111 protein-coding genes (1 of these 111 cut by a window edge) are annotated in these 115,343 nt (G+C 58.3%); 35 read left to right on the top strand and 76 right to left on the bottom strand.

The window, feature by feature from the left end; translation table 11 throughout:
- From BM155_RS02525 to adk, 7 genes are all read right to left on the bottom strand, one after another.
- Positions 1-786 carry the 5' portion of a tRNA-queuosine alpha-mannosyltransferase domain-containing protein gene (locus BM155_RS02525; protein WP_074900894.1) on the bottom strand. It extends 339 nt beyond the left edge of the window, so 786 of the gene's 1,125 nt are visible here — the first part of the coding sequence; the start codon lies at positions 784-786; the stop codon falls past the left edge of the window.
- Positions 787-842: 56 nt separating this feature from the next.
- A complete protein-coding gene (locus BM155_RS02520) occupies positions 843-1,724 on the bottom strand; it encodes an NAD(P)-dependent oxidoreductase (protein ID WP_074900891.1) in 882 nt (293 codons plus the stop codon).
- Between the two features lie 86 nt (positions 1,725-1,810).
- Entirely contained in the window at positions 1,811-2,608 is a 798-nt protein-coding gene (locus BM155_RS02515) for an undecaprenyl-diphosphate phosphatase (protein ID WP_067152728.1), read from the bottom strand.
- 13 nt (positions 2,609-2,621) lie between these two features.
- Positions 2,622-3,323 (bottom strand): tRNA (adenosine(37)-N6)-threonylcarbamoyltransferase complex dimerization subunit type 1 TsaB, encoded by a 702-nt coding sequence (tsaB, locus tag BM155_RS02510; protein WP_067157595.1) that lies wholly within the window; start codon positions 3,321-3,323, stop codon positions 2,622-2,624.
- A gap of 120 nt (positions 3,324-3,443) precedes the next feature.
- A complete protein-coding gene (locus tag BM155_RS02505) occupies positions 3,444-4,154 on the bottom strand; it encodes a hypothetical protein (protein ID WP_074900888.1) in 711 nt (236 codons plus the stop codon).
- Positions 4,155-4,448: 294 nt separating this feature from the next.
- Complete coding sequence (hemH, locus tag BM155_RS02500) at positions 4,449-5,456, bottom strand: ferrochelatase (protein ID WP_074900885.1); 1,008 nt, start codon at positions 5,454-5,456, stop codon at positions 4,449-4,451.
- 142 nt (positions 5,457-5,598) lie between these two features.
- Positions 5,599-6,252, bottom strand: a complete 654-nt coding sequence (gene adk, locus BM155_RS02495) for an adenylate kinase (RefSeq protein ID WP_067152722.1) — start codon at positions 6,250-6,252, stop codon at positions 5,599-5,601.
- A 204-nt stretch (positions 6,253-6,456) separates the two neighbouring features.
- Between adk and BM155_RS02490 the strand changes: the two genes are divergently transcribed.
- A complete protein-coding gene (locus tag BM155_RS02490; RefSeq protein WP_067152719.1) occupies positions 6,457-7,455 on the top strand; it encodes a 2-hydroxyacid dehydrogenase in 999 nt (332 codons plus the stop codon).
- 12 nt (positions 7,456-7,467) lie between these two features.
- Here BM155_RS02490 and mazG read toward each other — a convergent pair whose 3' ends face one another.
- From mazG to cysM, 3 genes are read right to left on the bottom strand one after another with little or no spacing between them, the layout of a single operon-like run.
- The gene (gene mazG, locus BM155_RS02485) at positions 7,468-8,292 is read right to left on the bottom strand and encodes a nucleoside triphosphate pyrophosphohydrolase (RefSeq protein ID WP_074900883.1); all 825 of its coding nucleotides are present in this window, start codon (positions 8,290-8,292) and stop codon (positions 7,468-7,470) included.
- 27 nt (positions 8,293-8,319) lie between these two features.
- A complete protein-coding gene (gene relA, locus BM155_RS02480; RefSeq protein WP_067152713.1) occupies positions 8,320-10,563 on the bottom strand; it encodes a GTP diphosphokinase in 2,244 nt (747 codons plus the stop codon).
- Positions 10,564-10,566: 3 nt separating this feature from the next.
- The gene (gene cysM, locus BM155_RS02475) at positions 10,567-11,466 is read right to left on the bottom strand and encodes a cysteine synthase CysM (protein WP_067152711.1); all 900 of its coding nucleotides are present in this window, start codon (positions 11,464-11,466) and stop codon (positions 10,567-10,569) included.
- 245 nt (positions 11,467-11,711) lie between these two features.
- On the opposite strand from cysM, the gene BM155_RS02470 reads away from it, so the two are divergent.
- Positions 11,712-14,729 carry a response regulator gene (locus BM155_RS02470; RefSeq protein ID WP_254773084.1) on the top strand — a complete coding sequence of 1,006 codons (3,018 nt, stop codon included), beginning with the start codon at positions 11,712-11,714 and terminating at the stop codon, positions 14,727-14,729.
- Here the strand turns inward: BM155_RS02470 and acpS are convergent, their stop codons facing one another.
- From acpS to BM155_RS02430, 8 genes are all read right to left on the bottom strand, one after another.
- Positions 14,730-15,116 (bottom strand): holo-ACP synthase, encoded by a 387-nt coding sequence (gene acpS, locus BM155_RS02465; RefSeq protein ID WP_083421054.1) that lies wholly within the window; start codon positions 15,114-15,116, stop codon positions 14,730-14,732.
- Positions 15,113-15,871 carry a DNA repair protein RecO gene (recO, locus tag BM155_RS02460; protein WP_074900880.1) on the bottom strand — a complete coding sequence of 253 codons (759 nt, stop codon included), beginning with the start codon at positions 15,869-15,871 and terminating at the stop codon, positions 15,113-15,115. Before recO ends, acpS begins: the two co-directional genes overlap by 4 nt.
- Before the next feature lie 20 nt (positions 15,872-15,891).
- The gene (gene era, locus BM155_RS02455; RefSeq protein ID WP_231902478.1) at positions 15,892-16,791 is read right to left on the bottom strand and encodes a GTPase Era; all 900 of its coding nucleotides are present in this window, start codon (positions 16,789-16,791) and stop codon (positions 15,892-15,894) included.
- 94 nt (positions 16,792-16,885) lie between these two features.
- Positions 16,886-17,599 carry a ribonuclease III gene (gene rnc / locus BM155_RS02450; RefSeq protein ID WP_175487738.1) on the bottom strand — a complete coding sequence of 238 codons (714 nt, stop codon included), beginning with the start codon at positions 17,597-17,599 and terminating at the stop codon, positions 16,886-16,888.
- Positions 17,589-18,032: a DUF4845 domain-containing protein gene (locus tag BM155_RS02445; protein WP_067152703.1), complete on the bottom strand. Its 444-nt coding sequence runs from the start codon at positions 18,030-18,032 to the stop codon at positions 17,589-17,591. Before BM155_RS02445 ends, rnc begins: the two co-directional genes overlap by 11 nt.
- 44 nt (positions 18,033-18,076) lie before the next feature.
- On the bottom strand, positions 18,077-18,844 hold the full coding sequence (gene lepB, locus BM155_RS02440; protein ID WP_067152701.1) for a signal peptidase I: 768 nt from the start codon (positions 18,842-18,844) through the stop codon (positions 18,077-18,079).
- Between the two features lie 40 nt (positions 18,845-18,884).
- On the bottom strand, positions 18,885-20,690 hold the full coding sequence (lepA, locus tag BM155_RS02435) for a translation elongation factor 4 (protein ID WP_067152699.1): 1,806 nt from the start codon (positions 20,688-20,690) through the stop codon (positions 18,885-18,887).
- Between the two features lie 221 nt (positions 20,691-20,911).
- Positions 20,912-22,297, bottom strand: coding sequence for a DegQ family serine endoprotease (locus BM155_RS02430; RefSeq protein WP_074900878.1), 1,386 nt, complete (start codon positions 22,295-22,297; stop codon positions 20,912-20,914).
- Positions 22,298-22,470: 173 nt separating this feature from the next.
- On the opposite strand from BM155_RS02430, the gene mpaA reads away from it, so the two are divergent.
- A complete protein-coding gene (gene mpaA / locus BM155_RS02425) occupies positions 22,471-23,175 on the top strand; it encodes a murein tripeptide amidase MpaA (protein WP_074900876.1) in 705 nt (234 codons plus the stop codon).
- 244 nt (positions 23,176-23,419) lie between these two features.
- Here mpaA and BM155_RS02420 read toward each other — a convergent pair whose 3' ends face one another.
- The 4 genes from BM155_RS02420 to rpoE form a co-directional block, all read right to left on the bottom strand.
- Positions 23,420-23,863: a SoxR reducing system RseC family protein gene (locus tag BM155_RS02420; RefSeq protein WP_074900874.1), complete on the bottom strand. Its 444-nt coding sequence runs from the start codon at positions 23,861-23,863 to the stop codon at positions 23,420-23,422.
- A 15-nt stretch (positions 23,864-23,878) separates the two neighbouring features.
- Entirely contained in the window at positions 23,879-24,823 is a 945-nt protein-coding gene (locus BM155_RS02415; RefSeq protein WP_074900872.1) for a MucB/RseB C-terminal domain-containing protein, read from the bottom strand.
- 13 nt (positions 24,824-24,836) lie between these two features.
- Complete coding sequence (locus BM155_RS02410) at positions 24,837-25,532, bottom strand: sigma-E factor negative regulatory protein (RefSeq protein WP_074900870.1); 696 nt, start codon at positions 25,530-25,532, stop codon at positions 24,837-24,839.
- Between the two features lie 114 nt (positions 25,533-25,646).
- On the bottom strand, positions 25,647-26,261 hold the full coding sequence (gene rpoE, locus BM155_RS02405) for an RNA polymerase sigma factor RpoE (RefSeq protein ID WP_067152688.1): 615 nt from the start codon (positions 26,259-26,261) through the stop codon (positions 25,647-25,649).
- A gap of 181 nt (positions 26,262-26,442) precedes the next feature.
- Between rpoE and nadB the strand changes: the two genes are divergently transcribed.
- Positions 26,443-28,074: an L-aspartate oxidase gene (gene nadB, locus BM155_RS02400; RefSeq protein ID WP_074900868.1), complete on the top strand. Its 1,632-nt coding sequence runs from the start codon at positions 26,443-26,445 to the stop codon at positions 28,072-28,074.
- Positions 28,075-28,391: 317 nt separating this feature from the next.
- Here the strand turns inward: nadB and BM155_RS02395 are convergent, their stop codons facing one another.
- Together BM155_RS02395 and BM155_RS02390 are read right to left on the bottom strand one after the other, a co-directional pair.
- On the bottom strand, positions 28,392-28,844 hold the full coding sequence (locus BM155_RS02395) for a protein YgfX (protein WP_082817408.1): 453 nt from the start codon (positions 28,842-28,844) through the stop codon (positions 28,392-28,394).
- A complete protein-coding gene (locus BM155_RS02390) occupies positions 28,819-29,064 on the bottom strand; it encodes an FAD assembly factor SdhE (RefSeq protein ID WP_067152682.1) in 246 nt (81 codons plus the stop codon). The genes BM155_RS02395 and BM155_RS02390 overlap by 26 nt, the downstream gene beginning before the upstream one ends.
- 135 nt (positions 29,065-29,199) lie before the next feature.
- Between BM155_RS02390 and ygfZ the strand changes: the two genes are divergently transcribed.
- The gene (gene ygfZ, locus BM155_RS02385) at positions 29,200-30,228 is read left to right on the top strand and encodes a CAF17-like 4Fe-4S cluster assembly/insertion protein YgfZ (protein WP_083421051.1); all 1,029 of its coding nucleotides are present in this window, start codon (positions 29,200-29,202) and stop codon (positions 30,226-30,228) included.
- A 142-nt stretch (positions 30,229-30,370) separates the two neighbouring features.
- Here the strand turns inward: ygfZ and BM155_RS02380 are convergent, their stop codons facing one another.
- The 6 genes from BM155_RS02380 to BM155_RS02355 all read right to left on the bottom strand — a co-directional run bounded on the left by BM155_RS02380 (position 30,371) and on the right by BM155_RS02355 (position 35,468).
- Entirely contained in the window at positions 30,371-31,033 is a 663-nt protein-coding gene (locus BM155_RS02380; protein ID WP_074900865.1) for an NADPH-dependent FMN reductase, read from the bottom strand.
- A gap of 1,058 nt (positions 31,034-32,091) precedes the next feature.
- Positions 32,092-32,814 carry a uracil-DNA glycosylase gene (gene ung, locus BM155_RS02375; protein WP_074900862.1) on the bottom strand — a complete coding sequence of 241 codons (723 nt, stop codon included), beginning with the start codon at positions 32,812-32,814 and terminating at the stop codon, positions 32,092-32,094.
- 29 nt (positions 32,815-32,843) lie between these two features.
- Complete coding sequence (locus BM155_RS02370) at positions 32,844-33,431, bottom strand: uracil-DNA glycosylase family protein (RefSeq protein ID WP_067152672.1); 588 nt, start codon at positions 33,429-33,431, stop codon at positions 32,844-32,846.
- A 47-nt stretch (positions 33,432-33,478) separates the two neighbouring features.
- On the bottom strand, positions 33,479-34,402 hold the full coding sequence (locus BM155_RS02365) for an esterase-like activity of phytase family protein (protein ID WP_139223116.1): 924 nt from the start codon (positions 34,400-34,402) through the stop codon (positions 33,479-33,481).
- A gap of 14 nt (positions 34,403-34,416) precedes the next feature.
- Entirely contained in the window at positions 34,417-34,899 is a 483-nt protein-coding gene (locus tag BM155_RS02360; protein WP_074900857.1) for a YajQ family cyclic di-GMP-binding protein, read from the bottom strand.
- A gap of 32 nt (positions 34,900-34,931) precedes the next feature.
- Positions 34,932-35,468: a YaeQ family protein gene (locus tag BM155_RS02355; RefSeq protein ID WP_067152666.1), complete on the bottom strand. Its 537-nt coding sequence runs from the start codon at positions 35,466-35,468 to the stop codon at positions 34,932-34,934.
- Positions 35,469-35,655: 187 nt separating this feature from the next.
- Here BM155_RS02355 and BM155_RS02350 point away from each other — a divergent pair, with 187 nt between their 5' ends.
- The 4 genes from BM155_RS02350 to BM155_RS02335 are packed head-to-tail and all read left to right on the top strand — an operon-like array spanning position 35,656 to position 38,509.
- Positions 35,656-36,270 carry a LemA family protein gene (locus BM155_RS02350; protein WP_082817407.1) on the top strand — a complete coding sequence of 205 codons (615 nt, stop codon included), beginning with the start codon at positions 35,656-35,658 and terminating at the stop codon, positions 36,268-36,270.
- Positions 36,271-36,288: 18 nt separating this feature from the next.
- On the top strand, positions 36,289-37,026 hold the full coding sequence (locus BM155_RS02345; protein ID WP_074900854.1) for a TPM domain-containing protein: 738 nt from the start codon (positions 36,289-36,291) through the stop codon (positions 37,024-37,026).
- Positions 37,026-37,649, top strand: a complete 624-nt coding sequence (locus BM155_RS02340) for a TPM domain-containing protein (protein ID WP_254773082.1) — start codon at positions 37,026-37,028, stop codon at positions 37,647-37,649. Before BM155_RS02345 ends, BM155_RS02340 begins: the two co-directional genes overlap by 1 nt.
- Positions 37,650-37,654: 5 nt before the next feature.
- Positions 37,655-38,509 carry a PDZ domain-containing protein gene (locus tag BM155_RS02335; protein WP_082817406.1) on the top strand — a complete coding sequence of 285 codons (855 nt, stop codon included), beginning with the start codon at positions 37,655-37,657 and terminating at the stop codon, positions 38,507-38,509.
- 43 nt (positions 38,510-38,552) lie between these two features.
- Here BM155_RS02335 and lysS read toward each other — a convergent pair whose 3' ends face one another.
- From lysS to BM155_RS02275, 12 genes are all read right to left on the bottom strand, one after another.
- The gene (gene lysS / locus BM155_RS02330; protein ID WP_067157581.1) at positions 38,553-40,040 is read right to left on the bottom strand and encodes a lysine--tRNA ligase; all 1,488 of its coding nucleotides are present in this window, start codon (positions 40,038-40,040) and stop codon (positions 38,553-38,555) included.
- Positions 40,041-40,110: 70 nt separating this feature from the next.
- Positions 40,111-41,206 (bottom strand): peptide chain release factor 2 gene (gene prfB, locus BM155_RS02325; RefSeq protein WP_139223115.1). Its coding sequence is split into 2 segments (ribosomal slippage): positions 40,111-41,133 and positions 41,135-41,206, totalling 1,095 coding nucleotides; the frame shifts between segments, so codons are not numbered across the junction.
- A 135-nt stretch (positions 41,207-41,341) separates the two neighbouring features.
- Positions 41,342-42,442 carry a permease gene (locus BM155_RS02320; RefSeq protein WP_067152655.1) on the bottom strand — a complete coding sequence of 367 codons (1,101 nt, stop codon included), beginning with the start codon at positions 42,440-42,442 and terminating at the stop codon, positions 41,342-41,344.
- Positions 42,432-42,830: a MerR family transcriptional regulator gene (locus tag BM155_RS02315; RefSeq protein WP_067152653.1), complete on the bottom strand. Its 399-nt coding sequence runs from the start codon at positions 42,828-42,830 to the stop codon at positions 42,432-42,434. The genes BM155_RS02320 and BM155_RS02315 overlap by 11 nt, the downstream gene beginning before the upstream one ends.
- A 127-nt stretch (positions 42,831-42,957) precedes the next feature.
- Entirely contained in the window at positions 42,958-44,442 is a 1,485-nt protein-coding gene (locus tag BM155_RS02310) for a cellulase family glycosylhydrolase (protein WP_067152651.1), read from the bottom strand.
- Positions 44,443-44,534: 92 nt separating this feature from the next.
- A complete protein-coding gene (locus BM155_RS02305; protein ID WP_083421050.1) occupies positions 44,535-46,154 on the bottom strand; it encodes a glycosyl hydrolase family 18 protein in 1,620 nt (539 codons plus the stop codon).
- A 412-nt stretch (positions 46,155-46,566) separates the two neighbouring features.
- On the bottom strand, positions 46,567-47,013 hold the full coding sequence (locus BM155_RS02300; protein ID WP_139223114.1) for a hypothetical protein: 447 nt from the start codon (positions 47,011-47,013) through the stop codon (positions 46,567-46,569).
- Between the two features lie 35 nt (positions 47,014-47,048).
- A complete protein-coding gene (locus BM155_RS02295) occupies positions 47,049-47,681 on the bottom strand; it encodes a LysE family translocator (RefSeq protein WP_139223113.1) in 633 nt (210 codons plus the stop codon).
- A complete protein-coding gene (locus tag BM155_RS02290; RefSeq protein ID WP_067152643.1) occupies positions 47,681-48,589 on the bottom strand; it encodes a DMT family transporter in 909 nt (302 codons plus the stop codon). The genes BM155_RS02295 and BM155_RS02290 overlap by 1 nt, the downstream gene beginning before the upstream one ends.
- Positions 48,590-48,651: 62 nt before the next feature.
- Positions 48,652-50,379, bottom strand: coding sequence for a single-stranded-DNA-specific exonuclease RecJ (gene recJ, locus BM155_RS02285; protein WP_067152641.1), 1,728 nt, complete (start codon positions 50,377-50,379; stop codon positions 48,652-48,654).
- A 65-nt stretch (positions 50,380-50,444) separates the two neighbouring features.
- Complete coding sequence (gene thrC / locus BM155_RS02280) at positions 50,445-51,839, bottom strand: threonine synthase (RefSeq protein WP_074900842.1); 1,395 nt, start codon at positions 51,837-51,839, stop codon at positions 50,445-50,447.
- Between the two features lie 104 nt (positions 51,840-51,943).
- On the bottom strand, positions 51,944-53,278 hold the full coding sequence (locus tag BM155_RS02275; protein WP_074900950.1) for a homoserine dehydrogenase: 1,335 nt from the start codon (positions 53,276-53,278) through the stop codon (positions 51,944-51,946).
- Positions 53,279-53,641: 363 nt separating this feature from the next.
- Between BM155_RS02275 and BM155_RS02270 the strand changes: the two genes are divergently transcribed.
- Genes BM155_RS02270 through aspA form a run of 3 tightly spaced genes read left to right on the top strand, consistent with a single transcriptional unit; the run spans position 53,642 to position 56,977 of the window.
- Positions 53,642-54,649, top strand: a complete 1,008-nt coding sequence (locus BM155_RS02270; protein WP_067157576.1) for a type I asparaginase — start codon at positions 53,642-53,644, stop codon at positions 54,647-54,649.
- A gap of 24 nt (positions 54,650-54,673) precedes the next feature.
- Positions 54,674-55,489 (top strand): helix-turn-helix transcriptional regulator, encoded by an 816-nt coding sequence (locus BM155_RS02265; RefSeq protein ID WP_067152637.1) that lies wholly within the window; start codon positions 54,674-54,676, stop codon positions 55,487-55,489.
- A 21-nt stretch (positions 55,490-55,510) separates the two neighbouring features.
- Positions 55,511-56,977: an aspartate ammonia-lyase gene (gene aspA, locus BM155_RS02260; RefSeq protein ID WP_067152635.1), complete on the top strand. Its 1,467-nt coding sequence runs from the start codon at positions 55,511-55,513 to the stop codon at positions 56,975-56,977.
- Positions 56,978-57,042: 65 nt separating this feature from the next.
- On the opposite strand, the gene BM155_RS02255 is transcribed toward aspA, so the two are convergent.
- From BM155_RS02255 to ffh, 7 genes are all read right to left on the bottom strand, one after another.
- Positions 57,043-57,795 (bottom strand): DsbC family protein, encoded by a 753-nt coding sequence (locus BM155_RS02255; RefSeq protein WP_067152633.1) that lies wholly within the window; start codon positions 57,793-57,795, stop codon positions 57,043-57,045.
- A 138-nt stretch (positions 57,796-57,933) separates the two neighbouring features.
- On the bottom strand, positions 57,934-58,836 hold the full coding sequence (gene xerD / locus BM155_RS02250; protein WP_067152631.1) for a site-specific tyrosine recombinase XerD: 903 nt from the start codon (positions 58,834-58,836) through the stop codon (positions 57,934-57,936).
- Between the two features lie 135 nt (positions 58,837-58,971).
- Positions 58,972-59,328, bottom strand: a complete 357-nt coding sequence (rplS, locus tag BM155_RS02245) for a 50S ribosomal protein L19 (protein WP_437180639.1) — start codon at positions 59,326-59,328, stop codon at positions 58,972-58,974.
- Positions 59,329-59,431: 103 nt separating this feature from the next.
- Positions 59,432-60,199, bottom strand: a complete 768-nt coding sequence (trmD, locus tag BM155_RS02240) for a tRNA (guanosine(37)-N1)-methyltransferase TrmD (RefSeq protein WP_074900839.1) — start codon at positions 60,197-60,199, stop codon at positions 59,432-59,434.
- Positions 60,200-60,201: 2 nt separating this feature from the next.
- A complete protein-coding gene (gene rimM, locus BM155_RS02235; protein ID WP_067157571.1) occupies positions 60,202-60,738 on the bottom strand; it encodes a ribosome maturation factor RimM in 537 nt (178 codons plus the stop codon).
- A 25-nt stretch (positions 60,739-60,763) separates the two neighbouring features.
- The gene (rpsP, locus tag BM155_RS02230; protein WP_067152627.1) at positions 60,764-61,003 is read right to left on the bottom strand and encodes a 30S ribosomal protein S16; all 240 of its coding nucleotides are present in this window, start codon (positions 61,001-61,003) and stop codon (positions 60,764-60,766) included.
- A gap of 169 nt (positions 61,004-61,172) precedes the next feature.
- Positions 61,173-62,582: a signal recognition particle protein gene (ffh, locus tag BM155_RS02225; protein WP_067152625.1), complete on the bottom strand. Its 1,410-nt coding sequence runs from the start codon at positions 62,580-62,582 to the stop codon at positions 61,173-61,175.
- 217 nt (positions 62,583-62,799) lie between these two features.
- On the opposite strand from ffh, the gene BM155_RS02220 reads away from it, so the two are divergent.
- Both BM155_RS02220 and BM155_RS02215 read left to right on the top strand, forming a co-directional pair.
- Positions 62,800-63,600 carry a cytochrome C assembly family protein gene (locus BM155_RS02220; RefSeq protein ID WP_067152622.1) on the top strand — a complete coding sequence of 267 codons (801 nt, stop codon included), beginning with the start codon at positions 62,800-62,802 and terminating at the stop codon, positions 63,598-63,600.
- Between the two features lie 69 nt (positions 63,601-63,669).
- Positions 63,670-64,938: an HlyC/CorC family transporter gene (locus BM155_RS02215; RefSeq protein WP_067152620.1), complete on the top strand. Its 1,269-nt coding sequence runs from the start codon at positions 63,670-63,672 to the stop codon at positions 64,936-64,938.
- An 18-nt stretch (positions 64,939-64,956) separates the two neighbouring features.
- On the opposite strand, the gene rnhB is transcribed toward BM155_RS02215, so the two are convergent.
- The 15 genes from rnhB to rpsB form a co-directional block, all read right to left on the bottom strand.
- Positions 64,957-65,574: a ribonuclease HII gene (gene rnhB, locus BM155_RS02210; RefSeq protein ID WP_067152618.1), complete on the bottom strand. Its 618-nt coding sequence runs from the start codon at positions 65,572-65,574 to the stop codon at positions 64,957-64,959.
- 80 nt (positions 65,575-65,654) lie between these two features.
- Positions 65,655-66,809: a lipid-A-disaccharide synthase gene (gene lpxB, locus BM155_RS02205; protein ID WP_067152615.1), complete on the bottom strand. Its 1,155-nt coding sequence runs from the start codon at positions 66,807-66,809 to the stop codon at positions 65,655-65,657.
- A gap of 80 nt (positions 66,810-66,889) precedes the next feature.
- On the bottom strand, positions 66,890-67,669 hold the full coding sequence (gene lpxA, locus BM155_RS02200; RefSeq protein WP_067152612.1) for an acyl-ACP--UDP-N-acetylglucosamine O-acyltransferase: 780 nt from the start codon (positions 67,667-67,669) through the stop codon (positions 66,890-66,892).
- A 95-nt stretch (positions 67,670-67,764) separates the two neighbouring features.
- The gene (fabZ, locus tag BM155_RS02195; protein WP_067152611.1) at positions 67,765-68,202 is read right to left on the bottom strand and encodes a 3-hydroxyacyl-ACP dehydratase FabZ; all 438 of its coding nucleotides are present in this window, start codon (positions 68,200-68,202) and stop codon (positions 67,765-67,767) included.
- Between the two features lie 99 nt (positions 68,203-68,301).
- A complete protein-coding gene (lpxD, locus tag BM155_RS02190; RefSeq protein ID WP_074900836.1) occupies positions 68,302-69,354 on the bottom strand; it encodes a UDP-3-O-(3-hydroxymyristoyl)glucosamine N-acyltransferase in 1,053 nt (350 codons plus the stop codon).
- Positions 69,355-69,373: 19 nt separating this feature from the next.
- Positions 69,374-69,889, bottom strand: a complete 516-nt coding sequence (locus BM155_RS02185) for an OmpH/Skp family outer membrane protein (protein WP_067157568.1) — start codon at positions 69,887-69,889, stop codon at positions 69,374-69,376.
- A gap of 68 nt (positions 69,890-69,957) precedes the next feature.
- Positions 69,958-72,525, bottom strand: a complete 2,568-nt coding sequence (gene bamA / locus BM155_RS02180; protein ID WP_067152607.1) for an outer membrane protein assembly factor BamA — start codon at positions 72,523-72,525, stop codon at positions 69,958-69,960.
- A 107-nt stretch (positions 72,526-72,632) separates the two neighbouring features.
- Entirely contained in the window at positions 72,633-73,988 is a 1,356-nt protein-coding gene (rseP, locus tag BM155_RS02175) for an RIP metalloprotease RseP (protein WP_074900833.1), read from the bottom strand.
- A 121-nt stretch (positions 73,989-74,109) separates the two neighbouring features.
- A complete protein-coding gene (gene ispC / locus BM155_RS02170) occupies positions 74,110-75,297 on the bottom strand; it encodes a 1-deoxy-D-xylulose-5-phosphate reductoisomerase (RefSeq protein WP_067152602.1) in 1,188 nt (395 codons plus the stop codon).
- A 74-nt stretch (positions 75,298-75,371) separates the two neighbouring features.
- Positions 75,372-76,217 carry a phosphatidate cytidylyltransferase gene (locus tag BM155_RS02165; RefSeq protein ID WP_067157565.1) on the bottom strand — a complete coding sequence of 282 codons (846 nt, stop codon included), beginning with the start codon at positions 76,215-76,217 and terminating at the stop codon, positions 75,372-75,374.
- 109 nt (positions 76,218-76,326) lie between these two features.
- Complete coding sequence (gene uppS, locus BM155_RS02160) at positions 76,327-77,079, bottom strand: polyprenyl diphosphate synthase (RefSeq protein WP_074900829.1); 753 nt, start codon at positions 77,077-77,079, stop codon at positions 76,327-76,329.
- Positions 77,079-77,636, bottom strand: a complete 558-nt coding sequence (frr, locus tag BM155_RS02155; RefSeq protein WP_067152598.1) for a ribosome recycling factor — start codon at positions 77,634-77,636, stop codon at positions 77,079-77,081. Before frr ends, uppS begins: the two co-directional genes overlap by 1 nt.
- Positions 77,633-78,370 carry a UMP kinase gene (gene pyrH, locus BM155_RS02150; RefSeq protein WP_067152596.1) on the bottom strand — a complete coding sequence of 246 codons (738 nt, stop codon included), beginning with the start codon at positions 78,368-78,370 and terminating at the stop codon, positions 77,633-77,635. The genes frr and pyrH overlap by 4 nt, the downstream gene beginning before the upstream one ends.
- 153 nt (positions 78,371-78,523) lie before the next feature.
- On the bottom strand, positions 78,524-79,387 hold the full coding sequence (gene tsf, locus BM155_RS02145) for a translation elongation factor Ts (protein WP_067152594.1): 864 nt from the start codon (positions 79,385-79,387) through the stop codon (positions 78,524-78,526).
- 120 nt (positions 79,388-79,507) lie between these two features.
- A complete protein-coding gene (gene rpsB / locus BM155_RS02140) occupies positions 79,508-80,260 on the bottom strand; it encodes a 30S ribosomal protein S2 (protein ID WP_067152592.1) in 753 nt (250 codons plus the stop codon).
- Between the two features lie 305 nt (positions 80,261-80,565).
- Here rpsB and map point away from each other — a divergent pair, with 305 nt between their 5' ends.
- From map to dapE, 7 genes are all read left to right on the top strand, one after another.
- A complete protein-coding gene (gene map, locus BM155_RS02135) occupies positions 80,566-81,333 on the top strand; it encodes a type I methionyl aminopeptidase (protein ID WP_074900827.1) in 768 nt (255 codons plus the stop codon).
- A 190-nt stretch (positions 81,334-81,523) separates the two neighbouring features.
- Positions 81,524-84,241: a [protein-PII] uridylyltransferase gene (locus BM155_RS02130; protein WP_074900824.1), complete on the top strand. Its 2,718-nt coding sequence runs from the start codon at positions 81,524-81,526 to the stop codon at positions 84,239-84,241.
- 76 nt (positions 84,242-84,317) lie between these two features.
- Positions 84,318-85,490, top strand: coding sequence for a succinyldiaminopimelate transaminase (dapC, locus tag BM155_RS02125; RefSeq protein ID WP_074900821.1), 1,173 nt, complete (start codon positions 84,318-84,320; stop codon positions 85,488-85,490).
- Between the two features lie 50 nt (positions 85,491-85,540).
- Complete coding sequence (gene nth, locus BM155_RS02120) at positions 85,541-86,209, top strand: endonuclease III (protein WP_067152584.1); 669 nt, start codon at positions 85,541-85,543, stop codon at positions 86,207-86,209.
- Between the two features lie 2 nt (positions 86,210-86,211).
- Positions 86,212-86,553 carry an ArsC family reductase gene (locus BM155_RS02115; RefSeq protein WP_074900820.1) on the top strand — a complete coding sequence of 114 codons (342 nt, stop codon included), beginning with the start codon at positions 86,212-86,214 and terminating at the stop codon, positions 86,551-86,553.
- 16 nt (positions 86,554-86,569) lie between these two features.
- Positions 86,570-87,601, top strand: coding sequence for a 2,3,4,5-tetrahydropyridine-2,6-dicarboxylate N-succinyltransferase (gene dapD / locus BM155_RS02110; RefSeq protein ID WP_067152580.1), 1,032 nt, complete (start codon positions 86,570-86,572; stop codon positions 87,599-87,601).
- A 150-nt stretch (positions 87,602-87,751) separates the two neighbouring features.
- Positions 87,752-88,885, top strand: a complete 1,134-nt coding sequence (gene dapE / locus BM155_RS02105) for a succinyl-diaminopimelate desuccinylase (RefSeq protein ID WP_074900818.1) — start codon at positions 87,752-87,754, stop codon at positions 88,883-88,885.
- Between the two features lie 229 nt (positions 88,886-89,114).
- On the opposite strand, the gene BM155_RS02100 is transcribed toward dapE, so the two are convergent.
- The 3 genes from BM155_RS02100 to BM155_RS02090 form a co-directional block, all read right to left on the bottom strand.
- Entirely contained in the window at positions 89,115-89,501 is a 387-nt protein-coding gene (locus BM155_RS02100) for a hypothetical protein (protein ID WP_074900816.1), read from the bottom strand.
- Complete coding sequence (locus BM155_RS02095; RefSeq protein ID WP_067152574.1) at positions 89,494-90,045, bottom strand: flavodoxin; 552 nt, start codon at positions 90,043-90,045, stop codon at positions 89,494-89,496. Before BM155_RS02095 ends, BM155_RS02100 begins: the two co-directional genes overlap by 8 nt.
- 225 nt (positions 90,046-90,270) lie before the next feature.
- Positions 90,271-90,732, bottom strand: coding sequence for a Spy/CpxP family protein refolding chaperone (locus BM155_RS02090; RefSeq protein WP_067152571.1), 462 nt, complete (start codon positions 90,730-90,732; stop codon positions 90,271-90,273).
- A gap of 168 nt (positions 90,733-90,900) precedes the next feature.
- On the opposite strand from BM155_RS02090, the gene BM155_RS02085 reads away from it, so the two are divergent.
- The 3 genes from BM155_RS02085 to BM155_RS02075 all read left to right on the top strand — a co-directional run bounded on the left by BM155_RS02085 (position 90,901) and on the right by BM155_RS02075 (position 93,750).
- Entirely contained in the window at positions 90,901-91,605 is a 705-nt protein-coding gene (locus BM155_RS02085) for a response regulator transcription factor (RefSeq protein WP_067152569.1), read from the top strand.
- The gene (locus BM155_RS02080; protein ID WP_074900814.1) at positions 91,605-92,978 is read left to right on the top strand and encodes an ATP-binding protein; all 1,374 of its coding nucleotides are present in this window, start codon (positions 91,605-91,607) and stop codon (positions 92,976-92,978) included. Before BM155_RS02085 ends, BM155_RS02080 begins: the two co-directional genes overlap by 1 nt.
- Before the next feature lie 94 nt (positions 92,979-93,072).
- Positions 93,073-93,750 (top strand): SRPBCC family protein, encoded by a 678-nt coding sequence (locus BM155_RS02075; protein WP_074900812.1) that lies wholly within the window; start codon positions 93,073-93,075, stop codon positions 93,748-93,750.
- A gap of 128 nt (positions 93,751-93,878) precedes the next feature.
- Here BM155_RS02075 and rluB read toward each other — a convergent pair whose 3' ends face one another.
- From rluB to BM155_RS02050, 5 genes are all read right to left on the bottom strand, one after another.
- Positions 93,879-94,745: a 23S rRNA pseudouridine(2605) synthase RluB gene (gene rluB, locus BM155_RS02070; protein WP_067152563.1), complete on the bottom strand. Its 867-nt coding sequence runs from the start codon at positions 94,743-94,745 to the stop codon at positions 93,879-93,881.
- On the bottom strand, positions 94,742-95,632 hold the full coding sequence (scpB, locus tag BM155_RS16740; RefSeq protein ID WP_083421048.1) for an SMC-Scp complex subunit ScpB: 891 nt from the start codon (positions 95,630-95,632) through the stop codon (positions 94,742-94,744). Before scpB ends, rluB begins: the two co-directional genes overlap by 4 nt.
- Positions 95,633-95,745: 113 nt before the next feature.
- Positions 95,746-96,648: a segregation and condensation protein A gene (locus BM155_RS02060; protein ID WP_067157562.1), complete on the bottom strand. Its 903-nt coding sequence runs from the start codon at positions 96,646-96,648 to the stop codon at positions 95,746-95,748.
- A gap of 120 nt (positions 96,649-96,768) precedes the next feature.
- Positions 96,769-97,392 carry an L-threonylcarbamoyladenylate synthase gene (locus BM155_RS02055; protein WP_067152561.1) on the bottom strand — a complete coding sequence of 208 codons (624 nt, stop codon included), beginning with the start codon at positions 97,390-97,392 and terminating at the stop codon, positions 96,769-96,771.
- Between the two features lie 305 nt (positions 97,393-97,697).
- A complete protein-coding gene (locus BM155_RS02050; RefSeq protein ID WP_254773080.1) occupies positions 97,698-98,657 on the bottom strand; it encodes a PHP domain-containing protein in 960 nt (319 codons plus the stop codon).
- 144 nt (positions 98,658-98,801) lie between these two features.
- On the opposite strand from BM155_RS02050, the gene BM155_RS02045 reads away from it, so the two are divergent.
- The 9 genes from BM155_RS02045 (at position 98,802) to BM155_RS02005 (ending at position 106,094) form a co-directional block, all read left to right on the top strand.
- Positions 98,802-99,524, top strand: a complete 723-nt coding sequence (locus BM155_RS02045) for a VC0807 family protein (protein WP_067152559.1) — start codon at positions 98,802-98,804, stop codon at positions 99,522-99,524.
- Between the two features lie 45 nt (positions 99,525-99,569).
- Positions 99,570-99,869, top strand: coding sequence for a YciI family protein (locus BM155_RS02040; RefSeq protein WP_074900810.1), 300 nt, complete (start codon positions 99,570-99,572; stop codon positions 99,867-99,869).
- Between the two features lie 28 nt (positions 99,870-99,897).
- Entirely contained in the window at positions 99,898-100,578 is a 681-nt protein-coding gene (locus BM155_RS02035) for a TIGR04211 family SH3 domain-containing protein (protein WP_074900808.1), read from the top strand.
- An 85-nt stretch (positions 100,579-100,663) separates the two neighbouring features.
- Entirely contained in the window at positions 100,664-101,248 is a 585-nt protein-coding gene (locus tag BM155_RS02030) for a peptidylprolyl isomerase (RefSeq protein WP_074900806.1), read from the top strand.
- 3 nt (positions 101,249-101,251) lie between these two features.
- Entirely contained in the window at positions 101,252-102,010 is a 759-nt protein-coding gene (locus BM155_RS02025; RefSeq protein WP_074900804.1) for a pyridoxine 5'-phosphate synthase, read from the top strand.
- A 10-nt stretch (positions 102,011-102,020) separates the two neighbouring features.
- Complete coding sequence (locus BM155_RS02020; protein WP_074900802.1) at positions 102,021-102,890, top strand: Rossmann-like and DUF2520 domain-containing protein; 870 nt, start codon at positions 102,021-102,023, stop codon at positions 102,888-102,890.
- Between the two features lie 4 nt (positions 102,891-102,894).
- A complete protein-coding gene (locus tag BM155_RS02015; protein WP_074900800.1) occupies positions 102,895-103,695 on the top strand; it encodes a TrmH family RNA methyltransferase in 801 nt (266 codons plus the stop codon).
- 451 nt (positions 103,696-104,146) lie between these two features.
- Entirely contained in the window at positions 104,147-105,202 is a 1,056-nt protein-coding gene (locus BM155_RS02010; protein ID WP_074900798.1) for an OmpA family protein, read from the top strand.
- 433 nt (positions 105,203-105,635) lie between these two features.
- Positions 105,636-106,094, top strand: coding sequence for an SRPBCC family protein (locus BM155_RS02005; protein WP_074900796.1), 459 nt, complete (start codon positions 105,636-105,638; stop codon positions 106,092-106,094).
- A 43-nt stretch (positions 106,095-106,137) separates the two neighbouring features.
- On the opposite strand, the gene guaA is transcribed toward BM155_RS02005, so the two are convergent.
- Positions 106,138-107,715, bottom strand: a complete 1,578-nt coding sequence (gene guaA, locus BM155_RS02000) for a glutamine-hydrolyzing GMP synthase (protein ID WP_074900795.1) — start codon at positions 107,713-107,715, stop codon at positions 106,138-106,140.
- Between the two features lie 127 nt (positions 107,716-107,842).
- A complete protein-coding gene (gene guaB / locus BM155_RS01995; RefSeq protein ID WP_067152538.1) occupies positions 107,843-109,330 on the bottom strand; it encodes an IMP dehydrogenase in 1,488 nt (495 codons plus the stop codon).
- Between the two features lie 164 nt (positions 109,331-109,494).
- Between guaB and xseA the strand changes: the two genes are divergently transcribed.
- Positions 109,495-110,841: an exodeoxyribonuclease VII large subunit gene (gene xseA / locus BM155_RS01990; protein ID WP_074900793.1), complete on the top strand. Its 1,347-nt coding sequence runs from the start codon at positions 109,495-109,497 to the stop codon at positions 110,839-110,841.
- Positions 110,842-110,910: 69 nt separating this feature from the next.
- Positions 110,911-113,235: an MltF family protein gene (locus BM155_RS01985; protein WP_074900791.1), complete on the top strand. Its 2,325-nt coding sequence runs from the start codon at positions 110,911-110,913 to the stop codon at positions 113,233-113,235.
- Positions 113,236-113,408: 173 nt separating this feature from the next.
- On the opposite strand, the gene BM155_RS01980 is transcribed toward BM155_RS01985, so the two are convergent.
- Entirely contained in the window at positions 113,409-114,386 is a 978-nt protein-coding gene (locus tag BM155_RS01980; protein ID WP_074900789.1) for an NAD(P)H-quinone oxidoreductase, read from the bottom strand.
- 211 nt (positions 114,387-114,597) lie between these two features.
- Positions 114,598-115,236: a pyridoxamine 5'-phosphate oxidase gene (gene pdxH / locus BM155_RS01975; protein ID WP_067152530.1), complete on the bottom strand. Its 639-nt coding sequence runs from the start codon at positions 115,234-115,236 to the stop codon at positions 114,598-114,600.
- Positions 115,237-115,343: the final 107 nt, after the last annotated feature.

Genomic DNA, 115,343 nt, shown 5'->3' with positions numbered 1-115,343 from the left:
CAGGCGCCGGTAATCCGCCGTCTGCGCTTGGTAACCCCAGGCTCCCAGCGCGTCATTCTCCCGCAACAGATCGCGAATCTGCGCGAACTCCGGTGGCTCGCGGCGGAACTGCTGGCCCACCAAGTGCAGTGTAAAAGGCCGCTTGTGCTTGGTAAAAAGGCGCAGCGCCGCCAATAAAATATCCGGCCCCTTGTCGTACTCCCAGCGGTGATTCCATATGAATGTCGGCCTGTCCGGGCGTTTTTCCGCTTCCACAAATATGTCCGTTTCCAGTGGCACCGGCAGCACCCGTGACTTACCCTCTATCTCTGTACAGAGATCCGCGGGCACACAGTCCGGAAAGCGCTTGAGCAGCGCCGCCGCCCCCTGGATCAAGGTGCGGCGGTTGTATTCGGAGTTGAACAGCAGCAAGTCGCCCGCCAATGCCGTGTAGATATTCAACAATTGGGGTTCCACGGACTGAAAAGCTTCCGGGCTTTGCGGATAGGCGAATTGATTTTCGTGGAAATAAACCGCAGTGGGAACGCGGGCAATCTCCGGCACCAGGCCGCGCAGAGCCGCCAAATCGGTCATGGAGGTGGCAAGGATCAAATCCCAGGGGCCGCGCAGTGTTTCCTGCGCATCCCCCCTGCCCCAGCTCAGGCTGTTACCACGGATGCGCCAGCTGAAATAGCGCGGCGGCAGTGTGAGTACCGTCCACTGCCATTCCGGTATCGCGGACACTAAACCTCGGCGCCAGCGCTTATGGCTGTCGGCGTCGTATGCAGATAACAACAGGACTTTCATTGCTTATTGCGGCGCGATTGCACTGCTCCCCTGCGACAGAAGGGATACAGGCCCCTTCAGTCAAATGCGCGCAGGTTCATCAGCCGCGCGAACAGGCTGGAAGTATCCCAGCGGCCGCCACCCAGCGCCTGCACTTCACTGTAGAACTGATCCACCAATGCGGTAACCGGCAGCAGGGCGCCGTTGCGCTGCGCCTCACTCAGTACTATGGCCAGATCCTTGCGCATCCAATCCACCGCAAAGCCGTGCTCATAGTCACCGGCGAGCATGGTTTGGTAGCGATTTTCCATCTGCCAGCTCTGTGCCGCGCCCTTGGAGATAACCTTGATAACCTGCTCCGCATCCAGCCCGGCGGCCTTGGCAAAATGCAGCCCCTCCGCCAGCCCCTGCACTACGCCGGCGATGCAGATCTGATTGACCATTTTGCACAACTGGCCACTGCCTACCGGCCCCAGCAGCTCCACGGCGCGCGCGTAACAGTCAATCACGGGTCTGACGCGCTCGAATTCGGCCGCTTCACCGCCCACCATCACCGTCAGCACACCGTTCTCGGCACCGGCCTGGCCGCCGGATACCGGCGCATCCAAAAAGCCGATACCTTTTTCTTTTCCAACTGCGGACAGTTCGCGGGCCACATCGGCAGATGCGGTGGTGTGATCGACAAACAGGCTTCCGCCGGTCATTCCGGCGAAGGCCCCCTGCTCACCCGCCACCACTTGGCGCAGGTCATCGTCATTGCCGACGCAGGCGAAGACAATTTCGGCGTCTCGCGCGGCATCCGCAGGGGTCGCGAAAGCCTCGCCGGAATAGTCCACCAGCCACTGTTGTGCGCGGCTAGCGGTGCGGTTGTATACCCGCACTCGGTGGCCCGCCTTGGACAAGTGGCCGGCCATCGGGTAGCCCATAACGCCCAGACCCAAGAATGCGACTGTTGCCATGTTCCCACTCCTGTTTTCGATAAGGTGGTGTAACCGGGGCTCTCGCCTCACCAGCAAGAAAAGAGCCGTATTTCGCGTAGCGGAATTTATCCGACAATCATCCAAATCAACGCAGCGCCCAACAACAGACGGTAGATCGCGAAGGGGGCCATACCGATACGGTTAATAAACTGCAGGAAAAAATGGATACAGAGATAAGCGCTAATACATGAGAGCACGGTACCCAGCACCAATTCAGACCAGGGTACCTGCTCCAGAGACAGCAGGTCGAACGTCAATAACAGGGCACTGAGGGCGATCACCGGAATCGACATCAGAAAAGAGAAACGCGCGGCCGCTTCGCGCTTCATACCCAGCATCAGGCCAGCGGTTATGGTAATGCCCGATCGGGAAGTGCCGGGAATCAAAGCCAAGGCCTGGGCCATGCCGATCCACAAGGCTCTTTTCCAATTCAGCTGCGCCAGCGCCTGAGTACGCGCACCGCGCACATCAGCCCACCACAGTAAGATTCCAAATCCGATGGTAGTAGCGGCAATCACGCTCGCGTGGCGGAGATGTGATTCAATAAAATCCTTGAAGGCAAGCCCGGCCAGACCGGCGGGGATCGTAGCCAGCACAATCAACCAGGCCAGTCGTCCCTCGTCCGTATAGCGGTTGTTCACCAGCCCTCCGAGCCCATCGCGCAGCAGTGCCCAGACATCGCGACGGAAATACACCACCACCGCAATCAGAGAGCCGAAGTGTACCGCCACATCGAAAGCCAGCCCCTGGTCGGGCCAGCCCAGTACCTCCGTGGGTAGAATCAGGTGAGCCGAGCTGGAGATGGGCAGGAATTCGGTCAGCCCTTGTATCAGAGCCAAAGCCACTATCTGAAAGAGTTCCATAGGCGCGCCAGTGTTACTTCGAGCGGATTTTTTGCCGTTTTTGCCAGGCGACTTCATCGCGCAGGTACAGCGGCTCGAGATCCTCCGCCGCCACGGCGGCACCGCTTTGCCACAGCGGCAGCGCCAGTTCGGCAATATCCCGCGCATGGATTTCTGCCTCCACCAGCACTTCCGCTACCGGCACCTGCGCCAGTTCCGGGTAATGCCAGCCCGCGCCCGCCCCGTACACTGGCGTTGGCAGGCTGGATTGCGCCAAGCGCTGTGCCATCTGCTGGGGATCCTGTACCGCCTCTGGCCAGAGGCTTGCATTGGGCGCATCGGCGGTATAGACACCCCAGTAGACTTGCTGCATGCGCGCATCCAGCGCAGCGACAATGGGCGCAGCGTCCCAGTGTGGCTGCTCTCTGCGCACACCGGCCGCCAAAGCGGCCAGACTGGAAACCGGCAGCACCGGCTTATCAGCTGCAAAAGCCAGCCCCTGGGTACAACTGATGGCAATGCGCAAGCCGGTGAAAGAGCCGGGGCCACGGCCCACCGCGAGGGCATCCAGCTGACTGAGCGATACCCCAGCTTCCCCGAGTACTTGATCGATCATGGGCAGTATCCGGCGGGTATGGTCCCGCTCAGCCCGTACAAACTGTTCGCTGGTGTGTCCGTCGCAGTGCAAGGCAACGGAACAAGCGCCGGAGGTTGTGTCCAGGGCAAGGATTTTCACAATAAACTCTATCGATTGCCGCAAAGGAGCGCATTGTGTCACGGTCACGGCGGCGAGTCATGTAGGGCACGCCCTAAAAGAAAACCCCCGGCCAGGCCGGGGGTTCAAAGGATCGATTGGCTATTGTTGCTTGGGCGGACGACCTCTGCGCGCCACTTTCTTCGGTGGGCGGCCCCGCCGGGCAGCCGTTTTCTTTACCGCGGCCTTTTTCGGGCGACCCGGACCAGCCTTCTTGACTGCCGCTTTCTTTGGACGCCCCGGCCTTTTCTTCGCCGCTTTTTTCGCTTCAGCCTTGGCTTTGGCTGCGGCCTTCTTCTCCAGCGCCTTGACTTTGGCAGCAGCTTTTTTGGCAGCAGCTTTTACCTTGGCTTCAACTTTTTTCTCCGCGGCCTTTATCTTTTTGATGTTGGCTTTAGTCCTGGCCTTCATCCAGCGGGTCTCAAAAGCTTGCAACGCGGCCGCCAGGTCCTGTTCCGCCTTGGTGGAGAGGTTCTCGGCCATTTCTGCAATTTTCTGCTTGGCCGTTTCCTCTACCTGACGCACCGTATCCATCGCTTTCGCCTTGGCCAGATCTAACCTTGCCGACGCGACCTTGGCGCGCAACTCTTTGGCTCTGGCACTGGCGTTACTCAGGGCGTTTTTGGCCGTGGCGGTATTGCTCTTCTGAACCCTGGCCCGCGCTTTGGCAACACGGTCCAACTGCGTATCCAGTGCCGCGGTGGCCGCTTCCACTGCTTTCTGTGCTTTCGCGACTAGCGGTGATATATCCGACGCAGCCTTGACGCTCACTGTGCGTTTCGCCCGCACCTTCCTTTTTGCTACTCGTGCCATCCCTCTCTCCTCTCTGAGATAAGAAGAAGTACATCCAAAAGTGTATTGGCGATATCGCCATTGCGCTGCTTATTAAAGCAGTTCCGGAGACAATTCTGGATGTTTCCGGAGTGCGCTGCACCCCTTAAGGGACCTCTGATGAGATGCAACTGTATCTAAGTTAATAAAAAAAAAGCGCTTTGCAAGAAAAAATGCAAAAAAAGAGAAGTTTTTATTAAAAATTTGCACTTTTTACCCGCTGTCACACTTTGGAGAGGCACCGCCGCAAGAGGTGAGAAATAATCACTGCGCCTTTCACGCGGAGCTGCAACTGTTCGGCAGCTGCTCCTGAACAATTGCCGCAAGTGCCTCGATATGGTCACCGCGCAAGTTTAACGCGGGGATATAGTGATACGCCTTTCCGCCTGCCTGGAGAAAATTAGCGCGATTCTCCACCGAAATTTCCTCCAGGGTTTCCAAACAGTCGGCGGAAAATGCCGGGCAGATGACGTCGACGCTGGTAACACCACTCTTCCCCCATTCCATCAGTGTCCTGTCGGTATACGGTTGCAGCCATTCCGCCTTGCCAAAGCGGGACTGGAAACTGAACTGCCAGCGGTCATCTTCCAAGCCCAACTCTGCGGCCAGGTGCTCCGCGGTTTCTTGGCACTGCTGGTAATAGGGGTCCCCCTTTCGAATATTGGCTTTGGGGATACCGTGGAATGACAGCAGCAACTTTTCCGCCGCGCCGCGTTTTTCCCAATGCTCCCGCACCGAGTTGGCCAGGGCACGGATATAGAGGGGGTGGCGGTAATAATCGCGAATGACTCTAATATCGGGAATATCCCGGTTGCGGCGAAAGATGTGCGCCACTTGATCGTAAATGGGCCCAGTCGTGGTTGCGGAATACTGCGGGTAGAGAGGAAAAACAATAAAAGAGACAAAACCTTCTCTACGCAAACGTTCAATTACCGTCTGCAGACCCGGTTCACCATAAGTTACTGCGTGGCTGACAGTGATATCCGGACGCTCTTCCGCCAACCGCGCCTGCAACAGCTCCGCCTGGCGGCGGGTGTAATAAAGCAATGGAGAACCTTTTACAGGCTCGCCGTCAACGCTGCTATCCCAGATTTGTGCATAGGCCGGCGCTATGCGCCGCGGGCGCAATGGCAAAATGAAGCCGTGCAAAATCGGCAGCCACAGGGGACGGGGGATTTCCACTACGCGGGAGTCCGAAAGAAAATCGCGCAGAAATTTCCGCACTGCCGGCGCAGTGGGTTCCAGCGGCGTTCCCAGATTCATCAAAATCACAGCTGTGGACATAACTTGCCCCCCATAAGTATTTCGAAAAGGGAAATAGTACCTGTCATCAAAAAGCGAAATATAGCCACCAATTGGCTGGAAACGCCCCATGCAAAAAAGGCCCCCATCAGGGAGCCTTTTTCGCTATCTCGCCAGTTCAGGATCAATCCAGAGCGGCGATGACTTTTTCGCGGATTTCATCCATGGAACCCACCCCGAGCACCTTGCTGTATTTCGGTGCACTTTCAGGGCTGCGCTCCGCCAGCTCGCGATAGAAGCCTACCAGCGGCTCCGTCTGCTCGTGGTATACAGCCAAGCGCTTGCGCACGGTTTCCTCGGCATCATCACTGCGCTGGATCAGCGGTTCACCGGTGACATCATCCAACCCTTCTTGCTTGGGCGGATTGTAGACAAGGTGGTATACGCGCCCGGAACTCTCGTGTACACGGCGGCCGGACAGACGCTTGACGATTTCCTCATCGTCCACGGCGATTTCCAGCACGTGGTCGATGCCGACATCCGCGTCCAGCAACGCCTGCGCCTGGGGAATGGTTCGGGGAAAGCCGTCGAACAGGAATCCGTTGGCGCAGTCCGGCTCGGCAATCCGCTCCTTGACCAGGGCGATAATCAGATCGTCCGAAACCAGCTTGCCGGCAGCCATGATGTCCTTGGCCTGCAAGCCCAGGGGCGTGCCAGCTTTAACCGCGGCACGCAACATGTCGCCAGTGGAGATCTGCGGAATGCCGAACTTCTCTGTAATAAACTGAGCCTGAGTCCCCTTGCCGGCCCCCGGCGCCCCCAAGAGAATGATTCGCATAGTCAAGTCTCCCCAGAAATGTCGGCGGATCAGAGTCGACACACGCATCAAGTCCCGCCGCGCCAAAAGAGCGCTACCTTACACGCTGACCCGAAGAAGGGCAAGGCAGATAAAGCAACCGCCAGGGGCGAAATCCTGTAGTAAAACTACCAGCTAAGCTATGGGAAACAAGCCATCGCAACCTGAATCGGGGGCCAGACATCCATGAAAATCGCCATCTACAATGCCCGGCGTTATGACAAGCAGTACTTCGACAGCTTCAACCGCCAATTCGACCATGAACTGCACTATATCGACACCCATTTGGACAGCGATACTCTGATTTTAAGCGACGGTGCCGAAGCTATCTGTGTCTTTGTCAACGACCCGGTTCAGAGACCGCTGCTCGAAAAGATGCGGAATCAGGGGGTGAAAATGCTCGCGCTGCGCTCCGCCGGCTTCAATCACGTGGATATCCGCGCAGCCAACGAGTTGGGCATAGTGGTGGCCAATGTGCCCGGCTATTCCCCCTATGCCGTGGCGGAACACGCGGTGGCAATGATTCTGTGTCTGGTCCGCCGCCTGTTGCGCGCCCACGCGCGGGTACACGAAGGTAACTTCTCCCTTGAAGGGCTGATGGGGTTCGATCTGCACGACAAAACAGTGGGAATTGTCGGTACAGGCAAAATTGGCACCGTCTTCGCGCACATTATGCACGGCTTCGGTTGTCGGCTTCTGGGGGTTGATCCTGTGGAAAGCCGCACTTGCCGGGATCTCGGAATGCACTATGTATCTATGGAAACACTGTGCCGCCAATCGGACATCATTTCCCTACACTGCCCTCTGGTGCCCTCGACCAAGCATCTGATCAACGACGACACCATTGCCGAGATGCGTGACGGCGTCTGCCTGATCAATACCTCCCGCGGTGCGATTATCGATACCGCCGCGATTATCCGCGCGCTCAAGCGGGGGAAAATCGGCTACCTGGGACTGGACGTGTATGAAGAGGAAGAAGATCTGTTTTTCGAAGACCACTCAAACAGCGTACTGAACGACGATGTCTTCGCGCGCCTGCTGACATTCAACAATGTATTGATCACCGGCCACCAGGCTTATTTCACTCGGGAGGCAGTCACCAATATCGCCCGGACGACCCTGGCGAATGTGACTGAATTCGAGCAGACGGGCAGTTGTGCAAACCAGCTGGTAGCGCCCAAATAATACCGTTTTGAATCAGGCCTTTTGATTTTCAGCCCGCTTGACGCGCTGCCAAAGCTGATCCAATTCCTCCAGACTGGCATCCGCCACGCGGCGGCCCTGTTTTTTCAGACTTGTCTCCACCGCATTAAAGCGGGTCTCGAATTTACGGTTGCACTGGCGAAGCGCCGTTTCCGGGTCCACCTTAAAATGGCGCGCGGCGTTGACACAGGAAAACAACAGGTCGCCCAGCTCCTCCCGTGCACTTTCAGAGTCCCCGCTTTCCACCGCTTCACGCAATTCGGCAATTTCCTCTTCGATCTTGTCCAGCACACCGCTGATATCATGCCAGTCAAAGCCGACGTTGGCCGCACGCTTTTGAAGTTTGGCGGCACGGGTCAATGCCGGCAGCCCCAGGGCCACGCCGTCTAGCGTACCGCTTTCGCCCTTGGCACTGCGCTCGGCGGCCTTGATGGCCTCCCAATTCGCTTTTACTCCATCTTCGTCTGTTACTCCGCCGCGGTTGTCTCCATAGAGTTCGCCGCTTGGAAAGACGTGCGGGTGGCGCCGCAATAGCTTGCGCACCAGCGTGTCGACGATTGCAGAAAAATCAAAGTGACCGGCCTCCCGGCCGAGCTGCGCATAAAAGATCACCTGAAACAGCAGGTCGCCGAGCTCTTCGTGCAGGTGGTCGTAGTCTTCCGCCTCTATCGCCTCGGCGACCTCGTAGGCCTCTTCGATGGTAGAAGGGACGATAGTGGCAAAGCTCTGTTTTCTGTCCCAGGGGCAACCGCCATCCGGGCTGCGCAGCCGAGCCATCAAATGGAGCAGATCTTCGATGCTGTATTTTTCCCGCCGCATAAATTTATCCGTGTTTCGCCACCGGAGTCAGTGCAGTATCCGCCGCCGCGCCGAAGCCACATTGGGTAGCTGGTTGATCCTGTGCAGCACGCGGGACAACTCCTCGAAATTACGGATTTCCGCAGTCAGCACCATGTCCACCGTATGCTTCTGTTTGTTGGTGCGGGTCTGCATTGCGGTCACATTAATACGCTGGTTGTCGAGCATGGTGGTGATGTCGCGCAGCAGGCCGTGACGGTCGTAGGCCTCGATCATTATCTCCACCGAATAAACTTCCTTGGGTTTCTTGGCCCACTCTACTTGCAATACCCGCTCGGATTCTTCCGCCTGCATACGCAGCATGTTGGGGCAGTCCTTGCGGTGAATGGAAACACCGCGGCCGAGCGTGATGTATCCCATAATGTCATCGCCCGGCACCGGATTACAGCAGCGGGCGATATGGGTTAACAGGTTTCCGACCCCATTGATGTAAACATCCGCTTTGCCCTCACCTCGCGCGACCGGCGCAGTGAGGGACGGCACGGGCTCCACCTTGTCAACCTGCACCATACGTTGTGCCGCGTTGAGCACCTGTCCCACACCGATATCCCCTGCCCCGACAGCGGCGTAGAGGTCATCCAGCGATTGCATGTTCAGTTTTCTGGCGAGCTGTTCGAAGTCGAAATCGATCAACGCCAATTGCTTGAATTCCCCGTCGAGAATACTGCGACCATCGGCGATATTCTGGTCGCGGGCCTGCTGTTTGAACCAGTGGATGATTTTGGCGCGGGCGCGGGAAGTGGTGATATAACCCATTCCCGGGGAAAGCCAGTCGCGACTCGGCGCCTCGCGCTTGCCAGTAAGGATTTCCACCTGGTTGGCCGTCTGCAGTTCGCAGTTGAGCGGCACTATGCGCCCGTCCACCTTGGCGCCGCGGCAGCGGTGGCCGATTTCCGTATGGATCTTGTAAGCGAAATCCAACGGCGTAGCCCCACGCGGCAAGTCCACCACGTGGCCGTCCGGGGTAAACACATAAATGCGGGTGTCGGCATCGCTGCGCAAATCATCCTGCAGGGGATTGCCGCCCACTTCCTCGTGCCAGTCGAGTACCTGCCGCAGCCAGGCAATCTTCTGCTCGTAGCCGTCCTGGCCCTGCGGATCGCGGTCAGTACCCTTGTAGCGCCAGTGCGCGCAGACACCGTATTCCGCCTCCTCGTGCATGGCGAAAGTGCGTATTTGCACCTCCAGCACCTTGCGTTCCGGGCCGATCACCGCGGTGTGCAGCGAGCGGTAGCCGTTTTCCTTGGGAGAGGCGATGTAATCGTCGAACTCGTTGGGAATGTTGCGCCACAGGTTGTGCACTATACCGAGCACTGCATAGCAATCGCGCACTGTGGGCACTAGTATGCGCACGGCGCGAATATCATAGACCTGGGAGAAACCGATATTCTTGCGGCGCATTTTGCGCCAAATGCTGTAGATATGCTTCGCGCGGCCAAAGACCTCGCCCTGAATTCCCGACCGTTCCAGCTCTCCGCGCAGCAGCTCCAAAACTTGGTCGATATATTTCTGCCGGTCCAGGCGTTTTTCATCGAGCAGCCGGGCGATCTGCTTGTAGTCGTCCGGCTCCAGGTAGCGGAAAGAGAGATCTTCCAGCTCCCACTTGATGTGCCCGATTCCCAGCCGGTGCGCCAGCGGCGCGTAGACATCGGCTACTTCGCGGGCCACCCGCCGGCGCTTGGCCGGCTCGGCATTTTTCGCCGCGCGGATGGCACAGGTGCGCTCGGCCAGTTTAATCAACGCCACGCGCACGTCGTCCACCAGGGCTACCAGCATGCGGCGGATATTTTCCGAGTGCTCGCCCACCGCAGCACTCTGCCCTTCAGAGCCGGTGTCGGCGGTGCGGCTGCGGATGGCGGCCATGCGCAGGACTCCGCGGATCAGCTTGGCCACAGTTTTGCCAAAGGTGTCTTCGACCACCTTCAGTTCCAGGCGCTTTTCCCGCACCGCGCGGTAGAGTACCGCCGCGCACAGGGCCTCGGCATCGATCTGCAGCTCGGCGAGTATCTCGGCCATTTCCAGGCCCGTGCGGTAGCTGCTGGCCCCCTCGGCCCAGATATTCTCCGCGGCGATAGCCCGCTTCTCTGCCTCAGCGCTCATATCCGCGGCCTGGCGCAGTGTTACCAGCGCGCCGCCCTCCAGGCCGGCGAGCGTCTGGATATGGCGCAGCCAAGCCTCCAGATCCAGCTCTCCGTCACCGCCCAGGGAGTGGTGTTTTCTTACTTGAACCATTGCTTAGCTGGGTTTCCGGTCAAACAGCCCCGAGGACAGATATCTGTCTCCGCGGTCACAAACAATGGCAACGATTATGGCATTTTCAACCTCCGCCGACAGGCGCAGGGCCCCGGCGACGGCGCCACCGGAGGAAACACCACAAAAAATGCCCTCCTCCCGTGCCAGGCGGCGCGTCATCTCCTCGGCCTCGGACTGGGCCATATCGATTACCCGATCCACCTCTTCGGGCACGAAAATCTTCGGCAGGTAGGCCTCGGGCCAGCGGCGGATACCGGGGATACTGGAACCTTCGGTCGGCTGCAGACCGACAACCTGGATATCCGGGTTCTGCCGCTTGAGATAGCGCCCACAGCCCATAATGGTGCCGGTGGTGCCCATGGAGGAAACAAAATGCGTGATGCGTCCACCGGTCTGGCGCCAGATCTCTGGCCCCGTGCCTTCAAAGTGTGCCTGTGGATTGTCATCGTTGGCAAACTGGTTCAAAACCAGGCCGCGCCCTTCCGCTTGCATTTGCAATGCCAAGTCCCTCGCCCCCTCCATGCCGGCCTCGGCGCTCACCAGAATCAGCTCGGCACCGTAGGCGGTCATCGCTGCCTTGCGCTCTTCGGTGGCGCTCTCAGGCATGATCAGGATCATACGATAGCCTTTAATGGCCGCGGCCATGGCAAGGGCTATGCCGGTGTTGCCACTGGTGGCCTCGATAAGGGTGTCACCGGGCGCGATCTGGCCGCGGGCCTCGGCCCGGGTGATCATCGACAGGGCCGGCCGGTCCTTGACCGAGCCGGCTGGGTTGTTCCCCTCCAGCTTGAGCAGAATCGTGTTGCTGGTTTCGCCCTGCAGGCGTTGCAACCGCACCAGCGGCGTATTGCCTACGCAATCGGCAATCGTGGGGTAATCCATAGTCGGTCCAAAGCCAAATCAGAAAGTTGGGCATTCTACCCGCCTGGCGAAGTGCTGCGAACCTCGACGCCAGACTTATTCGTCAGTTCGATGGCCCGCCAGCATCGTCTTCTGGTCCGGCTAAGGCTTTGCAGACAGTGGACCAGCAACACGGATTATGGCGCCATGCCGGAGCATATTGGAATTATTTTCCTCAACTGGACCAATATTGCGTCCATAAAAGCAACACCAATGCATTATTTGGAATGGAGGCGTACAATCGCGCAAAAATACAACACCACTGCTCACCTTACACCATGGCCGCCCCGACGCTTCCCCAGCCGACACAGGATTTGCCGCCCGCTCTGCGCTCCCTGCGCTCGATTCTATTTCGCTTCACCGTGGCGCCAGCATTGGCGCTGGCGCTGATACTCGGCGTGGTGTTCACACTGCAGCAGATGCACGACCGCCGCCAACTACTGCTGAGCCACGGCCGCGCCAGCGCCGAGCAACTGGCAGAGTTGATCGAACTATCCGGAGGTCAACCGGCGAAGCTACGTATGGAGTGGCTGCACCGCAGCCTGCTCGCGCTGACGCTGGAAAAAGACATGGTACGTTCGGTACAGATTTATTCTTCCGAGGCGGCTGCGGGCAAGCCCCTGGACCCGGATACCGGCCTGCGCCTGCTGGCGGGCGTAGGTCCGCGGCCAAGGGAGCGAATCTCCGCGCGCGACATACACGGCCGCGAGGCCTTTATCTTCGAAACGCACGAGAGTCTGCAGATACTGCAACCGCTCAGAGGTGAAGTACCCAGCTGCTGGATCGCCATTGAATTGCACCGCCCCTATTTCCTGGTAGGCACCTACCAGGTGGTATTGATCGGCCTGCTGGGTCTGATAGTTTGCACTTTAGCGGCATTCGTATGGTCGATCTTTCTGTCCGAGCGCTTCGCCCACAGCCTGGCCCGCCTGGGAAAAATCATCGAGGCCATAGGGCTCGGCCAGTTCGACAAGCGGGCGGAGGAAACAGACACCCGAGAACTAAATGTACTGGCGCAACAAATCAACGAGATGGCGGAGAAGCTGTCGGCCCACCAGGAGGAGTACAAAGCCAGCCTGCTGCAATCGATGGAGGACCTGCGCCAGTCTCTGGACAGTATGGAAGAGCAAAACATCGAGCTGGAGCTGGCACACAAAAAAGCGCTGGAGGCGAGCCAGATTAAATCCGACTTCCTCGCCAACACCAGCCACGAGATACGCACGCCGCTCAACGGTATTATCGGTTTTACCAACCTGCTGCTGAAAACCGCTATCGACGAATTGCAACAGGATTATCTGCAGACCATTCTCCGCTCGTCGGAAAACCTGCTCACCACCATTAACGATATCCTGGACTTCTCACGCATCGAGTCCGGCAATCTGGTGCTGGACCACATTCCCTTGGACCTGGGCCAACTGCTGGAAGAGACGCTACAGATTCTCGCGCCCTTCGCGTACGAACATCACCTGGAGCTGGTGCCTTTGATCGACACCCAGTTGCCACAAACCCTGGTGGGCGATCCGCTGCGCATCAAGCAAATACTGACCAACCTGGTGGGCAATGCGGTGCGCAGCTCCGAGCACGGCAATATCCCCGTGCGGCTGAGTGTGCAAAACAACAAAGACTCTGAACTGATGGTCCGCATCAGCGTCACTGACCTCGGCAACCGCATTGACGAAGAGCGCCGCCGCGAGCTGCAACAACTGCTGGGCGGCAAAGGCCGCGAACAGGGCCGGCAAATCAGCTCCAGTGGTCTCGGCCTCGCCATCGCCCGCAGTCTGGTGGAACGGATGCGCGGCAGTATCGGTATAGACGAAGCCGCCGGCGGCGGCTGTACCTATTGGGTACATCTGCCGCTGCTGCTGGAACGCAACCGTACCCTGCTGGTGCGCGAGCGTTTCCCCGGATGCCGCATACTGATTGCCGACCCCAACCGCATGACACGCACCCAGGTGGCCCAGCTGCTGAAATACTGGGAGGTCGCCGCTATCGAACTGGCGGATACGGACACCCTGCAACCGGCCATAGAGCAGATGTGGCGCCACGACGCCCTACCCGACGCAGTGATCATAGACACCGCAATCGCCGCCCCCGGCGACACTAGCGACAGAGGAGATTTCGAGCTGTTCGTGGAGACCGTCCAACAGTTGGTGGACACCTACCAGTGCCGGGTCATCGTGCAGGGGTCCCCGGTGGAACTGCGCCGCTGCTACGAACAGCTGCGCACACGAGTGCTCACTTTCCTGGGCAAACCGGTCACGCGGGACAACCTGCTACGCGCCCTCAAGCGGGTGGCACCACAGCAGAGCCCAAATCAGAGTCGCGCCAACGGAATCCATTCCATCCCCCCCTGGCGCACGGCGCCAAGAATTCTGGCTGTGGACGACCACCAGGCCAACCGCCTGCTGGTCAGCGAGTTGCTGCGCACTCAGGGCGTGGAGGCGGCGCTTGCCGCCAGCGGCGGGGAAGCGCTCGAGCTGTGGCAGCGGGCGCGAGACCAAGGGGAACCGTTTGACTTAATCTTCATGGACATCCAGATGCCCGGCATGGACGGCTTAGAAGCCACGCGCCTCATTCGCGAGAGAGAATCAGAGTCGCAGGATTACAGCGCCCGTATTCCAATTATCGCCCTGACCGCGCACGCGGGCGCAGAGGAAAAGGCGAGACTGCTGTCCGCCGGCCTGGACGACTACCTGAGCAAACCGGTGAGCGAAACGCAGCTATCTCACATGATCAAGCGCTGGATGAAGATTCTGACTCCGGCCGCCCCCCAAAAGCAAAAGCCCCCCAGCCACCGCTTGGTGGATATCGGCAAAAGCTTGCAGCTCAGCAACAACAGCGCCCACCTGGCGCGGGACATGCTGAAGATGCTGATCAAGGGACTGGTTGCCGATGAGCGGGAGTTGAACCGCCTGAATGCCGCCGGCGACCACCGAGGGCTGTTCGAGCTGGTACACCGAATCCACGGCGGCTGCTGCTATTGCGGTGTGCCGCGCTTGCAAGAGGCCACCAAACGGCTACAGGAGGAACTGCGCCCGTTGTGGAAGCAGAAAACTGCGGAGATCAATCAAGACAGCGTGGAAGCAGTGGTGCAGGAAATACGCGCGCTGCGAGAATGGGCTTCGGAGCAAAATCTGGACGTGCTGTTCGGACTCGATGACAGCGCCGGGGAGCAGGCGGAACTTCCCATTGAAGTCCCCTCTCCCGCCCCTGAAAAAGCCGCAACAGGGACACATCCCCCCTGATCACCGGCTTTCGAAAACGGCAAAGGCCAGCGCGAAATCTTTTTCATCCGACAAACTGAGATGGATGCGCTCCACCCCCATGGCATCGGCACGCACTTTCGCCTCGCCGGAGAGCACCACCTCCGGCGCCTCGCCGCGGCAGCGCCGAACCTCCATATGCTGCCAGGAAATGCCGGCACCAATTCCGGTACCCAGTGCCTTGCCCAGCGCTTCCTTGGCGGCAAAGCGCTTGCAAAGATAGGCGGCGCGGTTGGCAACCGCCAGCTCGTAAAAAGCCCGCCGCTCACCCGCAGACAGTACGCGCTCGACAAAACGGTCGCCGAACCGGCGCCAAGCCGATTCGATGCGGGACAGGCTGCAAATGTCGGTGCCGATACTGACAATCATGATTCCAGATCGTGGTTGCTACGATATACCTGTTTAAAAAGCTCTCGACTGGCAAGCGGCCGGTCTCCCAGCAGCGGTGCCAGCAGGAGGCGAGTCAGGCGCTTGGCGGTCACCAGCAGTTCCGGGGCAAATTTCCCGTCCTGCACCGCCCGCTCCAATGCCAGCAGTTCGGCACCGGAAAATTCACAAGCACCTGCCTGCCCCGCGCGGTAAACCGGGACAAAGCCGCTTTCATTCTCCAACCGGTAACAGGCCTCCGCGCTGACAGGCGCCATACTGTGGGCGCAATAGCCTAGTTGCGGACAGCTGCCGAGGTTTTGCAACACATGCAGTTCAAAACGCCGCAGCGGCGCCTCCAGCTGGTCGCTGCTGTCTCCGGGCAGAGCCGCCAGGTCTTGCAACAGCACCTGGTAGCTGGCGAATATCTCATACTGTGCCTCTCCCGCGGCCAACAGGCGCAGGAGCAACTCGTTGGCATATAGACCTGCGTAGACAGCCCGACCTTTCAGCCACAGGGCACAGCCGCTGTTTTCCACGCTCCCCAAAGTCTTGAGGTCACCGCGACCGAGCAGGCCAACCAGCAGTGGCACGAACGGCTGCAGAGACTGTGTGCGGCGCTGTTTGTCCCGCCGCGCGCCCCGCGCAACGCAAGCAATACGGCCGTAATCCGGTGTCAGCAGCTCCAAAATCAGACTGGAGTCCCGGTAGGGGCGCGAGTGGAGAATGTAGGCGGGTTGTAGTGGCTGCGGTTTCATACCCTGCGACGCAGTCCGCCTTATTCATCCCGGTAACCGAGACTGCGCAAAGCCCGCTCGTCATCGGACCAACCGGATTTCACTTTTACCCACAAATTCAGCATGATCTTGCTTTCAAACAGGCGCTCCATGTCCTGCCGCGCCTGGGTGCCTATCTGTTTGATACGTTCACCCTTGCTGCCGATAATGATGCGCTTCTGCCCGGAGCGCTCCACCAAAATGGCGGCGCTGATATGCAGAATTTTGTCTTCTCGTACAAACTCTTCCACTTCCACGGTGACTTCATAGGGCACTTCCGCACCCAGTTGGCGCATGATCTTTTCACGCACGATTTCAGCGGCAAGGAAACGGGAGCTGCGATCGGTGATCTGATCCTCGGGAAATAGGTGCGGGCCCTGCGGCAGGTGGCGCAGTATCACTTCTTCCAGCGCATCGAGATTGACGCCCCGCAGCGCCGATACGGGCACGATTTCTGCTCCGGGATGACGCTCCGCCAGCGCCTGCAGTTGCGGCAGCAACGTGCTCTTATCCTCCAGCTGATCGACCTTGTTCACCGCGATAATCAACGGACACTTAATACCGCTCAGCTTGTCGGCAACCAGCTGATCCCCCTCGGTCCAGCGAGCGCGCTCCACAACAAAGACCACCGCGTCCACATCCCGAGCGGCACTCGTGGCGGCGCGGTTCATATAGCGGTTGATCGCCTTGTCCTGTCCACTGTGGAGCCCCGGCGTATCCACAAACACAATCTGATCCGCCCCCTCGGTCTTAATACCGAGCATATTGTGACGGGTGGTCTGCGGCTTGCGCGAAGTGATCGCCAGCTTTTGTCCCAGCAGGTGGTTGAGCAAAGTGGACTTTCCCACATTGGGGCGGCCGACGATGGCGATATAACCGCAGCGGGTGGGTTGTTGGTTCACGAAAATACCTCTGGTGGGAAAGCGCGGATTACACCGGCACATGTTACCCCGGCAGCCCGACAAGTGCCGACAGGGAGAATTTGGGTTGCTCGATTCACCCCGGACGGCCCTTCACGGAATCTGTCCCCGGGGCATCAGTCAGCCGGTGGTAGGCTTCACTCGCCGCGCGCTTTTCCGCCGCCCGACGGCTTCCCGCGCGCGCGCGCACCGGGTCTACCAGACCACTGACCTGGCATTCGATGACAAACTCCTGAGCGTGCTCGGCGCCAACGATATCCACCACCCGGTACTCCGGCAGCGGTCGCCCTCGGGCCTGCAACCACTCCTGAAGGCGGCTTTTGGGGTCCTTGTCGATTTCCAGGGACAGCTGCGCCATCCGCGGCGCGTACCAGGCCAGTATCCGCTGGCGCGCAGTTTCCAGGCCGGCATCCAGATAGATAGCGCCAATCAACGCCTCCACGGCATCGGCGAGAATAGATGCGCGGCGATGACCACCGCTTTTCATCTCACCCTCTCCAAGGCGCAGGCAGTCCCCCAGTTCCATTTCCCTGGCCAGCTCGGCCAGCGTCTCCCCACTGACCAGCCGGGCGCGCAGGCGGCTCAGCTGCCCTTCCCGCCCTTCGGGAAATTTGTCGTACAGGGCGGCGCCGATGGTGAATCCGAGGATGGAATCCCCAAGGAATTCCAGGCGCTCGTTGTTGCGGCTGCCGTGGGAGCGATGTGTCAGCGCCAGTTCCAACAGGTCCCGGCGCCCAAACTGGTGGCCAAGGCGCAGACAAAGGCGCTCGAGCAGAAGATCAGTTGTCACGTTTGCGGAATTGCTCCAGGTCTACCAGAGGCTCGCAGCAAAGCTCCGGTTTTGCGGTATTGAGCTGCTTGTCGAACTTCATTACTACATCGACGTTATAGATCAACGGCTGGCGCAATTCGTAGTCGATACTCACCAACATACTGTCGGCGCCGCGGATGACCTTGACTGACTTGGTGGGCTCGCCGCGCACATTGTTAATCAGAAAGAAACGATCCAGTTCCTTTTTGATATCGGCCCGGGAAAGTTCGCGCAAGTTGGGGTTTTCGGCGAGCTTTTTCAGCCCTTCCTCCACGTAGCGGGCATCGATATAGGCCGGTGCCATTTTGGAGACGCAGGTCAAAATAAAACCGAACATCGCAACAACCAGCAACCAGCCCCAGTAACTCATGCCGCGCTGACGGAAAAGAGAAGTACGGAGTCGCACGCTCATGATTGTTCCCTCGATTATTATTGCTGTAGTAGGTTCTCTTGTGATTACTCAATCTTACCCGCCCGGTCAAAGCTGGGCAGACTCAATAATTTGTCCCAGTGCATCCATATGGCGAAGGCCTTGCCGACCACATCCCGCTCCGGCACAAAGCCCCAGGAGCGGCTGTCGAGACTGTTGTCGCGGTTGTCGCCCATCATAAAGTAGTGTCCCTCGGGGACAGTCGCACTGAAGTTGCTGAAACGGCTCGGCGCTATCTCTTTGGCCATCAGGTGGCGGTGTCCGCCGACCTCCTCCCAAAGTACTTCCACCTGCGGATTGGCTGGCGGCAGCGCCTGGATCAATTCCTGGGGTGCCAATTCGCCATTGATGTAGAGCATATTGTTTTTCAGCTCGATCTTATCACCCGGCAACCCGATCACCCGCTTGATAAAGTAGGTATCGTTCATATGCGGGGGGAAGAACACCATCACATCGCCGCGCTTGGGTTCACCGATATCCAATACCTTGGTGCGCGACACCGGCAGGCGCAGGCCGTAAGCGTACTTGTTCACGAGGATGAAATCCCCAACCTGCAGTGTTGGCACCATGGACGCGGACGGGATCTGGAATGGCTCAATCACAAAGGAGCGCAATACGAACACAATTGCCAACACCGGAAAAAAGGACTTGGCGTATTCCACCATTACCGGCTCGGCCTGCTCCCCTCCGGCCTCTTTTCGGCGCCGGCGTGCGAAAAATAGGCTGTCGATCAGCCAAATGCCGCCGGTGATGATCACCAGCCAGAGCAGAATCAGGGGGAAGTTAATATCCATTCGCTATTCTCTGTTGTCCCTCGGCACAAAGCGCGGCCGATTACTGGTCCACTTTCAATACCGCCAGGAAAGCCTCCTGGGGGACCTCAACCCGCCCCAGTTGCTTCATGCGGCGCTTGCCTTCTTTCTGTTTTTCCAGCAGCTTTTTCTTACGCGTCACGTCACCGCCATAACACTTGGCCGTGACGTTCTTGCGCAGCGCCTTGACTGTGGTCCGCGCGATCACCTGACCGCCGATGGCTGCCTGAATGGCGACATCAAACATCTGACGCGGAATCAGCTCCTTCATTTTTTCCGCCATGGCGCGCCCTTTCTGCTGGGCGTTGTCGCGGTGCACGATCAGAGCCAGTGCGTCCACCCGATCGCCGTTGATCAGAATATCCAGGCGCACCAGTTTGGCCGCTTCAAATCGCGCAAAATTGTAATCCAGGGAAGCAAACCCGCGGCTGACGGACTTGAGACGGTCGAAGAAGTCCATCACAACTTCGCTCATCGGCAACTCATAGCGCAGCGACACCTGCCCGCCCACATAGTGCATATCCTTCTGGATGCCGCGCTTTTCCACACACAGAGTAATCACATTACCCAGATATTCCTGCGGCACCAGGATATTGGCCTCGGCAATGGGCTCGCGCATTTCGTCAATGCTACCGGGATCCGGCAGGCGCGAGGGGTTGTCCACATACACCACGGAACCATCGTTCAACGCCACTTCGTAAACCACGGTGGGTGCAGTGGTGATCAGATCCAGGTCATACTCCCGCTCGAGCCGCTCCTGGATAATCTCCATATGCAGCATACCGAGGAAACCACAGCGGAAGCCGAAACCGAGGGCATCGGAAGTCTCCGGTTCATAAAAGAGCGAGGCATCGTTCAGCGACAGTTTGTCCAGGGCATCGCGGAACGCCTCGTAATCATCGGAACTGACCGGGAAAAGCCCCGCATACACCTGCGGCTTCACTTTCTGGAAGCCCGGCAGTGCCGGAACCTCCTCTGCGCCCTTGGCGTGAGTAAGGGTATCGCCGACAGGTGCGCCGTGGATATCCTTGATACCGGCCACTACAAAGCCCACCTCGCCGGCGCGCAGTACATTGGTGACCTTGCGCTTCGGGGTAAAAATCCCCACTTCGTCCACCACGTGGGCACGGCCGATAGACTTGGTCGCAATTTTGTCCTTGGTTTTCAGAGTGCCCTGTACTACCCGCACCAGGGATACCACGCCCAGATAACTGTCAAACCAGGAGTCGATAATCAGTGCCTGCAGCGGCGCGTCCGCGTCGCCTTCAGGGGGCGGTACCAGGCGCACCAAGTCCTCGAGAACGTCCTCCACCCCGAGACCGGACTTGGCACTGCAGCGGGTGGCCTCGCTGGCATCGATACCGATGATGTCCTCGATCTCCTCGGCCACTCTATCCGGATCCGCCTGGGGCAGGTCCATTTTGTTCAGTACCGGAATCACTTCCAGTCCCTGCTCAATGGCGGTATAGCAGTTGGCGACCGACTGGGCTTCCACGCCCTGAGCCGCGTCGACAACCAGCAGTGCGCCCTCGCAAGCGGCCAGGGACCGGGAGACTTCATAGGAAAAGTCCACGTGCCCGGGGGTGTCGATAAAGTTCAGCTGGTAAGTTTTGCCGTCGCGCGCCGTGTAGTTGAGGGTCACGCTCTGGGCTTTGATGGTGATGCCGCGTTCCCGCTCCAGGTCCATGCTGTCCAGCACCTGCTCAGCCATTTCGCGATCGGACAGGCCGCCGCATACCTGGATAAAGCGGTCCGCCAGGGTGGATTTCCCGTGGTCGATATGGGCAATAATGGAAAAATTGCGGATATGGGAGAGATCTGTGGCCACTGCGGAGTAGAAATCCTTAAAAATCAGAACGTTAGCCGGCGGATGTGCCGGCTGTGTGGCGCAAGTCTATCAGGAGTCGCGAGCCGCGACCATCGGCATCCCCACACCGGGGACACGGAATGTCCGGAACTCCGCATTGTTCTCATTTCCGAAGTCGATATCGCCACTTTTGGAACTTATGACACTCCGGGAGCGGCGCTCCCGGAAGTCCCTGAAAAGGGCTAGTCGTCGATTTGAATAGTTCGGAAGGTGGGCTGTCCGGCGCGGAAGAAGCGGATAGGCAAGAGCTCATCGGCCGGAAGGTCCTCGACCACTTTGTTGTAGTCCTTGAGATCTTCCACCTCCTCAAAGCCCAACTGGGCGATGATATCGCCACTGCGCAACCCGGCCTTGGCTCCGGGCTTGCCGGGTACGACCCGTTTCACCAGAACCCCGGACTCCACACCCCAGCGCTGTTTCAGCGTTTCGGGAATCTCGTCAACGATCAGGCCCAGTCGGCCACCGACACCGCTGGGCACGCTGGTTCCGGCCTGATGCTCACCCTCGTCACCCGGCAGCGCACCCACTGTCAGGCGCACGGTTTTCTGCCGCCCCTCGCGCATCAAGTCCACCGCAACTTCACTGCCCGGGCGGGTTTGCCCCACCACGTGTGGCAGATCCCCGGACACCATAATTTTGCGGCCGTCGAAACGGGTGATGATATCCCCGACCTTGATGCCCGCCTGATCCGCCGGCGCACCCGCCTCCACCTGAGCAACCAAGGCGCCATTGGGCTTACCAAGCCCCATGGCCTTGGCCAGGTTGCGATCCACGTCCTGGATGGCCACCCCCAGCCAACCGCGGTCCACGCGACCTTTTTCTTTCAACTGTTCCACCACATCGCGGGCGACACTGGAGGGAATGGCAAAAGACAGGCCGATGGAGCCGCCGCTGCGAGTGTAGATTTGCGAGTTAATGCCGACCACTTCCCCCTTCAGGTTGAACAGCGGGCCGCCGGAGTTGCCCGGGTTGATGGCCACGTCAGTCTGAATAAAAGGAACGTAGTTTTCGCGATTCTCGTTGGGAATACTGCGCCCCATGGCACTGACAATCCCCGCGCTGGCGGAGTAGTCGAGGCCGAATGGGGAGCCGATGGCCACTACCCACTCGCCAACCTTGAGCTTCTCGGAATCCCCCCAGCGGATTGTCTGCAGGTCATCGGCGTCAATTTTCAACAACGCAAGGTCGGAGCGGGTATCGGTGCCGATGATTTTGGCCTCGTATTCGCGGCGGTCAGTTAAGGTCACCACCACTTCATCGGCCCCATCCACCACGTGATTATTGGTGACCACATAGCCGTCCGAAGAGACGATAAAACCGGACCCCATACTGGCGACGGGACGTTGCTGGCGGCGCGGTTCCAGCAAATGACGGAAAATGTCCGGGATTTCCTGGTACTGAGGCGGCAGACCACCGGTTGTGCGGTTTCGCTCAACAGTGTTGATCTTCACCACCGCCGGAAAATTGTCGTCGATCAGCCCGGTGAGGTCGGGCAACCCCCTGGCACAGGCGGGTACCGATACCAGAAGGCACAGGGCCAGCAAATACTGCGTGCAGCGTGTAACCATACGTTTGTTACCCCTAGTGATCCCTAGTAATATGCAATCTATGGATTTCGGTGTCCCCCTTCGGGGCTGGCTTCAAAAATTGGGGCGCAGCGAGGGACAATCAAGCTACTTATTAGTAGCAATCTGGCCATAAAAGTTCTCTATCCAGTGTAAAGCAGCGTTAAGGCCCCGCCATGTCCGCACTGCGCCCGCGCTCCGACCGCGGCCACTTTTGCCACCCCCACACTCAGTACGGCGCCACCGAGCTGGGAGCCCCCCTCTTTTACTTTCCCGCGCAAAGTGGTGACAAACACGGTATTGTGATGGCCGGCACCCACGGCGACGAAGTTGCGGCAGTGGTGGCACTTTCCTGCGCCCTGCGCGCACTGCCGCCGTCAGCACTGCGCCACCATGTGATACTCGCCGTAAACCCCGACGGCTGCCAGCTGGGGCTTAGAGCCAACGCCCGTGGCGTAGACTTGAACCGCAACTTCGCCACCGCCAACTGGGACGGCAGCGGCACCACCTACCGCTGGAACAGCGAGGCGGAAGCGCGCGACGTGCGTCTGAGCACCGGCAGCAAACCGGGCTCAGAGAAAGAAACCCGAGCCCTCTGCCGGTTGATTGCCGAATTACAGCCCGCCTGGGCAGTATCCATCCACGAGCCCCTTGCCTGTGTCGAAGACCCCGATGACAGCACCCTCGGCCAATGGCTGGCAGGGCAACTGCAACTGCCACTGGTCAATGATATTGGATACCAGACTCCCGGCTCCTTCGGCACCTGGTGCGCCGAGCGCAGCTTACCGTGCATCACAGTGGAGCTTCCCCCCGTCTCCGCGGATGCGGCCAGTGAAACCTATCTACAAGCGCTGATTCAGTTGCTGACTTACGAGCAGTAACCCCACCTCGGCCGGTGAACCGAACGGTGGGCCGCCCCGCAGGCCTGCGATATAACTAAAGAGTCTTTCATTAATTCGCCCTTACAACGACAAGGTTATGTCGAGAGCAGATGAGAAGTTCAGGTGATGAAATCGGCAGCTCCGCCGTTTGTAGCACTCATTTCATTACCGGAACACCTTGAGTGCACCAAAGCACGCCCGCAAAGGCACCCGAATGTTGAAGGAAAGAAAAGATGAGCCCCTGTCAGCGGGACGTTTCCAGATGCAGAAGTACTGGTGCATAGGTGGGATCAGCGGCGTGGCGACGACTGTGCAACCGTACCAAAGCGGCTCCGCCGAGCAATCCTATGAGTGCGCCAGCCATGGCCCCGAACTCACCGGCCAGGGCCTGGCCTCCCAGGGCCGCCAGCACCAGGGAAATCAGCGGCAACAGGTACACCAGCAAGGCCCCACTGGCCAAAGCGTTTTCACCGATACCAATCACAACGGTATCGTGCAAAGCGATATCGTCTGGGTCCCAGCTGTTCAGTGCCACACGAATGCGTGAAGCCGATGAGAAATAGCCGCTCAGCAGCCCTGTACCGCAGCTGCCCTGCGAGCTGCAACCGCTACAGCCTCCGCGCTGGGTGGTCTCCACCCAAATGGCGTCCGGCTCTATCGCTACCACCCTTCCTCGTTCTTCCAACAAACCGGCACTCTCCGTTCAGCCACCCACAGCTACCGCGCCCGCAACACGCCGGGCAGTTGTGTCGGGAATTTCGCCCACAACCGTAACTGTGTAGTTGACACCATCCACTACCAGACGGTCCATATAGGCGACTGTAGCGCCGCGAATAGCCCGCCCTTTGAACTCCAGCTTTGGAGACAGGCGCTGCACGAACACAGTGAAAACACTGATTCCGTCGCTAAACACCAGCATGTCACCATCGGACAGAGGTTTGACCAGCACGGCCTGGAAACCGTCCGGCAACCAACGCAATTGCCAGCGGCTTTGCGCATTTGCACAGGGATTGCGGTTATCAATACGGCGCGCATCTTTGGAGTGCGGCTGCAAATCGGCGTCCTGCACCGGTGAAAGATCCAGCTGCACAAACTGATAACGCTCCAGTACCCGCCCCTTGGCACTCACGAGCATAGATTTCAACGGCAAGCCCGTCTCCCGGTCGAGACTGATCACCAGCCCCAGGCGGTGATGATCCCGCGGGCGCGCCTCGATCACCACGGCCTCGCGATCGGCGATACGCTCTTCACCGCGCAGAATAAACTGATAGTTGCGCTGCACCTTTTGCTGACCGGCTTGAGTCCATAGCGCTGTGCGCGCTACGGGGCTGGTGGGCTCTTCGCAACCCCGTGCGCTACCATGGCTGATCAGCTCGCGCGGCTCACCGCTCAAATAACGCACCCGCTCTACCGAATCGCCATCGCGCACAGCGTGCACAACTTGTATGGTCTCCAGCATACCCGCGTGCTCGAAAGTCACCAGGCCGTGGTATTCAAGCTCGGAAACCGCACGGGCCAACTTGCCCAGCCAATGCTCCACCGGCACTTCGCCGTCCTGGGCTCGGGAGGCCGGAGCCAACAGAAACAAAGCCAACAGCAGGCTGTTGGCTTTTATAACGATTGCAGAAAAAGACCAGCGATCGTTCACAGGCACTCCAGGGCTACATATCAAGCTGTTCACCATAAGTGGCGCGTGCAAAAGGCACCATTCCCTGGCTACCCACATGGGCGGCCTGCTCCGAGTGTTGAATCATCACCCGGTTCAGGTGGCGCATCAGCTCGGGGGTGGGGACCTGTTGAATCACGGCCTGACCACTGCCTCCCGGCTGGTAGTCGGGCACCAAGCGCGGAGACGCGGTACTGACAGAGCGGGCACTGGGCGCGGGGACATAAAAGCCGGAAGGCTGTGATGCGGACTGCACCGGCTGCTGGGCCGGGCGCTCCACTTCCGCCACCAGCTCGGTACCGGAGTCCCGCTGCACCGAAGAGATTTGCTGCACCCCGAGAATCGCCGCGAAAGCCACTGTCGCCGCCACCGCACCCCGGCTCATGGGACGCCACCAACGGCTGTCACGCCATCCGCCAGGTGCTCCGCCACCACCGCCACCGGATTGCATGGGCGGTTCCTCCCTTTCTATAGCAGCGGAAATGCGCGCCGCCAAGTCACCGTCCACTGGAGCAATCTGTTCCCGGCGCAGCACACTGGCCGCCAACTGATAGCGTGACCAGCGCGCCCCCACCTCGGAGGAAGCCGCACTTGCCTTAAGCAACCGCTGCAGCTCCAGCTCGCCGACCTCACCATCCATCAGCGCTGACAGCGACTCGTACAGACGTTCCTGATGCTTTCCGTGGGACATAGGGGGTAACCCTCTCTGCTCTGTGCGATATTTTTTAGTGCCCGGACAGGCACCCTTTTGGTTGTTACTTTTGACCAGGGATGCGGAGCTTTGTTTCGCCACCAGCGAAAAAATTCAACCGCGGTCTCCCAGCGTCTCGGGCTCACCGGCCATGACCGCCTGAACCGTGCGGTCTATGGCCTCGCGAGCGCGGAAGATACGCGAGCGCACCGTGCCCACAGGGCACCCCATTACCTCTGCGATCTCCTCGTAACTGAGCCCCTCCATTTCGCGCAATGTCACCGCCGAGCGCAGATCCTCCGGCAGGGCGCGAATAGCTTCGTGAACCGCGGCCTCAAGCTGGTCGCGAAACAACTGGTTCTCCGGCGTCTCATTGTCCCGCAACAGATCGGCACCGGAATAAAACTCGGCATCGTCCAAGTCCACGTCCGAGGATGGCGGGCGGCGACTGCGGGAAACCAAGTGATTTTTGGCGGTATTGATGGCGATTCGATACATCCACGTATAGAAAGCGCTTTCGCCACGAAAATTGGCCAGCGCCCGGTAGGCCTTGACAAAGGCCTCCTGTGTTACGTCCTGCACCTCGCTGTGGTCTTTGATAAAGCGGCTGATTACCGCGACGATCTTGTGCTGATATTTCAGCACCAACAGGTCGAAGGCGCGCTTATCCCCCTTCTGAACCCGCTCCACCAGCTGGCGGTCACTCTGTGGCGCCGATTGCGCTGTCATCCCCTACTCCCTTTACGCCCAAAAACAACAGTCGCACCGCAAGCTCCGCGACTGAAAATCGCGGGGATGCCGACGCAGGCGCTTCTTGTATCGTGTTGATGACAATGGCAATAGGGCATAAGTTCCGAGCCAAATCGACGAATTCAAAGGAAGCGCTATACTACGCGACCCCTAAACATAAATGAAATCTATGAAAGCACAGGTCCCACCCAATCCCAAAGACTTCGATGTACTGGTCATCGGCAGTGGTGCCGCGGGCCTGACACTGGCCCTGCACCTGGCGAGACGCCACAGTGTGGCCCTGCTGTCCAAACAACGACTGCAGGACGGTTCCACCTGGTTTGCCCAGGGAGGCATTGCCGCGGTACTCGACGAAATGGACTCGGCGGACTCCCACATCGCCGACACCCTAGACGCTGGTGCCGGTCTCTGCCACCCGGATGCCGTGCGATTCACCGTGGAGAACAGTGCCGCCGCCATCCGCTGGCTGATCGAACAGGGCGTGGACTTTACGCGCGAGGAGAGCGGCTATCATCTGACCAAAGAGGGAGGCCACAGCCACCGCCGCATAATCCACAGCGCCGACGCTACCGGCCGCGCCGTGCACAGCACCCTGATCGAGCGAGTGCGGGAAGTCAAAAATATCCACTGCTTCGAACACCATGTGGCACTGGACCTGATCCGTCAGCCAGACCCGGTCAAAGGCCGTTTCCGCTGTGCGGGCGCCTATGTATACAACAAGGCCACAGAAGATGTGGAACTGTTCCAGGCCAAGGCAGTGGTTCTCGCCACAGGGGGCGCCAGCAAGGCCTATCTCTATACCAGCAACCCGGACGGTGCCAGCGGCGACGGCATCGCCATGGCCTGGCGCGCTGGCTGCCGGGTCGCCAATATGGAATTCAACCAATTCCACCCCACCTGCCTCTACCACCCCAAAGCCAAGGCTTCGCTCGTCACCGAGGCCCTGCGCGGCGAGGGGGCGCAACTAAAGCTGCCCAACGGCAACCGATTTATGCATCGCTTCGATAAACGCGGCGAACTGGCGCCGCGGGACATAGTGGCGCGCGCCATAGACCATGAGATGAAGCGTATCGGTGCCGACTGCGTTTACCTGGATATTTCCCACAAGGACCCGCAGTTCGTGCGCGAACACTTCCCCACCGTTTACAAAAACTGCCTGCAGTACGGTATCGATATCACCAAAGAACCTATCCCGGTGGTACCCGCGGCGCACTACACTTGCGGCGGCGTCATCGTCGACCAGTTTGGCCGCACAGACCTCGACCAACTCTACGCCATTGGCGAAACCACTTTCACCGGCCTGCACGGCGCCAACCGCCTGGCCAGCAACTCCCTGCTGGAATGCCTAGTCTACGGCCGGTCCGCCGCACTGCACCTGGAGGAGACACTGGACTCGGTACAACCGCCGCGCTGCGCCCCGGCCTGGGACGCCTCGCGGGTAACCGATTCAGATGAAGACGTGGTGATCTCTCACAACTGGGAGGAGCTGCGCCGCTTTATGTGGGACTATGTGGGCATTGTGCGCACACGCAAACGCCTACTTCGAGCTCAGCACCGGGTAAAGCTTCTGCAACAGGAAATTCGTGAGTTTTACGCCAACTATAAGGTCAACAGCGACCTGATTGAGCTACGCAACTTGGCACTAGTGTCCGATCTCATCATCCGCTCGGCCCTGGACCGCCGCGAAAGCCGCGGCCTACACTACTCCCTGGACTACCCGGACCTGCGCGAACTGGCGATGGACACCATTCTGGTGCCGGAAAACTTCGCCGGACAGCGGCAATTCGTCTGACCACAGAGGGCGGAGCTGCCCGCCCTTTCCGGCCCGAGGTATTGCAGGACAACCTTCTTCCTGCCTCCCCAGAACCAACAACCGCGCTCCCGCAAATTCTTTTGCGGCTTCCCCCTTAATAATTCGCCTCCTGACGGTAAAGGCTCTTCGGTGTTGGATGAGAAGCCCAGGTGATGGGATGGACATTTCGAAATCGTCGGATACACGGATGTATCCGCCGAAGCGACAGGAACGCACTCGTGCGTTTGCGAAATGCCCATCCCATTGCCTGAGCGCCTCGAAGCCAGCTACAGCACCCAAGCGAATTAATCAGTTCCCTAGCGCGAAAACCGCAGCGCCACCTGCAACCGCCGCCAGTCATCCCCATGCATGGAATCCCGCGCTAACACCAGCCGCAGGCGGCGCCCCCGCAGATCCCGGCCATTAATCACTATCAACCAGCGCCACAGCACCAGCTCGCCGCGCAACGTAAACTCGCTCTCCACCCCGTCGCCCTCGCGCCAAAACCAGCGCCGCTCACGGGTGCTCAACACGCCGGACATCGAGCGCAGCCGGCGGTATTCAAAGCCCATATAGATCAGCACCAGGGCCACCGCGGGCAAGAAGAGATAAAGCGGTAAACGGCACCACCAGAGCAGTGCCAGCGCTTGCAGAAGTGTCAGAAGAAGAAGGCTGAAAAGAAGGCGGGAAGGTGCCACGGCACAGGACAGCCGGGCACTGCGCTCGGAAGACAGGGAATGCGCATTACTCCTGCAGACCGGTGTTGTCACGGATAATCTGCACTATTCGCAACAAATCCGGATCCGCCGGGTCCTCGCGGCGCAAAAACCAGGCAAACAAATCCTGGTCCTGCTCGTCCAGCAATTTGATATAGCGCTGCTGGTCAGCCTCGTCCAGGGTATCGTAGACATTCTCCAGAAACGGCAGCAGTACCAGGTCCAGTTCCAACATGCCGCGGCGACTGGCCCAAAACAGGCGATTGCGATCCATAGGTTAAATTCCACCCCGTTAAATATGCGCGCAGTATACTCCCCTCCCCCGCAAAGTTGAAAAGTCGCATGAAGCTTGAAAAGCCCTCACCGATCCCCAAATTATCCTCCTCATCAACCCAGAGGCGTGGAATATATGGATCAACAGCAATGGCAGGACTTTCTCACAGGCGAAGGCGCCATTTGGGAAGGACCTAAAGCGCACTTTCCGGAAACAGAGGCGGACCTGCATCTGGTTGACCTGACCCCGCTTGGCGCCATCTCCATCAAAGGCCCCGACAGCCAAAAATTCCTCCAGGGGCAGCTCACCTGCGACCTGATCACTCTGCCGGACGGCCGCAGCACCCTGGGCGCCCACTGCAACCCCAAAGGCCGCATGATCAGCGCCTTTAACGCCCTCAAGGTGTCCCAACAGGAATTCGTTTTCCGCATGCCTAGGGATCTGACCAACATCGCGCGTGATGCCCTGGCCAAGTACGCAGTTTTCTTCAAAACCGAGCTGGCAGACATTAGTGAACATTTCCGTTGGCTGGGACTGCAGGGTAAAAACGCCCCCCAAGCTACCACAAAGCTATTGGGCCTGAACGATCTGACGGCCGGTGAAGTACGCACGTTTGACTTCAAGGGCGAACGCATCCTGGTGCAGGCACTGAACGACCGTCAAGTGGCACTGCTCGCACCCAGTGTGTCGGCTCCAGGCCTCTGGCAGCAACTGAGTGACAAAGCCGATCCCGCTGGCTACGACCGCTGGCAACAACTGCAAATTGAAAATGGTGTTCCCCAACTGTACGCCGCCACCAGTGAACTGTTTATCCCGCAGATGACCAACCTGCACCTACTCGGGGGTGTCAGTTTCAAGAAAGGCTGTTACACCGGCCAGGAAGTTGTGGCGCGAATGCAATTCCGCGGCGCCGCCAAACGCCGCCTCTACCGCGCCATCTGCCCCTCCGGAGAAATACCTACACCAGGACAACCGGTCTTTGGGGAAGGCGAGCAGAGTATCGGTAATTTGGTGGAATCCTGCCGCAGCGAAAAAGGTATCGAATTGCTGGCCGTACTCACTATCGCCAAAGTGGCTGCCGGGGAACAGATGCGGCTTGAGGATGGAAGGTCACTGGAACTGCAGGAACTACCCTACGACGCGGACGCGGACCCACTCGCTTGAGCAAGCATCCATCCAGCCTTTGGTGGTCGAGGTATTTTCGGGCGGAAACCACCGCCCGCGCCGATTAACGGCATAACCGCAACCGGCTGTTTTCAAGCAGCATGGAGCAACCGATGCAGCCAGATTCCAACCATGAGATAGATCAGCCAGGCGCATTGCGCTGGGAAGGGTCCCTCCTGAAATCTCCGACCATCTCGTGCGGATCCACCTCTGCCCTATGCGCTCTCGCGGCCTGCCCCCACCAAACCATCTGGTTGAAAGCGCGGCTGAAATAATCAAACCAAGATTCCTTATCTTCTCCCGCCTGGGGCGCCCCATCTTCGGCAAAGACCTCCTGAGCCTTGGGCACATGGATCATTGCAGAAACCGGCAGGCAACCCAGCTCCGAGAGAAATGTACGCATACCAACCGCGGCACGCATACCTCCCCACTGTCCGGCTGAATAGGTCACAATCACACTGGGCTTGTAGGAAAACAGGGAGCTCCCGAAGTGATTTAGCAGGTTGGCCAATGCCGGGCTCATGGAATGGTTGTACTCCGGACTGACCATGATATACCCGTCGGCAGACGCAATCTTCGCGGCCAGCGCCTCTAACGCGACCGGCGCTTGGCCTTTCGCGTAAGCAAAGTGCGGTTTGAACACTTTCTCCAACGGATAGTCCAGGGAATCGACCAGCTCCACTTCATGCTCACTATAGCGGCTGCCCAAACACTCAAGGCAAGCCTTGGCCACCCGCACGCCAAGACGCGCAGGCCTCGGTGGTGCACTTTCACGAACGGTGCCTAGAAAAAGCAGAAACTTCATCGGCAGTACTCCAGTAATCACTGAATCCGCAGATTAACATACATAAAGAGTCGCTATGAGCAGAAGGCTAACGTTCAGGATATGGTGTAAATCATTCCGGACTTATCGGAGGTGAACTCGCCTCGAGAATGGAATCTATGAAAAATCTGAGATGATTCCCAAAGGCAGTTTATTGGCAATCAGTAGGATTGATCAGCAAACTCAATCATAAAACGGTTTAGTGCAGGTCCCAGTTACGCGTCGAAATAATCCAGCTTTTCGCCGCTGTCTGTATCGTCACAACCTCTCCGTCCAACGGACTTGTAATCCTCCCAGAAAACTCTTTTCAATGCGTTACAAACCGCGTGTAGATGCAAGCTGTATCTTGGTATTGGAGTTACTCCGCCGCAATGGCATCCGGAAAGCCTGTTAGGGAACCTCTGATTAATTCGCGAGAACACTATGATAGCTTCTGGGGCGCTCAGGTAATAGGACGGATATTTCGAAAACGCACGAGTACTTCCCTGTAGCTTCGACGGATACATCCCTGTATCCGACTGTTTCGAAATATCCGTCCTATCACCTGAGCTTCACATCCACCCGCGAAGAGCCTCTGCCACCAGAAAGTGATTTAATCAGAGGTTCCTTAGGGAGTGGTTCTTTAGCTCGGCCCGAAAGCAACCTATACCGTCATCTCGACAAGCTTCTGAGTAAAAGTGTTCAAGCCAGCCCCGGTCTTAACGCCTTTGGCACGCTTGGTGAGATGTTCTTTGAATGTTGTTCGAGACCCCAATTGCTCATGGTTCCGCTTGTGCTATTCTCCGGTTAGGGCGCGAGGGCATGGGCAGTTACACAATCTAAATTACAACCTTCGATGCATAAAAAATTGCACTTATTACTTGAAACCAAAATTCACGAGTTTCAGCGATAAAACCAGTGTTTATCCATTAGTGATAACGACTACAGATAAATGGCCCACCCCACACCCAGAACATTCCTACCAAAGCAACAGTGCTCACGCTCTTATCAAAGACTGCGCACGAATACTCATAACTTCCATTATCTTTGTAGACGGAAATTTACATTTCCACAGCCACCCGCTGCAATGCCGAAACCGGCGGCAAAGCCCAGTTAATCGGCTGCTGATCGTGCTGCTGCAGCCACTGGTTGGTCTGTGAAAATGGTTTGGTTCCGAAAAAGCCGCGGTGTGCGGATAAGGGAGAAGGATGCGGAGCGCGCAGAACCAGATGTTTGTTGCGATCGATAAAGGCACCCTTCTTTTGTGCGTAGCTGCCCCAAAGGATAAACACCAAACCCTGGCGCTGTTCCGCCAGCTTGTGGATGGCGGCATCGGTAAAGCGCTCCCAGCCGCGGCCCTGGTGGGCTCCTGCTCTGCTGCGCTCTACGGTGAGAGTCGCATTCAGCAGCAGAACACCTTGTTCTGCCCAAGGCTGCAGGCAGCCGTGGTCAGAGGGGGCTATACCCAGGTCGGACTGCAATTCCTTGAAAATATTTTGCAATGATGGCGGCAGCGGTACACCGGGCATCACGGAAAAACACAGGCCGTGGGCCTGACCGGGGCCGTGGTACGGGTCCTGGCCGAGGATGACAACTTTGACCTGCTCAAAGGGGGTAGAGTTAAAAGCATTGAAAATCTGCGGACCAGGGGGATAGATCACCTTGCCTGCGGCTTTTTCCGCGCGCAGGAACTCGCGCAGCTCCGCCATATAGGGCTGCTGAAATTCATCGCGCAGTACCGCGTACCATGAGGGATGTATTTTTATATTTTCCGGAACCTGCATGCTATTCCTTTAAAAGCCATCATCCAATTTTAGGGAAAGATTTTTTGTATCTGCCGGCGCAGTGCCGGTACGACTTCCTGCTCAAACCAGGGCCTCTGTTTCAGCCACAGAGTATTGCGCGGACTTGGGTGCGGCAGCGGAAAGTAGCCTGCCGGTAGCGCATCCCGGTAATGGCGTACATTTTCGCTGATGCTGCCGTACCAATGCGGCAAATAATACCTTTGGGCATACTGCCCCACCAACAACGTCAACTGTAGATTCGGCAACAATTCCAGCAGCCGTCTGTGCCAGGTATCCGCACATTCGGGTCGCGGCGGCAGATCGCCACCTTTACCGCGGCCGGGGTAGCAAAATCCCATGGGGATAATGGCGATACGGGATTCATCGTAGAAGGTTTCACCATCCATCTGCAGCCAGTCCCGCAGGCGGTCACCGGAGGGGTCATTCCAGGGAATACTGCTCGCGTGCACTTTGGTACCGGGAGCCTGGCCGACAATCAGCAGCTGCGCGGACTCGGCGGCGCGCAAAACTGGATTAGCCCCCAGGGGCAGGTGTTGTTCACAGAGGCGGCAGGAACGGACTTCTTCGAGTAGATTAAGGAGTTGACGGGCAGCCAATGTTTTCCTCTAGGGGTTGCAACCACGCGGTTGTTTTGCCGCGTGCCCTACCGGACTTCGGCGGGAAAGGCCAAGTGTAACAGCAATGCCCGCTTGTCCGCAGTATCCGCAGCGCGGCCGACGTTGTTGTTGTCCAGGACCACGTAGATGCCACTGGCATCCACCGCCAGCCCCTCGCCCTTGCCGTAGCGGGTCTCCGTGTAGACAAATTCGGGGGATTCCTCAATCGCTCTGTAGTCGATGCACCACTCGGCCCGCAGATCGCGCAGGGCGCGCCGGCACACGGCGAAGGCATTGCGCTCCAGGGTAAAGAGAGCGCCGTCATAGTGGGCGAGACCGGTGATATCCTCGGCGCGGCCGCGGAAGTCGAGGCCAGCCACCGCGGGAATGGGGAATACTTGTGCTTCGCCCCCGGCAGGCAAGTGCAGCAACCCCCGCGGTTCGCGCTCCATGGCGACCCAAAAGTCACTGCCGATTCGAACCAGGCCTTCGGTACCGGCGTTGACTTTCTGTAAATATCCCTGCCGCCGCACCTGAAAAGCCCAATCGCCCGCCAGCCAGGCGGCACCATCAACAGTGAGTTGGGCAATGCGGCTGTAGCGCTCGCTGACAAGGTAGACGCCGTCACTATCGCAGCTGATGCCCTCAAAATCCATTGCCGTGTCCGGTCGGATTGCCTGCGACAGCGCCGCCAAAAACCCTCCCGGTGCCTCCTCTGGGATCGCCAGCCCGGCGACCTGCTGATAGGCTTTCAGCGCCGCACCGGACGGCGACAGTTCCAATGCGTAAATTTCCGACGAGTTCTTATCAGATACCGCCAGCAGGGTGCCATGGCAAAATGTCAGCCCGGAAATATCCAGGCCCGGGCTGTTGTCCACCCAGTAAGCGGAAAGCAGCTGTGCCGGAGTAACGGAATTGGCCGCCGCGAACGGCGACAGCCAAAGAATGGAAAGAATCAGATATCTCAACAAAGGATTTCCAGTCATCAATCGCGGAAATTGGTGAACTGCAAGGGCTGATCCAGTTCCTTGCCTTTAAGCATTGCGATCACCTGCTGCAAGTCGTCGCGCTTCTTGCCGGTAACCCGAACCTGCTCGCCCTGGATAGATGCTTGCACCTTCAGTTTTTCTTCCTTGATGAGTTTAACGATCTTTTTTGACAATTCTTTTTCCAGACCATTTTTCAAGGTGACGGCCACTTTTATCTGCTTGCCGGATTGTTCCGGCTCGCCAACGGTCATCGCCAGCGGATCGATACTGCACTTGATCAACGCCGCGCGCAGCATGTCTACCATTTGTGTGACCTGAATGTCCGCCTCGGCACGTACAGTCAGATCAAAGCCGTTCATCTCCACCTGTGCATCCACGCCCTTGAAGTCGAAGCGATTGGCTACAGTCCGGTTTACTTGGTCAACGGCATTGGTCAGCTGGTGTTTGTCCACTTCGGACACTATGTCAAATGAGGGCATCTATCGCTTGCTCCGTTTTTCTTTCCCGTTTCTTATTGCAGTACCTGTGGAGTAATCTCCACCGTATGTCTGGCGTCACTGAGCCAGATATGGCCATCCTGAATGGTCACATTTAAATCCATGCTGCGCTCGGCCATCGCCGCTAAGGATTCCGTCGCATCCGCGCACAACTGATAGACGCGCAGATTTTCAAAGCGCGCCAGGGCGCCGCCCTGCTTCTGCCACCACACAGGCGCGGTGCGGCGCCCGTAACTGTACACCAAAACCCGACGCGCCCTGTTACACGCCTTGCGTAGACGCTCCTCCGCCGGCAGCCCCACTTCAACCCAGAGCTCCAGTTCACCGGCGAGATCCCGCTGCCACAAGTCGGCCTCATCATCGGAGCTAAGCCCGCGGGTAAACTCGAGTTCTCGTGCCGCATTGTGGGCAAAGGCCAAGAGGCGCACCATCATGCGTTCATCGGTTTCCGACGGATGGCGTGCCAGCGTGAGCTGATAGTCGCCATAGTGGTCCCGATCCATATCGGCGACCTGTAATTGGGCTTTGAAGATAGTCGCTTTTAACGCCATTTCGGCTCCGTGTATGCGCCAGCTCCAGCAATGGAGGAACGGCGGGCTATTCTTGGGTGGTTTCCTAAAAAAGTAAGGAACCTCTGAGTAATTCGCTCGCGCCCTGTTATTGCCTGCAAAGCGTGCAATATCATTTCCGCCCGGAAGCGAATTATTCGGCAGTTCCCTAGACACAGGGGCACTCCGTATGAATTTCGCCATCGCCGGCAACCGTCGGCTCTGCACAGGTACCCTGCTCTGTTTGCTGTTGCTCGGACTCGGCGGCTGCGGCATCAACAATATTCCCACCAATGACGAACAGGTAAAAGCCGCCTGGGCCCAGGTGGAGAACCAGTACCAGCGCCGCGCCGATCTGATTCCCAACCTGGTGAAAACCGTGAAGGCCTACGCCGCCCACGAGCGCGAAACTCTAGAGGCGGTGACCGAGGCTCGCGCCAAAGTGGGCGCAATACAAGTGGACCAAAATCTGATTGACGACCCCGCCAAGTTACAGCAGTTCGAGGCTGCTCAAGCCCAGCTGTCCAGCGCCTTGGCGCGCCTGATGGTGGTGGTGGAACGCTACCCCAACTTGAAGGCGGATCAAAATTTCCTCGCCTTGCAATCCCAGCTGGAGGGCACCGAAAACCGCATCAGTGTGGCGCGGCGGGATTATATCCAGGCTGTGGAACGCTACAACCGGGAAATCCGTACCTTTCCGGGGCGAATCTGGCATACGATTCTCTATAGCGATATGCCGCTGCGAGAAACCTTCAAAGCCACCGGAGAGGACGTGGAAAAAGCGCCGCAGGTCGATTTTCAGTAACCGCGTCGCGAATTTGCCATGAGTCGTCGCACCACAACGGTCACATCAGCCCTCGCCGCTCTGATCTGCGCCGCAAGCGCATTGGCCCAGGTACAGTTCCCGCCACTGTCCGGACGCGTGGTGGACAGGGCCGGATTACTCAGCCCCGAAGCAGAGTACAGACTGACGGAAATCATGCAGAAGCATGAAAAGGAGACCGGCAATCAATTGGTAGTGGCCACCTTGAACGACCTGCAGGGCCTGACGATCGAAGAATACGGCTACCAACTTGGACGCCACTGGCAATTGGGCCAGAAGGATAAAAACAACGGCGCACTGCTGCTGGTGGCGGCCGATGAGCGCAAGGTAAGGATTGAAGTGGGCTATGGCCTGGAGGGCGCACTCACCGATGCGCTGGCGGCCAACATAATCCATACCAAAATCCTGCCTAAATTTAGAGCCGGCGATTTTGATAGTGGCGTCACTGCGGGTATCGAGTCGATGATCGCTGCGATCGGAAACGAATATGTAGCCGAACCGACGAAAACCGGGGGCGAACGCCGCCTGGCAATTTTGGTCGGCCTGTTCCTGTTGCTGGTGATGCTGCAACTGTTCGGCGCCTCGGTACTGGGCGCCCCCGCGGGCAGCCGCGGCTTCAAACGCGGCCGCTACGGAGGCTATTACGGCGGAGGTGGATTCGGCGGCGGCGCTGGCGGGGGTGGTTTTGGCGGTGGTGGCGGCGGCTTTGGCGGGGGCGGCGCATCCGGAGGATGGTGATGGCCAGGCAGATACTCAACAGCGACTACCGGCGCAAAGTCGCCGAAACCATTAAGGAAGTGGAATCGCGCACCGACGCGGAACTGGTCACGGTGCTGGCGCGGGAGGCGGACAACTACTTGTATATTTCCACTCTCTGGGCTGCTTTTCTGGCCCTGTTGCTGACTCCCCTGCTACACCTGCTGCCCCAATGGCTGAGCCACCAGCAAATTTTTACCCTGCAGTGGATTCTGTTTATCACGCTGGCAGTGCTGTTCCGCTGGCGCCCGCTGACCATGCGGCTGGTCCCCCAAAAAGTGAAATACTGGCGCGCCGCCAACCTGGCCCGACGCCAATTTCTCGAGCAAGAACTGCACAGCACCGAGGGGCGCCTGGGGCTTTTAATCTTTGTCGCCGAGGCAGAGCACTATGTCGAAATACTGGCGGACCGGGGACTGGCGGAGCTGATTAACAACGAAGCCTGGCGGGAAACCATCGAAAACTTTATCCGCGAAATCAAGCGCGGAAAAACTGGAGAAGCCTTTATACACTGCATCGAACAGTGCGGCGAGCTGCTGCAGGAGGCTGCTCCCGCCACAGCGATAAAAAATGAATTGCCCAATCATCTGATTATTTTGGATTAAGTAGCATGCAGATAGGAAAATCCCCATTGATTGCCGGAACCACCCTGCTGCTGATACTGGCCACCTACTCCGTCTACAGCGCACTGGGCCAAGGCGGCGCTGAAAACGACGGCAAACCTCGATTGTCATCACTTTTCTCTGCCGACAATCACTTGGCGCAACGGGTGCAACAGCTGGAAGAAGCCGTAGAAAACACCAACCGACTGCAGTCCGAGCTACTGGAACTGGTAGAGGATCTACACCGGCGCCTGGAACATTTAATGCCGCCAATACCGGAGGAGGTAAACGACGCTGCGCGCACCGGTTCAGTGGACAACAGCTTGGCAGAAAGAGAAGAACACCTGAGGCGGAATCCCTATGCGCGGCACCGGCAGATGCAACTACAGCGCCTGATCAATGCCGGTATTAACCCCGACCGGGCCGAACTGATTCTGGAAAAACAGGAGCGCTTTCAGTACGACCATATGAAGCTCGCCTACGCGTACCGCCACCTACAGGACAAATCCTCCGCGGAAGCGGCGGCACTCCGCGAACAGCTCAGTATCTACAGTCATCCACGCAAAATGCTGGAGCACGAGCTCAGCGAGGAGGAATTTGAACTCTATCTGCAAGCCAACGGACAACAGGAAATGCGGGTAAACCGGGTGATCAGTGACACGCCAGCCGCAAACGCGGGGCTTAGGCCCGGAGACAAGATCATCTCCTACAACGGCGAGCGGATTTTTCACATGGGGGACTTGCGCGCGCAAATCTACCGGGTAGCCCCGGGGCAGACTGTGGCGGTGGAAGTACAGCGCGCGGGAAGCGGCAGCCGGGAAGTGATCTATGTGCCCAGCGGGCCGCTGGGCGTGCAAGGCTAAAGGCCTGTCCCCCGGGCGGGGGAAAGGCCATAGCGTGGGTCGATTATTCCCCCGAGGTTTCCGGACGCATATGCGGGAACAGCAGTACGTCGCGAATTGAGGGAGAGTCAGTCAACAGCATTACCAACCGATCTATACCGATACCTTCGCCGGCGGTCGGCGGCAGGCCATATTCGAGGGCGCGGATATAGTCAGCGTCGTAGTGCATGGCCTCATCGTCCCCGGCCTCTTTCTCCGCCACCTGCGCCTTGAAGCGCTCGGCCTGGTCTTCCGCGTCGTTCAGCTCGGAAAAGCCATTGGCGATTTCGCGGCCGCCCACAAAAAACTCAAAGCGGTCGGTGACGAAGGGGTTATCGTCATTGCGGCGCGCCAGCGGCGATACCTCAGTCGGGTATTCGGTGATAAAGGTCGGCTGGTCCAGGCGGTGCTCAACGGTCTTCTCGAAGATTTCAATCTGTACCTTGCCCAGGCCCCAGCTGTCTTTGAGCGGAATATCCAGGTTTTCCGCCACTTTGCGCGCACTCTCCAGGTTGTCGATATCGGAGTGCGACAGCCCCGGGTTGTAGCGCAGGATGGCATCGAATACCGACAGGCGCGCAAACGGCTTGGCAAAATCGTAGCTGCTGCCCTGGTATTCGATCGTGGTTTTGCCCAGCACTTCCGAGCAGATGCCGCGCAACATTTCCTCGGTCAGATCCATCAGGTCCTTGTAGTCCGCATAGGCCTGGTAGAACTCCAGCATGGTGAACTCGGGGTTGTGGCGGGTGGAGAGGCCCTCGTTGCGGAAGTTGCGATTGATCTCATACACGCGCTCAAAGCCGCCGACCACCAGGCGTTTGAGGTACAACTCCGGCGCGATGCGCAGATACATATCAATATCCAGCGCATTGTGGTGGGTGATAAACGGCCGCGCGGTGGCCCCGCCGGGAATCACCTGCAGCATCGGTGTTTCCACTTCCATAAAATCGTGGCCGTTCAGGAAGCGGCGGATATAGTCGATCACTTTCGAGCGGATGCGGAATACCTCGCGGGATTCCGGTGTGGCAATCAGATCCACGTAGCGCTGGCGATAGCGCAGTTCCTGGTCTGCAATGCCGTGAAATTTTTCCGGCAGCGGGCGCAGGGCTTTGGTCAACAGGGTGTACTCGTCGCAGGTCACGTAGAGATCACCTTTGCCGGATTTGTGCAGCACACCTTTGACACCGACAATGTCGCCGATATCCCAGCCACCGAAGCGCGCCTTGATGTCCTTCTGCGCCGCTTTGTCCGCGTACAATTGGATTCGCCCGGACACGTCCTGAATCACCATAAAGGGGCCGCGCTTAGCGAGAACACGCCCGGCCACACAAGCGCTCACCCCCAGCTGTTCCAGCTCCTCCTTGGTTTTTTCGCCGTACTCGCTCTGCAGGTCGGCGGCGAGATTTTCGCGGCGGAAGCTGTTGGGGAAGGCATTGCCCTTTTCGCGCAGCGCACTCAGCTTGGCGCGGCGCTCGGCGATCAGTTTGTTTTCGTCATGCTGGATGTCGGTCATGGGTTCTTCCAATGCGGAAAAATGGATAGGGAATGCGGCCAAACCGGCGCTGTTGCCGGCTTGCCCAAACTTAAAGCCCGGCTTTCAGGCTGGCCTCGATAAATTGATCCAGGTCGCCGTCCAGCACCGCCTGACAGTTACTGGTCTGCACACCGGTGCGCAGGTCTTTGATGCGCTGGTCATCGAGCACGTAGGACCGGATCTGGCTACCCCAGCCGATATCCGCCTTACTGTCCTCCATCGCCTGCTTCTCGGCGTTGCGCTTGATCATCTCCTGCTCATACAGTTTGGCGCGCAGCATTTTCCAGGCCTTGTCCCGGTTCTGGTGCTGAGAACGCTCACTCTGACAGGCCACCACGATACCGGAGGGAATGTGGGTCAGGCGCACAGCCGAGTCGGTTTTGTTCACGTGCTGACCGCCAGCGCCTGAAGCGCGGTAGGTATCCTCGCGCACCTGGGACTTGTCTACCGCGATCTCGATATTGTCGTCGATTTCCGGTGAGACAAATACCGAACTGAACGAGGTGTGACGGCGGTTGCCGGAGTCGAATGGCGATTTGCGCACCAGCCGGTGCACCCCGGTTTCGGTACGCAGCCAACCGAAAGCGTATTCGCCCGCAAAGTGGATAGTGGCACTCTTGATGCCCGCCACCTCCCCGGCAGAGACTTCCTCCAGGGTGGTTTTGAAACCGTGGGCCTCTCCCCAGCGCAGGTACATGCGCAGCAGCATCTCGGCCCAATCCTGGGCCTCGGTGCCACCGGAGCCCGCCTGGATATCCAGGTAGGCATTGTTGGGGTCGTTTTCACCGGAGAACATGCGGCGGAACTCCAGCCCGCCCAGCTGTTGCTGCAGGTTTTCGATTTCCGCGGACACATCCGCGACCGAGTCCTCGTCCCCCTCTTCCACGGCCATTTCCAGCAGTTCGCGACAATCGGAAATGCCGCTATCCAGGGTTTCGATGGTTTTAACCACGGCTTCCAGGGAGGCGCGCTCGCGGCCCAGTTCCTGGGCCCGCTCCGGCTCGTCCCAGACGCTGGGTTCGGCGAGTTCCAGTTCTACCTCGGTCAGGCGCTCTTTCTTGTTGGCGTAGTCAAAGATACCCCCTAAGAACGTCGGTGCGTTCTTCGAGGTCTTTCAATTGGTTGAGAAGGGGATTGATTTCCATGAACTCTCGGATTCCGGACTGTCTATAAAGCGGCGCGCATTCTACCGTAGCGCGGGTGGGCGGTTCCAGTGGGGCGGGAAGCGGTACCGGGCCGCGGCAATTGCCGCGGCCCACCTACCCGGAAGTCACTGTGCCTCAAGCTCCAAATCCGTTCATCAACAATCCGACAAGGATGATCTGCGGCAGGGTCAAAAGCGGTAGTGCAAAACCGATTTTCCAGGAGCCAGTGGTGTCTTTGATAGACATCAACTCGGTATAGTCTGTGGACACCCCGGCCATCAGAAACGCAAAGGCATTGCCCGGTGCCGTGGCGCGGCTGAATATATCGGCCGCCAAAGGCGTGGCTCCTTCCGAGCAGACCTCAAGAATCGTCGCCGCCACCAGGGTCGCCGCGAGTCCTAGCGCAGACGGGCCAAACCACTGCTGAAACACTGCCGGGTCCACAAAGGCCCGCACCAGTACCGCGAGGACTATACCCACCAGCAGCCAACGCACCACCATCTGGGAACCGCGAATACCCTCCCACAACAGACTGCCGATACTGGTGGGCGTCAATTCCGCCCGCTGCCAGAGGCCCACCACCTCAGTGCGCCAGTCGTAGTCCTCCGGCAACTCCACCTTGTTGGGATTGGGCGGTAATTTACCCTGCTCCACCAGCCGGTCGGCGAGATAGCCGCTGATCAGCGCGATGGCCGCAGAGCACAGAATAAACAACAGCGTCCACCAGAAACCGATCAGTGCGATCAGGATCACTGTCAGCGACAGGGAATTCCATGGGCTGGCGATCAAGAAGGCCATCACCTGGCCGATGCTGGCGCCGCGCTTATACAGCTGCATCCCCACCATGAGGATGCCGTGGGAGCAGAGATCAAAGAATAGTCCCGCCAAGGTGGCGCGAAACAGACCGCGTTTGCTGCCCCCCCGCCCCAGTGCCTTAATTACCAGCTCCTGGGGAATACGCCCCAACAGCCCCACGAAAAGCGCACCCGCCACCACGCCCCACCACATGGTGTGCACCAGTTCCACCACACCAGCGGACATATGGTGCAGCCACTCCGGCATAGCGTCCAAATCCACGACCCAGTATATGCAGTAGAGAATGGCAACCACGGACAGACTAATCCACAGCAACCAGTCGAGGTGGCCGCGAGGCTCGTCGGCACAGCAGGCGGAGGTGTGCGCTTCCACCACCTGCCCGCCATCAGGGGGGCGGGGACCACAGCACTTATCCGTCACACACACCTCCGCAAAGACTATCCAAAATCGCACACTCGGGAGACTCGTCACCGGCACAGCTGTCCGCCAGGCGGCGCAATGCGCCGCGCATCTCCCGCAAATCCCGCAGTTGCGCTTCTATGTGCGTCAGCTTCTCCTCCACCAACGCCTTGGCGTCGTGGCTGCGGCGGGAAGGGTTGTGGTGCAGCACCAGGAGGCTGCGCACTTCGTCCACGGTAAAGCCCACCGCGCGGGCACGACGAATAAAGTGCAGTGTCTCCAGGTCCCGCTCACTGTAATCGCGGTAACCGTTGCCCGCACGCTTGGGGGAGAGCAAATGAATGGATTCATAATAGCGCAGTGCCTTGGCCGTCAGGCCCGAGCGCTGCGCCGCCTGGGAAATATTCATACGACCGTACCTGTTAAACAGTGAATACGATGCAGGAGGTTAAAGATTACCGCAAGGGGAAGGTCAAGAGACGGAGGGGACAGGCTGTCCCGCCCGGATGCTGCCGGGCGGGCAATTGCTGTGGATATCAGCGGTTGCGGATTTTATCCCGCACCCAGCGGCCGGCCTCCTTCAAGCGTTCTGCGGTCCAGGGGCCGCTACTGCAGGTACCTGTCTGCCAAACCGCCCCGGAGCGGTGGTCGTCGGAGTAATTCCAGTTGGTCCAGCTCACCTGATACTGGTCCAGAAGATCCAGGTAGGCCTGGGCACTGGCGAAATCGTTGCCGCCGTCACCCGTGTAGGTCTGAGAACCCCATTCGGTGACGAAGATAGGCAGACCGCGGTCCAGTGCCGACTTCAGCGCATCGCGGTAATACTGGCCGTGGGAAGCGGCGTAAAAATGAAAGCCGTACATGATGTTATCGATGGTCACCGGGTTGTCGATAATATCCTGTGCGCTGCGACCATCCGAAACGCCCAGGGAAGCCCAACCGTGCGTTCCCACCACCACTACCGCGTCCGGGTCGTACTGGCGGATAACCGGAATTATCTGCATGGCATAGCTGCGAATGTCATTCCAGCTGACATTGTTCGGCTCATTCGCCACATCGTAAATAATATTGTTTTGATCCGCGTGTTCGCGGGCGATATCAGTGAAGAAGCGGCGGGCATTTTCCAGGTTGTAATTGGGATCCCCGGGGTCCAACTGGTGCCAGTCTACCAGCACATACATGCCCCGCTCGGTGACCTCGTCGATGATATGGCTGACCTGTGCCGTGTAGCCGGCGGGATCGGTTTCATAACCGCCCTCTTGCACATAGAGGGATACGCGCAAAATATCTGCCCGCCAGTCATCGGCCAGCGCATCCAGCGAGGCGTCTGTCACACAGTCACCCCAGCCATACCACTGCAACCCGTGGGTGCTCATACCGCGCAGTTGCACCGGCTCGCTGTCCTTGTTGCAAAGCCTGGTACCGCAGACATGCAGCTGCCCGTTGCGGCCGACGGCAGTGTCACCACCAGACGAGGAACCGCTGGAAGAGCTGCCGGAGGAGGAGCCGGTACCGCATGCACCGCTGTTACTCCACACTTGGTAGGGGCCGGAGTTTTGCGCGGGATTTTCGCCCTGAGTCCACCAGTTTGCCACATACTTCACCCCCTGATACTGCACCGCGCTGCCACCGGTGTAGACAGCACCGATATCCCAGTGCGGCAGCCCACCGCAATCGGCGTCGCCACCAGAGGAAGTATTGCCCGAAGATGAGCCGGAGCCGGAAGAACCCGAGCTCCCGGAAGAACTGCCGCCGGAACCGCCACCGCTGTCGCAGCTTCCCAGACCATCCCAGGCATAACTCCAAGCCCACCCGACACCGGGCTCGTAGGGCCCGCCCTGACTGCACCAGCCACCGACTTTGCAACGGAAGGCTTCACCGGCATTGACTACATTATCACCGCTTTGATAGCCGCTTCCCCCGACATAAGCCGGGAGTGCGCTGCAGTCGTATGAATGGGCGAGGGGAAATACCATCAGGAAAATCAGGCTGGCCCCTAATTTGAGAATCGTTTTGTTCATTGGCTTTTCTCTCTTGACGGCCAAGGTCAAAATTTCATTCGCAACTTATCCATTCCCTTTGCCTTGTCGGTGGCACCGGCTCGCAAAGGGAGTTAAAGGTTGTCGAGGAATGTCCGGTGCTCGGTGGAAAATTCATAATTGTTGAATTTGTCCCAGTTGATCGACCAGGTCATCAAGCCACCGATGCCCGTCCAACCAGTGCTGGTATGCGGAGTGTAAGTAGCACAACCCTGCAGCTTGACCAGACAATTGAGCGCCGCGTGCACTTCCTGCACAGAGGTGAATCCGCCACCGGCATTGACGCTCGCGGGCAAACCGATCAAAACCTGTTCCTGGCGTAGGGGTGGGAAGTAATGGTCGGGATTTCCGCCCACGTTGAAGCCCGTCAGTACCATATCGGCCATGGCGATATGAAAATCAGCCACCCCCATGCTGTGATACTGATTATCCAGCCCGATAATGGGCCCCGAATTGTAGTGTTGCACTTGCAGCCAATTGAGATCATCGCGCAGTGCATGGATAACCGGGAGGTAGGCGCCGGCACGGCGGTCACAACCGGAACAACTGCCACCGTAAAAGCTGTACCCCAGCTGTACAAAGAATGTCTCCGGGGCCATGGTCAGCATAAAGTCAGGGCCATAGTGTGCCTTTAGCGCCTTGAGCGCTTCGATCAGGTGCACAATAACCGGCGTGGTGGGATTGCGGAAATCCACATCCCCGGCATTCAACTCCAGCGAGTGACCTTCAAAATCCACATCTAAACCGTCGAAACCATATCGGTCGATAATGCGAATCATCGAGTCGACAAAATTGTCGCGGGCCTGGGTTGTCTCAAGACGCACCTGACCATTGGCGCCGCCGATACTGATGATCACTTTTTTTCCATCGGCCTGCTTGGCCTGAATACCGGCGATAAATGACTGTTCGTTGAACAGCGGATCCAGCTTAAAACCGATTTCCCCCGGAGCCGCGCCCGTGGGTTCGGCGAAAGACACATTGATCACATCAAAAGCATCCGACACATCGGCTATCGGGATAACACCGGAACCGTTATCAAAATTATGCCAATAGCCGGAAATAATCCGCTTGCTGCCTCCATTACCGGGCCCGCCGCTGCCACTGCCGCTGGAAGAAGAGCCCGAACTACTGGACGCACCGCCACAGCTGCGCACCTGGGTCCAGGCATCCTGCCAGTGCATCCCTTCGCCGGGCGCATAGGCCCAGGCCGCGGAGGAAGAACACCAGCCGGCAATATCACAGCGGTATTCGAATCCCAAGTTCTGCACTGTTTCACCGGCACTATAACTGGTCCCCGCGCGGTATTGCGGCGAGCTACAGGCGCCGCCGGAAGAACCTCCAGAGCCGGATGAGCTGCCGGAACTGGATGAAGAGCTAGATGAAGAGCTAGATGAAGAGCTAGATGAAGAACTGGACGAAGAACTGCTCCCCGCGCCATTGCATTGGCCCAAGTTGGTCCATTCCTGCCACTGGCCAGAATGACTTTCAGGGTTGGCGCCCTGGCTCCACCAATTGGCCCTATAGGCAAAGTTGTTGTATCTCACCTGAGCACCACCGGTGTAGGCGGCGGTGCTATCCCACTCTGGCAAACCACTGCAATCGAACGCAAAAACGCCGCTGGCACCCAGAGGTAATAACAGGGCAAACAAAAGCCGGTGCATGCGGAAAACAACGGCATTGCAAACTCTGTTCATGACGACTCTCCGTAAACTGATACGACCGCCCACCGCAGCCGCTATTGACGATGCTCTTTCCGCCTGACATTCCAAAACCCCAGAACCGCAACAGCAGACCGGGCGCACCACGCCCTGAAGCGCCAGACTGATAAAAGGCCTGACAGGAAAACACCCGCCCGGACATTCAACTTTCAGGGAAATACATGCGCTTTAATTGGCTGCCGCGCTCGATGCTGTCCTGGTACCTGCGCAGAAAGCCACTTCACACTACGGACACACTGACAACGCTGTCAAACCAACTGATGTTTGCCGCGCCAACTGCGGCATAATTTGGGATCTAGCTCTCGGATACGGCACGCCCTCCGCGGAGGGCGAGGATTTTGTAGGAATAGTGATAGGTCGCCGGGTAACGCGCTGTAGCGGGAAAATCTTAGGAATCGTTGTCGGGACAACTGCCGCGCTGCTGGTACTGAATCTGGTCAGCGGGGTCAAACCCCAACTCCAGAGCCGCGTCCAGCGCGTCCATGGGGATCAGGTGCATCAATATGTCACCGGTGGGCGCTCCGCACACCGCCGGGTACATACGATCGGTGCGGGTGGCACAACGGGACTCCTCAACTTCCACACCGCTATCGGCCAATTTGGCGCGACTTTCCTCCAGAGAAAGACCGCCGCCCTCGCACTGACGGTTGCCGCGCCCCTCAAAGACCCAGACCAGCTCCTCCGCCTGTGCCGGCGGCTGCTCCGCCTCCGCGCTGTTTTGCTTCATCTCTGACATCGCCTCGGATTGGGATTCCTTTTCCGCCCGCCGCTCGCAGGCACCCAGGGACAGGGTGAGAACGGGGATCAACAACAGCAAGGGAATTTTTCTGTTCAATTGTGCTTCCTCCATAAAGCTGGTGAGTTCTGCAATCAACCAAATGCGAGCCAGATACCGACGCCCATCATCAAGCTGCCGGCAATGCGGTTGATCAATCGCAGGTTGTCGCCTCTGGCCAACAGGCGGCTCAGGGTGCGGCCACCACCAGCGTAAATCAACAGGCACAGGGATTCCAACAGCAAAATGATAGCAACCAGGACTGCCAGCTGCGGCGCCAGGGGCCGACTGTCGCTGATAAAGGGGGGTAACAACGCGATAAAGAAGGCCCACCCCTTGGGATTGGCCACTGCGGTGATAAATCCCTGGGCCGCCAGCGCCCCGCGGGTGGGCGGCGCCGCGGCCCCCTCCTTCGATGTCGCAATGGCCATGTGCCCCCGGGCGCGCCACATCTGCAGACCGAGCCAGGCCAGATAAGCACCACCACAGTATTTGAATATCTGAAAGGCGCCGGGGTACTTGAGCATCAGGGCTGCGATTCCCAGTACCGCGGTCACCGCCACCAATGCCACTCCGGTCAACTCCCCGGCCATCATCCACAGGGTGCGGCGCACCCCCAGCGTCATTCCCATGGTCAGCGCCAGGGTCATGCAAAGCCCCGGAGTCACCGATACGAAGAAAAATGTCGGCACAAACAGCACTAGCAGCGAAAAGTCGATCACGTCCATCAGTGATGACTTCCCGCGTGAGTCCCATAGCGGCTCAATAGCATTCCGGCGAGCATCAAACCGCAGCCGAGCAGCTCATGCCCGCTGAATACCTCCCCAAGGATCATCCAACCCGCTAGCAGGGCGAATACCGACTCCAAACTCATTATCACCGTGGCGTGAGAGGTGGCCGCGTGACGCAGTCCCAGCAGCTGGAAGGTGAATGCCACCGCGGTGGAGAAGATCATCATATAGGCGATGGGCCAGGCGGCGTCCACCGCGCCCTGCAGACTGGCATCTTCCACCAACAGTGACGCCAGCGTGGAAAAGAGGCCGCAGAAGATAAACTGCACCGCGGCCAGGCGCAGTGCGTGGCGGCGTTTTACCAACCGGTCCGCAGTCAGTACCTGTATCGCAAAGGCGAAGGCGCCGGCGAAGACCAGCAGATCACCGATCATCTGTGATTCCTGGGAAAAGTCTCCCAGCACATAGAGGCCCGCCAGTGCCACCCCGATACCTGCCCAGGTCCAGCGGTTGGTGGCAATTCCCAGGGAGAGCCCAATTAACGACACCAGCAGCATTTCCATACCGGAAATAAAACCGGCGCGCCCGGCACTGGTATATACCAGTCCCCACTGTTGCAGCGCCGCGCCGAGGAACAGCCAAAATCCCAGTATCGCTCCGCCGGCAAAACTGTCGCGCCAGCGGCTTTTTATCTGGGTGCCCGCCTCCGGTGTCGCCACCTCGCGGCGGGACGAAAGCCAGTAAACCAGGGGAATCAGAATCAAGCCACCGAGCAGAAAGCGCCAGGCGTTGAACGCCAGCGGTGGCATATATTCCATCGCCACCTTTTGTGGGACAAAAGCCAGCCCCCAGAAAAAAGCGGCAAACAGCAGCAGTAATTCGGCTTTCGCCTGTTGTCCTTTCATACTATCACTTGGAAAAAAATAGAGTTTTGAGCACAGCGCCCGTGTTTACCCCACAGGTCGCATCACATCGCTTCGAGATAAGTTACCAACAATTGCAGGGATTCACGGCCGCGGAATTCGTTGATATCGAGCTTGTAAGCCACCCGGACCCTATCCACTGGCCGCGGCCACTGCTCCGTATCCACATTGAAGGCGATGGCATCCAGTGCCTGCTGCGGACTTTGCAACGGGGCAAGGACCATTTTCAGGTGGCGCTCGCCGACAATACGCTGCTGCAGCAACAGGAATTCACCATCGAACAACGGCTCGGGGAACGCCTGTCCCCAGGGCGCACAGGCGCGCAGGGTCGCAGCCGTCTGCAGTGTAAATTCGTGCGGCTCCAATTCGCCATCGGAGTCAATCACCGCCTGCAGCTGCTTTTCTGTCAGTCGATTGCGCACCGCCGCTTCAAAGGCATCTACAAACGCGGGAAACTTCTCCGCCGGCAGGCTGAGTCCAGCGGCCATGGCGTGGCCGCCGAACTTGGTAATCAGCTTGGGGTGGGCTGCGTCCACGTCGCTCAGGGTATCGCGGATATGCAATCCCGGAATCGAACGGGCGGACCCCTTGATCAGACCGTTGTCCCCGTCCGCAAAGGCGATCACTGGACGGTGAAATTTTTCCTTGATGCGACTGGCGAGAATGCCAACCACACCCTGGTGCCAGTTTTCATCATACAGGCACAGGCTCCAAGGGATCTCGCCCTCCAGCTGCAGCTTTTCCAGCGCCGCCATGGCTTCGCGCTGCATGCCCTGCTCTATCGCCTTGCGGTCGCGATTGAGGGCGTCCAGTTCCGCGGCCAGTTCACGGGCCTCGGATGGATCGCGGGTCAGCAGGCAGCGGATACCGGTACCTATGTCATCCAGGCGCCCGGCGGCATTGATACGCGGACCGAGGATAAAACCGATATCTGTCGTGGACAGTCTGCGCTGATCCCGCCCGGCCACTTCCAGCAGGGCGGCGATCCCGGGCCGGCAGCGGCCCGCGCGGATGCGGGCAATACCCTGGTGCACCAAAATACGGTTATTGTGATCCAGCGGTACCAAGTCAGCGACTGTGCCCAGCGCCACCAGATCCAGGTAGTCGGCCATATTGGGCGGGCTGATACCTTGATCCGCGAACCAGCCGCTCTCCACCAGGGCGGTGCGCAGGCGGCTGAGCAAATAAAAAATGACCCCCACACCGGCCAGATTTTTACTTGGGAACTGGCAACCCGGCTGGTTGGGATTGACGATCGCATCGGCATCGGGCAATTGTTCTCCCGGCAAATGGTGATCGGTGACAACCACCTTCATACCGGAGGCCTTGGCCGCGGCCACGCCGTCTATGGAGCTGATACCGTTATCGACGGTAATCAGCAGAGCGGGCTCATATTCCTTTGCCACCATCACGATTTCCGGTGTCAGGCCGTAGCCGTAATCAAAACGATTGGGAACCAGGAAATCGACACTCGCCGCACCCATGGCACCGAGAGCTAACACCGCCAGGGTACTGCTAGTGGCGCCGTCGGCATCGAAGTCACCGACAATCAGTATTTTTTCCTGCGCCCGAATCGCTTCGGCAATCAGGCGCACGGCGGTGTCCACACCGCGCATGGTCTGGGGTGGATGCAGCCTGGCTAAACGGTGGTCCAGTTCCGCCTCGGAAGTGACTCCGCGACCGAGCAGCACCCGCTGCAGAATTTTGGGGGTATCAGAAGCAAAACGGCCAGTGGACAAATCCACTGGCCGCCGCTGAATTCTTGTATTCATTCTTGCTCAGCAAATTTCGCAGTGAGGGCAAGGGTATTCGGCCCGCCCCTACTACAGGTTGGCTGTCACCCGCCGAGCGCCATTGCCATAAATTCGTGGACCCGCTTGAGGTCGTTGGGCAGAACCTTCATACGCTCCTCGCGCCGAAACAAATCCTGCATATGGGTCGGCAGGGGAATTTCCTGTGTTGGCAGCGCACGGGCCACCGCCTGAGGGAATTTTGCCGGATGCGCGGTGGAGAGGCAAACCATGGGCTGGTCCTCCGCTCTGCGCACCTGGCGCGCCGCCTCTACACCGATCGCCGTATGCGGATCGAGCAGATAGCCGCTCGATTCGTACACCGCCCGTATCACTTCCACGGTGCGCGTATCGTCCACTCGATAAGAGGAGAATAACTCCCGCGCCCTGTCCAGGGCTTCCTTACTCAGGTGCATGGGGGCACTGCGATCCGCCAACAGGGCCGCTACCGCAGCGCCGTCACGGCCGTAGAGGTCAAAAAGCAAACGCTCGAAATTGCTGGACACCATGATGTCCATACTGGGCGACAAGCTGTGCACTAGCGGCCTGGGGGAGTGGTCGTTGTCACTGATACAACGGTGCAGGATATCGTTTGCATTGGTGGCGATCACCAGCTGGCCGATGGGGAGCCCCATCTGCCGTGCCAGGTAACCGGCAAAAATATCGCCGAAGTTGCCGGTGGGGACCGAAAAATTGACTGTCCGCTGTGGTGCCCCCAGGCGCAGGGCGGCGTAAAAGTAGTAGACGATCTGCGCCATGATGCGCGCCCAGTTGATGGAATTGACCGCCACTAGGCGACGGCCATCGGGCAGGAACGACTGCTCGGCGAAACTGGCCTTGACCATATTCTGACAGTCGTCGAAGTTGCCCTCCAAGGCAATATTGAACACATTGTCCGACAGCACCGTGGTCATCTGCCGACGCTGCACTTCCGACACGCGGTTGTGCGGGTGCAGGATAAAAATATCGATATTTTCACAGTGCCTGCAGCCTTCGATCGCGGCTGAACCGGTATCGCCAGAAGTAGCGCCCATCACCACAACGCGCTCACCGCGCTTCTTCAGCAGGAGATCGAACAGCTGGCCGAGAAACTGCAGAGCAAAATCCTTGAAGGCCAGTGTCGGGCCGTGGAACAACTCCAATATCCATTCATTGGTATCCGTCTGCACCAGCGGCGCTATGGCACTGTGGCGGAATGTGCTGTACGAACGATCGATAATGCCGCGCAATTCCTCTTCGCTGACGTCACTGCCGACAAAGGGTTGCATGATGCGGAAAGCCAGTTCGCGGTAGTCCAGGCCCGCCATGGACGCGATTTCCTCACGGGAAAACGCCGGCAGGGATTCCGGCACATAGAGACCGCCATCACTGGCGAGGCCGGTGAGTACTGTATCGGCAAAGGAGAGTGACGGCGCGCGGCCGCGGGTGCTGATAAATTTCACGATGCTTATTGGTACCAATCAAATACAGAATTCTTTCCGGCAGCGGCCGGTTTACCGCTGCTGCCGGGTCCGGCCCAGACGGGGGCCTGCCCAAGATTTGCGGATCAACCGAGCGGCTCTACACGAATCCGCACCACCTCACCTTCGACAGTGTCCAGCGCCTCAATTTGCGCCACTGCCTCGCGCAAGCTGGCCTCCTTGGCGCGACTGGTGAGTATTACCACCGGCACCAGGGTCTCCCCCTCGGCGGGCTCGTGCTGGATCAGTGCCTCGATACTGATACCCTGGTCACTGCAGATCTTCGCTACCTGGGACATGACACCGGGCTTGTCCTGTGCGGAAATGCGGAGATAGTAGCTGGTGAGCACTTCTTCCATCGGCAGCACCCGGGGGCCATCCTGATTGCCCTCTGCCACACCGGCAGCGGGTACTCGCTGGCAGGGGTCGGCCTCTAGTGTGCGCGCCACATCGACAATATCTGCGATCACCGCCGAGGCGGTGGCCTCTGCACCGGCGCCGGCACCATAGTAGAGCGTGGGCCCCACGGCATCGCCATTGACCAACACCGCGTTCATGACACCATCCACGTTGGCGATAAGGCGCCGCTGAGGGATCAAAGTCGGGTGCACCCGCAACTCGACACCAGCCTCGGTGCGCCGCGCCAACCCGATATGCTTGATGCAGTAGCCGAGTTCGTCCGCATAGCGGATATCCTCTATGGAAATGCGGCTGATGCCCTCGGTATAAACTTTGTCGAACGCCAGGGGGATGGCAAAGGCCAGAGAAGCCATGATCACCAGCTTGTGCGCCGCGTCTATACCCTCGACATCAAAGGTGGGGTCGGCCTCGGCGTAGCCCAGGGCCTGCGCCTGGGCCAAAGCCTCTTCAAAACTGCGGCCTTTGTCGCGCATTTCGGTGAGGATATAGTTGCCAGTGCCGTTGATAATCCCCGCCAGCCACTGGATGCGGTTACCCGCCAGCCCCTCACGCAGGGACTTGATAATAGGGATGCCACCCGCCACGGCGGCCTCGTAGGCGATGGTCACGCCCTTTTCCGCCGCGGCGGCAAAGAGTTCATTGCCGTGTTCGGCGATCAGTGCCTTGTTGGCGGTGACCACATGCTTGCCGCTGTCAATGGCAGCCAGCACCAACTCCCGTGCTACAGTGGTACCGCCGATCAGCTCCACCAGAATATCCACATCTGGATTATTGGCTACATCGAAGATCTCGCGGGTGACATTCAACCCGCTGGTATCACACGCCGGATTGTCGCGGCGCGCGCCTATCTGGACGATATCCACCGGGCGCCCGCAACGGGCAGCGATCTCCGCACTGTTGCGCAGCATTACATTGACTGTGCCGCTTCCGACCGTGCCCAGACCGCAGATACCAATACGCGCGGCGCGCCGCGGTTGCTCTGTCTGAAGGCGTTTTGCCAGTTCGGTGGTTTCTTCGACGGGTGCGCTCACAACTTCCCTCCGCGCAGGCAGCTCTGTTCTCCGCTGGTCGAACCAGAGCTGGGCAACAGCGCAATAAGTGGCAACAAAAAACGATAAAAGGACGGCAACCTTACTGAGATGAAGGGGAAAATGTCAATAAAATTGCGCACCGTCGCCGCTCCTTTTTGCGCTTTACACCGATTGCTCGCTTCCCACCCTCATCCAATCCGCCAATAGAGACTGACGCTAATTGACACAAAAAAAGCATCTACTAGCATCAGATACCACCAAGGCGCGAAATTGCGCCCAGCGCGGCTTTACGCAAAATAGGCGGCCATGAAAGAGCGGGCCGAAGGCGGACCTATGAAAAAAACTCTGATTCTCTATACAGGCGGTACTTTGGGTATGCGTCGCAGCGCATCCGGCTATGTGCCGGATGCAGACCTAGAGATCCAACTGCAGCAACTGCTCGCCGGTTCGGCCGATCAGCTGCCGGAATACGATTTCCACGCCTTTGAACGCCTTCTCGACAGCGCCAATATGCAGCCGGCGGACTGGTACCGCATTGCCGCCTGCATCCGCGACCAGGCCGAGCACTATGATGGCTTCGTGGTTCTGCACGGTACAGACACTATGGCCTACACCACCTCCGCCCTCTCCTTTGCGCTGCGGGGACTCAACAAACCGGTGCTGGTCACCGGTTCACAGATTCCGCTACGGGAAATGCGCAGCGACGCCCACAACAACCTGATCGCCGCCCTGCTGTTAAGTGCCGATGAAGCTCTGAACGAAGTCTGCCTCTACTTCAACGGCAAACTACTGCGCGGTAACAGGGCCATCAAAATCAGCGCCGGCTCTCTGGATGCCTTTGCCTCTCCCAACTATCCACTGCTGGGAGAAATCGGCATTCAAGTGAATATTGACCACAGCAGCCTGCTGCCGGCTGTGGCTGAGAAGGACTTTCAAATCCCCGCAAACGCGGACGGCGGCGTAGTGGTGCTAAAGCTCTTTCCCGGCTTGTCACCTCTTTTTCTGGGCAAGGTGCTGGAATTCCAGCCCCGGGGCCTGGTGCTGGAAACCTACGGCACCGGCAACGCGCCAACAGAGAATGCGGCCTTCACCGAACTGCTGAAAAAAGCCACTGACCGCGGCACCGTCTGTGTGGCCGTATCCCAGTGCATGGAAAATCGCGTGGACCTGGGCAAATACGCCGCCGGCTCGGCACTGCTGGATGCTGGCGTCATCGGCGGCCTGGATATGACCACCGAAGCCGCATTCACAAAACTCAACCACCTGCTGGCCATGGGGATGAGCGCCGAACGCGTGCGGGAAATCATGCCGGTTGCACTCTGCGGAGAGTGCACACCATAAGATTAATCACTGGATATCGATGCAATGAGCAGTGATCTTGCACAGAACCTGCGCCTGCTGTGCAGCTACTACCGCTCCATCGCGGAAGTATGTCGGCGCATAGGTATCAACCGGGCGCAGTTCAATAAATATCTGAGCGGCCACACCCAGCCCTCTCGCTACACCCTGGCGAAGATCTGCGATTTCTTTGGCGTTGAACCTCACGAAATCGTGATGCCGAGCGAGCAGTTCGCCCAGATAGTGCGTGTGCGCAGCACCTCCGGCAACCGCCAAGCGCCCCGCTCCCCCTACGCAGCCGATATCGAAAAACTGACACAGGACTCCAAAGGTCACGCAGACAAATATCTGGGATTCTATTTCGAGTACCACTACTCGATGACTTTCCAAGATCACATCATCCGCAGTCTTCTACATATAGAGTCCGATGGCGACGGTTACTACTTTCAACGCTTCGAGCGCATGCGCTACCCGGACAGGGATGAGTGGTACAAATCCCGCTACCGGGGCATGCTGTTTTTTCTCTCCGAGCGCATTTTTCTGATCGGCTACGAGGCGCTGACCCGCAATGAAATCGCGCAGACGATTCTCTACCCCACCTACAAAAGCCGTGTCAGTTATCTGTCCGGCCTCAAATTAGGGGTCTCCGCCAGCGACAGGCGCGATCCAGTTTGCACCAAGGTAGTACTGGAATCCCTGGGACGCAGCATCAGTGTCAGAAGCGCTCTCAAACTGTGCGGCGTTTTTGGCCCGGAATCGGAGGAAATTAATCCCAATATCCGCAAAAGCATCCGCGCAAACACAACCGACGGGCCACAGAGCTTTTTCGCCACGCCGCTATAGATATTGCCCAAAGGAAACCGTATGACCAGTAACTTTCACACACTGAAACCCACCCCACTGTTCACCGCTGGCTCCGCCAGCCGCCCGGAGCGGGACCTGCTCGGCGAGCGCCAAGTGCCCGCCGACGCCTATTTCGGGATACAGACACTGCGCGCTCTGGAAAATTTCCAGATTACCGGTATCACTCTGAACCACTTTCCCAATCTGGTGAAAGCGCTGGCCATGGTCAAGAAAGCCGCCGCCCGCGCCAACTGTGAGCTCGGCTACCTGCACAAGGACCTGGCCGAATTTATCGGCATAGCCTGCGACGAAATTATCGCCGGCAAACTGCACGACCACTTTCTGGTGGACATGATCCAGGGCGGCGCCGGCACTTCAACCAATATGAACACCAATGAAGTGATTGCCAACCGCGCGCTGGAACTGCTGGGCCACGAAAAAGGAGACTACAAAAAGGTTCACCCCAACAATCACGTAAACCTTTCCCAGTCCACCAACGACGTCTATCCGACGGCCATCAATCTGGCCATACTGCTCAGCTACAGCGATCTGGTAGACGCCATGGAGCAACTGTGCCAGGAGTTCGACAAAAAAGCCGCCGAATTTTCCAGTGTCATCAAAATGGGCCGCACACAGCTGCAGGACGCCGTGCCCATGACCCTGGGGCAGGAATTCGCGGCTTTTGCGGCCACGGTGCGCGAGGATGTGGACCGCGTCAAAGAGCTGGTAGAGCTATTCAAGGAAATCAATATGGGCGGCACTGCCATCGGCACGGGCATCAACACCGACCCCGACTACGGCCAATTGGTGGTCGCCGCTCTGTCGGATATTTCCGGTATCGATTTCGTCTGCGCGGAAAACTTAGTGGAAGCCACTTCGGACACGGGCGCATTCGTGATCTTCTCCGGCGTAATGAAACGCATTGCGGTGAAAATCTCTAAGATCTGCAATGACCTGCGCCTGCTTTCCAGTGGCCCGCGCGCCGGCCTCAACGAAATCAACCTGCCGCCGATGCAGCCCGGCTCGTCCATCATGCCCGGCAAGGTCAACCCGGTAATTCCCGAAGTAGTGAATCAGGTAGCCTACCAGGTTATCGGCAACGACCTCACCATCACTCTGGCTGCAGAGAGCGGGCAGCTGCAGCTGAACGTTATGGAACCGGTGATTGCGTTTAACCTGCTGCAGTCGATGCGCCTGATGACCCAGGCCATGAATACTCTGGCACACCGCTGCGTCAGCGGTATTACCGCCAACGAGCATCGCTGTCGGGAGCTGGTGGAAAACAGTATCGGACTGATTACTGCCGTCACCCCCTTTATCGGCTACGAAAATGCCACCCGCATTGCCAAAGAAGCGCTGAACAGCGGACGCAGTGTCAAGGAGCTGGTTCTCGAGGAGGGACTTCTGAACGAAGAAGAGTTGAACGATATTTTACAGCCAGAGAATATGACCCGGCCGCGTAAAGTGGCGCTGAAGGGGAAAGCTTGAAAAAGCCCTGAATAGCATGCTCCAGGAAATGAAAAAGGCCTTTACAGGCCTTTTTCGAACTCTCTTCAGATACCCAGAGCGCTAGCCATCCTATCCGGTGGCACATAGCCCGGGACCACACTCCCATCCTCCAGCACGATGGTAGGTGTACCGCGCACATCGATTACTTCATTGCCCAGCTTATACTGTTTCGCCACCGGGTTGTTGGCACACACGTTAAGTGGCACCTTTTGGCGGTTTTTCAATGCAGTCAAGGTACTGTTGCGGTCCTCGGCACACCAGGCAGTGGCAATCTTGCGATAGCTGGGCGATTTCAGACCAGCACGCGGAAAAGCCAAATAACGCACCTCAATACCACGCCGATTCAGTTCCGGCACATCGTTGTGCAATTTACGGCAGTAACCGCAGTCCACATCGGTAAACACATAGATATGTGCTTTCTTTTCCCCCTTGGGAGAGAAAACGATCATATCGTCAATATCCTGTGCTTCCATGACCTTCGCCCGCCGACTGGTACGACGCTCCTCGGAAAGGTTTGCCAGGCCGCCCCCACTCTTCACCTGGTAAAGATCACCGAAGATGAAATGGCTGCCGTCTTTAGAAACAAACAGCGTACTGGCGCCGCCATCAACATCCACTTCATACAGGCCGCTAATCGGGCTCTCACGTACTTCGCCGTAGCTGGCCTTGGGATTGCCCGCTTCGAGGCGCGCCTTGATGGTTTTCGCGATACTGGCGTCGACCTCCGCCTGGGCCATTGACCCCAGAAGTGCAGCGAGAGCTCCCGCCAGCACCAACGGCTTCTTAAATAAAGTCATTCCCGATAGCTCCTTCGATGCGTTGTTGACTTCGACTGGTACGATGAATTCCGATTCCCAGTATGGCAATTCATTAGCGACGAACCGCCAGTGCGTCGCGTTTTACCATATCCGCGCCAGCGGAACCATGAAGCAGTCCTACCCCCGCGGGTGGTGCTCCCTGTGCAGCTCGCTGAGACGCGCCTTGGCTACCTGAGTATATATCTGTGTGGTAGAAAGATCCGTGTGTCCCAACAGCAGTTGAACCACGCGCAGGTCAGCGCCGTGATTCAACAGATGCGTCGCGAAAGCGTGCCGCAATGTATGGGGCGACAGCGGCTTGTCGATTCCGGCCACCATTGCCCAATGCTTGATACGGTACCAGAAGGTCTGGCGGGTCATCGGTCGCCCACCACGGCCGGGAAAGCAGGTATCACTGTCCCCCGGTGGCAACATGTGCGGTCTGATTTGTTTCAAATAGCGCTGCATCCAGTCCTGGGCCGTCTCTCCCATGGGGACCAGCCGCTCCTTCCCACCCTTGCCAAACACCCGCACCACGCCCTGGCGCAGATTGACCTGGGATACGCTCAACTCCACCAGCTCGCTGACCCGCAAACCGCAGGCGTAGAGTAGCTCCAACATGGTGCGATCGCGCATTCCGATAGGGGTATCCGTATCCGGCGCATCCAGTAACGCATCCACGTCCGCCTCCGACAGAGACTTTGGCAGCGGCTTGGATAACTTGGGGTTTTCAACCAAGGCCACCGGATCTTCCCTAATCAACCCCTCGCGCAGGCAATAGCGGTAGAAGCTGCGCAAGGATGCCAGAGTGCGGGCACTGGAGCGGGCCGAATGATTCCGTTGATGTTTATCGGCGAGAAATGCCTGCACCTCCTCGCGTCCCGCAGCGATCAGACCAAGGCCCAGCCCAGAGCAAAAATCAGCAAATGCGCACAGATCCCGACCGTAACCTTCCCGAGTGTGTTCGCTGGCACCACGTTCAGCCCAGAGCATATCCAGCCATCGGGTGATCAGTGCACGTTGTTCGCTTGAATTATCCATGGGCACATTTAACCACAGATGATAGAAAGCGTGACCGGAGCAACTGCCGCAGCGAGTGGATGAAGCAGGTGCTACACAACAAAAAAAAGCCGGGGCATTTCTGCCCCGGCTTTCGGTTCGCAATCTAAGAAAAACTTAGTTGAGTTTTTCTTTGATGCGCGCTGCTTTACCAGTCAGATCGCGCAGATAGTACAGCTTGGCCTGGCGCACATCGCCGCGACGCTTCACGGTTATGCTGTCCACCAGCGGGCTGTGGGTCTGGAAAGTGCGCTCCACGCCAACACCGTGAGAAATCTTGCGCACGGTGAAAGAAGAGTTCAGACCGCGGTTGCGCTTACCGATGACCACACCTTCAAACGCCTGCAGACGCTCGCGGTTACCTTCTTTCACTTTTACCTGAACAACAACGGTATCGCCCGGGGCAAATTCCGGCACGTCACTTTTCAGCTGTTCCTGTTCCAGCTGCTGAATGATTTTGTTAGTCATTTGGATTGCTCCCAAATAAGTTGTGTAGCTTCTCAGCTAGTTCACCAAACTACTCACGCCTCCCGGCGAGTCCGGCATTACAGGCATCTCCACAAAGCGGAGTATGCCCCTAAGATTCTTTCCGCTGCCACTCCTGCCGGATTTCCTCCAGCAGTGCGGTTTTCTCCGTATCCAGCACTAATTTTTCCAGCAGATCCGGGCGCCGCTGCAGTGTTCGCGCCAGTGCCTGCTTCAACCGCCAGCGGCGGATTTTTTCGTGATTGCCCGACAGCAGCACTTCTGGAACCACCCTGCCCCTGTACGCTTCCGGGCGCGTGTAGTGAGGGCAGTCCAACAGCCCCTGGGCAAAAGAGTCTTCCTGTGCGGACTGCTCATGCCCCAGTGCACCGGGAATCAGCCGAGTAATGGCATCCACCATCACCATGGCCGCGAGCTCGCCACCGCTCAATACATAGTCGCCAATCGACCACTCTTCATCGATCAGCAATTCCACAATGCGCTCGTCGACACCCTCGTAGCGCCCTGCCAACAGTACCAGGTTGCCCGCATCAGACAGGGATTCCACACCCTTCTGATCCAGTGGGCGCCCCTGGGGCGACAGATAGATGCTCCGCGCTCTCGCACCGCCCTCTTCAGCCCATTCCCGCGCCGCGGAAAGCGCCTGGTACAGGGGCTCGGCCAGCATGACCATACCGGGCCCGCCACCGTAGGGACGATCATCAACAGTGCGGTGCCGGTCGCTCGTAAAATCCCGCGGATTCCAACAGCGCACTTCCAGCAGCCCGTCCTTGACCGCTCGCCCAGTGATACCGTAGTCGGTCAACGCAGCAAACATCTCCGGAAAGATGCTGACCAGCGCGATGCGCTTGGCGACCACGGTTAAAACTCCGGATCCCAGTCGACGGTGATAACGCCAGAGGCCAGATCGATATCGCTGATATAGTCACCGGGCAAATAGGGAATCAGGCGTTCACGTTTATCCTGACCCCGCACCACCAATACATCATTGGCGCCGGTTTCCATCAGCCGGACAACTGTTCCGAGGTCATAATCGCCACCGTTAAACCGGCTGACAACACGCAAACCTTCGAGCTGGTGCCAGTAGTACTCCCCCTCTTCGAGCGGGGGCATCAGATTCCGGCCTACAGCGATATCCCGCTGACAGAACTGGCCAGCCAAATCGCGGTCGTCAACGCCCTTGATGTGGACGATCAGGCCTTTGCCGTGGCGCTTGCCTCTGTCAACCTCGACCTTCTCCCAGCCGTGGGGCTTGCGCAACCACCACTGTTCGAACTGCAGGATATTGTCCATCGGCTCCGTGTAGGAGTGTACCTTCACCCAGCCGCGGACTCCGTAAACCGCGGTGATGCGCCCAACAGTGACCAAGTCTTCGGAATGGGATCCACTATCCGCCACTGAAACACTCACCGCAGAGTTTGGCTTATGCAGATTCTTTCAGCAGTTTGCTGACGCGGTCGGAAACCTGCGCACCCTGGCTCAACCAGTAGTCCACACGCTCGCGGTCAACGCGCAGACGCTCTTCCTGGCCGCGCGCGATCGGGTTGAAGAAGCCCACACGCTCGATAAAACGACCGTCGCGGGAATTGCGGCTGTCGGTTACTGTCAGGTGATAGAACGGGCGCTTTTTAGCACCGCCACGAGCCAAACGAATGGTTACCATGTAGCTTTCCTGTAGTTTCAATACACTTCGACCGCCTCTGGCGGTCGAACAAACTGATGCCGCCAGACGGGCCTGGCTGAAAGGCGGCGTATTCTAATGTACGTCTCGGGGTTTGTATAGCACCAGGGAGAGGGACGCCCGAATAATTTGCCGGGGCGTGGTGCCCCGGCTATTTTTTGCGGAAACCGGGCGGCAGCCCGCCGGGCATACCGCCCAATCCACCCGCACCGCCGCCGAGCCCCGGCATACCGCCCAGGCCCCGCATCAACTTACTCATGCCGTTGCCCTTGAGCTTTTTCATCATCTTGCCCATTTGCTTGTGCTGCTTGAGCAGGCGGTTGAGATCCTGAATCTGGGTGCCGGAACCAGCAGTGATACGACGCTTGCGGGAACCGTTGAGGATATCGGGATTCCGGCGTTCGGCCGGCGTCATGGAGCTGATAATGGCATCCATGCGCTTGAATTCCTTGCCCATATCCACCTGAGCCGCCGCCTGAGCCAAACCACCCATACCCGGCATTTTGTCCAACAGCGCACCAAAACCACCCATATTCTGCATCTGTTGCAGCTGATCGCGCAGGTCTTCCAGGTCAAAACCCTTGCCCTTGCGCACTTTCTTGACCAGCTTTTCGGCTTTGGCTTTGTCGATTTTCTGCTCGGCTTCTTCAATCAGCGACAGGATATCGCCCATGCCGAGGATACGCGAAGCAATGCGGTCCGGGTGGAAAGTCTCCAGGGCATCGGTCTTCTCACCGACACCGATAAATTTGATGGGCTTGCCGGTCACATGCCGCACTGACAGCGCTGCACCGCCGCGGGCGTCACCGTCCGCCTTGGTCAGAATCACCCCAGTCAGCGGCAGCGCCTCATCGAATGCCTTGGCCGTATTGACCGCATCCTGGCCGATCATGGCGTCAATCACAAACAGGGTTTCCGCTGGATCGAGCGTGCCGTGCAACGCGCGGATCTCTTCCATCAACTCCTCGTCGATATGCAGACGGCCTGCGGTGTCAACGATCAACACGTCGGCAAACTGCTTGCGCGCTGCATCCACCGCCCCTTTGGCAATATCCAGCGGCTTCTGTTCTGGATTGGAAGGATGGAAAAGAGCGCCCACCTCTCCCGCAAGAGTCTCCAGCTGCTTGATGGCCGCGGGACGGTAGACATCCGCGCTCACAACCATCACCTTTTTCTTTTCCCGTGTTTGCAGGTACTTGGCCAGTTTGGCCACGCTGGTGGTCTTACCGGCGCCCTGCAGGCCCGCCATCAAAATCACCGCCGGCGGCTGCACCGCAAGGTTCAACGGCTGGGCCGCCTCCCCCATCACTTTGACCAGCTCGTCCTGGACTATTTTTACGAACTGCTGCCCCGGGTTCAGGGCCTTGCTGACCTTTTGCCCCACCGCCGCAGTGCGCACTTGCTGCACAAAGGCCTTTACCACTGGCAGGGCGACGTCCGCTTCCAGCAGCGCCTTACGCACTTCGCGGAGCGTATCGCGGATATTGTCATCCGTTAGGCGCGCTTTGCCGGTGACCTTTTTCAGTGCCGACGACAGGCGGTCGCTCAGGTTATCGAACATGGGTACGTCTGGACCTCTTCATCATCTACAGACTGGTAATTCCCTGGCGCGGCGGAGCGCCCAACCGGGAACCCGGAAAACACGGCAGTATAGCGCAGGCGGACTTTTCAGCCCAGGCACCCATTCCAGTTCCGGTCGCTCTTTTCTGCAAAGTCGCACTGTGACACACTGCCGCCCTGTCACGACACTGAATATCAACAGCGACACGGACTTACCGATGGCGACACTCGCCCACTGGATGGCAATCGCTTTTTACTTGGCCACCACTGCCGTGGCCGCCCGCGCCCTGGCCCGCGGACGCCAACCCGACAACAAACTGCTTCTCGGCCTGCTGGCTGCAGCCCTTGCTGCCCACGGCATCTCGCTCTATTACACGCTACTGTCCCCGGCCGGCTACCGCTTCGACCTATTAGCGATACTGTCACTGGTGGCCTGGACGGTGAACCTGTTGCTCTGGATCCTGGCCGCCAACCGCTCACTGACCCTACTGATATTGATTCTGGCCCCCATGGGTGCCCTGACGGAGCTTGGGGCGGTGCACTCTTGGGGCGGCGTCGCCCCGCGCGAGCAGCTTTCCACGGGTATCGCCGTGCACGCCCTGCTCTCTATCGCCGCTTACTCCCTGCTGGCACTGGCTACCCTACAGGCCTTATACCTCTATTATTTGAACCAGCAGCTGCACAACCACAGGCCCGGCGGCATCAGCCGCCTGCTGCCGCCATTGCAGAGCATGGAATCCCTACTATTCGGCCTTATCGCTTTCGGCCAGCTGCTGCTCACCGCATCGCTGCTGACCGGATTTCTGTTTGTAGACGATATCCTCGGCCAGCATCTGGTACACAAGACAACCCTCTCCATTGTCGCCTGGGTGCTCTACAGCATTCTTCTCTGGGGACACTGGAAACTCGGCTGGCGCGGAAACACTGCGGTGCGCTGGACACTGACTGCCTTTGCCACACTAATGCTGGCCTATTTCGGCAGCAAGCTTGTGCTGGAAGTAATATTGCAACGCGGTTAACGCAGCGGCACTTGCGGGCATCGGAATTCTGTTTCAATATCCCCGCTTCGCAATAAAAAGAGCTCTCCCTTGAACGAGATACCCCTCGGCCTGTTATTCGGACTACTGGCTCTGTTAATTGTCATTTCCGCCTTCTTTTCCAGCTCCGAAACCAGCATGATGGCGCTGAACCGCTATCGCCTGCGCCATCAGGCGAAAAGCGGGCACCGCGGTGCCAAGCGGGCGATGGAACTGTTGTCGCGCCCGGACAAACTGATTGGCGTTATCCTGATCGGCAATAACCTGGTCAATATTCTGGCCTCGGTAATTGCCGGGGTGGTTTTCACCCAGCTGTACGGCGACGCAGGGGTTATCTATGCCACCGCGGCCCTGACCATCGTCATACTGATCTTCGCCGAAGTAACCCCTAAGACGGTCGCCGCCCTGCGCCCCGAGAAGATCGCTTTTCCCGCCTCTCTGGTACTGCGCCCCCTACTGTGGCTCCTGGCTCCACTGGTATGGCTCGTCAGCAGTATTTCCAACGGTCTGGCACGCTTGGTGGGGGTTGAGGCCAGCGCCGGTAACGAGGCAGAACACTTGGCGCCGGAAGAACTGCGCACCGTAGTGTTCGAGTCGGGCGCACTGCTGCCGAAAAAACACAAAGGCATGTTGCTCAACGTGCTGGACCTGGACCAGGCCACAGTGGAAGACATCATGATTCCCCGCAATGAAGTGACGGGTGTGGATCTGGAGAGCACTGGCGACGAGATACTGCAACAGCTGGCCGAGAGCAGCTATACACGCCTGCCGGTCTACAGAGGTGACATCAACCGCGTGGTGGGCATACTGCATCTGCGTCGTGCCGCCCAGATACTGCGCGACGGCCCCGAGGCATTCAGCGCTGAGCGCCTTCAGTCCTACACCGACGAACCTTACTTCGTGCCGGAAGCAACCCCACTTCCCACCCTGCTGATGAACTTCCAAAAGAAGAAACGCCGTATGGGATTGGTTGTGGATGAGTACGGCGAAGTTATGGGCATCGTCACCCTCGAGGACCTGCTGGAGGAAATCGTCGGCGACTTCACCACCAGCCCGGTACCCAGCGAGGATGAGGAGATAGTGGCCGACGGGGACGACTGGTACCTGATCGAGGGCGGCACCTCCATCCGCGACATCAATCGCACCCTGCAGTGGGATCTGCCCACCGACGGGCCCAAAACTTTGAACGGCCTGGCAATGGAATATCTGGAGAGCATTCCCGACGGCAATATCAGCTTCTACCTCCAGGATTACCTGGTGGAAATCGTGGAAGTATCAGACAAGATGATAACCCGGGCGCGGGCCAAGAAAGTGCGCTAGCAACCCGCCGCCCCGACGTCAGGTGAAATCCATCACCAGCTGTTTGACCGGGGCAAAACTTTGCCGGTGGATCGGGCTGGGCCCCAGCCGCTCCAGCGCCTCCAGGTGCGCCTTGGTGGGATAGCCCTTGTGGGCTGACAGGCCATAGCCCGGGTACTCTCCATCCAACGCCACCATTTCCCGGTCGCGCGTGACCTTCGCCAGAATAGAAGCGGCTGCGATGGCCGCCACGCGCCCATCACCCTTGACCACAGTATCGCAGGGGTAATTCCAGTCGGGCTTTCTGTTACCGTCCACCACAACGAATTCCGGCTGAATCCGCAGATTTTCCACCGCCCGGCGCATGGCCAGCAGGCTTGCATGCAAAATATTCAACCGGTCAATCTCCTCGACAGTCGCGCGAGCCACCGCAAAGCACAGAGCGCGTTCGCGTATCTCATCGAACAGCAACTCGCGCTTTTTTTCACTCAACTTTTTTGAATCCGCCAGCCCCTCAATCGTCTTGTTCGGATCGAGAATGACCGCCGCCGCCACCACATCGCCAGCCAGCGGACCGCGGCCGACTTCATCGACGCCAGCGAGCAACGGGCCTGTGTAGGGACAAATATATGGAGATAGGGAATCTTGTTTTTTCATGCTTCTTCTCTGCGACAAGGCCGCCCCGGCAGGCCAGGCCACCGGGTGTCTCAGCAACTACTCCACCCGCTATTGCTGTTTTATGCAACCCCCAACAAATTACATACCGCGTCGGCGGCACGCTCTGAGGCGTTGCGCCGCAGTTGCTGGTGCAAAACATCAAACTCCCGCTGCAGCTGATCAACCAGCAGTGGATCCTCAAAATAACGCAGCAGTGCAGCCCCAAGATTTTCCGGCGTTGCGTCCTCCTGCAGGATTTCCGGCACCAGTTCCCGCTGTGCTAACAGATTCGGCAAAGCCACCCACGGCGTGCGCAGCATACGGGAGAAAATCGCGTAGGAAAGGGACGCCATCTTATAGGCCACCACCATGGGCCTCTTCAGCAGCATCGTCTCCAGGGTGGCGGTTCCGGAAGCAATCAATACGGCGTCTGCAGCCGCCAGTGCCTTGTGGGAATTGCCACTCTGCAGACGCACCGGCAGGTCGGCGTATTCCCCCAACATGGACTTCAGTTCCGACAAGCGCTGATCATTGGCTGCCGGCAAGATGAACTTCAGTTCCGGACAGCGCTGGTGGCACCAGCGTGCCGCCTGCAAAAACAAGGGGCCAAGCAGGCGTACTTCGCCACCGCGACTACCCGGCAACAGTGCAATCACCCGCTCCTCCAGCCCGAAACCCAGCTCGCGGCGCGCCGCCGCCATATCCACCTGCAGCGGAATCTCATCCGCCAGCGGATGCCCGACAAAAGTAACTGGTACACCATGCTCCTCGTAAAAACTGGCTTCGAAAGGGAGCAGCGTCAGCATGTGATCCACAGCCCGGGCGATTTTCTTTATTCGCCCGCGCCGCCAGGCCCAAACGGACGGACTGACGTAGTGCAGTGTGGGAATACCCGCAGCTTTAAGGGACTCTTCCAAAGTGAGATTGAAGTCAGGGGAGTCGATACCGACAAACAGGTCAGGGGGATTGTCGATAAAGTGCTGACGCAGGGCGCGACGGATTTTCAGTAGCTCTGGCAAACGCTTGAGAGGTTCCACCAACCCCATTACCGACAAGCGCTCCATCGGAAAAAGAGAGCGGGCACCAAGGGAAAGCATACGCGGACCGGCGATCCCCTCCACCTCCAGGCGGCCCACCCGCTTTTGCAGCGCCTCAATCAGGCCAGCACCGAGAATATCTCCTGACACTTCACCTGCGACTATGCCAATGCGCAGCGTTTTTTCCTCGATGTTCACTCGCCTCCCCTCTTTCCGGCGCCCACTTCCTTAAACAGGGAAAGGGCATACCGGAATAATTGCAGTCTTTTTTGTTCAGGTCAGCGGACTATACCGCGGGTAGAAGACTTGAGGGAATCAATCCAGGGCTGAATTACTGGTGACTGCTCGCGCAACTCCAAAAGAGCCTCCAAAGCTTCATGCATGGTGAGGCCGCGACGGTAGACGATCTTGTACGCTTTGTTGATCAACGCAATTTCATCCCGACTGAAACCGCGGCGACGCAGCCCTTCCGCATTGATTGTCTTGGCTTCCGCGGGATTGCCAGCCACCATCACATAAGCGGGTACATCCTTGCCGATGGCCGCTCCCATGCCCGTAAAAGCGTGCTCACCGATGGTGCAGTACTGGTGCACCAGGCTGAAACCGCTGAGAATGGCCCAGTCCCGCACTTCCACATGGCCGGCGAGAGCCACATTATTGACCAGGATGGTGTTGTTATGGATCACGCTGTCGTGGCCCACATGGGCATAGGCCATGATCAAATTATCGTTGCCGATCGTGGTTTCGCCTCGGTCCTGTACCGTTCCACGGTGGATGGTGACACCTTCGCGAATGACATTGTTGTCGCCAATCACCAGTGTGGTGTCTTCCCCCTTGTATTTCTTGTCCGGCGTATCCTGGCCGACGGTGGCGAACTGATAGATGCGGTTGTTCTTGCCAAGCGTGGTGGGCCCGTTCAGCACTACGTGGGAGGCAATCTCACAGCCGTCTCCTATCTCCACCTTCGGCCCCACTACCGTATAGGGACCAATGCTCACCCCGGAACCAATGATCGCCGATTCATCGACAATGGCGGTGGGGTGGATAGTCGTCTGCATTCTGCGCCCTGCTCCTCGGAAGCTGAAAAAACCACATTAATCGCGATTCAAATTGATTGGAAGCGACCCTTTCACAGCGCCTTCTTAGCGCCCTTTCAAACTTTTTTGACCGCGCAAAGAATATCGGCAGAAGTGGCCAGCTCACCGTCCACACTCGCCTTGCAAGAGAATTTCCAGATACCGCGCCGATCTGAAATCACCTCGGATTCCAGCTGCAGGCGATCCCCCGGTACCACTTGCCGCTTAAAGCGCACATTATCGATACCACCAAAAAGATACAGGTAGCCGTCTTCCGGCTTCTGGCCCAGCGTTTTAAAGCCCAGTATGCCGGAAACCTGTGCCAGCGCCTCAACGATCATAACTCCGGGGAAAATAGGGATCTCCGGGAAGTGGCCATTGAACACCTCCTCATTGACGGAAATATTCTTATAGCCCTTGATGTATTTTCCTTCTTCCAGTTCAACAATGCGGTCCACCAGCAGGAAAGGATAGCGATGCGGCAGGTATTGACGAATCTCGCGAACGTCCATCATTTGAAAAATCCCCAGAAACCATTTCGGGGCCTAGGTGTGTACTGCCGCACGCTAGGCCCCGAAAACAACAAATCCAGTCTAAATTTGTGCCCGATAAGCTCAATCGCCCCGGTGCGCCAACTGCTCCAATTGCACCTCCAACTCCTTCAAGCGGCGGGCCATCTGGTCTAACTGTCCATAGCGCACAGCGTTGCGGCGCCAACTCCTGCTGTCGGAGAAAGGGGTGCCGCTGGAGTAGGAGCCGGCGCGATCGATGGATTTCGTTACCAGTGTTCTGGCAGTGATGTGGCTGCCATCGGCCACAGTAACGTGTCCCACCACACCGGCACCGCCGGCGAGAGTGCAGTGCTTACCGATAACGGCGCTGCCCGCAACTGCGGAACAGGCCGCAATGGCTGTGTAGTCACCAATCCGCACATTGTGCGCGATTTGCACCTGATTGTCGATCTTGACCCCATTGCCGATAACGGTATTGCCCAAGGCCCCGCGATCGATACAGGTTACGGCTCCAATCTCCACCTCATCGCCAATCTCGACCCCGCCAAGCTGGTGAATCTTGACCCACTGGCGCTCGTACGGGGCAAAGCCAAAACCGTCCGCACCAATCACGGCGTGGCTGTGAATAATACAGTTCCGACCCACTGAGCAGCCGTGGTAAACCACTACATTGGGATAGAGACGACTGCCTTCACCGATCTCACTGCCCTCACCCACCACACAGTTGGCGCCAATACTCGCATCGGCGCCAACTCGGGCAAACGCCTCTATCACCGCGCCGGCGGCGATACTGGCGCGCGGATGCACCTCCGCATCGGGGTGCACGCTCGCCGCGGGGTGGATGCCCGCGCTGGGCTTCGGCGCCCTGTCAAACAGCGCTGTGGCTTGGGCGAAAGCATGGTAAGGATTGTCCACGACAAGCGCAGATACCGGACATTCACTAGCCATATCACTGCTGATCAGCACCGCGAGGGCGCGGGTCCCGGGGAGAAAGCGCCGGTAGGCGGCGCTGGCGAGAAAGCTGACCTGAGAGGTATCTGCATCCTGCAGGGTGTTGAGGCCGGAGACCAAGCCGCTGGCATCGGCGCCTGGAGCCAAGCGCAACTCGGCACCCAGCTGTCGCGCCAGCTGGGCAAGTGTGGGCACTTCTGTCATAAATCGGGCTGCGGGTGTGTTACTTGTCGGCATTCATACGCTTGACCACTTCCGCGGTCAGGTCATTTTCCGGACTCGCATAGTAGGCGGAGCCGGCATCCAGCACCAGGTCAATCTTTTGCTCTTTGATAATCGCCTTCAGTGCAGTTTCAGCCTTGGGCGCCATAGTTTTTTGAATTTCCTGGCCCACCTGGACCTCCATGGCCCGCAGCTTCTTCAAAGTGCTTTCAAAATCGGAGCGCTTGAAATTCATCTTGCGCTGGTGCTCGGCCTTTTGCTCATTAGACCAAGTGACGGAATTTTTTTCCGCATCCTCAGCCATTTTTTGCACCTCCGAGCGAATGGATTCTGCACTGCTCTGCAATTTGGAATATTCCGAACTGGTCTTCAGTGCATTCACTTTGGATTTGGCAGCCTCAGTGCTCATGATGGCAGCCTGCAGGTTAAAAACCGCGACTTTGGTCTCGGCCACAGCGGCACCGGACAGGAAGACCCCAGTAAGCAGAACTGCAATAATTTTTACATTTTTAAGCACGTTGGATTCTCCATTTTGCTTTATTTTTACTTCGCGGCCATCAGACCCCAAGTATCTTGGCCTTGTGTTTAGAAGCTGTTACCCAGTGAGAACTGGAAAACCTCCACTTCGTCTTCATCACTTTTCTCCAGCGCCTTGGCCAGACTGAAGGTCAGCGGGCCGAAGCCGGTAATCCAAGTCAGGCCGACTCCCGCCGAGACATTGATATGCTCCAAATCCACATCGTAACAGTTGAGCTGTGAAATACCACAGCTGGAATCAAACACATTCCCCGCATCGATAAAGAAAGCGGACTGCATGGAACGCTGATCCTTGACGAAAGGAAGCGGGAAGATAATTTCCGCACTGCCCTCAATCAAAATATTTCCGCCGAAAGGATCTGGCTCATCATCATATGCGAGCACTTCCAGTTCGCCTGTGTCCGCATTCTTTATATAACAGCTAGAGCTGATCCCATCCTCATCCACCGCACAGCTGGTGAAGTTGTAAAATTGATAAGGTGTGGAACGTGGGCCCAGGGAATTGCGCTCGAAGCCACGCACGGAACCGAAGCCTCCCGCGTAGAAATTTTCAAAGAACGGTAGCTCAGTAGTATCCCCGTAGCTATCCGCATAACCCAAGCGGGTGCGCAGGCGCAGGGTCAGATTCTTAGTCAAGGGGCGGAAATACTGACCAGTATAGATAGCCTTGTAGTACTCCAGGTCACCGCCCGGCAGTGCAACCTCCAGAGAAAAACGCTGGGAGGTGCCGCGGGTAGCGAGAATGCCGCGGTTCAATGTAGAACGCGCATAAGAGCCGGTAACAGTAAAGGAGTCAAAGTTCTCGCCGTTGAGATCCACAAAACCGTCAAAATCGGTATTGAGCAGTGATTCATCGAGCGGGCTGCTCAAATCCAGGGCTTCTCCTGCATCAAATGCTTCTTCCAGCTCTTCGGAAATCTCAGTTTCATCACTCGATAAAATCATCCCGATCAAGCTATCATTTGGAACCGGGCTGCCTTTAATTTCCTTAACCGGGGTTTCACCCACCCCCAACTCCAGGTGGCTGACCCCCAGATTCAGGCCGACCCGTGAAATTTCCGAAATCGGATAACCAAAACTGAGGCCTGCGCCATAGCTGGTGGTGTTATAGCTGGAAACCCCAATTTCTGAGTAATCGCGCTCCTGGTAATAAACGTTGAACCCCCGGCTGACACCATCTGGCGTAAAATAAGGATCGGTGTAGGAGAAATTGAGCACCGTCTGATAGACGGACGTATTCACCGCAAAGCCGACAGACTTTCCGGTACCCAGCCAGTTGTTCTCCTGCACATTGGCGCCGAGCACCAAACCACTGCTCTGAGCGTAACCCACTGTGCCGCCAATGGTGCCGGAGGGCTGCTCCTCAACCGTATACTCCACGTCGATCTGGTCGGAAGTGCCGGGCACCTCTGTGGTCTCTACCTCCACTTCCTTGAAGAAGCCCAGGCGCTCCAGACGCACCTTGGACTGCTCGATGCGGGCGGACGACGCGGACGCAGCTTCCATCTGCCGCATCTCCCGCCGCAACACCTCATCGGCAGTGCGCGTATTGCCGCGGAAGTTGATGCGGCGCACATAGGCGCGCTTGCCGGGATCGATAAAGAAAGTGACCTTTACCGTTTTGTCTTCCTCGTTGGGCTCAGGGATACCGTTGACCTCCGCGAAGGTGTAGCCCTCATTGCCAAGGCGCTTGGTGATGTAGTCGGAAGTGGTTGTCATCAGCACCTGGGAAAAAGTCTGCCCCTCCCGCACCAACAGCAACCGCCTGATCTCTTCCTCGGGCACTACGGGATCGCCCGCCAGTTCCACCTCGCTTACCTTGTAGATATCGCCTTCGGTGACATTGATGGTAATAAATACGCTGCGCTTGTCCGGGCTCAGGGAGACCTGGGTGGAGTCGATTTTGAATTCCAGATAACCCCGATCCAGATAGTAGGATTCCAGGCGCTCCAGGTCGCCGGTGAGTTTTTCCCGGGAGTACTTGTCGTCGCTTCTGAGCCAGGACAACCAGCCGGTGGTTTGCAGCTCAAAAATCTCCGCCAACTCCTCGTCGGAAAATGCGGCGTTGCCGACGATATTGATATGCTTGATCGCGGCGACAGCCCCCTCGTCCACGATCACCTTGAGCTCTACCTGATTGCGGGGCAGCTCCTTGACCTCAGTCTTGACGCTGGCGCCGTAACGGCCCTGAGCCACATACTGGCGCTGCAGTTCCTGCGCCAGCCCCTCGAGAGTGGCGCGCTTGAAAATCTGCCCTTCGGCCAGGCCGTTTTCCTCCATGCCTTTGAGCAGATCTTCGGTCTTGATGGCCTTGTTGCCGGTAATTTCAATTTTTGAAATCGCCGGCCGCTCGCGCACAGTGATCACCAGTACACCGTTTTCACGGCCTATCTGGATATCTTGAAAGTACCCCGTACGAAACAGGGCACGGGTGGCACTTTGAATGTCCAGGCTCTCGATCTGGTCGCCGACGCGCACCGGCAATGCCGCGAATACGGTACCGGCGGAGACCCGCTGCAGCCCCTCCACGCGGATATCGTTGACCACGAAAGACTGGGCGATGGCGGTCAATGGCAGAGCCAGGCCCAGGGAGGCCGCTTTCAGGAAATGGTTCATCTCGTGTCTGTTCCCGGTTCTTTATTCGCAATTCCAACTGATCAGGAGGGAGGCCGGCGGCGCCCCTCGCCTACCCCTCCCCTTGCGGGGGAGGGCATGTACCGCGCTCAGAGACGCAGTATGTCGTTGTAGAGGGCCAGGCCCATAATGCCCAGCACCACAGCCATGCCCACCTGCAGACCGATCATCTGCACCCTTTCAGAAACAGGCGATCCCTTGATGGCCTCAATGCCGTAATAAAGTAGATGGCCGCCGTCGAGCACGGGGATAGGAAGCAGGTTTAGCACGCCGAGACTGATACTGAGCAAGGCCAACAGAGAGAGGAACGACTGCCATCCCGCCTCGGCCGAAGAGCCGGCCACTTTAGCAATGGTGATAGGGCCGCTCAAGTTCTTGGTGGACAGCTGGCCGAGGAGCAGTTTCTTCAGGCTGTTTAGAGTAAACAAGGTCTTTTCCCAAGTCTCCTGCAAGCCTTTGGCGAAAGCGCCACCAACACCGTAGTGATAAGTCCTGACCTTGTCCTCCGGCCAGGATTCGGCCACAGGCAGCACGCCAATCTGGCCAACGCTCTCCCCGCTCTCAAGCGTCACTTCCCTGGGCACCACCGGAATTTCCAGAGACGTGCCGTCCCGCTCCACTTCAACGAGTATTTCTTCACCCGGTCGGGCGCGCACATAAGCAGACCAACTGCCCCAATCGTCAAATGTACGGCCATCGGTAAGCACGATGCGATCCCCCGCACGCAAACCGGCGCTCTCCGCTGGACTGTCCGCAGTCACTTGCGAAAGCACCATGGTGATCGGTGGCGTCCACAGCTCGAGCCCAACCTCCTTCACTGGGTCCGGCACCTCTTTACCCGACATCCAGCGATCGATATCCGCCTCCATATGGTATTCGAGCTCGGAATCCGGATAACGCACGGAGAATTCAATCGTCCCGCTATCCCCCAGGCGGTTCGCCAGCTGCCAGTTAAGCGCCTGCCAGGTGGGCGTACTCTCGCCATCGACTGCGATAATCTCCTGCCCCGGCTCCAGCCCGGCCCGCGCTGCGACACTGCCCGCCTCCACTGACTGCACGATGGGAACAGGTCCCGCCGTTCCCCCCATAAACACAACCCAAAAGAAGACGATCGCCAATAGGAAATTGGCAAAGGGGCCCGCGGCAACGATAGCCATGCGCGCCCAAACGCTCTTGCGGTTGAATGCCATGTGCAGCTCATCCTCCCGCACGGGCCCTTCGCGCTCATCCAGCATCTTGACATAACCGCCCAGAGGAATGGCGGACAGAGTGAATTCCGTGCCGTGACGATCGTAACGGGACACTAGGCGCCGGCCAAAGCCCACAGAAAATCGCAGCACCTTGACGCCACACAGACGAGCCACCAGAAAGTGGCCATATTCGTGGAAGGACACCAGTACACCGAGGGCTACTAGGGCCCAGATTACCGTCTGAATAAAATCCATACTCACTTGCAAATTCTTCGATTTCCGCCGCGTCATTCAGCCTGAGAAACACCGGCAGACGCAAACTACCAGCGCTTTGCCTCGAACGGCGCCTCAACACCATTCGGTTTGTCCACCCGGCTTAGAGCGCTTCCAGCACCTGCCGAGCTTGCAGCCGCGCATTGCAATCCGCTGTTTCGACTGCATCCAAGCCCGTCAGTTCAACAACTTGCGCACTTTTCATGACCTGCTCTATCACTGCGGGAATGCTGGTAAACGCCAACTTTCCCTCCAAAAAAGCTTCCACCGCCACCTCGTTGGCGGCATTCAAGACTGCCGGGGCACTGCCACCGGCATCCATTGCCTCCCGGGCCAGTCGCAGACACGGAAAACGCTGTATATCCGGGGCTTCGAAATCCAGGCGGCCCTGCGCAATCAGATCTAGCGCCGCCACACCGCTGTCGATACGCTCAGGGAAGGCGAGTGCATGCGCTATGGGCGTGCGCATATCCGGATTTCCCATCTGCGCCAATAGGGAACCGTCACGGTACTGCACCATGGAATGCACTATGCTCTGCGGGTGCACCACCACCTCAATCTGCTCTGGACGCGCATTAAACAGCAGGCAGGCCTCGATAAACTCCAGCCCCTTGTTCATCATGGTGGCGGAATCCACAGAGATCTTGCGCCCCATAGACCAATTGGGGTGGGCACAGGCCTCATCGGGCGTGACCCGGTGCAGATCGCTTACGGCGCGGGTACGGAAGGGCCCTCCAGAGCCGGTGAGCAGAATCTTCTCCACGCCCGCCTCCTCCAGACTGGCACAGGGCTGTGGCAGGCACTGGAATATTGCGTTGTGCTCGCTGTCGATCGGCAGCAACCGGGCGCCGCTGCGCGCCAGGGCACGCATAAATACGGGCCCGGCCATTACAAGGGCTTCTTTGTTAGCGAGCAATACTTTCTTTCCCGCCTCCACCGCCGCCAGAGTCGGGCGTAGTCCGGCGGCGCCGACAATGGCGGCCATCACCACATCCACCTGCGGATCTGAAGCCACTTGGCAAAGGCCCTCGCTCCCCCAGAGAATCTCGACAGACGACGACTCGTCCGCGAGCAGTTGGCGCAACTCCGCCGCCCCCTTCTCAGTGGCGACGACCGCAAAACGCGGCTTGAAGCGCCGACACTGCTGCGCCAATTCCGCAATGCGCCCGCGTGCGGTCAGCGCGTGGACGGCATAGCGCTGCGGGTGGCGTGCCAACACATCCAGCGTACTGACACCAATGGATCCGGTGGAACCGAGAACGGAAACGGATTGCGCGGCTTGGGATTGCATGGGCTGACTGTCTACCTCTAGGACCTCTTCTCTCCCTCGCACCGAAAACGGGTAAGGAATAACTGCTGATCGTTTTACAGGTACTTGGGCAACTCACTGGCCAGCGCGGCCATGGTAAACACCGGCAACGCCGCCGAAAGACTATCCAGGCGATCCAGAATACCACCGTGGCCCGGCAACATACGGCTACTGTCCTTAATACCCCGGTGACGTTTAAACATACTCTCCACTAAGTCACCGATCACGGATGCCAGTGCCGTTACCAGGATACCGAAGGAGAAGAGAACCGTATTCTTAAGCGGCAGGCCGAGCAGCAGCGACACGGCAAGCGCGAGAACCAGGCAGGCCCCCAGGCCGCCGAAAAACCCCTCCCACGACTTGCCCGGGCTGACTTCCCGAGCCAGCTTGTGCTTACCAAAACGACGCCCGACAAAATAAGCGCCCACGTCCGCAAACACCACGACCGCGACCACAAAAAGCACCAGCCAAGCGCCGTGCTCCTGACCGCGCAAAATCACCACCGACAACCAGGCGGGCACCAGCACCACCAGACCGATAAGTCCCCGCGCCCACCGATTGCCCCACAACATGGCGCTGGCCGGATAGCTCTGCACCCAAAGGAACGCCAGCGCCCACCACCCGCAGGCCACCGCCAGCACCTGGCGCGCGCGGTCCGCATCGGGAGAGGCAAAATCCATTGAAAAGACATACTGAGCAGTGCCGATCAGTACTCCGCCCAGGACAGCGAGAAACACGAAGCGCAAAGCGCGGTTGAGATTGGAAAGATTGGCCCATTCCCAGCCGCCGAGGAGAATGACCGCTACTGTGGCCAGAGTGAACCACTGAATAGGCAACAGGAAGAGAGCCCCGAGAAACAGAGCGACCAGTACCAGCGCAGTAATTATTCTTTGTTTTAGCACCGTAAAACCCTTCTTTATCCAATTCCCCTGGTCGCCCAGCCACATCCGGGCGAACGCAGAGTACAAGATTTTTTGGCCCCGGGATATCCGAGCGCTCAGGCTGCGGATTTTATACTCCGGCCACCACCCCGCCTTCCCCACGACCGCCGAAGCGGCGGTCCCGCCGCCGGTAAGCGGCGATCGCGGCATCGAGTTCGCTCTCGTCAAAGTCTGGCCACAGTGTATCCGTGAAATAGAATTCACTGTAGGCTGCCTGCCACAATATAAAATTGCTGATACGCTGCTCACCACTGGAACGGATCAGAAGATCCACTGGCGGCAGATCCGCCAGCTGCATGTAACCGTCCAATAGCGCCTCGGTAATGGATTCCGGGGAACGCTCGCCCGCGGCCACCTCTTCGGCCACCTCCCGCGCGGCCCGGGCAATATCCCAGCGCCCCCCGTAGTCGGCCGCAATCACCAGCTCGCCCCCTGCCCCCCCGCGGGTGCTTTCCTCCGCGGACGCAATAGCGCGCTGCAGCCGTGGAGAGAAACGGTCGCGCCGGCCGATAACTCTCAGGCGTACGCCCTCTTCCCGCATGCGCCGGGCCTCTTTGCGCAAATAGGAATAAAACAGACCCATCAGCAACTCCACCTCTTTTGGTGGACGCTGCCAGTTCTCACTGGAAAAGGCGAACAGGGTAAGCACCTCGACTCCGCGGTCCCGACAAGCCGACAACAAATCGCGGATGCGCTCGACACCGGCCTTGTGGCCGGCGGAGGGGGAAAGCCCACGGCGGGCGGCCCAGCGCCCATTGCCATCCATGATAATGGCGATATGACGCGGGCCGGGAGCGCCGGCATGGGTACCACCGGCACTCATCAGATTTCCATCAAATCCTTTTCTTTGGCTGCAAGCGCCTTATCGACCTCAGCAACAAACTGATCGGTAATTTTCTGAATCTCGTCTCCTGCACGGCGCTCCTCATCCTCGGAGATCTGCTTGTCTTTGACGAGTGCCTTGACGTCCGCAAGTGCGTCGCGGCGAATATTGCGAATGGACACGCGCGCGGTTTCCGCCTCGCTCTTCGCCTGGCGAATGAAGTTCTTGCGGGTTTCCTCGGTCAAGGCCGGCATGGGTATACGGATGACCGCGCCCGCAGTGGCCGGATTCAGCCCCAAGTCGGACTTCATGATGGCCTTCTCAATTTCCGGCACCAGGTTTTTTTCCCAGGGGGTAACAGACAAGGTGCGCGCATCCTCTACCGTGATATTCGCCACCTGGGACAGCGGGGTATCACTGCCGTAATAGGAGACATGAATGCCGTCGAGAATACTCGGATGCGCGCGACCGGTACGGATTTTATTGAAGTTACCGGCCAGTGCATCGAGCGCCTTGCCCATACGCGCTTTCGCTTCTTTTTTGATATCTTCGATCACTGTTCCACTTCCTCTTCGATTAGCGTGCCCTCTTCGCCGCCCACAACAATATTGAGCAGCGCACCGGCCTTGTCCATGCGGAATACCCGCACAGGCATATTGTGTTCACGGCACAGGCAAATTGCGGTTAAATCCATCACCCCGAGTTTCTTGTCCAATACCTCATCGTAAGTGAGGCGGTCGTAACGGGTAGCCGTCGGGTCCAACACAGGGTCGGCGGAATAAACGCCATCGACTTTGGTGGCCTTCAGCACGAGCTCCGCTTCTATTTCGATGCCGCGCAAGCAGGCGGCGGAATCCGTAGTAAAGAAAGGATTGCCAGTGCCCGCGGCAAATATCAGCACCTCGCCACGCTCCAAAAAGCGGATAGCCGCACGGCGGTCATAGTGGTCGACGATACCGCTCATCTGAATGGAGGACATCACTCGGGAGGAAATATTTGAACGCTCGAGCGCATCGCGCAGGGCCAGCGCGTTCATCACCGTGGCGAGCATACCCATGTGGTCTCCGGTCACCCGGTCCAAGCCCGCGGCGTTCAGCGCCGCTCCGCGAAACAGGTTGCCACCGCCGACCACCAGCCCCACCTGCACTCCGATGCCCACCAATTGGCCTATTTCCAGCGCCATCTTATCCAGCACCTTGGGGCTGATCCCAAAGCCCTGATCGCCCATCAGCTCTTCGCCACTGAGTTTTAACAGTATTCGCTTGTACTTACGGTCTTTAACACCGGGCATCCATCGGTCCTCATCTAGCGCTGGCAGAGTTCGCCGCCGAACATTACAACAAATTCGGTCATTTACACAGAGGGGTGCCCGGCGCAACTCTTTCCGAGCCCGCCAGAGCACCCCACCGCAAACGGGCGCCCTGTGGACGCCCAATGAGTCTGATCAGGAGGAGGACTTGACCTGCGCGGCCACTTCCGCCGCAAAATCCGTCTCTTCCTTCTCTATACCCTCGCCCACCTCGAAGCGGACAAAAGACACGACTTCCGCGCCGCCATCCTTGACCAGCTTGCCGACACTTACATCCGGATTCTTGACAAAGGGCTGCTCCACAAGGCTGTTCTCCTTGAGGAACTTCTTGATACGACCGCCCATCATCTTCTCGACGATCTCGGCCGGCTTGCCTTCCATATCCGGCTGGGCCTTGATAATTTCCTTTTCTTTGTCCAGCACATCGGCGGGCATATCTTCGGGCTTATTCACCTGCGGATTGACCGCTGCCACATGCATGGCGACATCCTTGGCCAGCTCAACGCTGCCACCACTCAGCGCCACCAGGGCGGCGATGCGGCTGTTGGAGTGTACATAGGCACCGACAACCGGCGCTTCCACCAGCTGCACGCGGCGCACGCCAATGTTCTCGCCGATCTTTTGGACCAGCGCTTCGCGCGCGGCTTCCAGCTCACCTTCCATCAAGGCCGCTACATCCTCCTGACGCTCAGCAAAGGCTTTGTCGACAACCTTGACCACAAAAGCCTGGAAATTGTCATCGCGGGCGACGAAGTCGGTCTCGGAATTCACCTCCACCAGCACACCGTAACTGCCGTCTTCGGCCACTTTGGCAGCAACAATGCCATCCGCAGCGGTGCGGCCAGCTTTTTTAGCGGCCTTCAGGCCGGAGGCTTTGCGCAGATTTTCAATCGCTTTTTCAATATCACCGTCCGCCTCGGTCAGTGCCTTCTTGCACTCCATCATCGGCAGGCCGGTGCGCTCGCGCAGTTCTTTTACCATAGACGCGGTAATCGCCATGATTCAATCCTCGGGGTCTATCTCTGAAAAATTAGAAAAAAGGGGCCGGTCGAGGGCCCCCTTTTTCGCGTTCGCAGTGTAACGGCGTTGTGTTACACCACTGCGCCCTGCGGCTCTCGATTACTCGGAATCCGCAGCGGCCTCGTCGTCACTTGCTTCGACATATTCATCCGCGGCCGCACTGCCGCCTGCCTCAGCAGTACCGGCAACCACAGCATCCGCTACAGCGGTGGTGTACAGCTTGATGGCACGGATGGCATCGTCGTTGCCAGGGATAACATAGTCAACGCCATCCGGGTTGCTATTGGTATCCACTACACCGATTACAGGGATGCCCAGTTTGTTGGCTTCCTGAATAGCGATGCGCTCGTGCTCAACATCGATGACAAAGAGCGCATCCGGCAGGCCAGCCATATCCTTGATACCGCCGATAGAGCGCTCCAACTTCTCCATGGCACGGGTGCGCATCAGCGCTTCTTTCTTGGTCAACTTGTCAAAAGTACCGTCCTGGGATTGAGTCTCCAGGTCGCGGTAACGCTTGATAGAGGCACGGATAGTCTTGTAGTTAGTGAGCATACCACCCAGCCAGCGGTTGCTGACATAGGGCATGCCACAGCGCTCGGCCTGCTCCTTGACGGATTTCTGCGCGGCGCGCTTGGTGCCTACGAACAGAATTTTCTTTTTCTGAGCGGCCATTCCCTTGATAACCTGCAGGGCCTCATTAAAAGCCGGAACAGTGTGCTCAAGGTTGATGATGTGAATCTTGTTGCGGGCACCGAAGATATATTGACCCATCTTCGGGTTCCAGTAGCGGGTCTGGTGACCAAAGTGGACACCAGCCTGCAGCATATCGCGCATGCTGACTTGCGGCATAACAAACACCTCGATTGTACGGGTTACTCCTCCACACATCCCATGCACCAACCCCATCCAGCCGAATTGGACAGAGCACCCAGACGCATGTGCCGATGTGTGTGCGGCATTAAACTCACTCCGGGACAGCCCCGGAGCGGCGCGCTTTATACCATATTCGCCCCCGCACCGGAAGAGCCCACCAAGACTCTCCGCGGTCCGGGCGCAGTTTACCCGCCCCAAGCGCAAAAGCCGCCCGTCCCGGAGTGCCCTCCCCCGGCCAATCCGCTACAATACGGCGCCACGCCAAACAGCAAGGATTTTCCATGACAGCTATCAAGACTCCGGAACAGATCGCCAAAATGCGTATTGCCGGCCGCCTGGCCGCGGAAGTGCTGGAAATGATCGGCGAGTACGTTGTCCCCGGCGTCTCCACAGAGGAACTGGACAGGCGCTGCCACGACCATATAGTCAATGTGCAAAAAGCCATTCCCGCCTGCCTCGGCTACCGCGGATTTCCAAAATCCATCTGTACGTCTGTCAACGAAGTGGTCTGCCACGGCATTCCATCGGAAAGCAAAATCCTGAAAAAGGGCGACATCATCAATATCGATGTCACCGTCATCAAGGACGGCTGGTACGGCGACACCAGCAAGATGTTCTTTGTTGGCAAGCCGGCCCCCCACGCAGAGCGCCTGGTGCGGGTGACTCAAGAATGTCTGTACAAGGCGATCGATATCGTGCGCCCCGGCACCACACTCGGCGATATCGGCCACGTGATCCAACAGCACGCGGAAAAGAACTACTATTCCGTGGTGCGCGATTTTTGCGGCCACGGCATTGGCGACGTCTTTCACGAGGACCCGCAGGTGCTCCACTATGGCAAGCCAGGCACCGGTGAAGTGTTGAAGGAAGGCATGACTTTTACCATCGAGCCGATGATCAACGCCGGCAAGGCCGCCACCCGCGTTCTCGGCGATGGCTGGACCGCTATTACTAAGGACCGCCGCCTGTCCGCCCAATGGGAGCACACTATGGTGGTCACTAGCAGTGGCGTAGAAGTTCTGACAGCGCGCAGTGAAGAACATTTTTGAGACCCTGAGCCTGGAACAAGCCTATAGCCCGACGCCCTGGCCCCACTGCGGGCGCCGCTCGCCTGAGGTCACGGACGGCCGCGCAAGCGCAAAGGGGCACACTGGCAGCGCGCGCCGCGAACAGTAACTTCAGCCAGGGCGGCCACCTCGAGCCTGCTCAATGGCACTGCGAATCCCTGAATAAACCAAGATGCAGCTGGCCAACACCCCCTACTTCGAACGCCCCCTGTTCTTCTTCGATCAGGGCCGCTTCCGCAAGGCCCTCACTGAAGGCGTCAAGCCCCCGCTCACCATTTTCAAAGACGCCTTCGCCGCCGCCGACACCCAGATGGCGGAGCGTTTCCGCGAAGGGGAAGATGTGCGTACACTGGTGCACGAGCGGGCGCTATTCATCGACTGCCTTCTGCATTACGCCTGGTATCAATACGACTGGCCGAACGGTATCAGTCTGCTGGCAGTGGGCGGCTACGGCCGCGGAGAGCTGCACCCCCACTCGGATATCGATCTGTTGATACTGACCGACGGCTCCGCCGCCCCGGACACTATCGACAATATCGAGCGGTTGGTGGCGTTTCTCTGGGATCTGGGGCTGGATATCGGTCACTCGGTGCGCACCATTGACCACTGTCTGGAACTGGCCGCCGAAGACATCACGGTGGCAACCAACCTGATGGAGTGCCGCACCGTTGTGGGTGACGACAGCTTGCGCGAACGGCTCACCGAAGGTTTGGCTCCCGATAAGTTGTGGCCGGCAGAGCAATTCTTTTCCGCCAAATACGCCGAGCAGTGCGACCGCCACAACAAGCAGCAGGCGGCGGAATACATCCTTGAGCCCAATATCAAAAACTCCCCCGGCGGCCTACGCGATATTCAAACCATCGGCTGGGTAGCCAAGCGCTATTTCCAAGTGCGCACGCTCAAGCAACTGCAGGGCCAAGGCTTCTTTACCGAAGATGAATTCGCGATTCTTCAGTCCGGGGAAGACTTCCTCTGGCGGGTCCGCTATGGGTTACACCTGCTGGCCGGACGCGCCGAGGAGCGGCTGTTGTTCGACTATCAGCGCGAACTGGCAAAGCAATTCGGCTACGTGGACAGCGGTACCCAACTGGCGGTGGAACAATTCATGCACAACTACTACCGCATCGTGATGGCACTGCGGGAACTGAACGACGTGCTGCTGCAATTCCTGAATGAGGCCATACTGCAACGCGGCCAACACCAGGTAGTCAAGCCGATTAACGAGCGCTTCCAGCTGCGCGACAACACCATTGAAGTCACCCAGACCCGCGTCTTCACCGAGACCCCCTCAGCGCTGCTGGAAATCTTTGTACTCATGGCGGAAAAACCCGAGATCCGGGACGTGCGCGCCTCCACCATCCGCCTGATCCGCGAACACCGTCACCTGATCGATGAACGCTTCCGCGCCGACCCGTGCAATGCGGAGCTGTTTATGCAACTGCTGCGCTCCCCCCGCGGCCTCTCCACCCAGCTTTCCCGCATGACCCGCTACGGTATTCTCGGCCGCTACCTGCCGGAATTCGGCCGGGTGACCGGGCAAATGCAACACGACCTTTTTCATATTTATACCGTGGACGCGCACACCCTGCAGGTAGTGCGCAATATGCGCGCTTTCCGCAGCCCGGAGGCCTGGCAAAAATTTCCTATCGCGGCCGAAATTTTGTCGCGCATGCGCAAACCGGAGCTTCTGTATATCGCCGGCCTCTATCACGATATCGCCAAAGGACGCGGCGGCGATCACTCCAAGCTGGGCGTAGCGGATGCCGATGCCTTCTGCCGCCGCCATCAGTTGCCTGGCAGAGACCGGCGCCTGGTGTGCTGGCTGGTGGAAAAGCACCTATTGATGAGCCATGTTTCGCAGAAACAAGATATCAGCGATCCGGAAGTGGTACACGATTTCGCTCGCGAAGTGGGTGACCGCGAGCACCTCGACTATCTCTACGCCCTCACCGTAGCCGATATCAATGCCACCAACCCGGATCTGTGGAACAGCTGGCGCGCCAGCCTGATGCGTCAACTTTACCAGGCGACGCAACGCGCCCTGCGCCGGGGCCTGGAAAACCCCATCGATCGCGAGGAGATTATTGAAGAGACCCGCAGCCAGGCGCGCAACATGCTGCGCGCCATGGGGCTGCCGATCGGTGCCGTCGAAAACATCTGGGCTCAGATGGGCGAGGACTACTTTGTGCGCGAGAGTGCCGACAATATCACCTGGCACACCGCCGCCATACACCAACTGCACAGCAGCCGCGGCCGGGGCGACCAAAAGGATACCCTGGTGCTGACCCGCAACTCGGGCCCCGGCGAACACGACGGCGCCACCGAAGTATTCGTTTACACCCCGGACAGAGCCAACGTCTTCGCGGCCGTGGTTACCGGTCTCGATATGCTCAATCTGAACATCCACGACGCGCGACTGTACAGCTCCGCGTCCGGCTACACACTAGACACGTTTTACGTACTGGACGAATCGGGACAACCGCTACTGGACGAACCCCGGCGCCTGGAGCAAATCCGCAACACTCTGCAGCGGGAACTGGCACTGGTCGAAGATTACTCCAAAGTCATCCAGCGCAGGACACCGCGCCGCCTGAAAATGTTCGAACTGGAGAGCCGGGCCCAGCTTTCCACCGACCCCGGCAACCACTACAGCACCCTGGAGATTACCAGCGCTGACAGGCCGGGCCTGCTGGCGCGAATTGCGCGTATCTTTCTCGCCCACGACCTGCGCCTGCACAATGCCAAAATCTCCACCCTGGGCGAACGCGTGGAAGACATCTTCCATATCACCGATGCCCGCGGCCAGCCATTACTGGACGAAGCCGCCAATCGCAAACTGGAAGAAGTCATCTGCCGCGAACTGGACGCGCACCAAATCAACCATCAATAACAGCGACACAGCCCCAGCGCCGGAATAGCAGGCAACCGCCGGCACCACCCAAGGATCACGGACAGGAAACGCGAACATGTATCCAAATATCGATAAACTACAGCCCTATCCGTTTACCAAACTGGCAGCCCTAAAAAAGGGCCTGGTGCCGGCTGAAAAGCAACCGATTGCCCTGTCCATCGGGGAGCCCAAACACACCCCGCCAGTATTCGTGCGCGACGAGTTGATCGACAACCTGGACAAACTTTCCGCCTACCCGGCTACCAAGGGCATAGACCCTCTGCGACAAGCCATCGCCAAGTGGCTGTGCAAACGCTTTCAGCTCGAAGCTGTCTGCGCGGACAGTCAAGTGCTACCAGTCAACGGCACCCGCGAAGCACTCTTCGCCTTTGCACAGGCGGTGGTTTCTCCGGGCGCCAAGGTACTGATCCCCAACCCCTTCTACCAAATATACGAGGGCGCAGCCCTGCTCGCCGCGGCCAGCCCGCATTTCATCAACTGCGTTGCGGAAACAGACTTCAAACCGGATTTCGCCTCCGTGCCGGAACAGGTCTGGCACGACTGTGAACTACTGTATATCTGCACCCCAGGCAACCCCACAGGCGCCCTGCTGGATGAAGCGGATCTGCGCCAACTTATCGAACTTGCGGACCGCTACGACTTCGTCATCGCCTCCGATGAATGCTACTCAGAACTTTACTTCGATGAAGAGCAGCCCCCGATGGGACTACTGCAAGTCTGCCAGCAACTGGGGCGCGATGATTTTTCCCGGTGTGTGGTGTTCCACAGCCTTTCCAAACGCTCCAATCTGCCGGGGCTGCGCTCGGGCTTTGTCGCTGGCGATGCCGAAATACTGAAAAAATTTCTGCTTTACCGCACTTACCACGGCTGTGCTATGGCGCTGCCGAGCCAGTACGCCTCTATTGCCGCCTGGCAGGACGAGCAGCACGTGCGGCATAATCGCGCTCTTTACGCGCAAAAATTTATCCAGGTGCTGGAAATTCTCGATGGCTGCCTGGACGTGCGGCAGCCCCAGGCAGGTTTCTATTTGTGGCCGAAAGTGGGAGATGGAGAGAATTTTGCGCGCGAACTCTATCGCCAGCAAAATATCACCGTGCTTCCCGGCGCCTTCCTCGCACGCGAGGTGGGCGGCGTCAATCCCGGCCGTGAATATGTGCGCATGGCACTGGTCGCGACTCTGGACGAGTGCGTCGAGGCAGCGAAACGTATCCGGGCATTCTGCGGGTAAAAACAGCAAACGCACAGCGACGGAGATCCCAACTGGAATAAGCAGGAAAAATGTCGGGAAAAAACTTACTCAAACGGGAGCGGGTGGCGTTTATCCAACAAAAACTGGACCAACTCTACCCGGAGACCCCCATCCCCCTGGACCACAAAGACCCCTATACACTGCTGGTGGCTGTACTGCTTTCGGCGCAATGCACCGATGAACGCGTCAACCAAGTCACTCCGTCGTTGTGGCAGCTGGCGGATAACCCGGCGGATATGGCACAGGTGCCAGTGGAAAAGATCCAGGAAGTTATCCGCCCCTGCGGCCTGTCACCGCAGAAATCCAGGGCCATCAGCAGACTCTCGCAGATTTTGGTCAACGAATACCACGGCCAGGTGCCGGAAAATATGGCCGCACTGGAAACCCTGCCCGGCGTGGGCCACAAGACCGCCAGTGTCGTTATGTCCCAGGCCTTTGGCCACCCGGCCTTTCCAGTGGATACCCATATCCACCGGCTGGCACAGCGCTGGGGCCTCACCAGCGGCAAAAATGTCGCGCAGACAGAGAAAGACCTGAAGCGGCTCTTTCCCCGCGAACACTGGAACAAACTGCATTTACAGATCATTTTTTACGGGCGCGAATACTGCACTGCGCGCGGCTGCGACGGCACCGTGTGCGAGATCTGTACCACCTGTTACCCGAACCGCAAAAAACCCAAGAAAACCAAAAAGGCCTGATTGTGATTACGCTCTACGGCATCAAGAACTGCGACACCGTCAAGAAAGCCCGCAAATGGCTGGAAAACAATGGTATCCAATATCAATTCCACGATTTTCGCGAGGACGGCATGGAAACAGTGCCGCTGGAATCCTGGCTGGAACAATTCGGCTGGCAGGAAGTACTCAACCGCCGCTCCACCAGCTGGCGCGCACTGAGCGACGAGCAGAAACAGGGAATGGATGACAAGGCGGCCCTGGCGCTCGCCCTGACAACCCCCACTCTCATCAAACGCCCCGTCACCGTTTCCGTCGGCACCACATTGTTTGGCTTCAAGGAAGCCGCCTTCTCCCAACTGATCTAGAAAAAGGAAATCCACCATGAGCGACATGTACAGCATTGGTTTCGGTGTCGGCACCTGCAACAGTAAGGGGGAGTGGCTGGAAGTTTACTATCCGCAACCACTGTTCCAGCCCTCGGCCGACATCGCCGCCGTGGTCAGCGAAACACTGAAAGTCAATGGAGGTAACCACACCCTGCCGTTGGACACCGCACAGCTGCAACCACTTGCGGACAAACTGACCGCCGCGGGCGCTGCCGAACAAGCGCAAATTCTGCAGCAATTCGCCTCCAGCCAACGCCCCCTGGTGGCTGTGGTCCTGAGCAGTGACGAGGCACCGCAGTCTGTGCCCGAGGCCTACCTGAAGCTGCACCTGCTCTCCCACCGCTTGGTCAAACCACACCAGACCAAACTGGATGGCATCTTTGGCGTACTGGCCAATGTTGCCTGGACCAATCAGGGAGCGATAGACCTGGAAGAGTTGCCACAGCGCCAACTGGAAGCGCGCCTCAAAGGCGAATACCTCGAAGTGGCTTGTGTGGACAAATTCCCCAAAATGACCGACTACGTGGTACCCACCGGCGTGCGCATCGCCGACACAGCCCGTGTTCGTCTCGGCGCCTATCTGGGCGAAGGCACCACCATCATGCACGAAGGCTTCGTCAACTTTAACGCAGGCACCGAAGGTCCCTGCATGATCGAGGGCCGTATCTCCGCTGGTGTGTTCGTTGGTGCGGGCTCGGATTTGGGTGGCGGCAGCTCTACCATGGGCACCTTGTCCGGCGGCGGTAATATCGTGATTTCCGTCGGCGATAACTGCCTGCTCGGCGCCAACGCTGGAATCGGCATCCCCCTGGGCGACCGCTGCACCGTGGAGGCGGGACTCTATATCACCGCCGGCACCAAAGTGGCGCTGCTGGACGAAGGCGGAAAGCTGGTGGAGCACATCAAAGCGCGCGAGCTGGCGGGCCGATCCGACCTCCTTTTCCGCCGCAACTCCGTCAACGGCGCGGTGGAGTGCCTGACGAACAAGAGTGCCATCGAGCTCAACGACGCACTGCACAGCAATTAATCCCAAGCGCGCCGCGACCGCGAGCGGCGCGCCTTATACCGGAAGATCCTCTGGCTATGCGCTTTCCGGAAATAAAGGTTCGGTGCGCTCCACAATCAACCGCAAAGCCTACGCGAATTATTCAGTGGCTCCCTGACACGTAACAACACTATGACCCCGACAATACAACTCGCCAGCGACCTGATCCGCCTTAGATCCGTTACCCCCGAAGATGCCGGCTGCATGCCCATGATGGTCGAGCGCCTGGAAAAAATCGGCTTCAAAACCACCTGGCTGCGCCGCGGAGACACTGACAACTTCTGGGCCGTGCGCGAAGGCAGTAACCAGGGCCCGCTGTTCGCCTTCGCGGGCCACACCGACGTGGTACCTACAGGGCCGGAAGACAACTGGCGGCACCCGCCCTTTGCGGCACATATCGAAGAGGGCTATCTCTACGGCCGCGGTGCGGCGGATATGAAAGGCTCACTGGCAGCTATGGTGGTTGCCTGCGAAGAATTCATCGCCAAACATCCGGACCACAAGGGACGCATCGCTTTCCTTATCACCAGCGACGAAGAAGGGCCAGCCCACAACGGCACCGTCAAGGTGGTTGAATGGCTGGAGGACCAGGGCGAGAAGATCGACTGCTGCCTGGTCGGAGAACCCTCGAGCACGGCGTGCGTCGGCGATGTCATCAAGAACGGCCGCCGCGGCTCACTGGGTCTGGAGCTGACTGTCTATGGTATTCAGGGCCATGTTGCCTACCCACATTTGGCGGAGAACCCAATCCACAAGCTGGCACCGGCACTGGCTGAACTCGCTGCCGAGGAATGGGACAAGGGCAACGATTTTTTCCCTGCCACCAGCTTCCAGGTATCCAATATCAACGGCGGCACCGGCGCGACCAATGTCATTCCCGGAGAAGTAAAAGTGGTGTGCAACTGGCGCTTTTCCACCGAAACCACCGCCGGAGAACTGGAAGAGCGCACGCGTGCAATTCTCGATAAGCATGGACTCAAATACACAGCCGACTTCAAACTCTCGGGCCAGCCCTTTCTCACCGCCGAAGGTCCCCTGGTAGAAGCGGCGCAGGCGGCCATCCGATCCGTTGCCGGTTTCGACACCCAACTATCCACCGCCGGTGGCACCTCCGACGGCCGCTTTATCGCGCCGACGGGTGCACAAGTGGTGGAACTGGGACCGGTAAACGCCACCATTCACAAAGTCGATGAGTGTGTTAAAGCCGAGGATCTGGATAAGCTCAAGGATATGTATCGGGAAATTCTTTCCCGCCTGCTGACGTAACCGGTATCATCCGCTGTAAGCGCACTCGCTTGCCCGGCTAAGTGCGCTTATTAGCGCGGGATACCGCCAGTGGGGGAAACAACATTCAGACGGGTGGCACTGACACAGTCCACCGAGCTGTAGCGCAAGGCTGCGCGAACAGCGAGCACCTGTGCTCGCCTTCCTGGATCGACACAACGGCACCGGGCCGCTGTGAGCGGAAAATAACAGGGCTACCGCGACTAACGGTTTAATGTAGCCGCCTGTGACCAGAAGCGCGCGGGCTCTGGTCCGGCGCTTCATAGGAATGGGTCAACACAAAGTAGTAGATTACCTGCGGCTGCCCCTGTATCTCGGCAACCAGGTCGAAGTTGTACTCGCCTTTCTCGCCGGGTGTGATTTTCACCGCAGTCACATGCTCCGGCTCAATAAACATTTCCGCAACCGGGCGCTTACCGCGCATCACCTGCACAAGCAAAGTGCGCACATCTTCCTCACTGAAACGCCAGTGGTAGTCATCATCATCGAAGACCACAGAGTCGGCGGTGCCTGCGCGCAGAATGCAATTGGGATGTTCGGTGAGCCAATGCCAGAACTCTTTGAAGGAGAGCGTATTTTTCATAGGCCGATCAGTCATCCAGCTCCAGTACGCTGTCGGCACCGCCTTCGAGACCAAACGCCTCTGCGATCTGCCGGCACCAGCGGTTTAGGCGCTCGCCCGTCAAGTCTTCCTGCTGATCCTCATCAATAGCGAGGCCAACGAACATGCCCTCGCCCTCGATTTCCGCTTTGGATGACTCGAATTCGTAGCCATCGGTGGGCCAGTGGCCGACAATGGTCGCCCCCCTGGCGACGATCTCGTCGTGCAACATCCCCATGGCATCGAGGAAATAGTCGCCATAACCGAACTGGTCGCCGAGGCCAAACAGTGCCACCGTCTTTCCGGTAAAGTCCATTGACTGCAGATCTTCCCAAAACTCTTCCCAGTCGGACTGTATCTGCCCGAAATCCCAGGTGGGGATTCCGAAGATAAGCTGGTCGTAATCGGCGATCTCCAGCTGGGTGACGTCGGCAATATCGTATATGTCCACCCGTTCCTCACCCAGGCGGGCCTGAATGCGCAGAGCCACACCCTCGGTGTTGCCCTCGTCACTGCCGTAAAACAAGCCGATTTTGCGCACGTTCTCTCCTCTTCTGGACACTGGTCCGACATTCCGGTTGGGGCGGCGGCGTATTCTCCCAGCAATACCGGGGCACGGCAAGCCGGCGGGCGATCAGGAAAGAGAATAAAAAAGCCCCCGCTGAGCAGGGGCAAGGGGGTGGTATCTCTACCGGGCCCAATTGGGGGGCGGACCCGGTGGATCGCACAGAAATCGGATGATCAATGTCAGTGACTAAGTGTCAGATTAGCCCTCGCCGCGCTTTCCACGACGCTCCATGCGGCGCTCTTCGCGTTCGGCCTTCAGTTTTTCCAGCTTGGCCTTTTGCTCGTCGGTCAGAATGGCCTCAAATTGCTGGCGTTGTTTATGACGTTGCTGCATTTCAGCTACCTGCAGCCGTCCCAGCTCGGCGCCCAGGCTGTCCAGAGTGGCCTGATCCGCACCGGACGCTATGGCCTCGCGCAGTTTTTTGTGCAGCTCGCGCTTCTGTTTGCGCTGTGCTTTATGCGCTTCCCGGGCAGCTTCGCGGTTGGCCTTGAGCTGCGCCTTCTGACCTTCAGTCAGATTCAGCTCCTCGGCGATATGCTCCATATAGTGCCCTTTGTGATGGTGTGGACCCTGCCCGCCTCCGAAGGCGAGAGTCGCAGCCGGAGCCGCCAGTGCGCCCGCCAATATCACGCTGCCCGCTATCGCTTTCCAGTTCTTCATCGATTCGTCCTCTTGGTTTGTGTCGGTGGTTGCATAGTAGGATGGCGCCGTGTAAAGGGGGGATAACCGCAGTAAACAACTGTTAAGAACGGTTAAAAGCCCACGCTGCCGCCGTAATCGGCGCCAGGGCTTCGCATATAATGGCCATACCTAATCTGAGAGCACACCATGAGCCGTATCCTACTGGTCGACGACGACACAGAACTGACCGATCTCCTGAGGGAATATCTCACCGGCGATGGCTTTGAGGTAACCGTGGCCAACGATGGTGGCCGGGGCCTGGAACTGGCCCAAAGCCACAATTTCGACGCCTTGGTACTGGATGTGATGCTACCGGTACATAACGGCTTCGACCTGCTGCGCAAACTTCGCAAAGACGCCGGGCCCGCCAGCCGCTCCCTGCCGGTGCTTATGCTGACCGCCAAGGGCGATACCGTTGATCGCATTGTCGGCCTTGAAATGGGCGCCGACGACTATCTGCCCAAACCCTGCAACCCGCGTGAACTGGCCGCGCGCCTGCGCGCGGTATTGCGCCGCGGGCGGGTAGAGCCGGAAAACGACGGAACTTTGAGTAGCGGCCCACTGCGCCTGCTGCCGTCGGAACACCAGGGCTACTGGGAGGATCAGCCGCTATCCCTGACCGGCGCCGAATTCGCGGTACTCAAGGTGCTGGTGCAGCACGCTGGCGAAGTAGTGAGCAAGGAAATACTCACGGAGACGGCCTTGGGACGAAAGCTGATGCCCTACGACAGGTCCATCGACGTACATGTCAGTAATATCCGCAAGAAGCTCTCCAAACAGGGAGCCAGCCGTGACCTGATTATCAATATCCGCGGGGCCGGCTATATGCTCACCGAGAGTAAAAACGGCTGATGCGCAGTCTCTTCTGGAAGATGTTTTTCGGTGCCTGGATCACCGCCATGGTTATGGTGGTGGCAGCCATCTATATCACACATTTCGGTGAGTTTGGCGATCCGCGCCACGAGGAGCGCTGGGAGGGCCCGGCGCTTTATCGCGAGGTGGTGCGCAACCTGCGCGGCGCCCGCCGCCACGGACAGGAATACTTCCAGCAGTGGCTCGAACGGCAGCCCAAAAAAGTAAAGGAGCAGGTCTTTGCGGTAGACCAGTTCGGACGAGAGTTGCTCGGGCGCCCGCTGCCCGAAGACATGGCGCCAATGCTGGTAGCCCTCAACTACCGCAACCGCGAATCCCATGCACAGGTAGACAAGAAACCCGCCGTAGGCTTTTTCCTGCCCCTGCGCGACAACGACAACCTGCGGGTAGTAATGATTACCGGCCAGAGCAAAGAAACCCTGCTCTTGCGGTTTTTGTGGCGCAACTTCTGGCCCATGCTGCTGCTGTCCATGCTCGCCTCCGGTGCCGCCAGCTACTGGCTGGCGCGCTATCTGAGCCGCCCACTGGAGCAGCTGCGCGCAGCCACCCGCCGTGTGGCCGCCGGAGAACTGGACTACCGGGTAAGCCCCGGCCTGCACAGCCGCAGCGGTGAACTGGCGGACCTGGCCCGGGATTTTGACTCGATGACCGCGCAGCTACAGGAGTCCATGGCCGAACAGCGCCGCCTGATCAAAGACGTATCCCACGAACTCCGCTCTCCTCTGGCGCGGTTGCAGGTTGCACTGGGCATAGCGCGGCAAAAGAATATCAGGGGACTGGACGCGGAGCTGGATAAAATCGGCAAGGCCGCCGACTACTTGGAGGAGATTATCGCTGACGTCCTATCTCTACCGGTCACCGCTCAGGATCAGCGGCCCCTGGACGACGTGGTGGAAATCAACAGCCTGGCACAAGCCCTGCAGGAAGAACTCAAGGCTGAAGCGGAAGAAAAACAACTGAGCTTTGCTTTCAAAGCCAGCAATGGAGAACTTCTTGTCGCCACTCGCGGCAGCTCATTGACCGCAGCGCTGGAAAACATTTTACGCAATGCGATCAAATACAGCCCCCACGGCGGGAACGTCCGTATCGCCATCGACGACTTGGGCGAAGAGTGTCGAATCCGGGTGACGGACTCCGGCAATGGCGTTCCCGAAGACGAGCTTCAGGCGATTTTCCGTCCCTTTTACCGCACAGACAGTGCCCGTACCCGCGAAAGTGGCGGCATTGGCCTCGGGCTCGCCATCGCCCAACGCACCATCGTTCAACACGGCGGCAATATCCAGGCCTACAACACGCCATCTTCCGGTCTTTGCGTGGAGATACAACTACCCGTTCTGGCTGTCGGCGAGTAACAATTCCCGCCCACTCGTTGATAAATGCGGATCTATCACACATGCTTGTAAAGTCGGGCCGCGTTCACCCCGCCCACTGCAAAAGGGCTCCGCTATGCGCTGGATACTCTACATTCTGATTTTCCTGGCACTTTTGGTACTGGCCGGTTTCCTCTTTCCACGGGAAGTCACACTCGAGCGCAGCGTCTATATCACCAAGCCGCCACAAGTCGTTTTTCCCTACGTCAATAACCTGCGCAACTTTAACAGCTGGTCTCCCTGGTACCACCTGGACCCGAGTGCCCGCTACGAATACAGCGGCCCCAGCGAGGGGGTCGGCGCCGTTATGCGCTGGCGCGGCGACAATCCAAATATGGGAAGTGGCGCCCAGACTATCATCTCCAGCGAGCCCTACTCCCTGGTGCGCACTCAGCTGGACTTTGGCGAGCAGGGCGCGGCAACAGCGGAATTCCGCCTGCAACCTCAGGGGAGTGGAACCAACATCACTTGGTATTTCAGTACCGACATGGGTGGCGGTCCCGTAGCCCGCTGGATGGGGCTACTGGTCAAAAGAATGGTGAGCGAATCCTACCAACGGGGACTGGAAAACCTGAAAAATGTGGTTGAGTCCGGGACAGCAGCACCTTCAGAATCTCTTGATGAAGGTACCGATACCGAACTGCCACCGGAAAACGGCGGCACTATGGACACTAACCCGCCGGGAGCCGATCCCGGCATGGAAGGACAATCGCCCGATGTAGAGCGCGAAGAGCCGATTGAGGAAAACCCGTAGAAGTGCCTTCTGGCGCTCAGGAGCCAGCTGCGCCGCTCGCACTCCTGACTCAGGAATTCCCTAAGGAACCTTTGATTAATCCGCCTGAGCGCTGACGTTACTTGCGGGGCGCCCAGGCAATGGGCCCTCTACTTTCCCGACGATTTGCCGCGACGCGAAGCTGGAGACGGCGACTTGCGCAACTTACGCCGCTGACGCTGCAGGCTCTGCCTCTCCACCGGGGTCAGCGGGCGCTGGCCCAGCTTCGGCAGGCCGGCAGTCAGGCATAGATCGTCGATCTCCCTGGGCTCCATTTCTATCCACTGCCCCACGCGCACATGGGAAGGGATAAACACGCTCCCGTAGCGCACCCGCTTCAGACGACTGACGCGCACGCCCTGAGACTCCCACAGGCGTCGCACCTCGCGGTTACGCCCCTCCATTACCACGCAGTAGAACCAGCGGTTTCTGCCCTCTCCGCCGCTTTCGACGATATCGGTAAAGCGCGCCACGCCATCTTCCAACAGCACCCCGGTGAGCAGACGTTTTTTCATTTCATCGTCCACTTCACCCTGAATTCGCACCAGGTATTCGCGGTCAATCACCGAAGAGGGATGCATCAATCTATTGGCCAGTTCACCGCTATTGGTGAACAACAGAAGGCCACTGGTGTTGAAATCCAGGCGGCCGACGGAAATCCAACGCCCGGTCTTCAAGCGCGGCAGCCGATCGTAGACGGTGGGACGCCCCTCTGGATCGTGCCGGGAACAGATTTCCCCCACCGGCTTATTGTACAGAATCACCCGGCAGCGGCTTTCCTCCACCACCGGCAGCCGGCGGCCATCAAACTCTATACGGTCTTCTTCAGTGACCCGCTCGCCCAGTTCAGCCACTGTGCCGTTCACGGTCACTCGGCCGGCCTCTATCGCGCGCTCCATCTCGCGCCGCGATCCCAGACCGGCACGCGCCAGTACCTTTTGCAGTTTCTCGCCCGCGGGCGAAGTACCTTCACTCATAGGGAACTGTTTTCCGCTTGCGATTCTTCCCCGGATTCATTCATTGCCACCCCGGCTTCCAGCGCTTCGGATGCGGCAGTCTCGCTATCTTGTGGCGGCTCTGTCTTCTCTGAATCCATCTCTTCTCCAAGCTCGACACCCTGATCGCCGGACAGCTCCCCTGAGACTGCGTCTTCGCTCTCACCACCCGCCACAGGCGCGCGCTCCGACTCGGGATTCGCAGGGGGCGTGTCATCCGTTTCGGGACCGGATTTCCCGGGCGCCGCAACTGCCTCTTCTTCCACTTCCGCAGCCGCCTCCTGGGCCTCGTCACCTCCCTCCTGCTGCCCCAAATCCAGCAGCTGGTTGAGACTGTCGATATCGCGAATCTCCGCCAGGGTCGGCAGGTCATCCAGGGTGCGTAAGTTGAAATAGTCGAGGAACTCTTTGGTAGTGGCATAGAGAGACGGTTTACCCGGCACATCCCGATGCCCCACCACTTTGATCCAGCCGCGCTCCGTCAGAGTCTTGACGATATGGGAGCTGACCGCCACCCCGCGAATCTCCTCGATATCACCGCGGGTGATCGGCTGGCGGTAGGCGATAATCGCCAGCGTCTCCAGTATTGCGCGGGAGTACTTCTGAGGCTTTTCCTCCCACAGGCGGTTAACCCAAGGCGCCAGGTCCTCTGGCACCTGGAAACGCCAACCGCTGGCTACCTGCTTGAGTTCAAAGCCCCGCTCCGAGCAGCTCTCGGCGATCTCTTCGAGGACCCCGCGCACTTCCGACTTTTCCGGGCGCTCGCCCTCGTCGATCAGTGACAGCAGCTTGTCCTCCGACAGCGGTTGCCCCGCCGCCAGCAGCGCGCCCTCCACGATGCGGCGCAGTAGTTCCGGAGCAATTGTCATCTTCTCGTTTCTAACCTTGGAATTCTCTTTATGATCATGCATGTCCGGCCGATAGGGCCGCAACTTCCCCACGCGGTTGGCGCCTATCAGGCCCGGCAGACCAACCGCAACCGCTACGGCATTGCCGGCCCGGCTTCCACTTCATCTTCCGCGCCAGCGGCAGCCTCTTCGCCGCTCGCGGCGCGCACGTGGATGGGGCCAAAGGGCTCGTTCTGTATCAACTCCACCAGGGATTCCTTGACCAGTTCCATTACGGCGAGGAAGGTGACCACCACACCGAGGCGGCCCTCTTCCACCGTAAAGAGGCTGACAAAGGGAACAAACTGGCGGTGGCGGATCTTGTCCAGTACCTGGGTCATGCGCTCGCGAGTGGACAGCCGTTCCCGCTCCACCTGATGGCTCTCAAACATATCCGCGCGCCTGAGTACTTCCGCCAGGGCCAGCAGCACTTCTTTCAGGTCCACCTCAGGATCCGGGCGCGTGATACTGCGGTCCGGTCCCTGAGCGGTGGCTTGATGAATGTCGCGCCCCATACGCGGTATCTCATCGAGATCCTCCGCAGCCGTCTTGAAGCGCTCGTATTCCTGCAGACGACGGATCAGTGCCGCACGGGGGTCCTCACCCTCTTCTTCTTCCTCCTGTGGAGGACGCGGCAGCAGCATACGCGACTTGATCTCCGCCAGCATGGCGGCCATGACCAGATATTCCGCCGCCAGCTCGAAACGCATGGCCGTCATCATTTCCACATAGGCCATGTACTGGCGGGTGATATCCGAGACATTGATTTCGAGAATATCCAGGTTTTGCCGACGGATCAGATAAAGCAGCAGATCCAGAGGGCCCTCGAAGGCCTCCAGGATCACCTCCAACGCATCCGGGGGAATATAAAGATCTTCCGGTAGTTCGGTATAGGCCTGCCCCTGCACCACGGCGAAAGGCATTTCGCCTTGGCGCGGCGATTGGTCGGCTCCCGGCTCTTCGCCCGCCTCGGCCTCAGCGGCGGCAACCTCCGCCAATATCTGCTCTTCCGCCTCAGCTAATAACTCTTCAGTGGACACTCTGCCCCGCCTCGCTCTCCATCGGCCCCTCCCCATCGGGAGAGGCAAACGCGCGATTATACATGAGCACCCGTCGGTTTAGCCCATGATTTCGTCGATGGGGCCGCGGCCCTGGCGAATCAACTGCGGTTCGTCACCAGTCAAATCCACCACAGTGGTGGGTTCCATACCGCAAAAGCCGCCATCGATCACCAGTTCCACCTGGTGTTCGAGCGTGTCTCGAATATCGTAGGGATCCGTCAGAGGCTGTGTATCTCCGGGCATGATCAGGCTGCAGCTCATCAGCGGCTCGCCCAGCGCTTCGATCAGCGCCAATACAATGGCGTTATCGGGCACACGCAGACCAATGGTCCTGCGCTTGGGATGCAGTAGGCGTCGGGGAACCTCTGTTGTAGCGGGCATGATAAAGGTATAGGGACCCGGAGTATGACTTTTGAGCAGGCGGAACATCTGATTGTCCACCTTGGCGTAACTGGCCAGTTCCGATAGGTCGCGGCACATCAGCGTGAAATTGTGTTGTTTATCTAATTGACGCAAGGCGCGGATGCGCTCCACCGCCAGTTTTTCCTCCAGTCGGCAGCCGATCGCGTAGGCGGAATCGGTGGGAAATACGATGACCCCGCCAGCAGCGACTATGTCCGCAGCCTGGCTGATCAGCCTGCCCTGAGGATTGTCCGGGTGGATTTGAAAAAACTGAGCCACTGGTCCCCCCAAATAATTTCTTCTCTGATCCATCTTGCCAGCCGGGCCTTCCCGGACCTCCCTCAAAGGATATATCGCCGCAGCCAATGAGCAATGGCCGCGCACTTGTCCGGCGATCCTTGTCGAACCCCGCCGCAGGCCAAGTTTGCCACAGATACACTCGGCAAAGCAGCCGATCACTCCCCTTCTGCATAGCAGCCATGGACAGAGGAGAACCGCGGGTCACCCATTGCCTGAACGCATAGGCGTGTTTGCAGCAGATGAGGAGCCCGACGGGCGGGCATTACAAGTTCATCGCCGAGCAACTAACGCCCCAGCAGAGCCCACACCGGCTGAACCCCCTCCGGCAAGCGCACACACCCCAGCTCCCGCCAGGGTTGTTCCGGCTGGTGAAAGTCACTACCCAGTGAGCAGTGTAGCGGTGGCCGCGCCAATTCGGCGGCCACCGCCTCCATCAGCTGACGCAGCTCCCGCGTCTGCACCGGATTCTGGCGTCCGCACAGGAGCTCTATCGCTTCGCCACCGGCCATTGCGAAGTCGCGCAACAAACTGCGCAGCTGAGTGCGGCTGAGGTTGTACTTTAGCGGGTGCGCCAGCACCGCTACGCCGTTGGCGGCCCGGATACACGCCACTGTCTCGGATAACTGTGGCCACTCCACTTTTACATCCGCGACCTTGCCGGCACCCAGATAGCGCTTGAAAGCCCGCCCGTTATCCTCCACATATCCCTGCTGCACCAGCCAGCGGGCGAAGTGCGGACGGCCGATCACTCCGTCACCAGCCAGCGCCCGGGCGCCTTTCAGCGCACCCTCAAAGCCGCGCTTTTCCAGCCTCGTAGCGATCCGCTCGGCGCGCTCCCGGCGCAGCCGTTCCCGCAGGGCTATGCCTTCCCGCAGCGCGGGGGAATTCGGATCGATATCGAGGCCGACAATATGCACAGGGCGCTTTCCCCAACGGCTGGAAAACTCGATCGCCGGCACCAGCGCCACGCCCTGGCGGCGACAAGCTGCGGCAGCCTCGGGCAAACCGCCGACGGTGTCGTGATCAGTTAGAGCCAACAGGGTCACACCGCGGGATTTCGCCCTCGACACCAGTGCCGTAGGGCTTAAAATACCGTCCGATGCAGTGCTGTGGCAGTGCAGATCTGCACAGATCGCCTCCTCAGCTGCTGACAGGGCTTTCAATTCAGGATTCTCGCTCAGATTCGGCCGGGTAGTGACACCCGGTTTTTGAACAACGCGCAGGTGCTGCTGTCTCAGGGGCACCCCGCGGTTCCAGGGATAAGGCCCCGACCAAGGGTTTCCAAGTGGAAGCTCTGGGGAAACCAAATTCTGGCAGCGGCACCGTCAGCCGGGAAGCTATTTTGAATATGAAGTAACTTCCCGCGGGCATTATCACCGGAAACAGACATGACCGAAACCAACCCGACATCCCAAACCAACGAACGGCAACCCCAAAAAGAAAGCCTTTGGGCAAATTTGTTACTCAATATCGTCATTCCGACACTGATACTGACCAAACTGTCGGGCGATGACTGGCTGGGCACAAAATGGGCGATAGTCATTGCGCTGATATTCCCGCTGGCCTACGGCCTGCGCGACCTGACCCAGTCCGGCAAAGTCAATTTCTTCTCCGCCCTCGGCATAATCAGCATATTGCTCACTGGCGGCATCAGTCTGCTGGAGCTGGACGCGCAGTATATTGCCATCAAGGAAGCCGCTATTCCCGGGCTGCTGGGTATCGCCACCGTCGCTTCCCTCTATACCCGCTGGCCACTGGTCAAGACACTGCTATACAACGATCGGATTCTAGACACAGAGAAAATCGCCCGCACCCTGGCAGTCAACGGTAACCAAACCGCCTTTGAGCGCACCCTACAGCAAGCGTCCTGGATGATTGCCTGCTCCTTCTTTCTCTCTTCCGCGCTGAATTACATTCTGGCCAAGCTACTGCTACAAAGCCCCCCCGGCACTGAGGCTTTCAACGAGGAACTGGGCAAGATGACCGCGCTCAGCTTCCCGGTAATCGCTCTGCCGGCGACCATTATCCTGATGCTGGTCTTGTTCTTTCTGTTCCGCCGCATCGGCAAACTGACCGGCCTGAAGCTTGAAGAAATCATGGTTCAGCAGTAACCAACTATTCGATCACTGACAACACGAAAAGAGCACAAGCAATTTATGTGGTATGCAATCATCAGCGAGGACGTTGAAAACAGTTTGCCGCTGCGCAAAGGCGCACGCCCGGATCATCTGGCACGGCTAAACCGCCTGAAAGACGAAGGGCGGCTTTTGATCGCCGGTCCCTGCCCGGCCATCGACAGCGAGGCCCCCGGTGAAGCCGGCTTCAGTGGCAGCCTGGTGGTCGCGGAATTTTCTTCCCTGGAAGAGGCCAAAGCCTGGGCGGACGCCGATCCCTATGTGGAAGCCGGCGTTTATGCCTCGGTAAAGGTCAAACCTTTCAACCATCTGTTTCCGTAACCCAATCACAAACGGTGCTCCTCTAATAATGATGAAACAATTGACCGGCCTTATGGCCGCTGCCTTGATTGCCATCGCCTCCCCCGCCAGTTCGCAAGGCGGAGACACTCGCTATATTACCGATCAGCTGCACGTGCCGCTGCGCGCGGGCAAAGGCAATGAATTCAGGATTCTGCACCGCGGCCTTCCCAGCGGCACTCAATTGACACTGCTGGAGGATGCCCCCGAAGAGGGCTGGGCCCACGTGCGCACACCCGACGGCCAGGAGGGATGGATGCGCCGCCAGTACCTGGTGTCCGAGCCAGTGGCAAAAATCAAATTGCGGAAGGCTGAAGCTGACCTGGCCCGCTTCGAAGCTATGGACTTGGGCGGCGAGGTCCGCCGCCTGGAAGCGGAAAACCAAAAACTGAATACCGCCCTGGCTAGCGAGCGGGAAAAAGCCCAGCAGCTGGCCAAAGAACTGAAAGATCTGAAAACCCTGTCCGCCGACGCCGTGGCCCTGAACGAGCGCCACCAAAACCTCCTGAAACAGCATGAACTGCTCAAACAAAAACAGGCGATGGCAGAAGCAGAAATTCAGCGCCTGTCCAGCAGCGAGGCGCACAAGTGGTATATGTACGGCGCTATGTCCGTGGGACTGGGTGCTATTCTCGCCATGATTGCGCCCTTTATCCGGCCGCGGCGGCGCCGCTCGGAATGGGCAAACTAAGGAAACTCTGATTAATTCACACGAGCGCTTCTGTGAGTCCAGACGCGCTCGGACAGTGGAACGGTCTTATCGGGAGACACGGAAGATGCGCAGCTTGACAGCACTCTTTTTAACCTGCCTGCTCGCCCTGCCGGCATTGGCCGACAACCCTGAAGTGGAGCTGAAAACCGATCTGGGCCTCATCCGGGTCGAGCTTTTCCGCGACAAGGCTCCGGCCACAGTGGAGAATTTCCTAGCGTACCTGGACAGCGGCTTCTACAACGGTGTGATTTTCCACCGGGTAATCCCCAACTTTATGGTCCAGACCGGTGGACACACCTTTGACTTCCAGCTCAAAGAAACCCGCGAACCGGTCATCAACGAATCCGGCAACGGCCTCAAAAATTTGCGCGGCACCCTCGCCATGGCGCGCAAAAACGACCCGGACAGTGCCACGTCACAGTTCTTCATCAATCTGAAGCACAACGCCCATCTGGACGCACAGGCCGATAAACCCGGTTACACTGTGTTCGGCCGGGTCATTCAGGGTATGGATGTGGTAGAAAAAATCGTTAATGAACCGCGCGGCCTCTATCGCGCTTTTCCAAATGCCCCCAATGTACCCATCCGCATTCTGAATGCCAGGCGCGCCGACACCACTGCGGTTGCCGGCAATACTCAGGGAGACTAAGCGGTGATAGCCCTCAGCGTTAACCTCAACAAAATCGCTCTGATCCGGAATTCCCGCGAGGGCAATTATCCGGATGTGGTCGCCCACGGCCGCGTGTGCCTGGAAGCAGGTGCCCAGGGGCTCACTGTGCACCCGCGCCCAGACCAGCGCCATATCCGCCCCGACGACGTGCGCGCGCTCGCCGAACTGTGCCGCAGCCGTGAAGAGGCGGAATTTAACGTGGAGGGCAACCCCTTTGCCAGCCCCCTGAAGGACTATCCGGGCCTGATGCCCTTGGTACTGGAAACCAAACCCGATCAGTGCACCCTGGTACCTGACAGCAACGACCAGCTCACTTCGGATCACGGCTTCGACCTTGAGCGTGACGGAGCGCGCCTGGAGCCGCTGATTGCGCAACTGAAAGACGCCAATATCCGCGTCAGCCTATTTATGGACCCGGAGCCATCTCAGATAAAGCTTGCCAAAGAAGTGGGCGCCGACCGTATCGAACTCTACACGGGCCCCTACGCGGAAGCCGTGAAACATCAGAGCGACGAACTCGAATCGATTTTTGCCGCCCATTGTGCCGCCGCCGAACAGGCATGCCAGCTGGGGCTTGGCGTCAACGCGGGTCACGACCTGAATCTGATCAACCTGCCCCGCTACCGCACACTGCCCGGCCTGCAGGAAGTCTCCATCGGCCACGCGCTGACCGTCGACGCAATCAGCATGGGGCTTGAAAACGCTGTGACCGCCTATCTCAACTGCCTGGCCGGCAACTGACTGCTATCCGATGCCGACACTTAACATTATTGGCGCCGGCAGGCTGGGGAAAACCCTCGCCCGCCTGTGGCAACGCCAGGGAATTTTTCAAATCGGCGCCGTCTGCAACCGCAGCCTGGAAAGCGCCGTGTCTGCCTGTCGCTTTATTGGCGCCGGCACCCCCTGCCCCTCAGTGGAAACCATGGCCGACGCCGACTGCTGGCTGATCGCCAGCGGCGATGGGCAGATTGCCGCCATCGCCACACAGCTGGCACCGCGCCTTTCTAATAGCACCATGGTTTTTCACTGCAGCGGTGCCTTGAGCTCCTCGACACTCTCCCCCTGTAAGCCCGCCGCAGTGGCCAGCGCCCACCCGGTGCATAGCTTTGCCGACCCGGAGCGTTCCGTGGCCACCCTCGCTGGCAGCTGTGTCGCCCTGGAGGGAGACCAACGTGCAATCGAACATCTGAGCAAGGCGTTTTCCGCGATTGGCTGTACCCCGCTCACCATAGCGCCGGAGCACAAGGTCCTCTATCACGCCGGCTCCGTATTCGCCTGCAACTACCTCACCGCCCTGATGGAGCTAAGCCTGCGCGCGTTTTCCGCCGCGGGCATCGACAGGCAGCAGGCCCTAAAACTGCTCAAGCCCATAGTTCTGCAAACCGCGGAAAACAATATGCATCTGGGACCGGAAAAATCACTTACCGGCCCCATCGCCCGCGGCGATGCGGAAACCGTGGCGGCCCAGCTGAGCAGCCTGCAATCCACGGATACGCAACTCGCAAATTGCTATCGCCAACTGGGGCAGGTCTGTGTAGAGTTGGCCCGGCGCTGCCAACTTCCGGAAGAAACAGCAGCCCGCCTCACCGAAGTGCTGCGGGAACCCAGCGAAAAGATCTAACCCCATGACTGATACTACGCCTGCGGATTCGCAAGACTACTTGCGCAAACGCGCCTTCTACGACAGCCTGCTGACCATCTACGGGCGCAAGCCGGTACTCGAAGCGTTGGAAGATTTGTCGCTGCCAGTACACAAACTACATCTGGCCGACAGCAACCGCCGCGACAAACTGATCGAGCGCATCGAAGCGCTGGCTGCCGAACGGCACATAGAAATCGTTTACTGGAGCCGCCGGGAGCTGTCGCGCATCTCCAAGAATGCCCGCCAGGACCAGGGAGTTGCGCTAGACTTGGCTCTGCCTCACTACGGCACCGTGGAAGCCTTCTTGCACGAGCCAAAAACCAATTACGAATTGCTCGCTATCGACGGTATCACCAACCCACAGAACCTCGGCATGATCATCCGTTCCGCCTGCGCCGGTGGCATGGACGGTATCCTCCTTCCGCGCAAGGGCTGCGCGCAAATAGATCCACTGGTCATTAAGGCCAGTACCGGCACCGTCTTCAAAATGCGCCTGCTGCGCTGTGAAAAGCTTGCACCGACATTGAGTGCGTTTAAACAGCGGGGAGCGCGTATCTGCGGTCTCTCCTCCCATGCGCCGATGACACTATCAGCACTGGAGGGAAACACACCAACAATTTTCGTGCTCGGCAATGAGACCCACGGTGTCAGCGACGCAGTCGATGAGCTGTGCACGCACAGATTGCGCATTCCCATGCACAACGGTGTCGAGAGCCTAAATGTGGCTGTCACGGCGGCTCTGATTGCTTTCCGGGAAAGGCCCTCTCATAGCAACCCGGTTTAACTTGCATGGAGACGACAACCAGCTCCTGATCTCTGTTTTTAAGTAACCTCTGATCAATTTGCTCCGGCCGGTAAAGATAACCCTAAGGCAATTAAATCACCGCTGATAATAGAGATACTCCAAACCTATTAGACTACGGGGCCCACTCAAGCGCTTGCGAAATGTCCGCCCATTGCCTGAGCAAGCACAGCTCTTGCGGAAAATAATCAGAAACGCCATAAATTTTAATTTTTCCGCCTAAACCTATCCCCAACGGGTGCGCCTGAATACCGCACTCAGCAGAATACTCTCGTTATCCTCTCCCTTACGCACAATAATTTTCGCGACAAATTAGTGGAAAAATCCGCAAGATAAACTAAACAGTTTCTAAACCAAAAACCAAATGGACTTTGACAACTTTCCCGGCAATAAGCCGCGAATCCGATAACACCAACAACAAGGATGTATCGCCATGCGCTTGATACTCTCACTAATTATCTGCTCATATCTCGCTACAAGTCCGACCGTCAAAGCTGCGGGGCCGGAAGACGGCTATTTCGACCTGACCCCTTACTTTAGCCGCGTCGATAAAGATCGCGACACAGACCGTCAAGCAGGCGGCCTGCGCGCCGCCTACGGATGGGGCTGGCAGGGTCCCTGGTATTCGGAGGTACAGGTATTCGGTTCAATTCTGGAGACAAATGAAAACACAAACGAAAACGGATACTGGGAACAAACAGACTATTACATGTACGGTCTTGGCTTCGATGTGGTGTATAACTTCGGCGACAGGAACGGCTACACGCCTTACCTGTTAGGCGGCTTCGGAGCTGTCCGCGATGACGTATCACCAGATAAAGACGACGCCACCAACCCATTCCTGAATGTCGCCGCAGGCATCACCACCCAGGAAATCTCCCGCCGTGGCGTGCGCTTGCGCAGCGAAATCCGTTACTTCTACGACTTTTTCAATAGCAATATGGGCGACTGGCAACTGGCTTTTGGTATCAGTATCCCCCTGCGCTGCCCGCCCGCAGCTGCCGCTACCATTGCGCCACCGCCAAAAGATATGGGGCCGGTAGAGCTCACCCTGGCAGATTCGGACGGCGACGGAGTCGTAGACCGGCACGACCGCTGTCCCGACACCCTGCCCGGCGCCCAAGTGGACAGCGAAGGCTGTGTTATCGCCGACCAGGCCATCCCCCTCCAAAATGTTCACTTCGAGTTCAACTCCGCCACTCTCACTCTCGCGGCCCAGCGCGCCCTGCTACAGGTGGTGAATGCCCTGCGCAGCCAGCCTGGCAGTACAGTGGAAATTGCCGGTCACACAGATAATCTCGGAAATGACAACTATAACTTGCGCCTCTCCCAGAGTCGTGCGGATGCCGTGCGCGCATTCTTAATCCAAAATGGTATAGATGCCGCCAGACTGACGGCTCGCGGTTACGGGGAGCAACAGCCGGTTGCATCCAACTCGACCGAAAGCGGCCGAGCGCTAAACCGTCGAGTGGAGATGCGCTTTCACTGAGCCTCTAAGAAACTCTTTGGTCCGCGGCAAAAGCCGCGGACAGCCCACTATCATTTCCTTGCTGGCTGTTGCAGTCCCCATCGAAAGCCTTACACCGTCGCCAGCGATCAGTTGATAAATGTCCACCTCAGCTGTCTCTTCCACAGATTCTGTGGATAACTCTGTTAGCAACCACCCCAAACATTCCTCTAGACCCCGTAATATCGTTGCAACTGTTTTGTGAAGAAAATTTAACCAATGCTATAAACCTATAAAAATCAACAAGTTACAAACGGCAATAAATCGGTCTTGACAATAATAAACTGTAAGTTCCATTCGGCATTGATAATCACCCAGCTGTGGAAAGCCGTGTAGAAGAGACAAATATTCCACCCTGTCAGTCTCGGACTACCCTTTGTACGCCGGACATCAAACTCACAGGAGGGCATTGAAAATGGCAAATATTCTGCACAGAGTGGGTATCAAATCCTCTCCGGAAAGCGTCTACCGGGCACTGAGCACGCGTGAAGGGCTCGCCGCCTGGTGGACAACGAAAACCCGAGGGGAAAGTGCAGTAGGCGGTCGGCTCAAATTCCGCTTCTGTGATACCGGTGGCGCGGAAATAGGCGGCTTCGATATGAAAGTTCTCGACCTCACACCTGCCCGTAAAGTTTTATGGCAGGTAGTCGACGGCCCCGAGGAGTGGATAGGTACGAGTATCAGTTTTGAATTAAAGCAGGAAGGCGACTACACAGTCGTTTTGTTTAAGCATATGGGGTGGAAAGAACCAGTGGAGTTTATGTACCACTGCAGCACGAAGTGGGCAGTTTTTCTACTGAGCCTGAAGTCACTGCTGGAAACCGGCCACGGCTCCCCCAGTCCACACGATGTCAAAATCGACAATTGGAACTGAGGGGCCGCTGGTTCCCGCACCCACAGTTTTTGTACTGTAGAGCCTATTCCCACTCAATCGTCGCCGGCGGCTTGCTCGACACGTCGTAGACCACGCGGGAAATATGCTCTATCTCGTTGATGATGCGATTGGAAACCTTTTCGATCAACTCGTACGGCAGGTGCGCCCAACGCGCGGTCATAAAGTCCACGGTTTCCACCGCCCGCAAAGCCACAACATACTCGTAGCGGCGGCCGTCACCCACCACACCCACGGACTTCACCGGCAGGAAGACCGCAAAGGCCTGGCTGGTTTTGTGATACCAATCCGCCTTGTGTAGCTCCTCAATAAAAATAGCATCCGCTTCGCGCAGAATGTCCGCGTATTCCTTTTTCACTTCACCGAGAATCCGCACACCTAGTCCCGGGCCGGGGAATGGGTGCCGATAGACCATGTCGTAAGGCAGGCCAAGCTCCAAGCCGATTTTACGCACCTCGTCTTTGAACAGTTCGCGCAGAGGTTCCACCAGTTCGAACTGCATGTCCTCCGGCAACCCGCCCACATTGTGGTGAGACTTGATCACATGGGCCTTGCCGGTTTTGGCTGCCGCCGACTCGATCACATCCGGATAAATGGTGCCCTGAGCCAGGAATTTCACATCCTCGAGTTTGGCCGCCTCCTGGTCAAACACCTCGATGAAAGTGTTGCCGATAATTTTGCGCTTGGCCTCCGGATCAATCACTCCGGCGAGACGCGACAGAAATTGGGATTCGGCATCGGCACGGATCACCCGCACCCCCATATTGTCGGCAAACATTTGCATCACTTGATCGCCTTCGTCCTTGCGCAGCAAGCCGTTGTCCACGAAAACGCAAGTGAGCTGATCTCCGATCGCCTTGTGCAGCAGCGCCGCCACGACGGAGCTGTCGACACCGCCGGACAACCCCAGTAATACCTTGCCGCTGCCCACCTGTTCGCGCACCTTGGCGATGGAGTCTTCGATAATGTTGGCCGGTGTCCACAGGCGTTCGCAACCGCACAGTTCGATGACGAAATGCTCGTAGATGCGCATACCCTGCAGCGTGTGCGTAACTTCCGGGTGAAACTGCACACCGTAGAAATTTTTCTCTGCGCAGTACATACCGGCAATGGGACAGGACTCGGTGGAAGCCATCAGCTCGAAGCCCTCGGGCATACTCACCACCTTGTCACCGTGACTCATCCAAACGTCCAGCAGCGCATTGCCGTTGTCGTCCACGTGATCCTTGATATCGTGCAGCAGCTTTGACGCGCCCTCGACTTTTACCTGCGCGTAGCCGAATTCACGGATATCGCTGCCCTGCACCTCGCCGCCCAGCTGATGCGCCATTGTCTGCATGCCATAGCAAATACCGAGAACCGGCACCCCCAGTTGGAATACCACTTCCGGTGCCCGCGGCGATCCCGCCTCCACCACCGATTCGGGACCGCCGGCAAGAATAATCCCCTGCGGGTTGTATGCGCGGATCTCCTCTTCACTCATATCGAAAGCGCGGATCTCGGAGAAAACCCCCAGCTCGCGTACGCGGCGGGCAATCAACTGAGTGTACTGAGATCCAAAATCCAGGATCAGTATGCGGCTGGCGTGGATATCTTGGCTCATGGCTTATCCAAATTTGGCGAATAGTGTTCCTAAATTACAAACGGACCCGGCGGGTCCGTTTGCGAGTGAATATCCGGTTTTACTTTACCGAAGCGACCGGGGCCACTGCGGCGGCGCGTTCCGGGAATTAGCGACCACCCACCGGGTAGTTGGGGGCCTCCTTGGTGATCTGCACATCGTGCACGTGGGACTCGCCCATACCCGCGGAGGTTACGCGCACAAACTCGGGCCTGGTGCGCATGGTCTCGATATCCACGCTACCGGTGTAGCCCATAGCCGCGCGCAGTCCTCCCATCATCTGATGCACGATGACCGATAGCGGCCCTTTGTAGGGTACCCGCCCTTCGATACCTTCCGGCACCAGTTTCTCTGCCCCCTTGCTGGCATCCTGGAAGTAGCGGTCGGAAGATCCCTGGGTGCGGGACATGGCTCCCAGACTGCCCATACCGCGGTAGGACTTGTAGGTACGGCCCTGATAGAGTTCCACCTCGCCCGGCGCCTCTTCGGTACCGGCGAACATGGAGCCCATCATCACCGAGTGGGCACCGGCCACTATGGCTTTGGCAATATCGCCGGAATAGCGAATGCCGCCGTCGGCAATCAGCGGTATATCCGTGCCGGCCAGGGCCTGGGCCACTTCTGAGATAGCGGTGATCTGAGGTACGCCTATGCCGGTCACTATGCGAGTGGTACAGATGGAGCCGGGGCCGATACCCACCTTGACGGCATCCGCACCGGCTTCAACCAGTGCCCGCGCAGCCTCGGCAGTAGCGATATTACCGCCGACAACATCTACCTGCGGATGCATCTCTTTAATGCGGCGCACCCGCTCAATCACATTGCGGGAATGGCCGTGGGCGGTATCCACCACCAATACGTCAACACCGGCCTCGACCAGAGCCGCCACACGGTCATCGGTGTCCGGGCTGGTGCCCACGGATGCGCCGACGCGCAGGCGGCCATCCCCGTCCTTGCAGGAATTCGGGTACTGCTCCGCCTTATTGAAATCCTTGACGGTAATCAGGCCGCGCAGTTCGAAATTATCGTTGACCACAAGCACCTTCTCGATACGGTGCTTGTGCAACAACTCGCGAACCTGTTCCGGCGCGGCACCTTCCGGTGCCGTCACCAGCCGCTCCCGCGAGGTCATAATGCTGGCAACGGTAGCATCCAGATCCGTCTGAAAGCGCACATCGCGGCTGGTGACGATACCAACCAGGTTGCCCTTCTCCATCACCGGCACACCGGAAATATTGTGGTGAGAGGTGAGTGCAATCAGATCCCGTACCGTGGCATCGGACTCGATAGTAATCGGGTCCTTGACCACACCGGCCTCGAACTTCTTCACCGCGCGCACTGCCAGCGCTTGGTCCTCGATGGTCATACTCTTGTGAATAATGCCGATACCGCCTTCCTGCGCCAACGCAATCGCCAGACGGGACTCGGTGACCGTATCCATAGCGGCGGACACAACGGGAATATTCAAAGAGATATTGCGGGAAAGTTTAGTCTTGAGACTTACATCTTTTGCCGTTACCTCGGAGTAACCGGGCACCAGCAGGACATCATCAAAAGTGAGAGCTTCGCGCGCGATGCGCAGGCCGGATTCAGACATGGACACTCAAACCTCGAAAGAGCGGGATTGGGTATCGGAGCGATTATACCCGCAAGTGCGCCGCCAGCAAAAGACTATTTTTCACTCCGCCGGACAAATGTGGCTTTACCTCAAGCGGCGATGCTGCAATATTGGCCCGCCAAATCCACCATCCAGAGACCGATATGCCAGATAACTCTGCCATCGCCAAGCGCAGTGTTCTTTCCGTCAGCGACCTGAACCGGGAGATCAAGCAGCTGTTGGAAGGAACAGTGCCTCTGCTTTGGGTGAGCGGGGAGATCTCCAACTTCGCCGCGCCCAGTTCCGGCCACTGGTATTTCACCCTCAAAGACGCCCGCGCCCAAGTGCGCTGCGCCATGTTCCGGGGCCGCAACCGCAATGTGGCCTTCCGCCCTGAAAACGGCCGCGAGGTACTGGTCCGGGCCAGGGCCGGCCTCTACGAGGGCCGGGGCGAGTTTCAGCTGATCGTTGAACATATGGAAGAAGCGGGGTTCGGCGCTCTGATGCGCCGACTGGAACAGCTGAAGGCCAGGCTGCAGGCAGAGGGGCTTTTTGCGCTCTCGCGCAAAAAAAGTCTGCCACGACTGCCGGGCAATATCGGTATCGTTACTTCCCCCACCGGCGCGGCGGTGCGGGATATGATTCAAGTGCTCGGGCGGCGCTTTCCCGCCGCCGAAATCGAAATTTGGCCAGTGCAGGTACAGGGGGCGGGCGCGGCGCAACAGATTGCCGACGCCATAACAAAAGCCAGCCGCAGCGGGCGCCACGACCTGCTTATTGTCGGGCGCGGCGGCGGCTCTCTGGAGGATCTCTGGCCCTTTAATGAGGAGGTAGTCGCACGCGCGCTCGCCGCCTGCGATATCCCAACCATCTCCGCTGTCGGCCACGAAACGGATACCACAATTGCCGACCTGGTCGCAGACCTGCGCGCCCCCACCCCCTCCGCCGCGGCGGAAATCGCAAGCCGCCATGCCACTGAACTACTGCAAACACTGCAAAATCAACGGCAGCGCCTTATCCGCGCGGCCCAATCGCAACTGCGCCACATGCGCCAACAATTGCAGATTACCAGCGCGCGCCTGCGCCATCCCCGCGAGCAACTGCAGAACCGCACACAGCGGCTGGACCATCTGGAAATGCGTCTACACGCGGCTTGCCGCCAACAGCTGCAGTCGCGCCGTGAGGAACTGCGCGCGGCACTGCGCGCCTTTGCCCACTGCCACCCTGAACGCAGCCTGCAACTGGGGCGGGAAAGACTGTCGGCGACGGCACAAAAACTGCAGCGGGCAGTGCAACTCACATTGCGTCAGCGCCGCGAACTGCTCAGCCACAGGGCACAACTCTTGCACAATGTCAGTCCGCTCGCTGTGCTGCAAAGGGGCTATGCCATTGTGCAGGACGACACCGGACGCGTAATAAAAAGCAGCTGTCAGTTGCACCCTGGCCAGTCGCTGCGGGTCCGGCTGGCCGAGGGACACTTCTCCGCGACCGTGAAAGAAACAGAGGGCTGATCCCCCCTTTTGGGCGACTGAGCGCTGCCCACACTAGAATTCCCGCGTAGATGGCTGACGGAGCGATCTATGCCGAGCCGTTGCAGTGCTTTATCTTCATCTTCCCTCGTTGCCGCACTGGTGGTCATTTCCGCGGTTTTCCTGCTTTTGGTCACCTCCTGCGGGAAAGAGGAAGGCAGAGCAGAAAAAACCGAGCGCGCCGCGGAGCAAACGGTGGAGACTGAAGATCGCCTGGAAAAAGTGCCTCTGCCTGAGAAAGCCGAACAACCGCCTATCGACAATTACATCGAGACCGGCGACCTCAAGGCCATTAAAAAGCGCGGCACCATCCGCTTCGTAAACCTCACCGGGGCCTCGGAAGATATGCTGCCGAGGGCGCACATCGTCACACTGCGCCACTTCGATCTCGCCAACAAGCTGGCGGAAAAACTCAAGCTGGAACCAGTTTGGCTGCGCGCGCGCACACCGCCCGAAGCCATTGAAATGGTGCGCACCGGCCGCGCCGATATAGTGGCCTACGACCTGACGGACACGGAGGCGCGGCGCGAACTGATCGACTTCACTATTCCCATTATGGACGCCCAGCAAATACTGGTCACCGGAAGAAACGGACCGGACATCAGCAGTGTTCAAAAACTGCGTGATGTAGAGCTCGTCGTCCAGCCCGGTTCCATCTTTGAAGATACCGCCAAGCGCCTGATCGCAGAAAACCCCGATGCCAACCTGACGATCCGGGAGGTCAGCGACTACATCGATAAAGACAAATTTTTGGATCTACTCAACGCACGGAAAAACCGGGTTGCCATTCTCTATAACTATATCGCCGAGGATATGCGCAGTTACCGGGACGATATACGCATGGGTGGGGATGTGGGGGAAAAGGAAATCGTCGCCTGGGGAATGCGCAAAGGCTCAAGAAATCTACTGGTCAGAGTCGACAACTTCCTTACCCGCAATCTAGTCAGCGAACAAGAAGCACGGACCGGAGACTGGAAACAAATCAAAAAATCCGGTCTGATCCGACTTCTGACCTACAACGGACCCACTTCCTATTTTTTATGGAAGGGGGTGCTAATGGGATTCGACTACGACCTGGCCAAAGCCTTCGCCGATAAGCACAAACTGCAATTGCAGGTTGTTGTTGTTCCCTACAACGAAAACCTGGCCGACTGGCTCAAGGCGGGCCGCGGTGACTTTGCCGGCGCCTCCACCACCATTACCGAAGCGCGGGAAAAAGAAGGCGTAAAATTCACAGTTTCCTATATGGAAACCCCGGAACAGGTGGTGAGCAACAAGGACAAACCCCCAATTGCGAAAGTCCAGGATCTGGCCGGGCGTACACTTACCTTACGCGCCTTCTCTCCATTTATCGACACAGCGCGGACAATCCGCGACAGTGGTATTGATGTGGACATCCAAGTTGCCCCGCCCGGTATTTCGCAGTCGGAAATATTCAATATGATTTCAGACGGCTTGCTGGATGCCTCTGTCGCGGACAGCGACGCAGTTAAAATCGAAGCTTCACTACAGCCAAACCTGATCACCGGAACCCTGCTGGGCGACCCTAAACCGCAAGGCTGGATGGTGTTACCCGAAAACAGAGAATTACTGAAAAGGTTGAACAGTTTTCTAAAAAAATATCGAAAAACCAAGCAATACGAAAAGCAGTTCGCAGCCTATTTCGAACCCAATAAGCGTTTCACTCAAAGGGTCAAAGCACGCATTATTCCGGGTCAGGACCTCTCTCCCTTTGACAGTCTGGTGAAAAACTTCTCCATCGACTACGACTTCGATTGGCGTCTGGTCGTCGCACAAATGTGGCAGGAGAGCAATTTCAACCCCAATGCAGTGTCCCCCGTTGGGGCCCAGGGCCTGATGCAGCTGATGCCGGCTACGGCGGAGGAAATGGGATTTCCACCGCCGGTGTTTGAGCCCGACCGCAATATTAACGCCGGGGTGAAATATCTCGACTGGGTACGCAGCAGATTCAGTCCAAAGCTCTCAGCGGTCAACAGGCTGTGGTTCACCCTGGCTTCCTATAACGCCGGATATGGCCACCTCCTGGATGCCCAGCGTTTGGCCGAGGAGCTCGGCCTGGACCCCAATGTATGGTTCGGCAATGTGGAAGTTGCGATGCTGAAACTGTCAGAGCCCCAATACTTCAGCAAAGCCCGCTACGGTTACGTGCGCGGCGCCGAGCCCGTGCAGTATGTACGCAATATCAGCAATCTCTACCGAGCCTATGCAGCAGTGGCCAGCGGAGAGATCAGCGTACGCCCGCCACTCAGAAAAAATGCAAGGGAAGACATAGCTGAATCCCGCGGGCGAAGCGGTGGTTCCGCCGCAAAGGAAAAGAAGAATCAGATACCTCTGATTGATTCACGTAAGCGCTGAAGCTGGTTTCGAGGCACTCAGGCAGTGGAACCGGCAATTCGAGAACACAAGAGCATGTGCCCGCCGCTCCCGCCCTTTTATTCGGCGATTTCGAAATGCCCAGCGGTCGCCCGAGCTTCTCACCTGGCAGCATAGTATTGTTACCGCCTCGAAGCCGGTTGACCGCAGTTTTTTTAAAGTGTCAATACAATTTTCCCGACATGAGCGCCGGATTCCATCAGCCGGTGCGCCTCCGCGGCTTCCGGCAGCGGAAAGGTGGCGTAAACCTGGGGACGGATCTTTCCCTTCTCGATCAGTGGCCAAACTTTCTCTTCCAATGCTTGAGCTATCGCGGCCTTTTCTTCCGCGCTGCGGGGGCGCAATGTAGAACCGGTGAGGATCAGGCGCTTGAGCATCACCGGCAACATGTTTACCTGCACCTTAGCTCCCTGCAGATAAGCGATATTGACGATGCGCCCGTCCATTGCAGCGGCCTTCATGTTGCGCGCAATATAGTCGCCTCCAACCATATCCAAAATGACATCGGCACCGCGCTCATCCGTCGCCGCGCGCACCACTTCCACAAAATCCTCGGCCCTGTAATTGATTGCTCTTTCCGCCCCCAGCGACTCGCAGGCGCGGCACTTGTCGTCGGACCCGGCAGTGGCAAAAACCCTTGCGCCGAATTGACTCGCCAGCTGAATGGCCGTAGTGCCTATGCCGGAAGAACCGCCGTGCACCAGGAACACCTCCCCGGCTTGCAGCCGGCCGCGGTCGAATACATTGCTCCATACGGTAAAAAACGTCTCCGGCAATGCCGCCGCCTCAACCGGGGACAGCCCCTGGGGCACAGGCAGGCACTGGCCAGCGGGCACTGTGACATAATCGGCATAACCCCCGCCGTTGGTAAGCGCGCAAACCCGGTCACCCACATGCCAGCGCGCAGCCCCCTCGCCGACAGCGACCACCTCTCCCGCCACCTCCAGCCCCGGAATCGGTGAGGCTCCGGGCGGCGGTGGATACAGTCCTTTGCGTTGAACAATATCCGGGCGATTGACGCCGGCGGCAGCGACCTTGATTAGCACTTCGCCGGCAGCCGGCCGCGGCTTCTCGCCCTCGGACAACTGCAACACTTCCGGACCGCCGTATTCCGGCAAGTCAATAAAACGCATGCCTTTCTCCCTATAAAAATCGCGGCCAAGGCCGCGATTGAAATCTTTTGGCGGGCAACGGTGTATCACAACTCGACACCCAAAACCCGCCCTTTGTTCAGCGAAGTAAAACCGGCCCCCAGGCCACCCAGAATTGCCAGCGCTTGGGGGTTATTGCCCTTGTCCGCTAGCTTTTTTACCGAGCGGCGTCAGGCGGAATCTCTGTGATTGGCTAGGGAGACAGCCTCTCGGCCGCCCACTGATCACCGTCTTCACGGCGGTATATGAAGCGGTCGTGCAGGCGGTTGGCGCCACCCTGCCAAAACTCCATTGCATCCGGCTGCACCCGATAACCGCCCCAGAAGTCCGGCAGCGGAATTTCCCCTTCACCGTACTTCTCCTTCTCAGCCTGGAATTGCTGCTCCAGCACCGCTCGGGACTCCAGTGGCTCGCTCTGGCGGGAAGCCCGGGCCGCCAACTGGCTGTCACGCGGACGGGTGTGGAAATACGCCAGAGCTTCTTCCCGAGACAGTGCCTCAGCGCGCCCATAAACAATTACCTGGCGTTCCAGCGAGTGCCAGGGGAAGAGCAGAGATACCTTTGGATTGGCGGAGATATCCCGCGCCTTATGGCTCTGGAGGTTGGTGTAAAAAACAAAGCCCCGCTCATCGAACCCCTTTAAAAGCACGATCCGCTGGGAAGGCTGGCCACTGGCATCCGCGGTGGCCAGGCACATGGCGCTGGGGTCGGTCAGGCCCGCCTCCACCGCTTCACTCAGCCACTGGCGAAACTGCTCCACCGGGCTCGACTTCAGATCCTTGCGGCGCAAACCGCCGCGCAGATAGTCCCGGCGCCACTGATCAATTTCCATGCTCTACATCCTTATCTTGTTCAAGGGGCAAGTGTACTCACTCCGCCGCTTTTTCCCAATCTTCCGCCCTTGCGCAAATTTCCTTTCATAACACCGGATATTTCTCA

The sequence above is a fragment of the Microbulbifer thermotolerans genome, from assembly GCF_900112305.1.
Lineage (GTDB): Bacteria > Pseudomonadota > Gammaproteobacteria > Pseudomonadales > Cellvibrionaceae > Microbulbifer > Microbulbifer thermotolerans.
Note: the sequence above shows the minus strand (reverse complement) of the source record. Positions and strands in the feature narration are given on the sequence as shown.

What these genes read in the sequence shown, in the direction of transcription:
- BM155_RS02130 (WP_074900824.1), top strand. Translation starts at nt 81,524, where the DNA reads ATGCAGCTGGCCAACACCCCCTACTTCGAACGCCCCCTGTTCTTCTTC.
- xerD (WP_067152631.1), bottom strand. Translation starts at nt 58,836, where the DNA reads ATGGATAATTCAAGCGAACAACGTGCACTGATCACCCGATGGCTGGAT.
- cysM (WP_067152711.1), bottom strand. Translation starts at nt 11,466, where the DNA reads ATGGATTACCCCACGATTGCCGATTGCGTAGGCAATACGCCGCTGGTG.
- BM155_RS01980 (WP_074900789.1), bottom strand. Translation starts at nt 114,386, where the DNA reads ATGCGTTTTATTGACTTGCCGGAATACGGCGGTCCGGAAGTGTTGCAG.
- BM155_RS02430 (WP_074900878.1), bottom strand. Translation starts at nt 22,297, where the DNA reads ATGGTTACACGCTGCACGCAGTATTTGCTGGCCCTGTGCCTTCTGGTA.
- bamA (WP_067152607.1), bottom strand. Translation starts at nt 72,525, where the DNA reads ATGAACCATTTCCTGAAAGCGGCCTCCCTGGGCCTGGCTCTGCCATTG.
- recO (WP_074900880.1), bottom strand. Translation starts at nt 15,871, where the DNA reads ATGAAACCGCAGCCACTACAACCCGCCTACATTCTCCACTCGCGCCCC.
- rpoE (WP_067152688.1), bottom strand. Translation starts at nt 26,261, where the DNA reads ATGACAGCGCAATCGGCGCCACAGAGTGACCGCCAGCTGGTGGAGCGG.
- rseP (WP_074900833.1), bottom strand. Translation starts at nt 73,988, where the DNA reads ATGGATTTTATTCAGACGGTAATCTGGGCCCTAGTAGCCCTCGGTGTA.
- BM155_RS02445 (WP_067152703.1), bottom strand. Translation starts at nt 18,032, where the DNA reads ATGAGCGTGCGACTCCGTACTTCTCTTTTCCGTCAGCGCGGCATGAGT.
- dapE (WP_074900818.1), top strand. Translation starts at nt 87,752, where the DNA reads ATGACCCCGACAATACAACTCGCCAGCGACCTGATCCGCCTTAGATCC.
- mazG (WP_074900883.1), bottom strand. Translation starts at nt 8,292, where the DNA reads ATGCGGCGGGAAAAATACAGCATCGAAGATCTGCTCCATTTGATGGCT.
- BM155_RS02380 (WP_074900865.1), bottom strand. Translation starts at nt 31,033, where the DNA reads ATGAAGTTTCTGCTTTTTCTAGGCACCGTTCGTGAAAGTGCACCACCG.
- aspA (WP_067152635.1), top strand. Translation starts at nt 55,511, where the DNA reads ATGACCAGTAACTTTCACACACTGAAACCCACCCCACTGTTCACCGCT.
- relA (WP_067152713.1), bottom strand. Translation starts at nt 10,563, where the DNA reads ATGGTTCAAGTAAGAAAACACCACTCCCTGGGCGGTGACGGAGAGCTG.
- adk (WP_067152722.1), bottom strand. Translation starts at nt 6,252, where the DNA reads ATGCGAATCATTCTCTTGGGGGCGCCGGGGGCCGGCAAGGGGACTCAG.
- BM155_RS02080 (WP_074900814.1), top strand. Translation starts at nt 91,605, where the DNA reads ATGCGCAGTCTCTTCTGGAAGATGTTTTTCGGTGCCTGGATCACCGCC.
- BM155_RS02350 (WP_082817407.1), top strand. Translation starts at nt 35,656, where the DNA reads ATGAATTTCGCCATCGCCGGCAACCGTCGGCTCTGCACAGGTACCCTG.
- nth (WP_067152584.1), top strand. Translation starts at nt 85,541, where the DNA reads ATGTCGGGAAAAAACTTACTCAAACGGGAGCGGGTGGCGTTTATCCAA.
- dapD (WP_067152580.1), top strand. Translation starts at nt 86,570, where the DNA reads ATGAGCGACATGTACAGCATTGGTTTCGGTGTCGGCACCTGCAACAGT.
- pdxH (WP_067152530.1), bottom strand. Translation starts at nt 115,236, where the DNA reads ATGGAAATTGATCAGTGGCGCCGGGACTATCTGCGCGGCGGTTTGCGC.
- BM155_RS02015 (WP_074900800.1), top strand. Translation starts at nt 102,895, where the DNA reads ATGACTGATACTACGCCTGCGGATTCGCAAGACTACTTGCGCAAACGC.
- BM155_RS02295 (WP_139223113.1), bottom strand. Translation starts at nt 47,681, where the DNA reads ATGGACGTGATCGACTTTTCGCTGCTAGTGCTGTTTGTGCCGACATTT.
- BM155_RS02335 (WP_082817406.1), top strand. Translation starts at nt 37,655, where the DNA reads ATGCAGATAGGAAAATCCCCATTGATTGCCGGAACCACCCTGCTGCTG.
- BM155_RS02505 (WP_074900888.1), bottom strand. Translation starts at nt 4,154, where the DNA reads ATGGCACGAGTAGCAAAAAGGAAGGTGCGGGCGAAACGCACAGTGAGC.
- BM155_RS02020 (WP_074900802.1), top strand. Translation starts at nt 102,021, where the DNA reads ATGCCGACACTTAACATTATTGGCGCCGGCAGGCTGGGGAAAACCCTC.
- BM155_RS02085 (WP_067152569.1), top strand. Translation starts at nt 90,901, where the DNA reads ATGAGCCGTATCCTACTGGTCGACGACGACACAGAACTGACCGATCTC.
- BM155_RS02410 (WP_074900870.1), bottom strand. Translation starts at nt 25,532, where the DNA reads ATGTCCCACGGAAAGCATCAGGAACGTCTGTACGAGTCGCTGTCAGCG.
- BM155_RS02265 (WP_067152637.1), top strand. Translation starts at nt 54,674, where the DNA reads ATGAGCAGTGATCTTGCACAGAACCTGCGCCTGCTGTGCAGCTACTAC.
- BM155_RS02040 (WP_074900810.1), top strand. Translation starts at nt 99,570, where the DNA reads ATGTGGTATGCAATCATCAGCGAGGACGTTGAAAACAGTTTGCCGCTG.
- ygfZ (WP_083421051.1), top strand. Translation starts at nt 29,200, where the DNA reads ATGGATCAACAGCAATGGCAGGACTTTCTCACAGGCGAAGGCGCCATT.
- BM155_RS02255 (WP_067152633.1), bottom strand. Translation starts at nt 57,795, where the DNA reads ATGACTTTATTTAAGAAGCCGTTGGTGCTGGCGGGAGCTCTCGCTGCA.
- BM155_RS02270 (WP_067157576.1), top strand. Translation starts at nt 53,642, where the DNA reads ATGAAAAAAACTCTGATTCTCTATACAGGCGGTACTTTGGGTATGCGT.
- BM155_RS02470 (WP_254773084.1), top strand. Translation starts at nt 11,712, where the DNA reads ATGGAGGCGTACAATCGCGCAAAAATACAACACCACTGCTCACCTTAC.
- guaB (WP_067152538.1), bottom strand. Translation starts at nt 109,330, where the DNA reads ATGTCTGAATCCGGCCTGCGCATCGCGCGCGAAGCTCTCACTTTTGAT.
- fabZ (WP_067152611.1), bottom strand. Translation starts at nt 68,202, where the DNA reads ATGATGGACGTTCGCGAGATTCGTCAATACCTGCCGCATCGCTATCCT.
- hemH (WP_074900885.1), bottom strand. Translation starts at nt 5,456, where the DNA reads ATGTCCACAGCTGTGATTTTGATGAATCTGGGAACGCCGCTGGAACCC.
- BM155_RS02045 (WP_067152559.1), top strand. Translation starts at nt 98,802, where the DNA reads ATGACCGAAACCAACCCGACATCCCAAACCAACGAACGGCAACCCCAA.
- lpxA (WP_067152612.1), bottom strand. Translation starts at nt 67,669, where the DNA reads ATGCAGACGACTATCCACCCCACCGCCATTGTCGATGAATCGGCGATC.
- rnhB (WP_067152618.1), bottom strand. Translation starts at nt 65,574, where the DNA reads ATGAAAAAACAAGATTCCCTATCTCCATATATTTGTCCCTACACAGGC.
- ffh (WP_067152625.1), bottom strand. Translation starts at nt 62,582, where the DNA reads ATGTTCGATAACCTGAGCGACCGCCTGTCGTCGGCACTGAAAAAGGTC.
- uppS (WP_074900829.1), bottom strand. Translation starts at nt 77,079, where the DNA reads ATGAGTGCCGGTGGTACCCATGCCGGCGCTCCCGGCCCGCGTCATATC.
- BM155_RS02290 (WP_067152643.1), bottom strand. Translation starts at nt 48,589, where the DNA reads ATGAAAGGACAACAGGCGAAAGCCGAATTACTGCTGCTGTTTGCCGCT.
- rpsB (WP_067152592.1), bottom strand. Translation starts at nt 80,260, where the DNA reads ATGCCGCAAGTCAGCATGCGCGATATGCTGCAGGCTGGTGTCCACTTT.
- BM155_RS02340 (WP_254773082.1), top strand. Translation starts at nt 37,026, where the DNA reads ATGGCCAGGCAGATACTCAACAGCGACTACCGGCGCAAAGTCGCCGAA.
- BM155_RS02305 (WP_083421050.1), bottom strand. Translation starts at nt 46,154, where the DNA reads ATGAACAGAGTTTGCAATGCCGTTGTTTTCCGCATGCACCGGCTTTTG.
- tsf (WP_067152594.1), bottom strand. Translation starts at nt 79,387, where the DNA reads ATGGCGATTACCGCGTCTATGGTAAAAGAACTGCGCGAGCGCACCGGC.
- rpsP (WP_067152627.1), bottom strand. Translation starts at nt 61,003, where the DNA reads ATGGTAACCATTCGTTTGGCTCGTGGCGGTGCTAAAAAGCGCCCGTTC.
- BM155_RS02030 (WP_074900806.1), top strand. Translation starts at nt 100,664, where the DNA reads ATGCGCAGCTTGACAGCACTCTTTTTAACCTGCCTGCTCGCCCTGCCG.
- dapC (WP_074900821.1), top strand. Translation starts at nt 84,318, where the DNA reads ATGTATCCAAATATCGATAAACTACAGCCCTATCCGTTTACCAAACTG.
- BM155_RS02010 (WP_074900798.1), top strand. Translation starts at nt 104,147, where the DNA reads ATGCGCTTGATACTCTCACTAATTATCTGCTCATATCTCGCTACAAGT.
- ispC (WP_067152602.1), bottom strand. Translation starts at nt 75,297, where the DNA reads ATGCAATCCCAAGCCGCGCAATCCGTTTCCGTTCTCGGTTCCACCGGA.
- ung (WP_074900862.1), bottom strand. Translation starts at nt 32,814, where the DNA reads ATGCAGGTTCCGGAAAATATAAAAATACATCCCTCATGGTACGCGGTA.
- lysS (WP_067157581.1), bottom strand. Translation starts at nt 40,040, where the DNA reads ATGACCGACATCCAGCATGACGAAAACAAACTGATCGCCGAGCGCCGC.
- BM155_RS02090 (WP_067152571.1), bottom strand. Translation starts at nt 90,732, where the DNA reads ATGAAGAACTGGAAAGCGATAGCGGGCAGCGTGATATTGGCGGGCGCA.
- BM155_RS02315 (WP_067152653.1), bottom strand. Translation starts at nt 42,830, where the DNA reads ATGAATATTTCCCAGGCGGCGCAGCGCTCGGGCCTGACGGCCAAGGCA.
- xseA (WP_074900793.1), top strand. Translation starts at nt 109,495, where the DNA reads ATGCCAGATAACTCTGCCATCGCCAAGCGCAGTGTTCTTTCCGTCAGC.
- BM155_RS02390 (WP_067152682.1), bottom strand. Translation starts at nt 29,064, where the DNA reads ATGGATCGCAATCGCCTGTTTTGGGCCAGTCGCCGCGGCATGTTGGAA.
- mpaA (WP_074900876.1), top strand. Translation starts at nt 22,471, where the DNA reads ATGTCCGCACTGCGCCCGCGCTCCGACCGCGGCCACTTTTGCCACCCC.
- BM155_RS02355 (WP_067152666.1), bottom strand. Translation starts at nt 35,468, where the DNA reads ATGGCGTTAAAAGCGACTATCTTCAAAGCCCAATTACAGGTCGCCGAT.
- BM155_RS02345 (WP_074900854.1), top strand. Translation starts at nt 36,289, where the DNA reads ATGAGTCGTCGCACCACAACGGTCACATCAGCCCTCGCCGCTCTGATC.
- BM155_RS02515 (WP_067152728.1), bottom strand. Translation starts at nt 2,608, where the DNA reads ATGGAACTCTTTCAGATAGTGGCTTTGGCTCTGATACAAGGGCTGACC.
- BM155_RS02360 (WP_074900857.1), bottom strand. Translation starts at nt 34,899, where the DNA reads ATGCCCTCATTTGACATAGTGTCCGAAGTGGACAAACACCAGCTGACC.
- pyrH (WP_067152596.1), bottom strand. Translation starts at nt 78,370, where the DNA reads ATGCCCGGTGTTAAAGACCGTAAGTACAAGCGAATACTGTTAAAACTC.
- BM155_RS02520 (WP_074900891.1), bottom strand. Translation starts at nt 1,724, where the DNA reads ATGGCAACAGTCGCATTCTTGGGTCTGGGCGTTATGGGCTACCCGATG.
- BM155_RS02075 (WP_074900812.1), top strand. Translation starts at nt 93,073, where the DNA reads ATGCGCTGGATACTCTACATTCTGATTTTCCTGGCACTTTTGGTACTG.
- BM155_RS02490 (WP_067152719.1), top strand. Translation starts at nt 6,457, where the DNA reads ATGAAAATCGCCATCTACAATGCCCGGCGTTATGACAAGCAGTACTTC.
- lepB (WP_067152701.1), bottom strand. Translation starts at nt 18,844, where the DNA reads ATGGATATTAACTTCCCCCTGATTCTGCTCTGGCTGGTGATCATCACC.
- BM155_RS02310 (WP_067152651.1), bottom strand. Translation starts at nt 44,442, where the DNA reads ATGAACAAAACGATTCTCAAATTAGGGGCCAGCCTGATTTTCCTGATG.
- BM155_RS02220 (WP_067152622.1), top strand. Translation starts at nt 62,800, where the DNA reads ATGGCGACACTCGCCCACTGGATGGCAATCGCTTTTTACTTGGCCACC.
- map (WP_074900827.1), top strand. Translation starts at nt 80,566, where the DNA reads ATGACAGCTATCAAGACTCCGGAACAGATCGCCAAAATGCGTATTGCC.
- acpS (WP_083421054.1), bottom strand. Translation starts at nt 15,116, where the DNA reads ATGATTGTCAGTATCGGCACCGACATTTGCAGCCTGTCCCGCATCGAA.
- BM155_RS02005 (WP_074900796.1), top strand. Translation starts at nt 105,636, where the DNA reads ATGGCAAATATTCTGCACAGAGTGGGTATCAAATCCTCTCCGGAAAGC.
- rluB (WP_067152563.1), bottom strand. Translation starts at nt 94,745, where the DNA reads ATGAGTGAAGGTACTTCGCCCGCGGGCGAGAAACTGCAAAAGGTACTG.
- scpB (WP_083421048.1), bottom strand. Translation starts at nt 95,632, where the DNA reads ATGACAATTGCTCCGGAACTACTGCGCCGCATCGTGGAGGGCGCGCTG.
- lpxD (WP_074900836.1), bottom strand. Translation starts at nt 69,354, where the DNA reads ATGACAGAAGTGCCCACACTTGCCCAGCTGGCGCGACAGCTGGGTGCC.
- recJ (WP_067152641.1), bottom strand. Translation starts at nt 50,379, where the DNA reads ATGAATACAAGAATTCAGCGGCGGCCAGTGGATTTGTCCACTGGCCGT.
- BM155_RS02100 (WP_074900816.1), bottom strand. Translation starts at nt 89,501, where the DNA reads ATGACTGATCGGCCTATGAAAAATACGCTCTCCTTCAAAGAGTTCTGG.
- guaA (WP_074900795.1), bottom strand. Translation starts at nt 107,715, where the DNA reads ATGAGCCAAGATATCCACGCCAGCCGCATACTGATCCTGGATTTTGGA.
- BM155_RS01985 (WP_074900791.1), top strand. Translation starts at nt 110,911, where the DNA reads ATGCCGAGCCGTTGCAGTGCTTTATCTTCATCTTCCCTCGTTGCCGCA.
- BM155_RS02035 (WP_074900808.1), top strand. Translation starts at nt 99,898, where the DNA reads ATGATGAAACAATTGACCGGCCTTATGGCCGCTGCCTTGATTGCCATC.
- nadB (WP_074900868.1), top strand. Translation starts at nt 26,443, where the DNA reads ATGAAATCTATGAAAGCACAGGTCCCACCCAATCCCAAAGACTTCGAT.